This window comes from Chromobacterium sp. Beijing, assembly GCF_021496765.1.
Lineage (GTDB): Bacteria > Pseudomonadota > Gammaproteobacteria > Burkholderiales > Chromobacteriaceae > Chromobacterium.
The window spans coordinates 617,329-729,361 of record NZ_CP053750.1 but is presented as its reverse complement, the minus strand read 5'-3'; the positions used below and the strand labels follow the sequence as shown (position 1 = coordinate 729,361).

At 65.3% G+C, this 112,033-nt stretch carries 99 protein-coding genes, 1 tRNA gene and 1 riboswitch (2 of these 101 running past the window's edge); of the genes, 43 read left to right on the top strand and 57 right to left on the bottom strand.

Features of this window, described 5'->3' with window-relative positions; translation table 11 throughout:
• Positions 1-77: the 5' end (the start) of a glutathione S-transferase N-terminal domain-containing protein gene (locus HQN78_RS03525; RefSeq protein WP_235087946.1), read on the bottom strand. It extends 628 nt beyond the left edge of the window; only the first 77 of its 705 coding nucleotides appear in the window; its start codon is at positions 75-77; its stop codon lies beyond the left edge, outside the window.
• 273 nt (positions 78-350) lie between these two features.
• Here HQN78_RS03525 and HQN78_RS03520 point away from each other — a divergent pair, with 273 nt between their 5' ends.
• Both HQN78_RS03520 and HQN78_RS03515 read left to right on the top strand, forming a co-directional pair.
• A complete protein-coding gene (locus HQN78_RS03520; protein WP_227107807.1) occupies positions 351-1,679 on the top strand; it encodes a PAS domain-containing methyl-accepting chemotaxis protein in 1,329 nt (442 codons plus the stop codon).
• A 97-nt stretch (positions 1,680-1,776) separates the two neighbouring features.
• Positions 1,777-2,976 carry an NnrS family protein gene (locus tag HQN78_RS03515; RefSeq protein WP_235087943.1) on the top strand — a complete coding sequence of 400 codons (1,200 nt, stop codon included), beginning with the start codon at positions 1,777-1,779 and terminating at the stop codon, positions 2,974-2,976.
• Positions 2,977-3,017: 41 nt separating this feature from the next.
• Here HQN78_RS03515 and HQN78_RS03510 read toward each other — a convergent pair whose 3' ends face one another.
• Entirely contained in the window at positions 3,018-4,223 is a 1,206-nt protein-coding gene (locus HQN78_RS03510) for an EAL domain-containing protein (RefSeq protein WP_227107804.1), read from the bottom strand.
• A gap of 311 nt (positions 4,224-4,534) precedes the next feature.
• Here HQN78_RS03510 and HQN78_RS03505 point away from each other — a divergent pair, with 311 nt between their 5' ends.
• The 4 genes from HQN78_RS03505 (at position 4,535) to HQN78_RS03490 (ending at position 9,941) form a co-directional block, all read left to right on the top strand.
• Entirely contained in the window at positions 4,535-6,121 is a 1,587-nt protein-coding gene (locus HQN78_RS03505; protein ID WP_158274315.1) for a PAS domain-containing methyl-accepting chemotaxis protein, read from the top strand.
• A 551-nt stretch (positions 6,122-6,672) separates the two neighbouring features.
• A riboswitch (M-box (ykoK) riboswitch) is annotated at positions 6,673-6,846 on the top strand.
• Between the two features lie 82 nt (positions 6,847-6,928).
• The gene (locus HQN78_RS03500; protein ID WP_227107802.1) at positions 6,929-7,951 is read left to right on the top strand and encodes a magnesium transporter; all 1,023 of its coding nucleotides are present in this window, start codon (positions 6,929-6,931) and stop codon (positions 7,949-7,951) included.
• Positions 7,952-8,147: 196 nt separating this feature from the next.
• Complete coding sequence (locus tag HQN78_RS03495) at positions 8,148-8,735, top strand: hypothetical protein (protein WP_235087941.1); 588 nt, start codon at positions 8,148-8,150, stop codon at positions 8,733-8,735.
• A 345-nt stretch (positions 8,736-9,080) separates the two neighbouring features.
• Positions 9,081-9,941 carry a hypothetical protein gene (locus tag HQN78_RS03490; RefSeq protein WP_235087939.1) on the top strand — a complete coding sequence of 287 codons (861 nt, stop codon included), beginning with the start codon at positions 9,081-9,083 and terminating at the stop codon, positions 9,939-9,941.
• 69 nt (positions 9,942-10,010) lie between these two features.
• On the opposite strand, the gene HQN78_RS03485 is transcribed toward HQN78_RS03490, so the two are convergent.
• Together HQN78_RS03485 and HQN78_RS03480 are read right to left on the bottom strand one after the other, a co-directional pair.
• Positions 10,011-12,869, bottom strand: a complete 2,859-nt coding sequence (locus tag HQN78_RS03485) for an adenosylcobalamin-dependent ribonucleoside-diphosphate reductase (RefSeq protein WP_107800147.1) — start codon at positions 12,867-12,869, stop codon at positions 10,011-10,013.
• Positions 12,870-13,110: 241 nt separating this feature from the next.
• Positions 13,111-16,434: a DUF748 domain-containing protein gene (locus HQN78_RS03480; protein WP_235087936.1), complete on the bottom strand. Its 3,324-nt coding sequence runs from the start codon at positions 16,432-16,434 to the stop codon at positions 13,111-13,113.
• A 404-nt stretch (positions 16,435-16,838) separates the two neighbouring features.
• On the opposite strand from HQN78_RS03480, the gene HQN78_RS03475 reads away from it, so the two are divergent.
• Complete coding sequence (locus HQN78_RS03475) at positions 16,839-18,179, top strand: glutamine synthetase family protein (protein WP_107800145.1); 1,341 nt, start codon at positions 16,839-16,841, stop codon at positions 18,177-18,179.
• A gap of 287 nt (positions 18,180-18,466) precedes the next feature.
• Positions 18,467-19,198 (top strand): transglutaminase-like domain-containing protein, encoded by a 732-nt coding sequence (locus HQN78_RS03470; protein ID WP_107800144.1) that lies wholly within the window; start codon positions 18,467-18,469, stop codon positions 19,196-19,198.
• 21 nt (positions 19,199-19,219) lie between these two features.
• Here HQN78_RS03470 and HQN78_RS03465 read toward each other — a convergent pair whose 3' ends face one another.
• Complete coding sequence (locus tag HQN78_RS03465; protein WP_235087934.1) at positions 19,220-20,035, bottom strand: class I SAM-dependent methyltransferase; 816 nt, start codon at positions 20,033-20,035, stop codon at positions 19,220-19,222.
• 333 nt (positions 20,036-20,368) lie between these two features.
• Between HQN78_RS03465 and sph the strand changes: the two genes are divergently transcribed.
• Entirely contained in the window at positions 20,369-21,880 is a 1,512-nt protein-coding gene (gene sph / locus HQN78_RS03460) for a sphingomyelin phosphodiesterase (protein ID WP_235087931.1), read from the top strand.
• A 185-nt stretch (positions 21,881-22,065) separates the two neighbouring features.
• Here the strand turns inward: sph and HQN78_RS03455 are convergent, their stop codons facing one another.
• On the bottom strand, positions 22,066-22,470 hold the full coding sequence (locus HQN78_RS03455; protein ID WP_107800141.1) for a DUF3995 domain-containing protein: 405 nt from the start codon (positions 22,468-22,470) through the stop codon (positions 22,066-22,068).
• Between the two features lie 227 nt (positions 22,471-22,697).
• Between HQN78_RS03455 and HQN78_RS03450 the strand changes: the two genes are divergently transcribed.
• Entirely contained in the window at positions 22,698-23,327 is a 630-nt protein-coding gene (locus tag HQN78_RS03450) for a hypothetical protein (protein WP_235087929.1), read from the top strand.
• Entirely contained in the window at positions 23,306-23,818 is a 513-nt protein-coding gene (locus HQN78_RS03445; RefSeq protein ID WP_235087926.1) for a hypothetical protein, read from the top strand. The genes HQN78_RS03450 and HQN78_RS03445 overlap by 22 nt, the downstream gene beginning before the upstream one ends.
• Before the next feature lie 73 nt (positions 23,819-23,891).
• Here the strand turns inward: HQN78_RS03445 and pta are convergent, their stop codons facing one another.
• From pta to pflA, 3 genes are all read right to left on the bottom strand, one after another.
• Positions 23,892-25,976 carry a phosphate acetyltransferase gene (gene pta / locus HQN78_RS03440; RefSeq protein WP_107800140.1) on the bottom strand — a complete coding sequence of 695 codons (2,085 nt, stop codon included), beginning with the start codon at positions 25,974-25,976 and terminating at the stop codon, positions 23,892-23,894.
• Between the two features lie 115 nt (positions 25,977-26,091).
• Positions 26,092-27,285: an acetate/propionate family kinase gene (locus tag HQN78_RS03435; RefSeq protein WP_043594375.1), complete on the bottom strand. Its 1,194-nt coding sequence runs from the start codon at positions 27,283-27,285 to the stop codon at positions 26,092-26,094.
• A 92-nt stretch (positions 27,286-27,377) separates the two neighbouring features.
• On the bottom strand, positions 27,378-28,169 hold the full coding sequence (pflA, locus tag HQN78_RS03430) for a pyruvate formate-lyase-activating protein (protein WP_235087924.1): 792 nt from the start codon (positions 28,167-28,169) through the stop codon (positions 27,378-27,380).
• Between the two features lie 450 nt (positions 28,170-28,619).
• Here pflA and HQN78_RS03425 point away from each other — a divergent pair, with 450 nt between their 5' ends.
• Positions 28,620-29,753 (top strand): hypothetical protein, encoded by a 1,134-nt coding sequence (locus HQN78_RS03425; protein WP_235087922.1) that lies wholly within the window; start codon positions 28,620-28,622, stop codon positions 29,751-29,753.
• Between the two features lie 141 nt (positions 29,754-29,894).
• Here HQN78_RS03425 and HQN78_RS03420 read toward each other — a convergent pair whose 3' ends face one another.
• The gene (locus HQN78_RS03420; RefSeq protein ID WP_235087920.1) at positions 29,895-30,674 is read right to left on the bottom strand and encodes a FadR/GntR family transcriptional regulator; all 780 of its coding nucleotides are present in this window, start codon (positions 30,672-30,674) and stop codon (positions 29,895-29,897) included.
• Between the two features lie 176 nt (positions 30,675-30,850).
• Between HQN78_RS03420 and lhpI the strand changes: the two genes are divergently transcribed.
• The 3 genes from lhpI to HQN78_RS03405 all read left to right on the top strand — a co-directional run bounded on the left by lhpI (position 30,851) and on the right by HQN78_RS03405 (position 34,193).
• Entirely contained in the window at positions 30,851-31,762 is a 912-nt protein-coding gene (gene lhpI, locus HQN78_RS03415; RefSeq protein WP_235087917.1) for a bifunctional Delta(1)-pyrroline-2-carboxylate/Delta(1)-piperideine-2-carboxylate reductase, read from the top strand.
• A gap of 189 nt (positions 31,763-31,951) precedes the next feature.
• Positions 31,952-32,968, top strand: coding sequence for a proline racemase family protein (locus tag HQN78_RS03410; protein ID WP_235087914.1), 1,017 nt, complete (start codon positions 31,952-31,954; stop codon positions 32,966-32,968).
• 79 nt (positions 32,969-33,047) lie between these two features.
• On the top strand, positions 33,048-34,193 hold the full coding sequence (locus tag HQN78_RS03405) for a branched-chain amino acid ABC transporter substrate-binding protein (RefSeq protein WP_235087912.1): 1,146 nt from the start codon (positions 33,048-33,050) through the stop codon (positions 34,191-34,193).
• 154 nt (positions 34,194-34,347) lie between these two features.
• Here the strand turns inward: HQN78_RS03405 and HQN78_RS03400 are convergent, their stop codons facing one another.
• Complete coding sequence (locus HQN78_RS03400; protein WP_235087910.1) at positions 34,348-35,022, bottom strand: M24 family metallopeptidase; 675 nt, start codon at positions 35,020-35,022, stop codon at positions 34,348-34,350.
• A gap of 547 nt (positions 35,023-35,569) precedes the next feature.
• On the opposite strand from HQN78_RS03400, the gene HQN78_RS03395 reads away from it, so the two are divergent.
• Positions 35,570-36,010: a hypothetical protein gene (locus tag HQN78_RS03395; protein WP_107800132.1), complete on the top strand. Its 441-nt coding sequence runs from the start codon at positions 35,570-35,572 to the stop codon at positions 36,008-36,010.
• A gap of 290 nt (positions 36,011-36,300) precedes the next feature.
• Here HQN78_RS03395 and HQN78_RS03390 read toward each other — a convergent pair whose 3' ends face one another.
• From HQN78_RS03390 to HQN78_RS03380, 3 genes are all read right to left on the bottom strand, one after another.
• Entirely contained in the window at positions 36,301-36,645 is a 345-nt protein-coding gene (locus tag HQN78_RS03390; protein WP_235087908.1) for a hypothetical protein, read from the bottom strand.
• A gap of 195 nt (positions 36,646-36,840) precedes the next feature.
• The gene (locus HQN78_RS03385; protein ID WP_235087906.1) at positions 36,841-37,821 is read right to left on the bottom strand and encodes a PIN-like domain-containing protein; all 981 of its coding nucleotides are present in this window, start codon (positions 37,819-37,821) and stop codon (positions 36,841-36,843) included.
• Between the two features lie 281 nt (positions 37,822-38,102).
• Positions 38,103-38,507, bottom strand: coding sequence for a VOC family protein (locus HQN78_RS03380; protein WP_235087903.1), 405 nt, complete (start codon positions 38,505-38,507; stop codon positions 38,103-38,105).
• 9 nt (positions 38,508-38,516) lie between these two features.
• On the opposite strand from HQN78_RS03380, the gene HQN78_RS25420 reads away from it, so the two are divergent.
• Positions 38,517-38,645 (top strand): hypothetical protein, encoded by a 129-nt coding sequence (locus HQN78_RS25420; protein ID WP_255360666.1) that lies wholly within the window; start codon positions 38,517-38,519, stop codon positions 38,643-38,645.
• 176 nt (positions 38,646-38,821) lie between these two features.
• Here the strand turns inward: HQN78_RS25420 and HQN78_RS03375 are convergent, their stop codons facing one another.
• From HQN78_RS03375 to HQN78_RS03355, 5 genes are all read right to left on the bottom strand, one after another.
• A complete protein-coding gene (locus tag HQN78_RS03375; protein ID WP_235087901.1) occupies positions 38,822-39,475 on the bottom strand; it encodes a hypothetical protein in 654 nt (217 codons plus the stop codon).
• Between the two features lie 406 nt (positions 39,476-39,881).
• Complete coding sequence (locus HQN78_RS03370) at positions 39,882-40,358, bottom strand: VOC family protein (protein ID WP_235087899.1); 477 nt, start codon at positions 40,356-40,358, stop codon at positions 39,882-39,884.
• Positions 40,359-40,558: 200 nt separating this feature from the next.
• Complete coding sequence (gene pflB / locus HQN78_RS03365; protein WP_107800127.1) at positions 40,559-42,817, bottom strand: formate C-acetyltransferase; 2,259 nt, start codon at positions 42,815-42,817, stop codon at positions 40,559-40,561.
• A 227-nt stretch (positions 42,818-43,044) separates the two neighbouring features.
• Positions 43,045-43,872: a formate/nitrite transporter family protein gene (locus tag HQN78_RS03360; RefSeq protein WP_235087896.1), complete on the bottom strand. Its 828-nt coding sequence runs from the start codon at positions 43,870-43,872 to the stop codon at positions 43,045-43,047.
• Between the two features lie 5 nt (positions 43,873-43,877).
• Positions 43,878-44,090: a hypothetical protein gene (locus tag HQN78_RS03355; RefSeq protein ID WP_107800125.1), complete on the bottom strand. Its 213-nt coding sequence runs from the start codon at positions 44,088-44,090 to the stop codon at positions 43,878-43,880.
• Between the two features lie 821 nt (positions 44,091-44,911).
• Here HQN78_RS03355 and HQN78_RS03350 point away from each other — a divergent pair.
• The 3 genes from HQN78_RS03350 to HQN78_RS03340 all read left to right on the top strand — a co-directional run bounded on the left by HQN78_RS03350 (position 44,912) and on the right by HQN78_RS03340 (position 48,429).
• Positions 44,912-45,451, top strand: coding sequence for a hypothetical protein (locus HQN78_RS03350; RefSeq protein ID WP_235087894.1), 540 nt, complete (start codon positions 44,912-44,914; stop codon positions 45,449-45,451).
• A gap of 201 nt (positions 45,452-45,652) precedes the next feature.
• Entirely contained in the window at positions 45,653-46,942 is a 1,290-nt protein-coding gene (locus HQN78_RS03345; protein WP_107801908.1) for an HAAAP family serine/threonine permease, read from the top strand.
• An 86-nt stretch (positions 46,943-47,028) separates the two neighbouring features.
• Entirely contained in the window at positions 47,029-48,429 is a 1,401-nt protein-coding gene (locus HQN78_RS03340) for an L-serine ammonia-lyase (protein ID WP_107800124.1), read from the top strand.
• A gap of 67 nt (positions 48,430-48,496) precedes the next feature.
• Here the strand turns inward: HQN78_RS03340 and HQN78_RS03335 are convergent, their stop codons facing one another.
• The 9 genes from HQN78_RS03335 to HQN78_RS03300 all read right to left on the bottom strand — a co-directional run bounded on the left by HQN78_RS03335 (position 48,497) and on the right by HQN78_RS03300 (position 56,901).
• Positions 48,497-49,300, bottom strand: a complete 804-nt coding sequence (locus tag HQN78_RS03335) for an anti-sigma factor (protein WP_235087892.1) — start codon at positions 49,298-49,300, stop codon at positions 48,497-48,499.
• A complete protein-coding gene (locus HQN78_RS03330; RefSeq protein ID WP_107800122.1) occupies positions 49,297-49,815 on the bottom strand; it encodes an RNA polymerase sigma factor in 519 nt (172 codons plus the stop codon). The genes HQN78_RS03335 and HQN78_RS03330 overlap by 4 nt, the downstream gene beginning before the upstream one ends.
• Positions 49,812-50,798 (bottom strand): YncE family protein, encoded by a 987-nt coding sequence (locus HQN78_RS03325; RefSeq protein WP_235087890.1) that lies wholly within the window; start codon positions 50,796-50,798, stop codon positions 49,812-49,814. Before HQN78_RS03325 ends, HQN78_RS03330 begins: the two co-directional genes overlap by 4 nt.
• Entirely contained in the window at positions 50,785-51,144 is a 360-nt protein-coding gene (locus HQN78_RS03320; RefSeq protein ID WP_235087888.1) for a hypothetical protein, read from the bottom strand. Before HQN78_RS03320 ends, HQN78_RS03325 begins: the two co-directional genes overlap by 14 nt.
• Before the next feature lie 233 nt (positions 51,145-51,377).
• A complete protein-coding gene (locus tag HQN78_RS03315) occupies positions 51,378-53,078 on the bottom strand; it encodes an ABC transporter ATP-binding protein (protein WP_235087886.1) in 1,701 nt (566 codons plus the stop codon).
• A gap of 16 nt (positions 53,079-53,094) precedes the next feature.
• Positions 53,095-54,156 carry an ABC transporter permease gene (locus tag HQN78_RS03310; RefSeq protein WP_107799537.1) on the bottom strand — a complete coding sequence of 354 codons (1,062 nt, stop codon included), beginning with the start codon at positions 54,154-54,156 and terminating at the stop codon, positions 53,095-53,097.
• A 13-nt stretch (positions 54,157-54,169) separates the two neighbouring features.
• Positions 54,170-54,574 (bottom strand): ABC transporter permease, encoded by a 405-nt coding sequence (locus HQN78_RS25655; protein ID WP_304502835.1) that lies wholly within the window; start codon positions 54,572-54,574, stop codon positions 54,170-54,172.
• Positions 54,556-55,107: an ABC transporter permease gene (locus HQN78_RS25650; RefSeq protein ID WP_304502834.1), complete on the bottom strand. Its 552-nt coding sequence runs from the start codon at positions 55,105-55,107 to the stop codon at positions 54,556-54,558. Before HQN78_RS25650 ends, HQN78_RS25655 begins: the two co-directional genes overlap by 19 nt.
• A 21-nt stretch (positions 55,108-55,128) precedes the next feature.
• Positions 55,129-56,901 carry an ABC transporter substrate-binding protein gene (locus HQN78_RS03300; protein WP_227107755.1) on the bottom strand — a complete coding sequence of 591 codons (1,773 nt, stop codon included), beginning with the start codon at positions 56,899-56,901 and terminating at the stop codon, positions 55,129-55,131.
• A gap of 366 nt (positions 56,902-57,267) precedes the next feature.
• Between HQN78_RS03300 and HQN78_RS03295 the strand changes: the two genes are divergently transcribed.
• Positions 57,268-57,633 (top strand): hypothetical protein, encoded by a 366-nt coding sequence (locus HQN78_RS03295; protein WP_235087884.1) that lies wholly within the window; start codon positions 57,268-57,270, stop codon positions 57,631-57,633.
• A gap of 52 nt (positions 57,634-57,685) precedes the next feature.
• Here HQN78_RS03295 and HQN78_RS03290 read toward each other — a convergent pair whose 3' ends face one another.
• From HQN78_RS03290 to HQN78_RS03260, 7 genes are all read right to left on the bottom strand, one after another.
• Positions 57,686-60,799: an efflux RND transporter permease subunit gene (locus HQN78_RS03290; protein ID WP_107799541.1), complete on the bottom strand. Its 3,114-nt coding sequence runs from the start codon at positions 60,797-60,799 to the stop codon at positions 57,686-57,688.
• A 15-nt stretch (positions 60,800-60,814) separates the two neighbouring features.
• Positions 60,815-61,930 (bottom strand): efflux RND transporter periplasmic adaptor subunit, encoded by a 1,116-nt coding sequence (locus HQN78_RS03285; RefSeq protein ID WP_107799542.1) that lies wholly within the window; start codon positions 61,928-61,930, stop codon positions 60,815-60,817.
• A 309-nt stretch (positions 61,931-62,239) separates the two neighbouring features.
• Positions 62,240-62,659: a biopolymer transporter ExbD gene (locus tag HQN78_RS03280; RefSeq protein WP_235087881.1), complete on the bottom strand. Its 420-nt coding sequence runs from the start codon at positions 62,657-62,659 to the stop codon at positions 62,240-62,242.
• Between the two features lie 13 nt (positions 62,660-62,672).
• Positions 62,673-63,116: a biopolymer transporter ExbD gene (locus HQN78_RS03275; RefSeq protein WP_227103650.1), complete on the bottom strand. Its 444-nt coding sequence runs from the start codon at positions 63,114-63,116 to the stop codon at positions 62,673-62,675.
• A gap of 10 nt (positions 63,117-63,126) precedes the next feature.
• Positions 63,127-63,858, bottom strand: coding sequence for a MotA/TolQ/ExbB proton channel family protein (locus HQN78_RS03270; RefSeq protein WP_107799544.1), 732 nt, complete (start codon positions 63,856-63,858; stop codon positions 63,127-63,129).
• Positions 63,859-63,908: 50 nt separating this feature from the next.
• Positions 63,909-64,565 (bottom strand): energy transducer TonB, encoded by a 657-nt coding sequence (locus tag HQN78_RS03265; RefSeq protein ID WP_227103654.1) that lies wholly within the window; start codon positions 64,563-64,565, stop codon positions 63,909-63,911.
• 160 nt (positions 64,566-64,725) lie between these two features.
• Positions 64,726-66,936 carry a TonB-dependent receptor domain-containing protein gene (locus HQN78_RS03260; protein WP_235087878.1) on the bottom strand — a complete coding sequence of 737 codons (2,211 nt, stop codon included), beginning with the start codon at positions 66,934-66,936 and terminating at the stop codon, positions 64,726-64,728.
• A gap of 1,042 nt (positions 66,937-67,978) precedes the next feature.
• Between HQN78_RS03260 and HQN78_RS03255 the strand changes: the two genes are divergently transcribed.
• Positions 67,979-68,338, top strand: a complete 360-nt coding sequence (locus HQN78_RS03255) for a DUF2325 domain-containing protein (protein WP_235087876.1) — start codon at positions 67,979-67,981, stop codon at positions 68,336-68,338.
• 116 nt (positions 68,339-68,454) lie between these two features.
• Here HQN78_RS03255 and HQN78_RS03250 read toward each other — a convergent pair whose 3' ends face one another.
• The 8 genes from HQN78_RS03250 to hpnC all read right to left on the bottom strand — a co-directional run bounded on the left by HQN78_RS03250 (position 68,455) and on the right by hpnC (position 75,070).
• A complete protein-coding gene (locus HQN78_RS03250) occupies positions 68,455-68,634 on the bottom strand; it encodes a zf-HC2 domain-containing protein (protein WP_107798721.1) in 180 nt (59 codons plus the stop codon).
• The gene (locus HQN78_RS03245; protein ID WP_107798720.1) at positions 68,631-69,191 is read right to left on the bottom strand and encodes a sigma-70 family RNA polymerase sigma factor; all 561 of its coding nucleotides are present in this window, start codon (positions 69,189-69,191) and stop codon (positions 68,631-68,633) included. Before HQN78_RS03245 ends, HQN78_RS03250 begins: the two co-directional genes overlap by 4 nt.
• An 82-nt stretch (positions 69,192-69,273) precedes the next feature.
• Complete coding sequence (radA, locus tag HQN78_RS03240) at positions 69,274-70,635, bottom strand: DNA repair protein RadA (RefSeq protein ID WP_227107748.1); 1,362 nt, start codon at positions 70,633-70,635, stop codon at positions 69,274-69,276.
• Positions 70,636-70,662: 27 nt separating this feature from the next.
• Positions 70,663-71,226 (bottom strand): hypothetical protein, encoded by a 564-nt coding sequence (locus tag HQN78_RS03235; protein ID WP_107798718.1) that lies wholly within the window; start codon positions 71,224-71,226, stop codon positions 70,663-70,665.
• A gap of 15 nt (positions 71,227-71,241) precedes the next feature.
• Positions 71,242-71,997, bottom strand: coding sequence for an SDR family oxidoreductase (locus HQN78_RS03230; RefSeq protein ID WP_227107746.1), 756 nt, complete (start codon positions 71,995-71,997; stop codon positions 71,242-71,244).
• Between the two features lie 61 nt (positions 71,998-72,058).
• Positions 72,059-73,327: a hydroxysqualene dehydroxylase HpnE gene (hpnE, locus tag HQN78_RS03225; protein WP_235087874.1), complete on the bottom strand. Its 1,269-nt coding sequence runs from the start codon at positions 73,325-73,327 to the stop codon at positions 72,059-72,061.
• A 7-nt stretch (positions 73,328-73,334) separates the two neighbouring features.
• Complete coding sequence (hpnD, locus tag HQN78_RS03220) at positions 73,335-74,180, bottom strand: presqualene diphosphate synthase HpnD (protein WP_107801710.1); 846 nt, start codon at positions 74,178-74,180, stop codon at positions 73,335-73,337.
• A 77-nt stretch (positions 74,181-74,257) separates the two neighbouring features.
• On the bottom strand, positions 74,258-75,070 hold the full coding sequence (gene hpnC / locus HQN78_RS03215; protein WP_235087871.1) for a squalene synthase HpnC: 813 nt from the start codon (positions 75,068-75,070) through the stop codon (positions 74,258-74,260).
• Positions 75,071-75,246: 176 nt separating this feature from the next.
• Between hpnC and HQN78_RS03210 the strand changes: the two genes are divergently transcribed.
• The 5 genes from HQN78_RS03210 to HQN78_RS03190 all read left to right on the top strand — a co-directional run bounded on the left by HQN78_RS03210 (position 75,247) and on the right by HQN78_RS03190 (position 79,547).
• Positions 75,247-75,322 (top strand) — tRNA-Ala (locus HQN78_RS03210).
• A gap of 163 nt (positions 75,323-75,485) precedes the next feature.
• Positions 75,486-76,271, top strand: coding sequence for an ABC transporter substrate-binding protein (locus HQN78_RS03205; protein ID WP_235087868.1), 786 nt, complete (start codon positions 75,486-75,488; stop codon positions 76,269-76,271).
• Positions 76,272-76,389: 118 nt separating this feature from the next.
• Positions 76,390-77,556, top strand: a complete 1,167-nt coding sequence (locus HQN78_RS03200) for an MFS transporter (RefSeq protein ID WP_235087865.1) — start codon at positions 76,390-76,392, stop codon at positions 77,554-77,556.
• The gene (locus tag HQN78_RS03195) at positions 77,553-78,665 is read left to right on the top strand and encodes a class II histone deacetylase (protein WP_235087863.1); all 1,113 of its coding nucleotides are present in this window, start codon (positions 77,553-77,555) and stop codon (positions 78,663-78,665) included. Before HQN78_RS03200 ends, HQN78_RS03195 begins: the two co-directional genes overlap by 4 nt.
• Before the next feature lie 57 nt (positions 78,666-78,722).
• Positions 78,723-79,547, top strand: coding sequence for a MoaF C-terminal domain-containing protein (locus HQN78_RS03190; protein WP_235087861.1), 825 nt, complete (start codon positions 78,723-78,725; stop codon positions 79,545-79,547).
• A 15-nt stretch (positions 79,548-79,562) separates the two neighbouring features.
• Here the strand turns inward: HQN78_RS03190 and HQN78_RS03185 are convergent, their stop codons facing one another.
• On the bottom strand, positions 79,563-80,357 hold the full coding sequence (locus HQN78_RS03185; protein WP_107798710.1) for an SDR family NAD(P)-dependent oxidoreductase: 795 nt from the start codon (positions 80,355-80,357) through the stop codon (positions 79,563-79,565).
• Between the two features lie 115 nt (positions 80,358-80,472).
• On the opposite strand from HQN78_RS03185, the gene hpaR reads away from it, so the two are divergent.
• A complete protein-coding gene (gene hpaR / locus HQN78_RS03180) occupies positions 80,473-80,913 on the top strand; it encodes a homoprotocatechuate degradation operon regulator HpaR (protein ID WP_235087858.1) in 441 nt (146 codons plus the stop codon).
• 31 nt (positions 80,914-80,944) lie between these two features.
• Here hpaR and HQN78_RS03175 read toward each other — a convergent pair whose 3' ends face one another.
• From HQN78_RS03175 to HQN78_RS03160, 4 genes are all read right to left on the bottom strand, one after another.
• Complete coding sequence (locus tag HQN78_RS03175) at positions 80,945-81,532, bottom strand: DUF3156 family protein (RefSeq protein ID WP_235087856.1); 588 nt, start codon at positions 81,530-81,532, stop codon at positions 80,945-80,947.
• Complete coding sequence (locus tag HQN78_RS03170; protein WP_235087854.1) at positions 81,513-83,015, bottom strand: APC family permease; 1,503 nt, start codon at positions 83,013-83,015, stop codon at positions 81,513-81,515. The genes HQN78_RS03175 and HQN78_RS03170 overlap by 20 nt, the downstream gene beginning before the upstream one ends.
• Positions 83,016-83,117: 102 nt before the next feature.
• Complete coding sequence (locus HQN78_RS03165) at positions 83,118-84,449, bottom strand: aspartate aminotransferase family protein (protein ID WP_235087852.1); 1,332 nt, start codon at positions 84,447-84,449, stop codon at positions 83,118-83,120.
• A gap of 38 nt (positions 84,450-84,487) precedes the next feature.
• Complete coding sequence (locus HQN78_RS03160; RefSeq protein ID WP_107798705.1) at positions 84,488-85,987, bottom strand: aldehyde dehydrogenase family protein; 1,500 nt, start codon at positions 85,985-85,987, stop codon at positions 84,488-84,490.
• Positions 85,988-86,271: 284 nt separating this feature from the next.
• On the opposite strand from HQN78_RS03160, the gene HQN78_RS03155 reads away from it, so the two are divergent.
• Positions 86,272-87,279 carry a helix-turn-helix domain-containing protein gene (locus tag HQN78_RS03155; protein WP_235087849.1) on the top strand — a complete coding sequence of 336 codons (1,008 nt, stop codon included), beginning with the start codon at positions 86,272-86,274 and terminating at the stop codon, positions 87,277-87,279.
• Positions 87,280-87,287: 8 nt separating this feature from the next.
• On the opposite strand, the gene hpaA is transcribed toward HQN78_RS03155, so the two are convergent.
• Entirely contained in the window at positions 87,288-88,190 is a 903-nt protein-coding gene (hpaA, locus tag HQN78_RS03150; protein ID WP_235087847.1) for a 4-hydroxyphenylacetate catabolism regulatory protein HpaA, read from the bottom strand.
• Positions 88,191-88,444: 254 nt separating this feature from the next.
• Here hpaA and HQN78_RS03145 point away from each other — a divergent pair, with 254 nt between their 5' ends.
• The 11 genes from HQN78_RS03145 to HQN78_RS03095 all read left to right on the top strand — a co-directional run bounded on the left by HQN78_RS03145 (position 88,445) and on the right by HQN78_RS03095 (position 100,023).
• Positions 88,445-89,116, top strand: a complete 672-nt coding sequence (locus HQN78_RS03145) for a fumarylacetoacetate hydrolase family protein (RefSeq protein WP_235087844.1) — start codon at positions 88,445-88,447, stop codon at positions 89,114-89,116.
• Positions 89,113-89,895, top strand: a complete 783-nt coding sequence (locus HQN78_RS03140; protein ID WP_107798701.1) for a fumarylacetoacetate hydrolase family protein — start codon at positions 89,113-89,115, stop codon at positions 89,893-89,895. Before HQN78_RS03145 ends, HQN78_RS03140 begins: the two co-directional genes overlap by 4 nt.
• Positions 89,892-91,361 carry a 5-carboxymethyl-2-hydroxymuconate semialdehyde dehydrogenase gene (hpaE, locus tag HQN78_RS03135; protein WP_235087841.1) on the top strand — a complete coding sequence of 490 codons (1,470 nt, stop codon included), beginning with the start codon at positions 89,892-89,894 and terminating at the stop codon, positions 91,359-91,361. The genes HQN78_RS03140 and hpaE overlap by 4 nt, the downstream gene beginning before the upstream one ends.
• A gap of 107 nt (positions 91,362-91,468) precedes the next feature.
• Positions 91,469-92,353 (top strand): 3,4-dihydroxyphenylacetate 2,3-dioxygenase, encoded by an 885-nt coding sequence (gene hpaD / locus HQN78_RS03130; protein WP_107798699.1) that lies wholly within the window; start codon positions 91,469-91,471, stop codon positions 92,351-92,353.
• A complete protein-coding gene (locus HQN78_RS03125; protein ID WP_227107731.1) occupies positions 92,334-92,723 on the top strand; it encodes a 5-carboxymethyl-2-hydroxymuconate Delta-isomerase in 390 nt (129 codons plus the stop codon). The genes hpaD and HQN78_RS03125 overlap by 20 nt, the downstream gene beginning before the upstream one ends.
• Positions 92,724-92,771: 48 nt before the next feature.
• On the top strand, positions 92,772-93,575 hold the full coding sequence (hpaH, locus tag HQN78_RS03120) for a 2-oxo-hept-4-ene-1,7-dioate hydratase (RefSeq protein WP_107798697.1): 804 nt from the start codon (positions 92,772-92,774) through the stop codon (positions 93,573-93,575).
• Between the two features lie 19 nt (positions 93,576-93,594).
• The gene (gene hpaI, locus HQN78_RS03115; RefSeq protein ID WP_235087838.1) at positions 93,595-94,398 is read left to right on the top strand and encodes a 4-hydroxy-2-oxoheptanedioate aldolase; all 804 of its coding nucleotides are present in this window, start codon (positions 93,595-93,597) and stop codon (positions 94,396-94,398) included.
• Positions 94,399-94,474: 76 nt separating this feature from the next.
• Positions 94,475-95,860, top strand: a complete 1,386-nt coding sequence (locus HQN78_RS03110; RefSeq protein ID WP_107798695.1) for an MFS transporter — start codon at positions 94,475-94,477, stop codon at positions 95,858-95,860.
• 144 nt (positions 95,861-96,004) lie between these two features.
• Positions 96,005-97,174, top strand: coding sequence for a p-hydroxyphenylacetate 3-hydroxylase oxygenase component (locus HQN78_RS03105; protein WP_107798694.1), 1,170 nt, complete (start codon positions 96,005-96,007; stop codon positions 97,172-97,174).
• Between the two features lie 204 nt (positions 97,175-97,378).
• Positions 97,379-98,299: a p-hydroxyphenylacetate 3-hydroxylase reductase component gene (locus tag HQN78_RS03100; RefSeq protein ID WP_235087835.1), complete on the top strand. Its 921-nt coding sequence runs from the start codon at positions 97,379-97,381 to the stop codon at positions 98,297-98,299.
• A 140-nt stretch (positions 98,300-98,439) separates the two neighbouring features.
• Complete coding sequence (locus tag HQN78_RS03095; RefSeq protein WP_235087833.1) at positions 98,440-100,023, top strand: GMC family oxidoreductase; 1,584 nt, start codon at positions 98,440-98,442, stop codon at positions 100,021-100,023.
• A 169-nt stretch (positions 100,024-100,192) separates the two neighbouring features.
• Here HQN78_RS03095 and HQN78_RS03090 read toward each other — a convergent pair whose 3' ends face one another.
• The 7 genes from HQN78_RS03090 to HQN78_RS03065 form a co-directional block, all read right to left on the bottom strand.
• On the bottom strand, positions 100,193-101,314 hold the full coding sequence (locus HQN78_RS03090) for a DMT family transporter (RefSeq protein ID WP_235087830.1): 1,122 nt from the start codon (positions 101,312-101,314) through the stop codon (positions 100,193-100,195).
• 9 nt (positions 101,315-101,323) lie between these two features.
• Positions 101,324-102,217 carry a transporter gene (locus HQN78_RS03085; RefSeq protein WP_235087827.1) on the bottom strand — a complete coding sequence of 298 codons (894 nt, stop codon included), beginning with the start codon at positions 102,215-102,217 and terminating at the stop codon, positions 101,324-101,326.
• Positions 102,218-102,279: 62 nt separating this feature from the next.
• On the bottom strand, positions 102,280-102,405 hold the full coding sequence (locus tag HQN78_RS25415) for a hypothetical protein (RefSeq protein ID WP_255701211.1): 126 nt from the start codon (positions 102,403-102,405) through the stop codon (positions 102,280-102,282).
• On the bottom strand, positions 102,402-102,752 hold the full coding sequence (locus HQN78_RS03080; protein WP_235087825.1) for a hypothetical protein: 351 nt from the start codon (positions 102,750-102,752) through the stop codon (positions 102,402-102,404). The genes HQN78_RS25415 and HQN78_RS03080 overlap by 4 nt, the downstream gene beginning before the upstream one ends.
• On the bottom strand, positions 102,752-103,501 hold the full coding sequence (locus HQN78_RS03075; protein WP_235087823.1) for an MFS transporter: 750 nt from the start codon (positions 103,499-103,501) through the stop codon (positions 102,752-102,754). The genes HQN78_RS03080 and HQN78_RS03075 overlap by 1 nt, the downstream gene beginning before the upstream one ends.
• Before the next feature lie 163 nt (positions 103,502-103,664).
• Entirely contained in the window at positions 103,665-104,642 is a 978-nt protein-coding gene (locus HQN78_RS03070; RefSeq protein WP_235087820.1) for a helix-turn-helix domain-containing protein, read from the bottom strand.
• Positions 104,643-104,797: 155 nt separating this feature from the next.
• Entirely contained in the window at positions 104,798-105,784 is a 987-nt protein-coding gene (locus HQN78_RS03065) for a LacI family DNA-binding transcriptional regulator (RefSeq protein WP_235087818.1), read from the bottom strand.
• Positions 105,785-106,095: 311 nt separating this feature from the next.
• Here HQN78_RS03065 and ptsP point away from each other — a divergent pair, with 311 nt between their 5' ends.
• The 3 genes from ptsP to HQN78_RS03050 all read left to right on the top strand — a co-directional run bounded on the left by ptsP (position 106,096) and on the right by HQN78_RS03050 (position 111,309).
• The gene (gene ptsP / locus HQN78_RS03060) at positions 106,096-108,612 is read left to right on the top strand and encodes a phosphoenolpyruvate--protein phosphotransferase (protein ID WP_235087815.1); all 2,517 of its coding nucleotides are present in this window, start codon (positions 106,096-106,098) and stop codon (positions 108,610-108,612) included.
• Positions 108,609-109,556, top strand: a complete 948-nt coding sequence (gene pfkB, locus HQN78_RS03055; protein WP_235087813.1) for a 1-phosphofructokinase — start codon at positions 108,609-108,611, stop codon at positions 109,554-109,556. The genes ptsP and pfkB overlap by 4 nt, the downstream gene beginning before the upstream one ends.
• A gap of 73 nt (positions 109,557-109,629) precedes the next feature.
• Positions 109,630-111,309, top strand: coding sequence for a PTS fructose transporter subunit IIC (locus HQN78_RS03050; protein ID WP_235087810.1), 1,680 nt, complete (start codon positions 109,630-109,632; stop codon positions 111,307-111,309).
• A gap of 255 nt (positions 111,310-111,564) precedes the next feature.
• Here HQN78_RS03050 and HQN78_RS03045 read toward each other — a convergent pair whose 3' ends face one another.
• On the bottom strand, positions 111,565-112,033 hold the 3' portion of the coding sequence (locus HQN78_RS03045; RefSeq protein ID WP_107798684.1) for a hypothetical protein. 800 nt of this gene lie beyond the right edge of the window; only the last 469 of its 1,269 coding nucleotides appear in the window; the start codon falls outside the window, past its right edge; it ends in the stop codon at positions 111,565-111,567.

The window sequence follows — 112,033 nt, the reverse complement described above, 5'->3', positions numbered from 1 at the left end:
AGCGAATACAGCTGGATGCGTTCCGGATATTTCGCAGGCCATTTGCGGGTGATGGGAAAGGCGGATAAATCGCTCATACGCGCTCCATTGAGTTTGGACGGGTGGGTTGCGCGCCCATGATAAGCCCGGCTTTTGCATTTGTCTTAAATCAGCAGCTCGTCAATGGCGAGATGTTATTGACGCAATAGCTGGATACACTGTTAATCCGTGCCTATGGTCAACGCCGCCCACCAATAAGCAATTCATTCAAAAATAAATTTCCCTTCTAAATCATGTGGAATGTATTAGTTTGAAATGAGGTTGGCGTGCTCCAATGGCACTCCTGGATGGCAATTACAATGGAGGCAGCCATGCCCTTTTTTTCCGGAAAACTCAAGGAGCAGCTCAACGAGCTGACCGGCCAACTGGACGGCCTGCGCGGCATGCTGTCCGCCATCGACCGTTCCATGGCGATGATACAATTCACTCCCGACGGCATCGTCACCAACGTCAATGAAAACTTCCTGCGCACCATGGGCTACCGGCGCGAAGAAGTCATCGGCAAGCATCACCGCATCTTCTGCGATAAAAACCATGTTTCCAGCGCCGCCTACGCCGAGTTCTGGCAAAAGCTGAAACGCGGCGAGCCGGTCAACGGCCGCTTCAGCCGCTACGCCAAGAACGGCGAGGAAATCTGGCTGGAGGCCAGCTACACCCCGGTGCTGTCCAGCGACGGCCAGGTGTGCGGCGTGGTCAAAGTGGCGTCCGACATCTCCGACCAAGTGCATCAGGAACAGAACGACCAGGCCATCCGCCTGGCGATCAGCCGCTCCATGGCCCAGATCGAGTTTGATCTGGACGGCAATATCCAGGACGCCAACGAAAACTTCCTCAACACCTTCGGCTATACCTTGGCCGAAATCCGCGGCAAGCATCACCGCATGCTCTGCGACGCCGACTACGCCGCCAGCCCGGACTACGCGGAGTTCTGGCGCCAGCTGCGCCAGGGCAAGTTTTTCCAGGGCCAGTTCAAGCGCCTGAGCAAAAACGGGCAGATCATCTGGCTGGAAGCCACGTACAACCCGGTCTACGACCTCAACGGCAAGCCGGTGCGGGTGGTCAAATTCGCCCAGGACATCAGCCGCCGGGTGCAGCAATTGCAGGCCCAGGCGGAGAACGCCCAGTCCGCGGTGGAAGTCTCGGTCAATACCGAGCAACTGTCGGTCAAGGGCAGCGCGGTGCTGGAACAGGCCGCCAGCGAAATCACCAAGGTGGCGTCCAGCGTGGAAAGCTCCTCCATCATCATCACCAAGCTGGGCGACAGCTCCGGTCAGATCGGCACCATCATCAGCACCATCAGCGAGATTGCGGACCAGACCAATCTCCTGGCCTTGAACGCGGCGATCGAGGCGGCCCGCGCCGGCGAGATGGGCCGCGGCTTCGCCGTGGTGGCGGACGAGGTGCGCAAGCTGGCAGAGCGCACCAGCCAATCCACCGGCGAGATCTCCGGCATCGTGCGCAGCATCCAGGAAGACTCCAAGTCCGCCATCACCTCCATGCAACAGGTGCGCGGCCTGGCCGACACCAGCTTGCAGCTGTCCGAACAGGCGCGCGACTCCATCGCCGAGATCCGCGCCGGCGCCAAGGAGGTGGTGCAAGTGGTGCGCGACGTGTCGGAGCTGCTGCAGCAGCGCGCCTGAGCCTGGAAGTCAGGCTCGGAAAGCCTTGATCCAAATCATGTCCGCGTCCGCCAGGGCGCGGCGATACTGAGGCGCCCACACCTTTCCCGAGCCCGCGATGAAACACCCCCACCCCGCGGCGATGCTGGCCCAGGCGCCGCATCGCGCCGCCTTTCTGCCCGGCATGCTATTCGCCATCCTGCTGCTGGCCGCCTGGAGCGCCGAGTTGACCAGCCGCCTGCTCGGCGTCCACGCCGCGCTGGCGGTGCCCTCCTCGCTGGCCCACGGCTTCCTGATGTTGTTCGGCTTCTTCCCGCTGTTCATGACCGGCTTTCTGTTCACCGCCGGCCCGCGCTGGCTGGGCGTGGAGCCGCCCGGCCGTCTTATCTTCGTCGGCGTGCCGGCGCTGATGGTGGGCGGGCTGCTGCTGTGGCTGGCCGGGCTGTGGCTGGGCATCTCCTGGACGCTGATCGGCCACGCGCTGTACACGCTGGGCTTCAGCGGTCTCACGCTGACTTTCGCCTGCCTGCTGCTGGCCAGCCCTCAAGCGGACCGCCGCCACGCCTGCGCGGTGCTGGCCGCGCTGTTCTGCGGCGCGCTGGCGCTGCTGGCCGGCGCTTACTGGCTGATCTTCCAGGACGGCCAGGCCTGGCTGTGGATGCGCAATCTGGCCTTGTGGGGCTTTCTGCTGCCGGTGTTTCTGACCGTCTGCCATCGCATGCTGCCCTTCTTCTCCGCCAACGCGCTGCCGGAGTACCAGCCCTGGCGGCCGGGCTGGCTGCTGGCCGCGCTGCTGGCCGGCTCCTTGGGTCATGGCCTGCTGGACGGCTTCGGCCTGCCCGCTTGGCCGCTGGACGCGGCGATGGCCGCGCTGCTGGCTTACGTCAGCTGGCGCTGGCGGCTGGTCGCGGCGTTGCGGGTCCGGCTGCTGGGCATGCTGCACCTGGCTTTCGCCTGGCTGCCGGTCGGCTTCGGGCTATACGCGCTCAATGGCTGGCTGGCTTCGCCGCGCCTGGCGCTGGCGGCGCTGCACGCGGTCACCGTCGGCTTTTTCCTGACCATGATGATCGCCTTCGTGTCGCGGGTGACGCTGGGCCACTCCGGCCAGCCGCTGCAGGCCGGCCCCGGCTTGTGGCGGCTCTACCTGGCCGCGCACTGGCTGGCGCTGACCCGGGTAGCCACCGAAATGCTGCCCGGCGTCTGGTCCGGCTGGTTGTACGGCGCGGCGGCCCTGGGCTGGCTATTGACGCTGGCGGCCTGGGGCCGCGCCTTCATGCCCAGCTACTGGCGGCGGCGCGCAGACGGCAAGCCGGGCTGAGAACCTGTTCACGGTCCGCGGGCCGGCCTTGAGCCCTGCGCTCAAGCCTGCCCGCGCCGGCGCAGATAATCGGGCACTTCCTCGGCCGGCATCGGCCAGCCCAGCAGATAGCCTTGCACATAGTCCACGCCCAACCTCAGCATCAATTGCAAATCCGCCTCTTCGCCTATGCCTTCGGCCACCACCTGGATATTGCGGTCCTTGGCCAGCCGGATGGTGGATTCCAGAATCTCCCGCGCCACGCTGTCGTCAGCGGCCCCGGCCACCAGCGAACGGTCTATCTTGATCGCGCTCACCGGCAGTTCGCGCAGATACTCCAGGCCGCTGTAGCCGCAGCCCACATCGTCCAAGGACACGCGGAAACCGGCCATGCGCAGCCGTATCACGTTTTCCAGCGCCTGATAGATGTTTTTCAGCCGCTGGGTTTCGGTCAGCTCCAGCGTCAACAGGGCCGGCGCCATGCCCAGTTCCTCCGCCGCCTCGGCCAGGCTGGACGGCAAATCCGGGTTGCAGAACTGGCTGGCGGTGAGATTGATCGAGACCCTCAGGCCGGACAGCGCCACTTGTCCGCTCCAACGGCGATAGTCCTCCACCGCCGCGCGGAAAATGACGAAGAACAAGTCTTCGTCCAGGCCGTAGTGCTCCAGACCGGGCAAGAACGCCGAGGGCTCCAGCAACCCCCGCTCCGGATGACGCCATCGCGCCAGCGCCTCCACCCCCGCCACCCTCAGCCGGGCGGAATCGGCCTGCGGCTGATACCAGGGCAGGATTTCGCCGCACCGCAATGCCCGCTCCAGCTCCTGACGGTCGAAATCCGACGACGCCCCGTCCCATGCCGGCCGGCGCGCCACCGTTTCCCACAGCTTGCATAGCTGTTCCATGGACAAGGGCGTGTTCAGGCTGCCTATCACCGGCAGATTGTGAAACGCGGCCACGCGGTAAGCGCCCATCAGCATGTCCTTGGACAGCGAGCTGTTGAACACGATGGGCGGCACCGCCGGCAGGCCGGACAGATGCCGCAACAGCAGGATGCCGTCCATCCCCGGCATATTGAGGTCGCTGATCATCAAGTCGTAGCGATGTCGCTGCAAACGCTCGAGCGCGTCGGCGCCGTCGCGCGCCTCGTCGATGCGGTCGATGCCCACTTGGCGCAAAGCCTGGCTCAGCGCGCAACGCTGCAAATCGTGATCGTCCACGATCAAAACCCGCATCGGCGCCGGGCCGGGTTTGGCGGTTATCGGTTCCATGGCATGTTCTCTGTCCCTTTCAGAGCGCTATTTTCCTTAGCCGGCCCAAGTGTAAGGAATAGGAAGATGCTGAATTTGCCGGTGAATTTCCAGATATGGTTTTTTCCGCTCTTATCAAAATCGCATCAAACTTTGCCGCATGAGAGCGCGTTTTTGTTCTATATCACCATTGGAGACCACCAAGATGAAATCCCAGTCCAATCAAGCAAATAGCGCGAAAAACGACGGCCACAGCCCGGATTGACCCAAATTGAATGAGCGCGTCCGGCGCCCGCGTCGTATACCGGCAACGTCAAGCAGGAGGCCCGGCAATGAGAAGCAATCTTCCCGTGGATGGCACCGAGGTGTTTTTGCTGCCACACCGCCCCATCGTCACCAAGACCAACCTGAAAGGCCAGATCACTTACGCCAACCGCGCCTTCATCGATATCAGCGGTTTCAGCGAAGAAGAATTGATCGGGCAGCCGCACAATATCGTCCGCCATCCGGACATGCCTCAGGCCGCCTTCGACGACCTCTGGAGCACCATCAAGACCGGCCGCCCCTGGAAAGGCCTGGTTAAGAACCGCACCAAGCAAGGACATTTCTATTGGGTGGAGGCCTATGTCACGCCCATCTGCGAGGGCGGCCAGCCGGTGGGTTATATGTCGGTGCGCAGCGCCCCGTCCAAACAGCAGACCGCCGACGCCGAGCAGCTTTACGCCCGCGTCCGCGAACGGAGTCAGGCGTTTCCGGAAACCCGCCACGCCGCCCCGCCGACGACGGCCTCGCTGTTACTGTGCGCGCAATTGCCCGCCGCGGCGCTGATCCTGGCCGGCGCCGCCGCGGACGGCGCCTTGCGCCTGACGCTGCTGACGCTGGCGGCGGTCTGGGCCTTGGCGGCCTCCTATCTGGCCGGGCGTTGGCTGGCGCGGCCGATAGACGCGGCGCGGCGCGCGCTGATGCGGCTGGCCGAAGGCGATTTCAGCGCCCAGATTCCCCCCTCCGGCCCGCGCGAGCCGCGCGCGGTGCTGGAAGAGATGGAAACCCTGCGCATCCACCTGCGCGCCATCCTGGCCGACGTGGTCGCCGGCGCAGAGGACGTCAGCGAAGCCGCCACCGCCACCCACGCCGAAGCCGAATCGCTGAACGCCCGCGGCGAATCCACGCTGGAAGGCATCACCCGGGTGGCGGCCGCCTTGCAGCAGCTGTCGGTGTCGGTGAACGAGATTTCGCAATCCACCCGCACCGGGGCCGAGTTCGCCGACCAGGCCACCGAACTGGCCAGCCAGGGCGAGGCTCAGATGAGCGACACCCGCCAGGCGGCCCAGGCCGTGGTCAGCGAGGTGTCCTGCACCCGCGACATCATCATCAAGCTGGAGCAATCGGTGGAATCGATCAACACCGTCACCGGCGTGATCAAGGACATCGCCAACCAGACCAATCTATTGGCGCTGAACGCGGCGATAGAAGCCGCGCGCGCCGGCGAACAGGGCCGCGGCTTCGCCGTGGTGGCGGACGAAGTGCGCAAGCTGGCGGAACGCACCGCCGGCAATACGCTGGAGATAGAACAATCGGTGTCCTTCCTGCGCGAACGCTCGCAAGAGGCGCTGGAGGAAGTGAAGGCCGCGGTGAACAAGGTCCATACCGCCGAGGAAACCATACAAGCGGCGGCCGAGGGCCTGGAGGCGATCCGCAACGCCAACGAGAAAGTGGCGGAGTCCTCCTCCAGCGTGGCCAATATGCTGCAGCAGCAATCGTCCGCCTCCACCGAAGTGGCCCAGAGCATGGAAACCATGAGCACGCTGACCGAACAGAACAGCCACAGCATCGCCGCCACCCTGCAAGTGGCGCAGAAGCTGCACACCACCGCCAGCGATCTGCGCCGCCTGGTCAGCCAATTCGAAAAACATATGTGAACGGCATTCATCCTGCGGCCGTATGGCATGTTTGCGAAAAATATTCATGCAAACGAGTTTTATTACACAAACTGTGAAAAATTACGGAACTACTTGATAACCATTCTTTCATAACCGTTATTCGTCGCGGCTCTACTGCACTGCACCATGACACCGGTCGCGACGAAGACGGCGCAGGCAGGCGGCGCATGCCGCCCGCCCGCGCTCCCGAAACCCCAATCACAAGCCAAGCTTAAGGAGGTCGCCGTCCAATAACATCGCGCCCAACGCGACGCACCGCCGCTAGAGCGGCGTCGAGTCCGGCGCCGGAATCGCCCGGCCACGCGCCCGGCCTTCCATTCAGAGCCGTGAACATGATCTCGCCCAAGCCGCACGCGGCTCCCGGGCAAGGAATCAAACGGTTCTCAGAGTCCGTTCACAGTCCGTCGAGCAAAGCGAGACAAGGCGAGGATAGTTGAAGATGCGAATGCGCCTACGGCGCGCGGGCATTCTGAACACCCAGTCACCGCGTCCCGCCTTACAAACGCGGACAATTGAATAGGCTCTCAGATGCAGTGTCTCGTTCGGCGAGGCTCCTATGCAAACACAGGTCACTGATCTGACGACGTCGAGAGACGCCCAAGGTTAGGACAGGCTTTATCGGATTAAGGTATAGCCCAAAGTGACTTCCCGCATGCAGTCGGGATACGTTGCATAGTGCCAAAACTTAGACGCGGAGATAGCTTTTCTGCACTCTCTCTTCTGGTTTACGCCCCCATTGTGACAACTGTTTGTGGTTATAAAACAGCTAACGGGGAATACCTCAAAATGTCTTTTGCAAGCATCACCCTGCCTACCGCTCAGGCAAACGAAGTCAATCTGAAAGAAACCGTCGCCTCCTACATGAGCGACTCGCTGATCACCCTCAGCCGCGACATGAAAGTCAGCGAAGCGCGCGAGCACATGCTCAAACAGCTGCGCGACGAAGACATTCCCGCCCAGATTTTCGTCATCGACGGCAGCCGCTTCCTGCACGGTCAACTCTCGGTCAAGCGCCTGCTGACCGAAACCGACCTGACGCTGCCGGTTTCCGCATTGATGGGCCCCACCGCTTTTGTCGTCGAGCCTAACCAACAGCGCCGCGATATCGTGCCGGAGCTGATAGACAAGGGCGTGGACCTCGCGCCCGTGGTCAGCGGCGGCAAGCTGCTGGGCGCTCTGTACGAAAAGGAAATCGCCGCGCTGATCCGCGACGAAGGCACCGACGACGCGCAACGCCAGGGCGCCAGCCTGCCGCTGGAGACCTCCTACCTGGAAAGCTCCCCGTGGAGCTTGTGGAAAAAGCGCCTGCCCTGGCTGCTGCTGCTGTTCTTCGCGGAAGCCTACACCAGCACCATCCTGCAAGTGTTCGAAGAGCAGCTGGAAGCCGCCATCGCCTTGGCCTTCTTCATCCCGCTGCTGATCGGCACCGGCGGCAACAGCGGCACCCAGATCACCTCCACCCTGGTGCGCGCGATGGCGATGGGCGAAGTCAGCCTGCGCAATATCGGCACGGTGCTGCGCAAAGAGGTGACCACTTCCTTCATGATTGCGCTGGCCATCGGCGTGGTGGCCTGGATACGGGCCTGGATGCTGGGCGTGGGCGACGAAGTGGCCTTGGTGGTGTGTCTGACCCTGATCGCCATCACCATCTGGAGCGCCATCGTGTCCTCCATCATCCCGATGCTGCTAAAGAAAATGCGCATCGACCCGGCCGTGGTGTCGGCGCCTTTCATCGCCACCTTCATCGACGGCACCGGTCTGGTGATTTACTTCAATATCGCCATGCTGGTGATTTCCGACCTGGCCTAAAGCCCGCTCAAGGTCTCGCGGACCTCCGCGAGACCGAACAGCATCGCGCAAACGACTCAAATCCGGGGACAGCCTACGCCTGTCCCTGCCTCCGGCTTGATCGCAAAGCAGGGCGCGCCAAGCCCAATCAAAATCGAGCGGCCATGCCGGCGCCTGCCGGCGCGCCGCCACCGGCAATATTGCAAGGAGTTACCCGATGAAAAACCATACGGTAACGAATCATCAGGATGGCCTCAGCCCCGCCGCCGCTAGCTGCCACACGCTGCTTGGCAACTTGAGCAAGCAGACCGCGCCGAAGCTGAAATCGGACAAGGCGACCCGCCCGGCCGACGAGTGGCAATCCGCCAGCGTGCTTCTGGACCTCCCTCAAACCAATGCCGCCCTATTCCACACGCTGTTGATGGGCATGCTGGCGATGGATGACGCGCAGGCGCTGCAAATCGTGTATCCCTCCCTCAAATGCCTAGGGCCGCAGCCTTGCCCAAGCCCCGCAATGAGCTGTATCAGCCCCATCCAAACCGAACACCCCATGACAGCCGACAAAGACTACCCCTTGGGCTTTGCGGTGCGTGCCCATGACGGTCATGGAGCAGCCATCGCCTATGCCGCGCATGAAATGCGCGACATTCATGGGGGCATGCGCTTGAAATCGACTATCGCGCTGCCTGGAGCCCTTCCCTGTTCGCGGCTGCAAGGACACCTAGATCACTTTGCCGCTGAATTTGGCCATTGGCACGCGGCGGCGATGTCCGGCGGCAGCACCTGGGCGGGTTTGCTCTTATAAGCGCCGATTCACAACACAACCGACGCTGCCTTGCCCGACGCGCCGCGCCGCCTACGCTGGCGCGTCGGCGCGCCTGGCCTTGGGGCAGCCCTCGCCGCGCAAGCCAAAAGCGAAAGAGGCCATGCGCGCGCACGGCGATAAACACTCCGCTTCCCGCCCCATGTTTTCACGAAACGCAAGCACCTTTGAACAGGCGCTAAGGCCAGTCCTCCTCCCTTGGTTTTTATCACATCATCGCCACATTGTTTTTGCCCAGAAGTCATGCTAATGTCCTGATAAATTTAAATAATCAAGACATACGCCGGCACCTCATTTCATCGCAACGCCACTTAAACGGCCTCTTTCATGACCCATTCAAACCGTAAACGCTTCGCCGCCGCGCTGGCGCTGGCCGCGGCGCTGCCGCTGGCGGCCCACGCCGAAACCTTCGACCTGGGCGCCATTCTCAAGGACGGCATCAAGAAGGCGCTGCAAAAAGACCCCACCGCGGACGGCGCCGCCGCCCCGATGGCTCCCGGCGTCTACGACGGCTCCGACAAACAGTTCGAGCGCACGCTGACCATCCGTCCCAACGGCAAGTTCGAACTGGAAGTCATGCAAAAAGGCAAACCCGGCCAACTGCGCTCCGGCTCCGGCAGCGGACAGTTGCAGGCCAACGGCGGACAGTGGCGCTATAGCGAAGGCATCTGCACGATGAACGTCCTGCCCCAGACCTCCGCGGTGCAAGTACAGGTGGAGCGGTGCGCCAGCGCCTTCGGCGACGTGCCCTTCGACGGCGTTTATCGTCTGAGCAAAGCGGCCGGCGGCGCCCAGGCCGGCAGCGGCAAGAACAAGGCCTTGGCGGCGCAGCTGAGCTGCCACAATCTCAACCTCAGCGAAAACGGCGTCGCCAAACTGCTGGCCGCCGCCGCCGGCACCACGCCCAATCAGGTATGGGAACACGAGCTGGCCTTGCCGGGAGGTTATGACTACGGCGGCCTGCCTATCCGCTCCGTGCAGCTGTCCGAAGTGGACGGCGGTTTCCTGGCGCTGTTCGTGGACGGCGACGCCGCCGCCATCAAGAGCGCGATCAAGAAGGCCCAGCGCAAGAGCAGCAGCGCGGCGATGTTGAGCAAGGTGGGGGAAAGCTATCCCTTCGCGGGCAAACCCAACGGCCTGCCCTATGTGCAGTGCCGCAGCAAGGCGGTTCAAAACGGGCTGTATTGACGCTGGCCCCAAACGACAATGGCCCCGGCAAACGCCGGGGCCATTGCATTTAGTCGACCCGTTTAAAGCTCAACCGCAAGCGCCGACGTGGCCGCAGGCGGTGCAGAACTCGCAGCCGTCTTTCTTGATCAGCGCGTGGTTGCCGCATTCCGGGCAGGGTTTGCCCGGCACCTGTTTCAAGGCGGCGCTGGCTTCCGGGCTGAACAGATCGCTCTGCTCCGGCACCATCACCCCCATTTCCTCCAGCGGCACGCCTTCCTCGGTCAGCACGCCCAGCATCGCGTAGCGGTGGATGATCAGCTGCGCCAGATAGGCGACGGTGGACGGCCAGCTCTGCGATTTTTCCACGCCGGGGATGCGGGCGAAGAAATCGCCCTGCGGCTCGGCGTAGCTCAGCAGCTTACGCAGCTTGAGGCCGATCCAGGCCGGGTCTATCACCCGCATGTCCAGGCTCAGCATCTTGCACAGGCCGTCCAGCTCGCGCGGGTAGGCGCCGGCCAGCCACATCGAATACGGCCGGCGCTGGCCGTTGGGCAGCACCAGTTCCTTGATGAAGAGCACGAAGTCGTCGCCGGTTTGCGGGTTGCTGACGTCCACCGACCAGCTCATGGTGCCGTCGGTGCCCGATTTGGGCTCCTTGCGCGCAAACAGCGCGTCCATCACCGGCGTCGGCTCGTTCTGGTCCGCCGGCAGCGCGCCCAGTTGCTCGACGCGGTGGCGCACCACCTGGCCCAAGGCCGCCGAGGCCGAGGTGGCGTAGACGGTGCGCTCGCCCAGATCGAACACATAGCGCTTGTCGCCGTTGGTGTGCGACAGCGCGTCCAGCTTGGCCGCCAGCCAACCGTGATCGCGGCAGCGCATGTCCATGGACAGAGTCTTGGCCACCGCGCCCAGGCCGCGCTGTTCTTCCGTGGCGTTGACCCAGCATTCGAACGGCGACACCCGGCCGTTCTCCACATGGCCCACCACCACGGCGAAATCGCCGGCGTCGCCTTCCACCATGAAGGTCCACGACGGGTTGCCTTCCTTCAGCTTGGGCCGGTTCGGCCATTTCAGGCTGGACAGCGCCGGCGTCGGCGCGGTGTTGAGCACCACGCGGCGGTCCGGGTCGCCGTCGCCGCTGCCGGACAGGTCCTGCGGCGTGGCGGCGCTGGGCTTGGCCGGCTCCACCGACAGCACCGAACCCAGCACATTATTGGGCCGGTAGGTGGTGATGCCCTTCAGGCCGGCGCGCCAGGCTTCCAGGTAGAGGCTTTCGAAATCGTCGAAGGGGTAATCGCCGGGCACGTTCACCGTCTTGGAAATGGCGGTGTCGATATAGGGCGCCACCGCCGCCACCATGCGCATATGGTCCAGCGCGCTCATTTCCAGCGCGGAGACGAAGTAGTCCGGCAAGGCGTTGGTGTCGCCGCCCTGCATCCGGTAAACGCGGTAGGCGTGGTCTTCCACCAGGTATTCCTGCTGGCTGCCGTCGGCCATGCGCTTCTTGCGGGTGTAGAACCAGGAGAACGGCGGCTCGATGCCGTTGGAGGCGTTGTCGGCGAAGGCCAGCGAAATGGTGCCGGTGGGCGCGATGGACAACAGGTGCGAGTTGCGGATGCCGTGCTTGCGGATGCGCGCCTTGATCGCCTCCGGCAGCCGGCTGGCGCAATGCGGCGCGGCCAGGTAGGCGTCGGCGTCGAACAGCGGGAAGCCGCCCTTCTCGATGGCGAGATCCACCGAGGCGTCGTAGGCGGCGTCGCGCATCGCCTCGGAAATGCGGCTGGCGAAGCGGCGACCCTCCTCGCTGTCATAGCGTATTTTCAGCATGATCAGCGCGTCGCCCAGGCCGGTGAAGCCCAGACCGACGCGGCGCTTGGCCTGCGCCTCGCGCTGCTGCTCTTCCAGCGGCCACACCGTCAGGTCCAGCACATTGTCCAGCATGCGCACCGACATGCGCACCACTTTCTCGAAGCTCTTGAAGTCGAAGCTGGGCTTGTCGCCAAAGGGCTGACGCACGTGGCGGCACAGATTGATGGAGCCCAGATCGCAGCAGCCGTAATCCGGCAGCGGCTGCTCGCCGCAGGGGTTGGTGGACTCGATCACCTCGCAATAGGACAGATTGTTGTCCTGATTGATGCGGGTCATGAACAGCACGCCCGGCTCCGCATGGTCGTAGGTGGAGGCCATGATCTGCCGCCACAGCTCGCGCGCCGGCACCGCGCGGTAGACCCACAGGCCGTCCGCGCGCTGATAACTGTCGGGGAAAGCGTTGGACGACGGCTCCACCGCGTGGGTCAGCTCCCAGGCGGCGTCCGCCTCCACCGCGCGCATGAAGTCGTCGGAGACGCCCACCGAGATATTGAAATTGCGCAGATCGCCCTGGTCCTTGGCGTGGATGAAGTCCTCCACGTCCGGGTGGGAAATGTCCAGCACCCCCATCTGCGCACCGCGGCGCGCGCCGGCGGACTCCACCGTTTCGCAGCTGCGGTCGAACACCCGCATATAGGACACCGGGCCGGACGCGCGGCTATTGGTGCCCTTGACCCGCGCGCCCTTGGGACGGATGCGCGAGAAGTTGTAGCCGACGCCGCCGCCGCGGCGCATGGTTTCCGCCGCCTGCAGCAAGGCCTCGTAAATGCCCACCTTGCCGTTTTCGGTTTCGGACACCGAATCGCCCACCGGCTGCACAAAGCAATTGATCAAGGTGGCGCGCAGATCGGTGCCGGCGGCGGAATTGATGCGGCCGCCGGGAATAAAGCCGTTTTCCAGCGCCTGATAGAACAACGGCTCGAAACGAGCCGGCTCGCTTTCCAGCGCCGCCAGCGCCTTGGCCACGCGCAGGCGCACTTCGCTCACGCTGTGTTCGCCGTTCTTGGCGTATTTTTCCAACAGCACCTCGCGGGAGATGTCCTGCTCGGTCATGGCGGCGATGTTTTCCTGCTTCATGGTTCCCGGTTCCTCTTGAATTGCGGCCTGCGGCGGCCAGGGCGGCCCCCTTCCAGCATGCAATGGACCGTGTGGGCCGCAAAAGGTTTCAACACGTCCGATACGCAATATCTGGAAAAGAAAAACGGCGTATTACACTATATGTAGTTACGCCGTTCGTTGACACATATCAAGCGCTATTCCACGCCGCCACCGCTTTTCCCGCTTGTCATGGGTAAAAACACGACGCGCGGCCGCCGCCTCACGGCGTCTTCAGCTTCACCTCCAGCGGCACCCCGTCGCGGCCGGCGGAGACCTTGACCGGCTCGCCCAGCTGGATGCGCTCCTGCAAGGCCGGATCGGTCTTGAGCATGGCCGCGCGCGCGTTGGCGGCGCGTTGCTTGGCCAGTTGCTGCAGGCTGGCGTCGGTGATGCTCTGCGCGGCGATCAACTCGTCCCGCAGCAGCTTGCCCAGGGCCGCGCCGGACGGCCCGCCCGGCTTCAGCGTGTGGCCCAGCAGCTTGAAGCGGCCGATCTGCTTGCCGTACACCGATTTGACCGCGGACAGGATTTCCTCGTCCTGCATGTCCGGCAGCGGCAGCGGCTCGCCGGCGCCCAGCTGGTGGCCGGCGGCGGCGAAGATCGCCAGATCGGTTTGCGCGCGCGCCATTTCCTTGCGGTCCGCGTCGGCGTTGTAACCGCCGCTGATGGACAGCATCAGCTTGGGACGCTTGACCATCAGCCCGGCCACCTTGACCAGCTTCTCCCGCTCCGGCGGCGTCACATTGGCCTCGCCGGCCACGAAGCGGATATCGTCGAAGCCCTCGCCGCCCAGCAAGGCGCCCAGCGCGCGGAACGGCGCGGTCACCACCTTGGTCACCACGTTGACGATGGCTTTCCAGATGATCTTGCCATAGCTGAACTGCGGATCGTCCAGGCTGCCGGCCACCGGCAGGTCCAGATCGATGCGCTTGTCGCTGTCCTCCAGAATGGCCACCGCCAGCCGCAGCGGCAGCCGCGGGCCCTTGTATTCGCTGTCCGGCAGCTCGTCGCCCAGTTGCAGGGAATCGATCACCACCCGGTTCTCGCCCTTGAGCTGGCGCTGCTCCAGCAGATAGCGCAGGTCCACCGACAAGCGCCCGTCCTTGACCTGCCAGCCGGCGAAGTTCATCGAATACGGGTTCAAGGTGCCCATGGAGATATTGCGGAAGGCCAGGGTGATGTCGGTGTTGTCCGTGGGCGCCAGCGGCGACAGCGCGCCGCGCACCTTGACGTCGCCAAACTGGTCCACGTCGCCGTCCAGCGTGATGTTGCCGCGCTGCTTGGCGCGGGTGGACAGGTTCTGGATGGAGCCGCGCAGATTATGCATGTCGGACGCGAAGTCAGGCTTCATGCCGTGGTCGGCGAACTGCACCCGCCCGCCCTGCACATGGATGGACCGGACCTCCACCAAGGGCAGCGGCGCCGCCTTGGCCGCCGGCGCCGGCGTCGCCGGCTTGCCGCCCTGGCCGGCGAACAGCCGGGTCAAATTGAGTTCGCGCTTTTCGTCCAGCACCAGCCGCGCCGCCGGCCCTTGCAGCCGCACATCGTTGATCGTCGCTTTCAGCGGCATGCCCTGAGCGCTGAGGCCGCGCACTTGCAGATCGCGCCACCCCAGCAAGGGCAGCTTCTCGCCCGGCTCGTACACCGCCAGCCGCGCCACGCCGGCGGAGCCGCCGACGCGCCAGCCGCGCGCGCCGACATCCAGATTCAGATCCGCGGACAACGCGCCGCCGCCGAAACGCAGCGAGGTTCCGCTCAAGGCGTACGGCGCCAGCGGCGCCAGCTGCACCCCGTCGGCGCGCAGCCTGCCCTTGAGCGCGCCGGCCGCGGCGTCGATATCGGCTTTGACCGCCAGCTTGCCGCCGTTGAGCCCGCCGGCCAGATCCAGCGCCAATTGCCGGCCGTCGTCCACCTCCACCGTGCCGCCCAGGCCGGACAGCGTCATGCTGGCCGGCTTGGACAGGCTGCGGTCGGTCCAGCGCAGCTGGCTGTCCTGCAAAGCCATTTCCGGGTAATCGAACTTCCAGGCCGGCGCGGCCTCGCCTTGCGCGCGCGCCGGGGCGGCGGCCGGTTTGGAACCGCCGGCCGGCTCGAACAAGCGGGCCAGATTGATCTGGCCGGCGCGGTCGCGCTCCACCTGCGCATCCAGGCCGCTCAAGCTCAGCTTGCCCGGCTCGATGCGACGGCCTTTTTGCGACAGCTGGCTGGACGCCAGCTCGGCGCTGGCCAGGCTCAAGACCGGCGCCGCGCCCTGCGCGCCCAGCTTCAGCTCGTCCAGCCGCGCCAGCAGGCCTGTCAGCGCGAAGCCGTTGTCCGGCGACAAGGAAAAACGGCCGGACAGCAAAGGCAGCTTGGCCTCCAGCGCCAAGGGCTGGCGGAAACCCTGATCCGCGTAGCTCACGCGCCAATTGCGCAGCTTGATCGTCTCGATGTTCACCAGCCACGGCAGCGGCGCGGCCGCCGGCTGCGGCTTGGCGGCGACCGGCGCGGCCGGAATCGCCTTCTGCCAGTCCACCGTTCCGTCGCGGTCGCGCCCGGCCATCGCCAGACCCTGATCCAGCTCGATGGACTGCACTTTCAGCATTGAACGCGCCAGATCCAGCGCGCCGCCTTCGACGCGGACTTCCGGAATCGTCAGTTCGCTGCGGCCGCCCGGCGCCTTCAGCGCGAAGCGCAGCAGGCTGGCGCGGAACGGCGACACCGTCAGCTCCGGCGTCTTGCCGGACATTTCAAAATGGTAGCGCGCGGACACGGACAGCCGCCCTTCCGGCGCGGCGGTGTTGAAATGCGGCTGCACATAGGGCCAGACCGAGGCCAGCGGCAACTCCGCCATCTGCGCCTCGCCGTCCGACTTCAGCGGTTGCAGATTGATGCTGCCCTTCCAGTTGAAGCGGGTGCCGTCGGTCATGGCCGCCTGCATCGTATAACTGCCGTTTTCCGGCAGCGTGGACAGGTCTAGCAGCGACAGATTCAACGGCACCAGGGTGAAGCGCTCGTCGCCGCCCAGTTGATCGGACAACTGCGCCTGGCCCTTGCGGATGTTCAAGGCCTTGATCATCAGCCGCGGCAGCTTGTCCGAGCCCCCTTCGGGCTTGGCCGGGCCGGCGGCGTCGGCGACGAAGCTGGCCCAGTTCCACTGCCCGGCGCGGTTGCGCGCCAGGGCCAGCCGCGGCTCTTCCAGGGAAAACTCCTGCGCCTGCCAGCGGCCGATCAAGAGCATGGACGGATCCAGGTTCAGATACGCCCGCTTCACCGCGAACAGCGGCCGGCCGTCGCCCTCGCTCAGCTTGAGATCCCTGACCTCCAGCGACATGTCCCAAGGCGTGATCCTCACCTCGCCCATGCTCAGCGTGCGGCCTATGCTCTTTGCCCACTTGGCCGCGGCGTCGCTGATCATGCCCGGCGCCAGCCAGCCCAGGAAGCCCCACAGCAGGGCCAGCAAGACGATGGGAACCGCCAGCCAGCGCAGCCAACGACGGCGCGGTTTAGACGCTGGCGGCTTGGAATCTGAAGCGGGAGTGATCTGTTCGGTATCGTTTTCCATATCGTCTAATTCTAATACTCATAAAGAGGTCTTAACAGTCCCCTGGGCAGATTTCCCTGTTGCCGCAAACCAACAACTGACCGGCATCCAATCAATAATCATTGCGAATGTCCACGCGCCGGGACTAGCATGCATTCGTTCAAAATATTGAACATTTCGAACCAAAAACGATCAATGCCATTCAAAGCGGCATTGTGCCGTATTACCAAATCTGAGAGGAGCACCCGGATTGCCGATCCATCATTGGGCCCGATTCCAGCCCCGTCCCGCCTGCCCGCGCAGCCCCGGCTGCCGCACACTGGACCGTAGATTATTTTTAGTACAAGCGCAGCGGCCGCATACGCTGAGGCACGACGCCCGGCGCGACAGCAGCTCGGGCGCGCACACATGACAACAGAGGCTTTATGAATAACGCAGAACAAATCAACAAATGGTTGGACGACAATCGCATCACCGAAGTGGAATGCCTGATCCCGGACATGACCGGGCTCGCCCGCGGCAAGATCGTGCCGCGCCATAAATACAATCCGGCCGAAGGCCTGCGCCTGCCGGAAGCCGTGCTGTCCATGACCGTGACCGGGGACTACCCGGACCAGGACTTCACCTCCCTCGCCGATCCCGACATGCGGCTGATTCCCGACGCCAGCACCCTGCGTCCGGTGCCGTGGAACCTGGAGCCCACCGCCCAGATCATCCACGACTGCGCCTTTTTCGACGGCCGCCCGGTGGACCTGGCGCCGCGCAATGTGCTCAAGCGCATCCTCAAGCTGTACGAAGACGAAGGCCTCAAGGCCGTGGTGGCGCCGGAAATGGAGTTCTACCTGGTGGAAATCCAGCCGGACGAAGACATCCCGCTGCGCCCGCCGGTTGGCCGCACCAAACGCACCGAAGCCGGCATGCAGAGCTTCTCCATCGACGCCGTCAACGAATACGACGGCATCTTCGACGTGATGTACGACTGGTGCGAAGCCCAGGGCCTGGCGCTGGACACCCTGATCCACGAAATGGGCACCGCCCAGATGGAAATCAATCTGGACCACGGCGACCCGCTGGCGCTGGCGGACCAGGTCTTCCTGTTCAAACGCACCGTGCGCGAAGTGGCGATTCGCAACAATATGTACGCCACCTTCATGGCCAAGCCGATGCAGGGCCAGCCCGGCAGCGCCATGCACCTGCATCAGAGCGTGGTGGACAGGGAGAGCGGCAAGAACATCTTCAGCCTGAAGGACGGCCAGCCCTCGCAGAAATTCTTCCATTTCATCGGCGGCCTGCAAAACTATCTGCCGCCGGCGATGCCCTTTTTCGCGCCCTATGTGAACTCCTACCGCCGGCTGAGCCGCTACACCTCGGCGCCGATCAATCTGTCCTGGGGCTACGACAACCGCACCTGCGGCCTGCGCGTGCCGCACTCGGACCCGCAGGCGCGGCGAGTGGAAAACCGCCTGGCCGGCGTGGACGTCAACCCCTATCTGGCCATCGCCGCCAGCCTGGCCTGCGGTTATCTGGGCATGAAACAGGGCCTGATGCCGTCCGAACCGCTAAGCGGCAGCGCCTACGAGCAACCGCACCAGCTGCCCCGCCACCTGGACGACGCCATCGACATGCTGCTCAAGTGCGAACCGCTGACCAATCTCTTCGGCGAACACTTCATCCGCACCTATAGCGCGATCAAGGAAGCCGAGTACCGCGAATACTTCGACGTGATCAGCCCGTGGGAGCGGCGCTTCCTGCTGCTGCACGTTTGATCGGCGCTTAGAGCGTGTTCACCGTTTCGCAAGCCAGGCTGAAACAAGGCGAAAACCGCTGAGAAAGCGGAGCGCGCACACGGTAGATGCACGTTTCGAAGTGGTACTCGCCGTGCAACGCTTCACAATGCGCTGCGGACTTTGAACCGCTTCTTAAGGCGCGGACCGCTCGCCGCCGGCCCCTGTTCCGGACCGGCGGCTTTTCCGCCCACCGTCATCAAACTGTGCATTGACAATCCCCGGCTCAGAATATTCAATATGCTTAACACTTGCCGCCAGAGCATTCCATGCACCCAAGCCCCCAGCCCGACCCCGTCCGCCCAGCGCCCTGCGCCGGGCTGAGCCTGAGCCAAGTCCTGCGCCAGGTGCAAAGCGACGCCTCCCCGGACAACGACCGCGACTACTGCCGCGCGCTGCACGACTTCGTGCGCGACCGCGTGCGCTTCGGCTTCACCAGCCAGTTTGAAACCGTCACGCCGGAACGCACGCTGGCGCTGGGCCGCGGCCATTGCAACGCCCAGGGCGACCTGCTGCGCGCGCTGCTGACCACCGCCGGCATTCCGGCGCGGCTGCGCTTCGTGCGGCTGGACAAGCGCGTGCTGCGCCACGCGGTGCCGGCCCCGATCTACCTCTGCCTGCCGGAACACCTGTTCCACGGCCTGGTGCAAGCGCGGCTGGACGGCCGCTGGCTGCACTGCGACAGCTATCTGTTCGACCCCGACGGCTTCGAACGCCAATACGCGCGCCTGCTCGCCTCCGGCCTGCCCCGCGGCTACGGCCTGCGCCTGGGCGCGGACTGCCGCTGGAGCGCGGACGCCGACAGCTTCTGCCAAGCCGGCGCCGACGACCTCCACGACGAAGACCCGGTCTACGACAACCTGGCCATCGCCCTGCAGGAAAAAGCCGGCAACAACACCTTGCTGGGCCTGCACTTCAACCAATGGCTGAAACTGGCGCCGTCTCCGCTGCGCCGGCGCGGCGAACGCTATCTGAACAGCCGGCTGCATCCCGCCCGCTGACGCGGCCGGCCGGCGCGGCCGCTATGACGGCAAGCCGCCGGCCCACGGCTTGCACGCCCAGGTGGCGATGAAGGCCGGCAGGTAGCCGTCGATGACAAAGCGCGGCGTCGGCTGCATCTCCTCGTGAAACCCCGCCAGCAAGAAGCCGGCCTCCAGCTGGCCGCCTATCTGCTCCGCCAGGCTGTGGCCGAAGACCAGCGCCTCGCCGCCGGCCCGCTTGGCCGCCAAAGCCTCCGGTGCCAGATCCCGCAGATCGGAATACGGCGCCGGATAGCGCGGCCGGATCAGGCCCTGGCGCGCGTATTCCGGATCGCGGTCGCCGATGAAGGCCGCCGGATTGAAAAAACTGCTGAGCAGGCGGCCGCCCGGACGCAGCACCCTGAAGCACTCGCGCCACACCGGACGCACGTCCGGCACGTAAAGATTGGAAATCGGGTGGAATACGCAATCGAAGCTGGCGTCGGCGAAACGGGACAGCTCGCGCATATCGCCCAGCTCCGTCGCCAGGCTCAGCCCTTCGCGCCGCGCCACCAGGCGGTCGCGCTCCAACTGCTGCTCGGAGGCGTCCAATACCGTGACCTCGGCGCCGGCCGCCGCCAAGAGCGGACCCTGCTGGCCGCCGCCGCTGGCCAGACACAGAATGCGCCAGCCGGCCACCTGATCCAGCCAGCCGGCCGGCAACGGCCCCGGCGTCAGCCGCGCCCGGTGATCGCCCGCGCGCGCGGCGGCGACGGCGGCGGCGTCCACCGGTTGCGACCACGGGCCGGCCTGCTCGGCCTGGCGGTCCCAGGCGGCCTGATTATGCGAAAAAATATCGAGAGAAACGTGTTCCGACATGGGGAGTCCTATTCCATTGAGAAAATTGGGGACACCCAGCCAAAACCGCATCCATAGCGAAATGGACAGCCCCCGCGAAGGGGCAAAGACGAAGCGGAAGACCAAACGAAACGGCAATGCGGCAAACGGCCCTGGCTGGGCAAACGAGTGACGGGCATTACAGCTTCATTCCGGCGCGCTCCTATCGGGACAACACAGAAGAGATTCAAACCGCGCAAGCATGCGGCGCAAGCGCTCATTCTACACCAGATCAAATTTAAATGACATAGCAATTCCGTAAACCACGCCATTCAAGCTTTGCGCTCCCCCACCCCTCGGAGACATGATGAAAGCTTGCCTGGCACTGTGCGCCGCGCTGCTGGCCACCCCGCCCTCGCCGCCTATCCCGACGACCTCAGGCTGACCACCTGGAACGCGATGCTGCTGCCGCAGTCGCTCTATCCCAATTACGGCCAGGAGCAGCGCGCCCGGCTGATCGCCGCCGCCCCCATCCTGCAAAACCAGGACGTGGCGGTGTTTCAGGAACTGCAGGACAACAGCAGCTCCGAAGCGCTGCTGCAAGGCCTGAAAGCCCGCTTCCCGCACCAGACCCCGGTGATAGGCCGCAGCCAGAGCGGCTGGGACGGCACCGAAGGCTGGAACGGCGCCAAGCCGGAAGACGGCGGCGTCGCCATCGTCAGCCGCTGGCCGATTGTGGAAAAACGGCAATATCTGTTCCGCACCGCCGGCTGCAGCTGGGAACAATACGCGCTCAAGGGCTTCGCCTACGCCAAGCTGCAAGCGGGCGGCCGCTACTATCACGTGCTGGGCGCCCATCTGCAGTCGGAAGACAGCGGCTGCAAGGAGCACGCCGCGGTGCGCCAGGCCCAGCTGCGCGAAATCGCCGACTGGCTGCGCGCGCGGCAACTGCCCAAGGACGAAATGGTGCTGATTGCCGGCGACATGAACGTGGACCGCCGCAAGCCGGCGGAATACCGCGCGATGCTGGACATCCTGCAAGCCAGCGAGCCGCGCTACGCCGGCGTCGCCGACAGCTTCGACACCGCGCGCAACGGCCTGGCGCTGGAGCGCTACGGCGCGCGCGGCGGCGACGTCCCGGAATACCTGGACTACATCCTGACGCTGAAAGCCCACCGCCAGCCGTCCGCCTGGCACAATCTGGCGCTGGACGCGCCGTCCCCGCAGTGGACGGTGCAATCCGTCGGCAAGCACACCTACGCCTACACCGACTACAGCGACCACTACCCGGTGCAGGCCTTCGCCTGGGCCGACGCCGCCACGCCCACGCAATCCTATACCGATCAGGCCGGCAGCTACCGCCAGGTAAGCCTGCAAAACCTGGGCAACGGCCAATGGCTGCAAAGCGCCGCCGCCAACGACGGCTGGCTGAAGACCGGCCCCGGCAACGGCCCCGCCGCCCGCTTCAATCTGTCCAACAACTTCGCCATGCGCGACAACGGCTGCCTGCGCTCAGGCGACTATCTGCGGGTGGAGCGCGCCGACCGCCCCGGCTGGTTCTGGACCTGGTGGGGCGGCCTGGACGCCAATCAATACGCCTACTACACCAAGCAAGGCCCGCTCAACGCCTCCACGGAACTGCGGCTGCAGATTCAGGACCGGCCGGACGGCTGCCTGCGGGACGGCGACATCGTCAGTTTCAAGGATTGGGCGCGGCAGAGCGATTACTATCTGACCGCCTGGAACGGCGGCGCTCACGATGGCCAGCTCTATCTATGGCAGCCCGGCGTCGGCCCGCGCGAACGCTTCCGCGTCGGCATCGCGCGCCAGCCGCAGCGGCAGGATTGGAAAGCGCAATTGATTTACGCGCAGAACAAGAAGCGCTAAGAACGTGTTTACGATCTCGCGAGCTAAGGCGAGACAAGGCGAAAACGGGCGAAAAAGCGGAGTGCACACACGGTATATGAGCATTTCGAAGCGGCACTCGCCGTGCCACGTCTCACGACGCGCAGCAGATCGTAAACAGATTCCAACGAGAACAGCGGGCGGCTAGCCGCCCGCTTTCAGGAGCGTTACCAGGCGAGGATCAGCAACAAACTGCCCAGCAACAAACACAAGGGAGAATAGAAACGGGTGTCGTTGCGGGCGAAGCGGCTATCGCGCACGCTCTTGAACAAGCCGACGTAGCGGAATTCGCCGATGCCGCGCAGCAGCAACGCCGCCGCCAGCGCCAGCAAGCCCCAGCGCACGGTCTCCATTTGCCAGAAACGCGTCAGATGGCCATGCAGCGCAACCGCCAGTGCCGACAAGGCCAACACGCCGGCCACGGCGAACGTGCCGCCGCGGGTGGGCTGGAACAAGGGCTTGCCGTCCACCTCGGGCACGGCGGCGCCCATGCCCACGGTGCCGCCCAGCGCCCAATAGCAATGGACCAGACTGATAATCAGAAAAACAGTAATCAAAAACAGGCTCAGCATAAGCAGGTTCCCTTTCTAATTAAGTGTTTATCGGAAGTTCAACCTCGCCTTGATTATAACACAATCCCATCTGCATTGATTTTCGGCAAAAAAACGGCAACGCCGGGCAAACTCGCGCCCATCGCCGCGGATGGCGCGCTGAGTGAATTCTGCAAGCCGCCCTCCGGCTTTTTGACGACAGTAGCGGGGTCGAATCACTCCATGTCTTCCACTTGAAAGCCGACCCCATGCCAAACATCACCGCCCACAGCGCCACTCGCCCCCTCGCCGCTCCCGCGGCCTTGCCGACTGCCCGCGCCGCCGCCGCTCAGCCACAACTGGGCCTGGGCCGGCAGCTGGCCAGCGCCTCGAATCGCTGCGCCGCCGCGCCGGACCGCCCGCAAACCACGCAAGGACCCGTTCCGCAGCAAGCCCGTTTCCAGTCGCTGTTGTTCCGGGTGGCCAACGGCGAGGTCAACGCCTCCCCTGCGCGTCAGGACCAAGCGGTGGCGCTGTACGGCCTGAGTCACGCGCAAATGCAGCTGTCCCGTTTCGTGCGCGGCGAACTGGACATGCAAAACGTCGCCACCATCGCCAATTACAATAAGCAGCTGAACATCGTCCATTACAGCCGCGACGACGCCATGTATAGCATCTCGCCTCGCAAGCTGATCCAGGAATTCAGCCGCCACATCAGCGACGCCGCCGCCGGCAAGCTGGTCAAGCGCGCGCCGCAGCCGGCCGCCCCATCCTCCAGGCCTGGGCCGATTACCTGGGCGCCCATCACACGCGGCTGGACCCGTTTGTCCGGCTCAACGCGCTGCTGGCCGACGTGCCGCCGGCGGAGCGCTCCGCCGTGGCCACCCGCTTTGTGCTGAAGAACACCAGCGGCGGCTGCCGCACGGAAACCACGGTCAACACCTTGCTCTATCTGGTGCACGCCTGCGGCTGCAAAAACGCCGACGACGTCGCCGCCGCGCTCGGCAAGCGCACGCTGGAACAGCGCGACCTGCTGGACCTGTCCGAGCTGTTCATCAAGCACTTCTTCCGCAACTCCAGCAAACTGGGCCTGGAATTCTTCGCCCAGCAAGGCGCGGAAATCGCCTTTGCCTGGAACGACGCCGGCCGCGGCAAGATGGACCTTGAAGCGATACGGCAAAAACCCTGGCAAGAACAGCAGCGCCGCTTCCAGCACAGCTACGAGCCGATCACCTACTCCGAAGTCCGCTCCGTGCTGCGTCAGCCCGAGCTGTTCGACGGCAAAGTCTCCAAAGTGTATTTCGCCGACAACGGCGTGGAACTGGCCGGCTCTCCCGCCTCCGAACAATGGGTGGCGCTGACGCGCCCCATCGCCGCGCAGCGCCACTAAACAAGGCCGCATAAGACAACAGCCCCGGCGCTTTCGCACCGGGGGCTGTTTTCAGATCAAGCGCTCTCGCCGCTTACTGCGCGTCCGCCTGGATAGCGGTCAGGGCGATGGTGTAGACGATGTCGTCCACCAGCGCGCCGCGCGACAGATCGTTGACCGGCTTGCGCAGGCCTTGCAGCATCGGACCCACCGACACCACGCCGGCGGAGCGCTGCACCGCCTTGTAAGTGGTGTTGCCGGTGTTCAGGTCCGGGAACACGAAGACATTGGCGCGGCCGGCCACTTCGCTGTCCGGCGCCTTTTGGCGGCCTACGGATTCCACGCTGGCGGCGTCGTACTGCATCGGGCCGTCAATCATCAGATCCGGGCGCTTTTCTTTGGCGATGCGGGTGGCTTCGCGCACTTTCTCCACGTCCGAACCGCTGCCGGAAGTGCCGGTGGAGTAAGAGATCATCGCCACGCGCGGGCTCAGGCCGAAGGCGCTGGCGGAATCCGCGGACTGGATGGCGATGTCGGCCAGCTGCTCCGCGTTCGGGTCCGGGTTCACCGCGCAGTCGCCGTACACCAGCACCTGATCCGGCATCAGCATGAAGAAGATGCTGGACACGATGCTCGCGCCCGGCGCGGTCTTGATCAGCTGCAGCGCCGGACGGATGGTGTTGGCGGTGGTGTGCACCGCGCCGGACACCAGGCCGTCCACCTCGTTCAGGGCCAGCATCATGGTGCCGATCACCACGCTGTCCTCCAGCTGCTCCGCCGCCTGCGGCGCGGTCAGGCCCTTGCTCTTGCGCATTTCCATCATCGGCGCCACATAGCGGCCGGCGGCCTCTTTCGGGGCCAGGATTTCAATATCGGCCGGCAGGGTCACGCCCTGGGCTTCCGCCACTTGGCGGATGCGCTCCGGTTCGCCGATCAGCACGCAGCGGGCGATGCCCTTCTCGTGGCAGATGGCGGCGGCCTGGATGGTGCGCGGCTCGTCGCCTTCCGGCAGCACGATGCGCTTTTGCGAGCGGCGCGCGCTCTCGATCAGACGATGGCGGAAGGCCGGCGGCGGCAGGCGTACTTCGCGCGGCTCGCCTATCTTCTGCACCAGCACCGCGGTGTCGATGCGCTCGGCCACGAAGTCGATCATCGCCTGCATGCGCTCGGCGTCTTCCATCGCCACGTGACGGTCCAGATTGGCCAGCATGGTGCTGGTCTCATAGGTGTCGCGCTCGGTGGACAGAATGGTCAGGCCGGCTTGGCGCGCGGACTGGATCAGCGGCAGGATGCTGCCGGACACCGGTTCGCCGCAGGTCAGCAGCAGGCCGGCCAGCGGCACGCCGCGCAGCATGGCCAGCGAGGTGGCCAACACCACGTCGCTGCGGTCGCCCGGCGTCACCACCAGGGTGCCCGGCAGCAGGCGTTCGGCCATCTTCTCCACGGTGCGGGCCGCCACCACGGTTTCGCGCATGCGCGCTTGCTCGATCTGGCCGGCGTGTTCGATCTTCAAACCCAGCGCGCTGACCACGTCCAGCACGCGCGGCGCGTCCAGCTTGGCGTCGTAAGGCACGCAGCCCAGCAGCGGCGTGGCGCAGCCCTGCTCCGCCAGCTCCGCGCGCAGGCCGGCCAGATTGCCGCACTCCGCGCCGCGGTTCAGCAGCAGACCGGCCAGTTTGCCGTTGCCGTCGGCGCCGAACTGGCGCTGCACCAGCTGCACGCATTCGGCGATGTCGCGCGCGCCGCGGCCGGCGCCGGACAGCACCAGCAACAGTTCCGCGGACAGGCTGCCGGCCATTTCCGCATTTAGGCGGATGGCGGTTTGCGCGTCGCTGTCCGGCACCAGGCCTTCAACGATCAGCACGTCGTGATTGTCCCGCGCCTGTTCCGCCAGGCGCACCACATCTTCCATCAAGGTGGCCAGCTCGCCTTCGCGCAGCATGGCTTGAGCGCGGGCAAACGGGATGGACGCCGGCGCGTCGATATTGCACAGCTGACGGGCGAAGTGGCTGGACAGCTCTGCGCCCACGCTGGCGGGCTGCGCGATGGGCTTGACGAAGCCCACCTTGATGCCGTCGCGCTCCAGCGCGTGCACCAGGCCCAGGGTCATGGAGGTCAGCCCGGCGTCCGAACCATAGGAAGCCAGGAAAAACACTCGTTTCGGTTGTTGCGATGTCATGAGTTTTACTTTCGACGCGCGCGCCGCCGCAAAGCGGCCCGGCGTTCAGAATCAGGCGGCGGCCGACGGAGCGCCGGCCGCGCGATACGGACGCGGCTTGCGCCGCGAAGTCCTATCAGATACCGGCCAGGTCGGCGGTATCCTTGGCGATCATCCACTCTTCATTGGTGGCCATCACCAGCGCGGTGGTGCTGCCCGGCTGGCTGATCACGCCGGTGTTGCCGCGCACGGCGCGCTCGTTGGCGGCCGCGTCCACGGCGAAGCCCAGCACCTTCATGTGGTTCAGGGTCTTCTCGCGCAGCAGGCTGGAGTTCTCGCCGATGCCGCCGGTGAACACCAGCGCGTCGATGCGGTCCAGCGAGGTGGCCAGGCCGCCCAGCAGGCGGGCCAGACGGTGGGCGAACATGTCCAGCGCCAGTTGCGCGTCCACATTGCCTTCCGCCGCCGCTTCTTCCAGAGCGCGACAGTCGCTGGACACGCCGGAAATGCCCAGCAGGCCGCTCTGCTTGTTCAGCAGATTGTCAATGCCGTCCAGATCCAGGCCTTCCTTGCGGGCGATGAAGGTCACCGCGGCCGGGTCGATATCGCCGGAACGGGTACCCATGATCAGGCCTTCCAGCGGGGTCATGCCCATGGTGGTGTCCATGCACTTGCCGTTCTTCACTGCGGAAGCGGAAGCGCCGTTGCCCAGGTGGGCGATCAGGATGCCGTGATTAGCCGGGTCCAGCTTCAGCTCGGCCACGGTTTCGCCGGCGATGAAGCGGTGGCTGGTGCCGTGCATGCCGTAGCGGCGCACGCCGTATTCTTTGTAGAAGCGCTGCGGCACGGCGTACATATAGGCCGGCTTGGGCATGGTCTGATGGAAGGCGGTGTCGAACACCACCACCTGCGGCAGCTTGGGGAAGGCTTTCTGCGCGGCGCGGATGCCCACCAGGTGGCCCGGGTTGTGCAGCGGCGCCAGCGCGCAGCATTCTTCGATGCCGGCCAGCACTTCGTCGGTGATCAGCGCGGACGCCTGGAAGCGCTCGCCGCCGTGAACGATGCGGTGGCCGATGGCGACCACGCTGTCCAGCCACTCATGCTCGCCCATGAAACGGGTCAGCGCTTCCATCGCCTCGGCGTGGCTGCCGCCGTTCAGCGACTCCGTCTTCTTGCCTTCCGCGGTTTTGAAAATGATGCGCGAATCCGCCAGGCCCAGGCACTCGGCCAGACCGGACAGCAGCGGCTCGCTGGAGCCCTTGGGCAGCAGCGCGAATTTCAGCGAGGAACTGCCGCAGTTGATCACCAGAATTTCAGAAGATGTCGTCATAATATATCAGCGATTCATGATAGATAATTCGATAAACAAGCAGCGCCGCTCCGGGCGACGCTGCCAGCCAAAAACCACCGGCCGGAAGGCGTTCAAGTCACCTTCAAGCCTTTACAGGAAAACAACTCGCGGGCACGTTTGACTTGCTCCGGCGTGGGAATCGGCGTATCCGCCAACTGGTATTCCATGCCCAGCTTCTGCCACTTGTCCATGCCCAACTGATGGAAGGGCAACACCTCCACCCGCTCCACCACACTGCCCAGGCCGGCGACGAAATCCGCCAGCCTGCTGATGTCCTCGTCGCCGTCGGTCAAACCCGGCACCAGCACGTAACGCACCCACATCTTCTTGCCCAGGCGTTGCAGCCGGCGGGCAAAGTCCAGCGTCGGCTGCAAGGGCTGGCCGGTCAGCGCGTGATAGCGCTCCGGGTCCGAATGCTTGATGTCCAGCATCACCAGGTCCACCGCGTCGAACCACTCGTCGCTCACCCGCTCGTGCAAAAAGCCCTGGGTATCCAGCGCCGTGTGCAGGCCGAAGCGGCGCTTGGCCTCGCGGAACAGCGCGCCCACGAAAGCGTCCTGCATCAGCGGCTCGCCGCCGGACACCGTCACGCCGCCGGCGAACTTCAAAAAACGCGCGTACGGCTCCAACTCCGCCATCGCCTGCTCCACCGTGGCCTGGCGGCCGTTGTGCAGCTTCCAGGTATCCGGGTTATGGCAGTATAGGCAGCGGAACTGGCAGCCCGAGGTGAAGAAGACAAAGCGCATGCCAGGCCCATCCACCCCGGCCCCGCTCTCCGTGGAGTGCAGGTAACCCACCACGGATTCGGGAGACATGGCGTGTTCTTGCGGGACCGTGTCCACGGCGGTTTGGGTATCTGGCATGCGTTTGTGCTCCTATGGCCGACAGAGGCCGGCCCTTAACAGGCCGCCTTTTAAAGCATAGTGCGCGGTTCCGAACGGGGGCGAGCCCAAAACGCCAGAGCCGAACACAAATGTTATTTTACGAACACATTTTATATTCTAAAACGAAAATATGTGTTTGATACAGGTCAAAAGCGTACATTGTGATGTGCGCACGCCACATCCTCCCACACCCCCCACCCGGCAAACCCTTGATTTACGTGGAGTTCTAGTTAAAACAGTCGTTAGTTTTACCTTGCACTGCAATATTTCCGCTCGTTCACGAACATCGTCATAACACGCCGGGGGCATAAACCCGGCCTCGCAAGCGCCGGACCGCGGCTGAGCTGGATCAAGGCAAGCCCCGTTTTTGCAAACGTCATGACCGCCACCTATTATGCCAAAGGGATTCCACACCTTCGGTAAACCGCCATGAACGCACTGCGCCTCGCCCTCAAAAGCGTGATCGAATATCCGCTGCCCGCCTCCAGCCAAACCCATGAAGTGGCCGCCATCGGGGCGGACCTGCTGCTGATCTCCCAACAGCCGTCCGGCGCCCTGGTCAAAATGCGCGTGGACCCGCACAGCGGCCAGCCGCGCGCCGCCGTGTCCCACGTCATCGACAATCCGTTTTCCGGCCTGCACGGGCTGACCGTTTCCAAAACCCACCCCGGCTGCCTGTGGGTGACGCTGCAATTCCAGTCCGAGCTGCTGCTGATAGACCCGATAGCGTCTGACCTCACCACGCCGCCAAAAATCCTCAAGCGGGTGCCGCTGCCGCCCCCGGCGCGCGGCCCGCACGTGGTGGCGGAAGACGGCGACATCCTGTGGACCTCCTGCAAGGACAGCCATCACATCGTGCGCATCAACAGCCTCATGCCCGCGGACGCCACCCTCTATCCCTGCCCGCCGCGGCCCATCTTCGTCCAGCTCCATCCGGACAGCGGCGACGTGTACGCCACGCTGGACCAATCCAGCCAGCTCTACCGCATCCCGGCCAACGGCGACGCGCCGGCCGCCATTGCAATCCCCGCCGAACACGGCAACACCCCGGTGGGCATGGTGCCGGGACCGGACGGCAATCTGTGGTTCGCGCTGCTGGGCAACGCCTCCGGCGGCAACGGCGGTTTTGGCCGCGTGCTGGCCGGCGGCGAGATCGACTGGTTCCAGCTCACCACCGCCCCGGCCGCCGGCGCCGGCTTCATCCACCTGGGCTTTCCGCCCGCCGCCGGCCCGGAGCCGCGGCTGTATCTGCTGGCCTCGTCCATGGCCTGCGCCAACGCCCTCAACGGCGTGGTGCAAGTGAAGATGAGCGCGGACTACAGCCGCGTGGAAGCGCAACAAACCATCGCCTTCCCCTCGCAGCACAGCATGAGCCACCGCGTGCTCAGCACAGTGCACGGGCTCTACGCCACCGAACTGGGCGCCTGCTGCCTGGCGCATCTGCGCCCGGCGGAGAATCGTTACGGCGAAGGCGTCAATGAAATGGCCGACCCCTATTCGCTGTGGGGCTGCGGCATACCGGAGGGAGAAGTGCGTTATCCGGGAGCGCACCGGGAGGAATAGCGCCTGGCCATGCCCGGTCTGGCGAGGCCTTGACGGCAGGATACACATGAACGACTCCGGCCCCGCAAACAGCCCTGTCCAGTGACGGGCGCGCCTGCGGGGCCGGAGCCGTTCAGCCATGCGGATCCATGCGCTGGCGGCTTAGCCGGAGATATCCCGCCTTACCCGTCGCAAATGCTGCTCAACGTAAAAGGCCGCGGCATCCTCATCGCCGATGATGATGGATTCGTAAATCAGCTGATGTTCCGCAACGTACAAGCCAATACGCTCCTCGTCATAGATGCCATCATCGCGCAAGCGCTGCCAGAGAGGCTGCGCCATGGCTTTAGCCACCTCATCCGCGATGCGGACCATCAGCGCATCGCCGGTCATCACGGCAAGTTGCCGGTGGAACAAGCGGTCGCTTTCGCTCCAGAGCACTTGCTGCGCCGGAATGTCTATGTTTTTGACCCCCTTCATTTGCGCCAGGTAATACTCCGCCCTTTCATCGCGCTGCCCTTTTCTGGCCGCCATGCGGGCAATGGCCGGCTCTAGTATCAGCCTAACTTCCAGCGTCGATATCGGACTGTCGTCCGCCTGCCCGCGCTCGTTTGCGGGCACGGCTTGCCGCAGCCGTTGCAAGGCATCCTGGCAGACATAGGTGCCCGATCCGCGGCGCGTCATCACCAGTTGCTGATTCTGCAAAGCGCCAATGGCCTCCCGTACGGCAGGCCGGCTCACGCGGTAGCGGGCGGCGAGCTCTCTTTCCGAGGGCAGCCGCGATTCAGGAGGAAACTCCCCTCCAACAATGCCGTTGCGGATCTGTTCAGCAAGCTGCTCATAGATGGGAAGCGGCTGAAAGTGGCTCTGTTCCAGAGTACTGGCATCCATTCTGGTTACCCCAAAACCAATTTGTTGTGAATTGGTGACAATTACGACCATGCCCCCGCCGCCGCAGCAGAAGCCCTTGTGACGCCACCCCTAAATTGGTAACTTACAAAACAAGTTAACGATATAACAAGGTAATTTTAAGACCAATTTTATGGATTCCGGCAAAAACCCCAAGGGTAAACCGTGGATTTGGTCTGAATTTTGCCACTTATCGATGAGGGAGCACCATGTCCATCCCCGTACTGCCCGCCTCCGCAACCAAGAGCTTGTTGCCGATGGCCGATCTTTGTCAGGCCCTGTCCCTTGCCGCCGCCGAATACACGGCAGGGCGGATCGTCAGCCCGGAGCGGCAGGTGCTGCCCTTGCGGGGCGACGCCGTGCTGCTGTCCATGCCGGCCAGCGCCAGCGATATCGGCATTCACAAACTGGTCAACGTGTGCCCGGACAACCTCAAGCAGGGCCTCCCCACCATCCATGGCATCGTCAGCGTGTACGACGCCCTCACCGGCCAGCCGCTGCTGATTCTTGACGGTCCCACGGTGACCGCCCAGCGCACCGCCGCCATTTCCATGTTGGCGATCAACAGCCTGTACGCCGGCAGGCCGGCCGCCATCGCGCTGATTGGCGCCGGCAAGCAGGCCTCCGGCCATCTGGAAGCCATTGCCGCCCTGTTCCCGGACATCCGCGTGGATGTGCATGGCCGGGAAATGGCGGACAGCGCCGAATTCTGCCGCCGGCACGCCCCCCTTCCCTTAGCGCTACGACCATGCCGCGGCCGCGTAGCGGACGATGTCGGCGTGGTGATCACACTGACCACCAGCAAAGCGCCGATCTACCACGAGGACGCCCGCAGCAACCGGCTATTGGTGGGAGTGGGAGCGTTTCGTCCGGACATGGCCGAAATCGGGCCGGCCGCCATCGCCGGCAGCCAGCTGTTCTCTGACGACCCTGTCGGAGCACGGCATGAAGCCGGAGACCTGATCCAGGCGGGCGTGGACTGGAACGCCGTGCGGCCCTTGGCTGAGGCGATAGCAGGACGCTACGACGCCAAGCGCCCGCGCCTGTTCAAGAGCGTGGGCACCGCGGCCTGGGATTTGGCGGCGGCGCGCTGCGCGCTGGCGCATTGGAAGGCCGGTTAGCCGGGCGGCAACGTCCAGTTAGCCAAGAGCCGCTAACAAAACCGCGCAGCGTACCTGAGCCAAGGCGCGCCGACGCAGGCAGTACAAGCCGTACGACAAGGAGGCGCAACGCTGGATCAGGGGTTTTGTTAGCGGGTCTAAACGAACGGTGCGCCAACGCACCCGGTGATAAATAGGAGGAGTGAACACATGAATCCATTGCCTGCGGATTTTGTCATCGAGACCGTGGAAATGCACACCGGCGGCGAGCCGGTGCGCATCGTGCTCAACCTTGGCGACAGGATTCAAGGAGCGGACATCCTGGCCAAACGCCGTTTCATGAGCGAGCGCCTGGACCCCCTGCGCCGCCTGCTCATGCATGAACCACGCGGCCATTACGATATGTATGGCGCGGTGCTGGTGCAGCCCTCCATGCCAAACGCGGACCTCGCCGTGCTGTTCACCCACAACGAAGGCTATAGCACCATGTGCGGGCATGCCGTGATCGCCCTGGCCCGCTTTGCGGTGGATAGCGGCAAAGTGCCCGCCGTGGCGCCGCTGACGCGGGTGGGCATCGAATGCCCATGCGGCCTGGTGGAAGCCTTGGTGGAAATCCAGAACGGCAAGGCCGGCGCCGTGCAATTCGAGAGCGTGCCCGCCTTCGCCTTTGCCCTGGACCTGCCCGTCACCGTGCCGGGCATCGGCGAAGTGGTCGTGGATATCGGCTACGGCGGCGCCTTCTACGCGGTAGTGGCCGCCGAAAAACTGGGCGTGTCGCTGGATGGCCGCCTGCGCGAGCTGGTGGACGCCGCCTCCGCCCTCACCCAGGCGGTGCGCGACGCCATCGCGGTGCGCCACCCCATTGCCGACGACCTGAGCTTCTTGTACGGCAGCATCCTCACCGATGGCCGCGAGCGGGCCGCCGATGGCGGCAGCCGCAATGTCTGCGTCTTTGCCGACGCCGAAGTCGACCGCAGCCCCACCGGCTCCGGCGTCACCGCGCGCATGGCCATCCGACACGCCAAGGGGCTGGTCGCGCCTGGGGAAACCTGCGAATTCCAAAGCCTGACCGGAGCGCTGTTCAGCGGCACAGTGATCCGCCAAGCCCAGTTGCCGGGCCATGACGCGGTGACGGTACGCGTGGCCGGGCGCGCCCACTACAGCGGCAAAGCCAGTTGGTCATTGGAGCCTGACGACTTGATTGGCCGGGGCTTTCTACTGCATTGAACGCTTGCGTGGCGGCCCCCAGCCGTGAAAATGATGGCGCGGCCAGCCATCAAAACAGAGCAGCGCAAAGGAGACACGCATGAAACAGCAGCATCCTCGCAGCCTGATCGCCCTATTGGCTCTTGGCGGCACGATCACCCTCTTCGCCCTCAGCCCCGTCCATGCCGACACCGTGGTGAAAATAGGTTTCTCCTCACCTTTGTCCGGCCCGCAATCCCACTACGGCAAGGACAATGAGAACGGAGCCAAGCTGGCGATCAACGAGCTGAACGCCAAGCCCATCACCCTCGGCGGCCAAAAAGTGAAGTTCGAACTGCGGTCCGAAGACGACCAGGCGGACCCGCGAGCCGGCACGCAAGCCGCTCAACGCCTGATGGATGCCGGCGTCAAAGCGGTGATCGGCCACTTCAACTCCGGCGTCACCATTCCCGCCTCGCGCATCTACGCCAAGGCCGGCGTCCCGCAGCTGTCGGTCTCCACCAACCCCGCCTACACCGCCGCCGGCTACAAAACCGCCTTCCGTCTAGTGGGTAGCGACAGCCAGGTGGGCGGCGCGCTGGGACGCTATGCGGTACAGCAGCTCAAGGCGCAGCGCATCGCGGTCATCGACGATCGCACCGCTTACGGCCAGGGCATTGCCGACGAATTCATCCAATCCATCACCCGCCTGGGCAAGCCGCCGATCAAGCGTGAATACACCCATGACAAAGCCACCGATTTCAGCGCCATCCTGACCGCGCTGAAGGCGCAGAAACCGGACATCGTGTTCTACGGCGGCGCGGACGCCCAAGCCGCGCCGATGGCTCGCCAGATGAAGCGCCTGGGCATGAGCGCCACCTTGATGGGCGGCGACATGCTGAGCACCGAGACCTTTATCAAACTGGCCGGCGCCAATGCGCTTGGCCACATTTCCGCCGTACCCGGCGGGCCGCTGGAAGCGCGGCCGGCAGGCAAGGCATTTCAAACGCGCTACCAGGCCAGTTACCAACAAAACGTCGTCCTGTTCGCCCCGCACTTCTACGACGGGGTCATGATGGTGGCCGACGCCATGAAGCGCGCCAACTCGCCGGAACCGGCCAAATACCTGCCGCTGCTGGCCCAAACCCGCTACCCGGGCGTCAGCGCCGACTTCAGCTTCGACACCAAGGGCAATCTGAAGCAAGCGCCGGTGACGATCTCCGCGGTGGAAGGCAATGCCTGGAAGGTGCGGTCGGTGGTGCAGTAAGAACCGGTTTACGATCTGCTGCGCGTCGGCGATACCGCCTTGCCTCAGATTCTTTGCGCGGTTTTGTTAGCCGTTCTCAATTCGCCCGCGTCGCGGACGCAAACCCCGGCCAAGCGCCAAAGCTGGCGGGCGGCTCGCCGCCGCCCGTCCCGGATCAACCCTCGATCACCAGCAGGTCTTCATAGAAAGCGCCAAACTCGCCGGACGGATCGGCAATCTGGATTTCCAGAATCCACAAACCGGTGTCCGGACATTGGGCGAAATCGCCCAGGCTGCCGGCCTTGTAAATGGCGTGCGGAAAGTCCGATACCCGGTGGCCCTTGATGTCCAGGTTCAGCCGCCAGCCCATTGCCTCGGCGCGCTCCGCCGCGTACTGGTACAAGGCCGGGCCGGCCAGGCGCTCGCGCCGCCATTTGTCCGCCACCTCCTGCCACAGCTGGCGCGCCGCCTCGGCACAGGCCTGCTTGCGCGCGTTGTCGCCGACCACGAAGGTATCGCCGGCGTCGCCCTCGTGGCCGTCCCAGACGATGCCCAGATCAATGAAAAAGATGTCGTCGTCCAGCAGCACATTGTCCGGGTCGATCTGCTGCTTGAAGATCTTCAGCGTGCTGCGGCCAAAGCGGATGATGATGCCGTGCCAGATGCGGTCCATGCCCATGCTTTCCAGCTCAGCCTTGGCCAAATCCTTGGCCTGCTGTTCGGTCATGCCGGAGCGGATCTGCGCGGCGATGCGCCGCACCGCCGCCATGGTTTTGTCGCGGGCGACGATCATTTTGTCCAGGGAGAAAGCGCTGCCCACCGCTTCCGGAGGGAGAGAGACTGTGGTCATAAGAAATGCCCTGTCTTAAGAACCTGTTTGCGATCTGCTGCGCTGCATGAGAGGTGACATGGTGAGTACCGCTTTGGAATGCTCATATACCACGAGTACATTCTGCTTCCTCAGCCGGTTTCACCTGGTCTCGCTCTTGCTCGCGAGAACGTAAACAGGTTCAAAAAATAAAGTGATGAAATGGGCAGTGAAGTATACCGCAACGCAGCAGAATCATGACATTCAAATCACGGACAAATCCTCCTGCCAGCCCCTGCCCTCGCGCCCCCGCTGGCTTGACCCTGCCCGCCCACTCGGTAACAATCGCCGGGTGCTGTTATTCACGGCACCGGGATTGGCATCCCGCCCAGTAACCAACGGACATTGCGCTTACCGCGCATGCCCGTATTTCTCCATGGCTGCGCCAAAATCGGCAGGCTCGTGGTGGGGGAGCGCCCCGCGCTCGCCGGTTGGTTACTCCGGTTATGCCAATCCTGCCACGCGCCTGCCAACTCCCGTCTGAATACCTGGCAGGTGGTTTATCTTGTGTCAGCGCAGGAGAAACACCATGTCGAAAACCTTTCCCACTCGCCGCCGCTATCGCCAAGCCTCGCTGGAAGCGCGCGAAACCCTGCTCCCCTTCGTGTCCCGACGCCCAGGCCGGCCGCAAGCCGATTACTGGCAGATGCCGGCCGCCCACCCGGACTACGCCGCCGACTGCGCCTATGGCCGCGAATGCGGCGCTCACTTCGTCCAATGGCTGAAGGATAACCCCGGCTATTGCGGCCAAAGCCTGCTGGCGCGCATCACCCGCGACATCGACTTCCGCAAACCGGAGCAGCGCGGCTACCGAGTGGGCTTCTTCAACTATCTGGAAGCCATGCTGACGCTGGCCGCGCGCAAGGTGGACGTGTTCGAGCATGTTGACGAACTGCACCGCCAGCAACAGGCGCAGATCAAACGCAAGAATATGGAAAACCGCGCAGTGCGGAAGATAGAGAAGAAGTAAGGAAGAACGAACCCCGGCTTTGGCCGGGGTTTGGTTTGGGTTTGAAATTTGCTTGAGGTAGTAAATGATAAGCTTATCGCGGTTTACAGCCCATTACTGACATTCAACACCGAGCCCAATGCACAGCCGCTTGCAACTGATGGGCAGAAATTCTGCCTATAGACAAAAGCTCACAATGTCTTCTAGTGCGTCAAGAAACATGAAGCTGAGCACTGGACCGCAGTCATATCAGACTTCTGGCTACAGAAACCTCACACCCCCAAGAGTTGAACCAACCATACCAAAAATCATTAACTATACTTAACGCTCATGACCTCACCAAATTTATCCCCAGCGACCACCCCAAATATTATTGATCCTGCAGGGTACTTATCAAGCAATGTGCAGCTTCGCCTCAACACATCTTCACGCCACTCCAAATCATCAAAATATTCGGCATACTCCAATGGCAGCCCAATTAAAAGTGTAAAGTTTTGAAGACGACCCTCATTTACTTCGAGATAACCACGAAGCAAAGCACTCACTACTGATGGAGGAAAGGATCGGGCCGAAAAATTTGCTATGAATTTAAATTCATAGCCAAAGACATCTCCCTCATCGTCCACAATGAAATCAGGAAAGCTTTTTGTCTGCATTACAATGGCATAAGGATGTCTAGACTGAAGCCATCTTTCTGCAACATCCTCTGCAGAATAAGTCCCACTGAAACTCCCCCCCATTTTCCTTGCAAACGGCGCGAGCTACTTTTTCCCATTGGCGGGTCAACCGACACCCCAGAATCTCCTGACCATTGCACAAACCCAAAATCAGGACTTAAGGCATCCCCCCCGTCAAAGCAGCCCCCCCAAAAGAGTTTTTGGTTGAGATTCAAAAAGCGACGATTGCTCAGCAGGAGTTGAAAACTCCTTTACTTGCTCAACAGCCTCTGCTGTTACCTCCGTCGCTTCCAAATAGGTTTCTGCATATTTTAAAAACTGATCGGCGCTGTACATCCAGAATCTTTCCACACTAGATTTTAGGGTAATTTCCTGAACTAGCTCAGGCAATGGCCCTAACGTCCTGGACTCATCGAGCCACCACCAGTCTGGCTTCTTGTCTCCTGTAATGAAAATAACATTCTTGATTTTTTCTTCGTCTGCATGCGACATAAGCTGCTTCCAAACAATCAAATCGCCATACTTCCTAAAATAAGTAAGCCCCCTATCTCTAAAGACACTTTCGCTCTTATTTTTCACATCCGAAAAGCCTGGTGGAATTTGCTTATCAAATCGGTCTTGTCCATCGACCACAAGCGCATCAAGAGCGGCCTGATCAGCTGGCGGAGGACCAACACGACCATCAAGCAGTTTACATATTTCCACGCCGATAGGATCACTAAGACTAATTGGAGGCAGTTTGTTACATGCAAGCTGAACAGCCTCTGATAGTGCAGCATGTGCAGCTTGAACGGCAGTCAGACGATCCTGAATATCAGAAATTCCAATATTACGTTTCTCTAGCTCAATACTATTTACTTCAGAATTTATCTGACCACCGGTCTTATTGATTGTTTGAAGAAGCTGTTCAACCCTCTGGTTTGCCTGCTTTATTCTCGAAAAACGATTTCGATGAAACTCAAGCCCGACTTGATAAGGAATCCAAATTCTGTCACTGATTTTTGACAAAACGGAAAAGAAAACATTTCGAACATCCTCTGGGTAACTATATAAATTCAGCAAGACATTAGTATCAAAGATGAAGACCCCTTCACTCCACAGGGTGGAAAAATCATCTTCAGTCGGACTGTAGTAACCAGGAAAAACACTTCGCATCACACGTCCTTTAGACCCTAACAAAGTTGCGCAAGGGCTATGTATATACATAAACAACAATCATTACTTTGCGCAAAATACATAAAGCAGCAAGGCTATAGACATAACTATCAAGATCTATTTATTAGCGTTCTAAACTAGGAGGTGGGGGCTTTAGCCGTTGTGAAAGTGCGTAGCAACAGCAAGATAGACAGCGGCAAACAACCAGCAGACTCAACTCGCTCGCACACTACTGCCCGAAGCTGGCCGTCAACACCCCTCACACCTAAAGCACACACTTCTCACCCCCCCCTCCTCGCTACCTCAATCCCAGCAATATCAATCTTCACCCTCCCCATCATCGCGTCGAACACCCGCTTGGCGGCGGCGCGATCCGGATCGGCCAGCGCCTCGGTCAACGCGCGCGGGGTGATTTGCCAGCTCAGGCCCCATTGATCCTTGCACCAGCCGCAGGCGCTAGCCTGGCCACCGTTGCCGACGATGGCCTGCCATAGGCGGTCGGTTTCGGCCTGATCTTCGGCGGCCACCCGACCAGAAGTAATGACATATAAATTATAACACTTTATAGCACATGGGCATTTTTTTGCGGCATTGATCCAAAACAGCCGCGCATAAAAAACCTCCTCAGCCGCGACATCGACTTCCGCAAGCAGCAACGCAGCTACCAGGCGGGCTTCTTCAAGCATCTGGAAGCCATGCTCACGCAGACCGCGCGCAAGGTGGACGTGTTTGAGGACGTTGACGAACGGCATCGCCAGCAGCGGGCGCTGCTCAAACGCAAAACCCTGGAAAGCCGCGCGGCGCGGCGGATAGAGAAGAAGTAAGGAAGAACGAACCCCGGCTTTGGCCGGGGCTTGGTTTGGGACGTGACGCTTTCTGAAATAATAATTGCTTAGCTTGCGGCCTCTTACGCCCCCTAGCTGTCCCTGGTGGAGGGCCGCAAGCGGCCAGTCTGCCCATCAAATGGAACTGTCCCCAACCGTTCACTGGGAAGTTCGTTTCAGTGGTTCAGCTTGAACATATTGACGTGAACGCAGGAGGGGACGGCATAGTAGGTCATCAGGTGGTTCTCCAGTTCCGTCGCTGCCGTGGCGAGGTTCGTCAATGTGTGAACGCCAGAATTGGGATCGAAGAAATAGAGATCGCTACCGTCATAGGCAAGCGCCACAGAGTGGGGCGTAGTGCTTTGCATCGCGATCAGTGCCGCGCCGCGCCCGCTGCTCACCAACAGTTCGATGGTGTGCGTCAGCAACTGGACGAAGCCTCCCTCGAAGAAGGAAGACAAGGTTCCAATCGACTTGCAGCCCAGGGTCTGCGCCTCCTGTGAGTACAGGTTATGAAACGCCTGGATGGCCTTGCCCTGGTTGCGAATACCAGGAAGGTTGCCTCCTCTGGGGTCGCTGATCGGTTGGTCGTCAATGTCGGTTTCATAGGCGCCGGATGTCATGAGGCCATCACAGATCTGGTCCTGCAAAGCCATGATGCGCTCAACCTTCCGACTGATATTCCGCTGTTCCAACATGTCGGCAAGTCCCGGCACCGGACCCAAGTCAAGCGCGCGCATGCAGAAATAAAAGGAAATGCCTTCGCAGGAGCCACTATGCCGTGCGTTGAAGTCACTTTGTTTGCAAGCCAAAACGAGGGTGATAGCCACAACATGCTCCTTGCTTATTCTCGGTTTTCATAACCAGCTTCGACTGACCAAGCCGGATATTCGAAGTGAGTCCTGCTCGAAGAACGACCGGTGAAAAGCATGCAACTGCAATCTGGCCCCTTTAAATTTCCTGTAGCAGGCGCCTGACGCTTCTAAGAACCTGTTTACGATCTACTGCGCTGCGTGGAGCGTTACACGATGAGTACGCCTTCGAAATGCTCATGTACCACTTGTACATTCCGCTTTCTCAGCCGTTTTCGCCTTGTCTCGCTCTTGCTCGCAAGAGCGTAAACACGTTCTACGCAATTGAAACAAGAAAAGCATTGGGCTCAGGGGTGAGCCGATGGCGTGTTGCTGCCCGAAATCAGCCACTTTTAGCCGTCAACAGCCACCTGAAAAATAACAACTATCCCCTCCTCGCCTTCTCAATCCCGGCAATATCAATCTTCACCATCTCCATCATCGCGTCGAACACCCGCTTGGCGGCGGCCCGGTCTGGATCGGCCAGCGCCTCGGTCAACACGCGCGGGGTGATTTGCCAGCTTAGGCCCCATTTATCCTTGCACCAGCCGCAGGCGCTGGCCTGGCCGCCGTTGCCGACGATGGCCTGCCACAGGCGGTCGGTTTCGGCCTGGTCTTCGGTGGCCACCTGAAAGGAGAAGGCTTCGCTGTGTTTGAAAGCTGGGCCGCCGTTGATACCCAGACAGGGAATGCCCAGCACGGTGAATGCCACGGTGAGCACATCGCCCTCTTTGCCGGCCGGGTAGTCGCCGGGTGCGCGCAGCACCGCGCCGACGCGGCTGTCCGGGAAGGTGGCGGCGTAGAAGCGCGCGGCGTCTTCGGCGTCGCCGTCGTACCACAGGCAGATGGTGTTTTTGCCCATTCCCCTTCCCTTTGCTGGCTCATATCGCTCAAAGACAGGCCATTGCCATGTACAAGAACGAGCAATGGCCGCATGCCCGAAACATACATTTGTCATGGTAGACAATTTTGGCGATCTCGCCGCGCGCATAAAAAAAGCCTCCCCTAAGGGAGGCTTTGCGTTGTGCCGGCTGGCCGTCGCGGTGGCCAGCGGCCTTGCGCTTACATGCTGCCGTGGAAGGTGCGGTTGATCACGTCCAGCTGTTGCTCGCGCGTCAGCTTGACGAAGTTCACCGCATAGCCGGACACGCGGATGGTCAGTTGCGGGTACAGCTCCGGGTGTTCCATCGCGTCCATCAGGGTTTCGCGCTTGAACACGTTGACGTTGACGTGGAAACCGCCGGCGTCGGAGAAGCCGTCCAGGCAGTTGGCCAGGTTGGCAACGCGTTCTTCTTCGCTATGGCCCAATGCGTCCGGGGTGGCGGAGGCGGTCCAGCTGATGCCGTCCAGCGCGGCTTCATACGGCAGCTTGGCTACCGATGCGCCCGCGGCGACAAAGCCTTTCACGTCGCGGCCGTTCATCGGGTTGGCGCCCGGGGCGAACGGTTCGCCGGCGCGGCGGCCGCACGGGGTGTTGCCGGTTTTCTTGCCGTACACCACGTTGGAGGTGATGGTGAGCACGGACTGAGTCGGCATCGCGTTGCGGTAGAAGTGCGGCTGGGCCTTGATCTTGTCCATGAAGGTTTCGGTCAGCCATACCGCGATGCTGTCGGCGCGGTCGTCGTTGTTGCCGTAAGCCGGGTAGTCGCCTTCGATCTTGTAGTCCACCGCCAGGCCCGCTTCATTGCGGATGATGTGCACTTTGGCGTGCTTGATGGCGGACAGGGAGTCGGCGGCCACGGACAGGCCGGCGATGCCGCAAGCCATGGTGCGCAGGATGTCGCGGTCGTGCAGCGCCATTTCGATGCGTTCGTAGGCGTACTTGTCGTGCATGTAGTGGATGCAGTTCAGCGCCTTGACGTAAGTGGCGGCCAGCCAGTCCATCAGCAGGTCGAACTTGGGCATCAGTTCGTCGTAGGTCAGCACGTCGCTCTTGATCGGCTCAAAGCCCTTGGCCACTTGCACGCCGGACTTTTCATCCACGCCGCCGTTGATGGCGTAGAGCATGGCTTTGGCCAGGTTGGCGCGGGCGCCGAAGAACTGCATTTGCTTGCCGATGCGCATCGCGGACACGCAGCAGGCGATGCCGTAGTCGTCGCCCCAGTGCGGACGCATCAGGTCGTCGTTTTCGTACTGGATGGAGCTGGTGTCGATGGACACTTTGGCGCAGAAGTCTTTGAAGCCGCGCGGCAGCTGGGTGGACCACAACACGGTCAGGTTGGGTTCCGGCGCCGGGCCCAGGTTGTACAGGGTGTTGAGGAAGCGGAAGCTGCTCTTGCTCACCAGGGTGCGGCCGTCTTCGCCCATGCCGCCGATGGATTCGGTCACCCAGGTCGGGTCGCCGGAGAACAGTTGATCGTATTCCGGGGTGCGCAGGAAGCGCACGATGCGCAGCTTGATCACCAGGTCGTCGATCATTTCCTGGGCTTGTTCTTCAGTCAGCGCGCCGGAGGCCAGATCGCGCTCGATGTAGACGTCCAGGAAGGTGGCGACGCGGCCAAAGGACATGGCGGCGCCGTTTTGTTCTTTCACGGCGGCCAGGTAGGCGAAGTAGGTCCACTGCACCGCTTCGCGGGCGTTGACGGCCGGGCGGCTGATGTCGAAGCCGTATTTGGCGGCCATCTGCTTCAGTTCGTCCAGCGCGCGGAATTGTTCGGACAGTTCTTCGCGCAGGCGCAGCACGTCTTCGTTGAAAACGGCGTCGTCCAGCTCATGGAATACTTTTTGGCGTTCGGCCCGCAGGAAGTCGGTGCCGTACAGGGCCACGCGGCGGTAGTCGCCGATGATGCGGCCGCGGCCGTAGGCGTCCGGCAGGCCGGTGATCACGCCGGATTTGCGCGCGGCCATGATGTCCGGGGTGTAGGTGTCGAACACGCCCTGGTTGTGGCTCTTGCGGTAGTGGGTCCACACGTCCTTGATGACCGGGTCCAGCTTGAAGCCGAAGGCTTCCAGGCCGTTCTCAACCATGCGCAGGCCGCCGTTGGGCATGATGGCGCGCTTGAGCGGCGCATCGGTTTGCAGGCCGACGATGACTTCGCTGGCTTGGTCGATGTAGCCGGCGTCATGCGCGGTGATGGAGCTGCCGCGGTCCGCGGCTACGTCCAGCACGCCACGGGCGCGTTCTTCTTTCAGCAACTCGCTCAGGGTGTCCCACAGCTTTTGGGTGCGCGCGGTAGCGGGCGCCAGGAAGCTGGCGTCGCCTTCAAACGGCTTGTAGTTCAGCTGGATGAAGTTGCGGACATCCACCTTGCTTTGCCATTCACCGCCGGTGAAATCGCGCCAGGGGTTGGCTTGAGTCGCGTCACGATTCAGAGCATCCATGTGTGCCTCCTAGTAACTATCAGTAAATGTTGAGTACTGAACATATTGTACATTCGGTTTCGAAAAAAATCGTTTGATAAAGATCAACTGCCGCAGACTAAAACGCGCGTGCGGCCCCGCCCGAGGCGGCGGCAAAATCTCTTAAAAAACGCTTTATTTTCAATACCATGAAAAACCACATCAACACGCCGTCATTGTAGCCGGCGCATTACATTCGAAAACGAACATCAAACACTCGTCCCAAGCACCGCCGCGGCCGGTTTTGCGGCTTCGCGCCGCGCCGGCAGGGTGTGGCGCTCCAGCAGGTAAACCACCAGGCCCACGCCCAGCGCACCGCCGGCGATATTGCCCAGGGTGGCCGGAATCATATTGTGCAGGATGGCGGCGGCGTCCAGGCCTTGCATGCCGTGCAGCAGGGCCAGCGAGAAGAAGGCCATATTGGCGATGCTGTGCTCAAAGCCGGAGAAGAAGAACACGAAGACCAGCAGCAGGATCATCAGCATCTTGGCGGCGTCGCCGGCCATGCGCAGCGGCACCCATACCGCCAGACAGATCACCCAGTTGCACAGCGCGCCCTTCCAGAAGATTTCCCAGCCGCCGGCGTGCACTTTGTGCGCGGCCACATTGAACAGCAGGTGGTCGGCCGGCAGGCTGCCCATGCCGCCGGCGCCGGCGAACACGGCGGTAAACAGCAACACGCCCAGCAGATTGCCCAGGTAGACCAGGGCCCAGCTGCGCAACAGGTTGCAGACGCGGCAGTCGCCGCTGAGCACGCCCACGCTGAAGTACATCACATTGCTGGTGAACAGCTCCAGCTTGCAGACGATGATGCTGACCAGGGCCACGCCGAAGAAGCCGGCCACGGCGATGTAGTAGCCGGGGGAGCCGACGGCGAAGAAGACCTGGCCCAGCTTGAGGCTGACGCTGAGCACCACGGCGATCAGCGCGCCGGCCATGCCGGCGCTCAATAGATAGCGGCCGGGGTGCTGACGCAGCACGGTCTGTTTGGCAGCGGCTTCTGCCGCGACGTAGGCGAGTGTGGAGGCGTGATTCATGTTTTTCATTTCGCGAGCTTGGGCAACGCCGCCAGCCGCGGGTCCATCTTGATGCAATGCCTATCAACTGCTGATGCCGTTTTCAGGTTTTGCCGGATTTTGCCCGGCCCGGCCTGCTTCCGGCATTGGCTTGGTTGGCTGTCATCCTTGATTGGTTCCCGCGTCTGCGCTTGCCCTGATTGTTGATTCACGAAAATTTTATGTTCGTATTGCATCATTGTTGTTTGATAACTATCAAACGCAAGCCTTTCCTTGGCACGCTTTCGCTCAAGCCTTTCTTTTTACAACATGCCCGGCAATGGATTTGCCGTCTCCGCCGCGGCTCAGCCGCCGCCCACGGCCGCCGGCTCTCCTTAGATCCGGTTCAAAGCCTGCCGCGCTTTACAAGACGCGGCGCGGCGAGCGCCGCATTCGAAATGCGGACGCACCGCGCACGCATCCCGCTTTCTCAGCGATTTCCGCCCTGACTCGCTCCGGCTCGCGAGACGTTGACAGCCTATTGCGCAGCCATTGAAGAGCCGCCGCGCCAGACGGGACGCGGCACGGCAATCGCGGTTTCGAGGATGCGCATGCGTCCCTGGCGCATTCCGCCCTTGAGACCGCCACGCCTGGCCTTGCCCCTAATCGCGCGGTCTTGAACCGCTAGCGCGGCCAAGCAACCCCGATGCCGCGTGCGCCGACTTGAGCGATTCCCGTCGCGCCGGCGTTGGCGCGCCTTGCTTCAGCCGCATAACTTGAGCGTGTTTGCCGCTCCTAAGAGGCGATTCACCGCCTGCCGCGCGTCAGCGGGACGGTCCGAGCAAGGCCTTGAAACCGGCTTCAGAGCGCCCATGCGCCCCTTGCGTATTCCGCTTCTTCGGCGGCAAGGCCTTGCCTGGTGCTTGCTCGAGAGACTTTGAACAGGCGCTTAGGCGGATGGCAAGCGCGATAATAAACAAGCAAAAACACCATATAAATCATATAGATAATAGAAAAACGATCGTTTGAACGCTAGCGGCATGTTGGAAACCAATCAAATAATGTTCGTTTTGAAATATTTTTGTTCGTTTTCGAAAACGATTCAGCTGCTCAGATTTCATATCATGATACTCCACCGCCCGCTATCGGCTCTGCTGATATAGCAAATGTCTTGACGCAAGCGGCGGCGCCCAGCGCCTCTCCCCCATCCCCGCCCCCAGACGTCAAAACCGAATTAATTCATTTTATTCATCAAGTTATCCAGCAAAAACCGGATGGGCAAACCACTCGCCGCAGCCAAGCACCCGTGCCGTCGCGCCAGCGGCAACCATGCCATTGGCGTGTTCCTTCCCGCTACAACTGCCTCGAACTATTGCGCAAAGTCGATGCGCTTTTTCAAGCAAGCGCTCGATTTCACTCAGCAACAATCAGCAAAGCAACAAGAAAACAAAGCAATCCGAAAATTGGAAGATTCTCAAAAAATGCGATATTCCTAGCCATTTTTTCAATAAACATAGATATTCTGTGGTTTTTTAAACCAAAACAAAGCAATTGTCATGATATTGATAAGACATCTACAGCAAATAGCAATTGTTCGGATGTTCGTTTTGCTTCAAAATAAAGTTGATTAGAATCAACTGATGTTCTGAAAGGTGTAACCCTCGCAGTACAACTGCCTATACCATGCACATCAATGAAGCCGTGAATCACTAATCAGCGGTTCCAGCTACTGACCAAAAGTCTAGCAAGAGATGAAAACGGCGCGCCGCCGGGCGGCACGCCAGAACGATTACCCCATTTGTCTTTAATGAAGGCCAATATCATGTCTCAAGCCGTTTCCACCCCCCTGCCCAAATCAGGCGCTTCGTCCTCCTGGACCAAGCAAGATACCGTCTGGATGTTGGGTCTGTACGGCACCGCCATTGGCGCCGGCACCTTGTTCCTGCCCATCAACGCAGGCATTGGCGGTCTGTGGCCGCTGATCGTCATGGCGCTGCTGGCCCTGCCGCTGACTTTCTTCGCTCACCGCGGCCTCACCCGTTTCGTACTGTCCAGCTCCAAGCCGGGCGCCGACATCACCGAGGTGGTGGAAGAGCACTTTGGCGTGGGCGCGGGCAAGCTGATCACCCTGCTCTACTTCTTCGCCATCTACCCCATTCTGTTGGTGTATAGCGTGGCCATCACCAACACCGTGCAATCCTTCATGGTCAACCAGCTGGGCGTGTCCGCTCCGCCGCGCGCCATCCTGTCGCTGATCCTGATCCTGGGTCTGATGGCCATCGTGCGCCTGGGCGAGAAGATGATCGTCAAGGCCATGAGCGTGCTGGTTTACCCCTTTGTCGCCTGCCTGATGCTGCTGGCGCTGTACCTGGTTCCGGAATGGAACAGCTCGGCCATCCAGCAAGCCGGCAGCCTGGGCGACGCCCTGTCCCACGGCGCGTTCTACAAAACGCTGTGGCTGGCCATCCCGGTCATGGTGTTCTCCTTCAACCACTCGCCCATCATTTCGTCCTTCTCGGTTGACCAGCAGAAACTGCATGGCGACGCCGCTGAGCCGGCCGCCGGCCGCGTGCTGATCCGCGCTCACATCATGATGGTGCTGTCGGTGATGTTCTTCGTGTTCAGCTGCGTGTTCAGCCTGTCCCCGGCCGACCTGGCCGCCGCCAAGGCGCAGAACATTTCCATCCTGTCCTACCTCGCCAACCACTTCCGCAACCCGGTGATTGAATGGGTGGCTCCGCTGATCGCCATCGTCGCCATCAGCAAATCCTTCCTGGGTCACTACCTGGGCGCCAAAGAAGGCTTCAACGGCCTGATCATCAAGCAACTGCGCCAGAGCGGCAAATCCATCGAGACCGCCAAACTGGACCGCTTCACCGCCGTGTTCATGATCATCACCACCTGGGCCGTGGCCACCTTCAACCCCAGCATCCTGGGCATGATCGAAACCCTGGGCGGCCCGGTGATCGCGATGCTGCTGTTCCTGATGCCGATGTACGCCATCGCCAAAGTGCCGGCCATGAAGAAATACTCCGGCGCCGCCAGCAACATCTTCGTGGTTCTGATCGGCCTGATCGCCATCTCCGCCATCTTCTACGATCTGTTCGCCTGATCGCCCTTCTCTGACAGCCCGGCCGGTTACGGCCGGCCGGGCTCCTCAGCATCAAGCCAAAGTATCAAGCCAAGAGGTAAGCAATCATGTTCAGCATGACTGATATCTACAAAATCGGCGTCGGCCCCTCCAGTTCCCACACCGTCGGTCCGATGAAGGCCGGCCACCAGTTCCTGGGCTCGCTCAAGGAAACCGGCCGTTTCAACCAAGTCACCCATGTTCACGTCGACTGCTACGGCTCGCTGGCCCTGACCGGCAAGGGGCATTGCACCGACCACGCCATCATTCTGGGCCTGGCCGGCAATCTGCCGGACACCGTGGACCCGGAACAGACGCCGGCCCTGATCGCCGATGTGGAAAAAACCCGCCAGCTGACGCTGGGCCGCACGCATCAGCGCGTGGGCTTCGACATGGATTTCCACACCGCCAACCTGCCGATGCACGAAAACGGCATGCAGATCCACGCCTTTGTCGGCGACGAGTGCGTGCTGACCAAGACGTATTATTCGATCGGCGGCGGCTTCATCGTGGACGAGGAGCATTTCAATCAAAGCTCCTGCAGCGACACCCCGGTGCCTTACCACTTCCTCAGCGCGCAGCAGATGATGGATATGTGCGAGGAAACCGGCCTGTCCATTTCCGCGCTGGTGATGGAAAACGAAAAAGCCTTCCATGAGGTCAAGGACGTTCAGCAGCATTTCGCCAAAGTGTGGGATGTGATGAAGACCAGCATTGACCGCGGCATGCGCACCGAAGGCAATCTGCCCGGCCCGATGCGGATTCCGCGCCGCGCGCCGGCCCTGCACCGGATGCTGACCAGCTCCTTGCAAGTGGCCAAGGACCCGATGAGCGTGATGGATTGGGTCAATATGTACGCGATGGCGATGTCGGAAGAAAACGCGGCCGGCGGCCGCGTGGTCACCGCGCCCACCAACGGCGCCTGCGGCATCGTGCCGGCGGTGCTGGCCTACTACAACCACTTCATCCAGCCGCTGGACGAGGACAGCTGCCTGCGCTTCTTCCTGTCTTCCGGCGCCATCGGCTGCCTGTTCAAGCTGAACGCGTCGATCTCCGGCGCCGAGGTGGGCTGTCAGGGCGAGGTGGGCGTGGCTTGTTCCATGGCCGCGGCCGGCCTGACCGAGTTGATGGGCGGCAGCCCGTCCCAAGTGTGCATGGCGGCGGAAATCGCCATGGAGCACAACCTGGGCCTGACTTGCGACCCGGTGGGCGGCCAGGTGCAGATTCCCTGCATCGAGCGCAACGCCATCGCCGCGGTCAAGGCCATCAACGCCGCGCGCATGGCCATGCACCGCGTCAGCAGCCCCAAGGTGTCGCTGGACAAGGTGATCGCCGCCATGTACGAAACCGGCAAGGACATGGACGCCAAGTACCGTGAAACCTCCTGCGGCGGCCTGGCCCTGCAGATCGTGACCGAGAGCAAGGTGGCGCCGACTCAGGCCATCCGCTGGGTGAACGACGCGGCCTGAAACTGAGGCCAGCCGTCAAAAGACAACGCCGCCGGGGCCAACCGGCGGCGTTTTTTGTGCCCGCGGCTCAGGAGGTCCGCAACTGGCCGTGCGCCGCCTCCGCCAACCGCCCCAGCTCATCCCGCGACAGGCCGGCCGACAAGGCGTAGGCGAAGCGGCCGTCCCACCAATAAAACACGTTCACCGGCCCCTGGCTGGCGAAGCGGAAGCCGGCGTCCCGCCGAGGCGCGGCGGTGGTGGCCACGTACAAGGTCATGCGCTGACCGGCGGCGTTGTGGTACATGAACTGGGCCACCGGCCCTTGTTCGCCCGGCAACAGCCGGCCGCCGATCAACTCATAGCCTTGCGCGCTCAACAGCGGCGGCTTGACCCGGCTTTGCAGCCGTTTGGACAGCCAGGCCACCAACTGGTCCTGATGCTCGGCGTCGATTTCCACCGGCCGCTTCACGTCCGGGCTATACACCACATGCGCCATCGCCGCCAAGCGCGGCAAAGGCTCCTGGCCGTCCGCCGCCGCCGCCCACTGCGCAGCCGGCGCTTGCAGCTGACCGCGCAGCAACCAGCCGCCGCCGCCGCCCAGGGCCAACATCAGCACGGACGCGGCCGCGCCCTGCCACCACGGCGCCCGCCACCCTCGCCGCAACGGAGCCGGCGGCGGCAGCGCGGCGGCCAGCAGGCGCGGCGGGACGGGCTCTCGCAAGGCCGGCTCGAACAAGGCGCCGATATCGTCCTGCAAGCGACGGTAAGCCCGCAGCCGTTCCCGTGCCTCCGGGTGGTTGTCCAGATAGGCTTCCACCGCCGCGCGCCGCTCCAGCGGCAAGGCGTCGTCCAGATAAGCCTGCAATTCCTGTTCCGTGACCGTTTCCATCATACTCCTCCTCCGGCGGCCGGCGCGGCGCCCGCCTCCATCAAACCGCGCAAGCGTTCGCGCCCCCGGCTCAGCCGCGACATCACCGTGCCCAGCGGAATATCCAAGGTCGCCGCAATCTGCTGATAGCTCATGTCCTCCAGCGCCAGCAGCAGCAACACGGCGCGCTGCTCCTCCGGCAGCCGGGCCAGATTGGCCGCCAGTTCGCGCAGCGCCAGGCCGCGCTCCTGCGGCGCGTCCACCGTCAGCTCGGCCATATCCTCCGACAGCGGCTGCCGCCTGGCGCCGTAACGGCGAAAGTCGTCGATATGCTGCCGGTGCATGATGCCGAACAGCCAGGGGCGCAAGTCGCGGTCTTCCCGCCATTGCCGCCACTTGCGCCAGGCTTGCTCCAGCGTGTCCTGCACCAGATCGTCCGCCGCGCCCTGATCGAACACCAGGGCGCGGGCATAACGCCTCAGGCGCGGAATGCAATCCACCAGCAGACGGTGGAAGCGCTGTTGGGCCGCCTCGCTCATCCAGCGGCGGGGGCCAGCACCCGGACAATGGCCTTACGCGTCAAATCCACCTCCGCAATGCCCAGATCTTCGTTCAACACCCAGGCCTTGCCGCTGTCCCGGCTGAAGCTGATGGCCTGACGCGGCCCGCTGAAGCCGGTGATTTCCCCCACCGCTTCGAACGCCGGCAAGGACACCACGGTCAGCGAGTGGCTCTTGAGGTTGCCGGAATACAGGAAGCGCCCGTCCGGCCGCAAGGCCGCGCCGTAAGGTTCTTGCCCCACTTTCACCGTCTTGATCACGGTCCGGCTGGGCACATCCACCCAGGACAGCGTATCCGCGCCGCTATTGGCGGCGAACACGCTGCGGCCGTCGCCGCTGACGGAGATGGCGCGCAGCTTGTTGAAACCGCCCACCTCGGCGCGGGTCTCCAGCTTGGCCGCGTCCACCAGGGTGATCTTGTCGCCCAGGAAATTGGTGACGAACACGGTGCCGCCGTCCGGCGACACCTTGATGCCCTGGCGCGGCTGGGCGAAACCGGTCAGCACTTTTTCCACCTTCCATTGCGGCAGATTGACCACGGTCAGGCTGCCGGCGGCCTGATTATTGACGTAGAGCCGGCTGCCGTCCCGGTTCAGCGCGGTGCCGAAAGCCCCCGGCCCTATCGCCAGACTGGCTTCCCGCGTCCAGCTGCCCGCGTGCCAGCGCTCCACCACGCCCTTGCTGCTGTCGGAGACGTAGAAGCGCTCCCCGTCCGGGGAAAACACGATATTGCGCGGCGTGACGAAGCCCGGCAGTTCGCGCAGCAGCTTGCCGGCGCGCAGATCGTAGGCCAGCAGCGTGCCGCGGGAACTGTTGCCGGCCAGGGCCAGCGTTTCCGCCGGATTGACCGCCAGGGTGTTGTTGCGGATTTGCGGATCGAAAGCCGCCGGCTCCTGCGCCCAGGCCAAGGGCGTCGACAACGCCGCCAACAGCAGCGCCGCCCTCGCTTTAACGCGCCACATGCCATACCTCCTTGAAGCCGTCGCCGGTGCGCTCGCCCGACTTGCCGTCTTTGGCGAAACGGTACAAGGGCTTGCCTTGATACGCCCACTGCGTCTGGCCGTCGTCGCGGCGGATCCGGCTGAAACCCTCCGGCGCGCTGTCGTCCGCCGCCGCCAGCAAGGGCGGCCACAGCGCCGCGCAAGCCTGATTGCACGCGCTGCGGCCGCTGCCGGCCGCATCCTTGTCGAAGACGTACAGCGTCATGCCTTGCGCGTCCACCAGCGCGCCGTCGCGCCGCGACGCCGCCTCCCCGGCCAACGCGCCCATGCTCAGCGCCGTCAGCGCCACCGCCATCCATGCTTTCATCGCAGACTCCTCCCGTTGTAGAACACGCGGCCACTGCCGGCCCTCATCTCAAGGCCTGCGCGCCGCGGTGCTCCATCTTGACGAAACCGCCGACCATTCGGCGTTCAGTACGGGGTATACGGATGGACGGCGCGCTTTATTCCCGCCGCGACGCGTTTTTTTTCAGTTCCTGCCGCCAAAGCATGAAAAAACCGCCGGTTTCCCGGCGGTTTTGTGCGAATGGCCGTCAGCGCTTAGGCCGGCGCCATGCCCACCCAGCCCTGCGGAATGGACTCCAACAGCTTGCGGGTATAGCTCTGCCGCGGCTCGCGGTAAATCTGGTCCGCGTCCGCCTGCTCCACCACCTCGCCCTTGTTCATCACCATCACCTGGTCGGAGATATGCTTCACCACCGCCAGATCGTGCGAGATGAACAGATAGGACAGGCCGTATTCGTCCTGCAGGTCTTGCAGCAGGTTCAGCACTTGCGCCTGCACCGACACGTCCAGCGCCGACACCGATTCGTCGCAGATCAGCACTTCCGGCTTCAAGGTCAAGCAGCGCGCGATCGCGATGCGCTGACGCTGGCCGCCGGAGAATTCGTGCGGGTATTTCTGCAGCGCCCCGGCCGGCATCCCCACCTTGTCCAGCAGTTCCTGCGCCAGCTTGCGCCGTTCGCCGCCGTCGCGGCCAATGCCGTGCAGCTGCATCGGTTCGCTCAGGATCTGCTCCACGGTGAAGCGCGGGTTCAGCGAGGCGTAGGGGTTCTGGAAGATGATCTGGATACGCCGCTTGTAAGCGTGGAAGGCCTTGGCGTCCATGCCCAGCAGGTCCTGGCCGTGGAACAGCGCCTGCCCGCCGCTGGCCTGGTGCAGCCGCACCAGGGTCAGACCGACGGTGGTCTTGCCGGAGCCGGATTCGCCGACGATGCCCAGGGTTTTGCCCTTGGCCAGTTTGAAGGACACGTCCTTGACCGCGTGGAACTGGCGTTTGCCGAACAAGCCTTCGCGCACGTCGAAGGATTTGCTCAGCCCGCGCACGTCCAGGATGATTACGTCGTCGTCCCGGTAGCCGCGCTCGCGCTGCGGCGGCTCCACATAGCCGCCCGGCTGCAGGAAGTCGTCGATCACCGCCAGCCGTTGCGGCCGCCGGTCCAGGTGCGGGCGGCAGGCCAGCAGCGCCTTGGTGTAAGCGTCCTGCGGCGCGTCGAAGATTTGCTGCACGCTGCCCTGTTCGCGGATTTCGCCGTGACGCATGACGATGACTTCGTCGGCGAACTCGCCCACCACGCCCAGATCGTGGGTGATGAACAGCACCGCCATATCGTGTTTCTTCTGCAGGTCCGCGATCAGTTGCAGGATCTGCTTCTGGATGGTCACGTCCAGCGCGGTGGTGGGTTCGTCGGCAATCAGCAGCTTGGGTTCGCAGGCGATGGCCATCGCGATCATCACCCGCTGCTGCTGGCCGCCGGACAGCTGGTGCGGATAGCTGTCCACCTTGCTTTCCGGTTCCGGCAGGCCCACTTCGCGCAAGAGTTCGATCGCGCGCCGGCGCGCGGCGCGGCGGCCCAGCTTGGCGTGCAGCATCAAGGCTTCCATGATCTGCTCGCCCACGCTGAACACCGGGTTCAGCGAGCTCATCGGCTCCTGGAAGATCATCGCGATGTCTTTGCCGCGCAGCGCGCGCATCTCGGCGCCGCCGGCCTTGAGCAGATCCCGCCCTTGCAGCAGGATCTGGCTGTCCGGGTGGATGCTGGCGTGCTGCGGCGACAGCAGGCGCATGATGGCCATGGAGGTCACCGATTTGCCGGAGCCGGATTCGCCCACCAAGGCCACGGTGCGCTTGGCCGGGATGTCGAAGCTGACGCCCTTGAGCGCCTGGAATTCGCCGCCGTTCTCCTGACGGAACGCCACTTTGAGATTGCGCACCGACAGCAGGGTCTGGTTCTGAGTCATAGTCTGTTCTCCCCGCTCACTTCGCCGCCGCGCGCGGGTCCAGCGCGTCGCGCAGCGCGTCCACCAACAGGCTGAAGGCGGTGACCAGCAGCGACATGGACAAGGTAACCGCCAGCATTTGCCACCAATAGCCCTGGATCAGCTCGGTGGGCGCTTCCGCCAGCATCGATCCCAGGCTGACCTGGCGCACGCCGACGCCGAAGCCGAGGAAGGACAGGATGGCTTCGTATTTGATCAGCGCCACGGTGAGCAGGGAAAACTGCACCAGCAGCAGATGGGAGATATTGGGCAGGATGTGGACGAACATCTTGCGGGCGTTGCCGGCGCCGATGGCGTCCGCCGCCTGCACGTATTCGCGGCCCTTGAGCTTCAGGTATTCCGCGCGCACCAGGCGGAAAGTGCCGGTCCAGCTGGTCAGCGCCATCACCGCGACGATGGTGGTGATGCCGCGGCCGGAGACGGCGGCGAAGGACAGCAGCAACAGCATGTCCGGCACCGAGGTGAACACGCTGTAGAACCAGCCCAGCGCGTCGTCCACCCTGCCGCCGAAATAACCGGCCGCCGCGCCCAGCGCGCAGCCCACCAGCAAGGCCGACACCGCGCCGAACACGCCGACGAAGATGGAGGTGGAGGTGCCTTTCAGGGTTTTCTCTATCACGTCGCGGCCGCGCAGATCCGCGCCGAAGGGCAAGGCGGCGCGCTTGGCCGGCGCGGCCTGCGCGTATTCGCCCACATGCTGCCGCGCCTGTTGCAGCTCCTGGCCTATCGGGTCTTCCTCCGGCGTCATGGTGACGATGGGGGCGGACGCCTGGGCGGGCTTGGCCGGCTCCGGCGGCAACACGTCATCGGCGGAGGCCTGCACCCAGCTGGGCGGCGCGTAGGGCACGGCGATTTCGTCGGTCCAGCCGCCGCCCACCAGATTGAACCAGCCGCCGACGGCCAGCAGCAGGTAGACCGCCACGATCCACAGCGAAACAAAGCCCACTTTCTTGCGTTTCAGCCTTTGCCAGCCCAGCGCCCACAAACCGCGCGAGGGGGCGGCCGGCGCGGCGCCGGCGCCATTATGCAATGTCGTCATTTCCAGCCCTCTCTCACTTGAGCTGCACGCGCGGGTCGATCAGCTTGTAGACCAGATCGCCCAGCAGATTGAACACCATGGTGGCGATGGCGATATAGATGGTGATGGCCTTGATCACCGGGAAATCGCTCTTGTTCACCGCCATCACCACCTCGTTGCCCATGCCGGGAATGCCGAAGAAGCTTTCCAGCACCAGCGCGCCGATCAACATATAAGGCAGCGACATCATCACGCTGGTCACCACCGGGATCAGCGCGTTGCGCAGCACGTGCTTGAGCATCACCGCGCGTTCGGACAGGCCCTTGGCGCGCGCGGTGCGCACGTAGTCCTGGCCGATTTCCTCAACGAAGAAGCTGCGGTAGAAGCGGATGTCCGGCCCCAAGGACACCATCAGGCCCATCAGCAGCGGCAGCGGCACGTAGACGAAGAGATTGACCCAGAAGGCATCCCCCAGCCGCGCACCGGGAACCAGCCCATTTTGAAGGCCAGGAAATACTGGCCGGCGATGATGTAGACCAGCGCGCTGACCGACATGGCCACGGTGCAGGCGATGGTGACGATGTGGTCGGTCAGGCCGCCGCGGAAATAAGCGACCAGCGCCGCCAGCGGGATGGCGATCAGCAGGTCCACCACCAGCATGGCGCCGGTCAGCGTCAAGGACGGGCCGACGCGGCTGCCGATGATGTCGGCCACCGGCTGCTGGGTGGACCAGGAGGTGCCGAAGTCCAGCGTCAGCACCTGTTTGACGAAGATCCAGAACTGCTGCGGCAGGCTCTGATCCAGGCCCAGCTGGGCGCGGATATTGGCCAGCACGTCCGGCGTCAGGTGCTTGCCGGCCAGCACCAGCGACGGATCGCCGCCCACCAGGGTGAACAGGGTGAAAACCAGCAGCATGACGCCAAACAGGGTTGGGATCATCTGCAGGATGCGACGGATGATAAAAGCGGACATGATGTTCTCCTCGCCTGCCGCTTACTTCTGCACGTCCAGGAAACGCCAGATGTAGTTGTAGTTGGGATGCAGCTTGGCGCCGCGCACCCAGGGCTGGATCAGCGTGTTGCGGAAACGGGTGTCGCTGAAGGCCCAGGGCGTATCCGCCATCACGATCTTGTTCATCGCGTCGTACAGCCGGTTGCGTTCCGGGCCGTCTTCCAGATTGCGGGATTGCTCGTACAGCCGGTCGTAGCGCGCGGACTGGTAGCAGGCGTAGTTGACGCCGCCGGTATTGGGGCCGTACAGCAGCTGGACGAAGTTTTCGCCGTCCGGGAAGTCCGCGATCCAGGCCGCGCCGTTCATGCCGAACTTGCATTCGCGCTGCGCCTTGATCTGTTCGTTCCACTGCATCACGCGGAAGTCCACGCGCACCTTGATCAGATCGAAGGCTTTCTGCCAGTACTCGTTCCATTGCTTGTCGATGGCGGTGGGACCGGTCAGGAAGTCCACCACCATCGGCGCGCCGTTTGGCTGGCGGCGGTAGCCGTCCGCGCCCTTTTTGTAGCCGAAGCGGTCCAGCAAGGCGTTGGCCAGCGCCGGGTTGTAGGGGAAGGCGCCGCGGAAATCCGGGTTGTGGCCGGCCACATTGGGCGGCACCACGTACTGGACCTTGACCGCCTGGTTGCGGCGGATGTCGCGTATGGTTTCGTCGGTGTTGAAGGCCATGGTGATGGCGCGGCGCAGCGCGATCTTGTCCTTGCCGTAGCCGCCCACCACCGGGTCTTTCATGCCGAAGGCGTAGAAGGTGATTTCCTCGTCCAGGCTGCGCAGCAAGCGGACGCCCTGGCGCTGGAGATCCGGCTTCAGTTCCGCCCGCCACGGATTGCTCGGATCCATGCGCAGCAGCTGCCGGATCAAGGGCTGGGGAATGCCCACCAGGTCCAGCTCCGCGCTCTTGAACGCCAGCCAGGTGGGCTGTTCCTCCTGGATCACCGACACTTCGATGCGGCCGATCTGCGGGTAGCTTTTGCCGTTCATCTCGCGGGCGACGCGCTGGTCTTCCGGATTGTCGCCCGGCGGGTAGTTGAAAGTCTGCTTGCGGAAATGGGGGTTGGCCACCAGCGAGATATGGGTGCCCGGCTGCCATTTGGCCAGCATATAGGGGCCGGTGCCCACCGGGTGGGCGTTGGTGTTGCTGCCGTAAGCCTCCACCGCCTCGCGCGCCTGGCCTTGCACAAAGGGCGCGGCCAGGATGTATTTCAGCGCCGGGTACGGCTGGGTCAGCTTCAGTTGCAGGGTGTAGCGGTCCAGCGCGCGCACGCCGGCCACCGGCGCGTCGTAGTTGATCTTGCCGCCGGCGGGCTTGGCCCAGGCGTCCAGGCCGACGAATTTGCCGGCCACCAGATCGCTGATCGGCGAGGCGACCGCCGGATCGATCAGCCGCTTGAAGGCGTAGACGTAGTCTTCCGCCGTCAGCTCGCGCTTCTTGCCCTTGAAGGCCGGGTCCGGCGCGAAGTACACGCCTTTTTTCAGGGTGAAGGTGTAGGTTTTGGCGTCGGCGCTGACCGTGGGCATGGCGGTGGCGACATTGGGCACCACCTTGACCGGCCGCGCCAGGTAGTCGAAGGTCAGCAGCGGGTCGAAGATGTGTTCGATGATGGCGCCGGAATAAATGTCCGAGGTCTTGGACGGGTCGAAACCGGTCTCCGGCGCGTTGAAGGCCACATGCAGCACCTTGTTCATGTCGGCGGCCTGCGCCGACACGCCTCCCCACGCCATCAGCGCCAGCAGCGCGCATCGCTTCAGGCTCATGATTTTCTCCTTTGTTGTCGCTTCGGCCTGGCGTCTTGCGCCGGCCCGCTTATTATGTCGCCGCTCTAGCGGCTCTTAGAACGTGTTTACGATCTCGCGAGCGAAGGCGAGACAAGGCGAAAACGAGCGAAAAAGCGGAATGTACACGTGGTACATAAGCATTTTGAGCTCGGTTTCAACGCCCATTTCTATCCATCCCGCCGACGCGCGGCAGATCGTAAACAGGTTCTTAACACTCATGAACAAGGTGCGCCGGCGCTGCTTGTTGACAAGCGGCGGCGGCGACGCCATCGTAAAAGTATCCCTTCAAACCACCTCAGGCGGACGCCGTCTCCCCCCGCCTGACACATTGCTCAGGAGCGCCTCATGAAAACAACGCTAGCGCTGTCCCTGCTGGCCGCCAGCCTGCTGACCGGCTGCGCCACCCAGGCGGGTTACGCGCAAAAGGTCTACGGCTGGCACGGCCGCGACGTCAACGAGATGCTGGCGCAATGGGGCGCGCCCACCAGCCAGCTGACCATGCCCAACGGCAATCAGCTCTACACCTACCGCAGCGCCTACAGCCAGGAAATGCCCTATCAGGGCGGTTTCTACAACTACCCCTGGGGCTTCAGCGGCGGCGGCTCGGTGTATTACCGCTGCACCACCAACTTCGTCGCCGATCCCAAAACCCATACCATTCAGTCGGTGAGCTTTGAGGGCAACGACTGCGTGGCGCCCCCTAAAAATTAAACACCGTCCTCGCCAAAAGAAAGAGCCTGCGCAAACGCAGGCTCTTTTCGTTTCAATGTTCGGCCGCCGGCTGGTGCGCCGGCTTGCCGCCCAATAGGCGGCGCACCCGGCTGCGCAGGCCGTCCAGATAGGTGTAGACCACCGGCACCACGATCAGGGTCAGCACGGTGGAGGTCAGCAAGCCGCCGATGATGGCGTGCGCCATCGGCCGGTTGCTTTCCGAACCGTCGCCGGTGCCCAGCGCCAAGGGCAGCATGCCGAAGATCATCGCCAGGCTGGTCATCATGATGGGGCGCAGCCGAACCCGGCCGGCCTCGACGATGGCCTGGTTGCGCTCCATGCCTTCGCGCCGCGCCTGGTTGACGAAGTCCACCAGCAGGATGCCGTTCTTGGCGGCCAGGCCCATCAGCATGATGATGCCGATCACTGAGAACATATTCAGCGTGGAGCCGAACAGATACAGCGAACAAAACACGCCGACGAAGGCCAGCGGCAAGGCCATCATGATGGTCACCGGCAGCGTGAAGCTGCGGAACTGCGCGGCCAGGATCAGATAGATGAAGATCACCCCCAGCGCCAAGGCCTGCACCGCGTAGCCCAGCGATTCCTGCATGTCCTTTTGCTGGCCGCCCTGCACCAGCATCACGCCCGGCGGCAGCTTCAGGCCTTCCACCAATTGATGCACCTCGGCGGAGACGGTGCCGGCGTCGCGGCCTTCGATATTGGCCAGGATGGTGATCTCCCGCATCATGTTAACGCGCTTGATCTGACGCGGGCTGATGCCCTGCCGGGTCTCTATCAGCGAGGACAGCGGGATCATATTGGCCGCGCCGTGCGCATCCGGCCGCCCGGCCACGGTCAGCGCGTCCAGCAGCTCCTGACGGCGCTCGGACTTGGGCACCCGCAGCTTGACGTCGTAGTTTTCGCCGTCCGGCGCTTCCCAGGTGGTGACCGCGTTGCCGGCCAACAGGATGGACAGGGTCTTGCCCACGCGGGCCAGGTCCACGCCCAGGCTGGTGGCGGCGTCGCGCTTGAGCACCAGGTTCAAGGCCGGGTCGCCTTCGCTGAGGTTGGATTCGATGTCGCGCACGCCGTGGATCTTGCCCAGCCGGCGCATCAGGTCTTCGGACACCGCGCTCAGTTCGCGCAGATCGCTGCCGCGCAGGCCCACCTTGACCGGCTTGCCCTGCTGCTGCTCGTTGGCCACGGATTTGATGGTGACGCCGGCCACCGGCAGCACCCGCGCGCGCGCGTCGGCGATCACCTGCCCCAGGGTGCGCTGGCGGCTGTTCTTGTCGCCGATGTCCACCGTCACCGAGCCGTCGTTCTTGCCGGCGCCGAAATTGCCCTCGCCCACATTCATCGAGATCGACTTGATTTCGGGAATGCCCTTCACCGCCGCCGCCAGTTCATGGCCCTTGGTGGCGGTGTATTCCAGCGCCGATCCGGGCGCGGTCTGGTAGCTGATGGTGAATTTGCCGCTGTCGCGCTCCGGGATGAACTCGCCGCCGATGCCCGGCACCAGCGCGAAGCTGGCGACGGTCAGCAGCAAGGCCGTGCCCAGCACGGTCTTGCGGTGGGCCAGCGCCCAGCGGATCACGCCGACGTAACGCTCCGACAACCGGTCCAGCGAGCTTTCGAAGGCGTCCAGCATCCGCCCCAGCGGGCCGCGATGCTTGTCGCCGTGGTGGTGCGGATCATGCCAGATGGAGGACAGCATCGGGTCCAGCGTGAAACTGACCAGCATGGAGATCAGCACCGCCACCGCCACGGTCAGGCCGAACTGGTGGAAGAACTTGCCGATGATGCCGCCCATGAAGCCCACCGGCAGGAACACCGCCACCACGGTCAGCGTGGTGGCCAGCACCGCCAGGCCGATTTCGTTGGTGCCGTCCAGCGCGGCCTGATAATGGCTCTTGCCCAGGCCGGCGTGGCGCACGATGTTTTCGCGCACCACGATGGCGTCGTCGATCAAGAGGCCGATGGACAGCGACAGGGCCAGCAGGGTCAGCATGTTCAGGGTGAAGCCGAACATCTGGATGGCGAACAAGGTGCCGATCAGCGATACCGGCAGGGTCAGGCCGGTGATCACGGTGCTGCGCCAGCTGCCCAGGAACAGGAAGACGATCAGCACGGTCAGGCCGGCGCCTTCCAGCAGCGTGGATTCGACGTTGTTCAGCGACTTCTTCACATCCTCGGCGGTGTCGTAGGTGTAGCGCACCTGGACCCCGGCCGGCATCTGGTTCTTCAGCTCCGCCACCCTGGCCTTGACGCCCTCGGCCACTTCCACCACGTTGGCGCCGCGCGCGGCGCGCAAGTCCAGCGACACGCCGGGCCGGCCGTCTATCAGCGAGATGCTGGACTGCTCGGCCTCGGTGTCGGCCACGGTGGCGATGTCCTCAAGCCGGATGGGCGCGCCGTTGCGGTAACCCACCGCCAGTTGCGAAAAGTCGTCGGCGGATTTCAATTTGCCGGCGACGCGGATCGCCCACTCCTTGCTGACCGCCGACACCGAGCCGGCGGGGAAATCCTGGTTGGCGGCGCGCAGCGCGTCGGCCACGTCCTGCAGGGACAGGCCGGAGGCCTCCAGCCGCACCGGGTCCACGTCGACCCGGATCTCGCGGCGCACGCCGCCGATCAGCTTGACGTCGCCGACGCCGGCCACCATCTGCAGCCGCTTTTTCAGCACCTTGTCCACCCAGGTGGTCAGTTCGCGCGGCCGGGTCTGGTCCGAGGTCAGCACCAGGGTCAGCATGGGGTTGTCGTTGGGGTCCACCTGAGACACGGTGGGCGCGGAGATCTCGCGGCGGAACTGGCCCTGGATGGCGCCTATCTTGTCCCGCACGTTCTGCACCGCCGACACCGGATCCACCGACAGCTCGAACTCCACCACCACGGTGGAATTGCCTTCCATGGAATAGGAGCGGATTTCCTTGATGCCGTTGATGGTGTTGACCGCCTCTTCCACCGGCTTGGAGATTTCGCTTTCCACCACTTCCGGCGAGGCGCCCGGATAGTCGGTGGACACCAGGGCGATGGGGAAGCGGATGTCCGGCATTTCCTCCACCGCCAGCCGCTGCCAGGAAAACAAGCCCAGCACCACCAGCGTCATCATCAGCACGGCGGCGAAATAGGGATTGCGGACACTGATTCGGGTCAGCCACATGCTGCGCCCCTCCGCTTAGAGTTTGCTGCCCGGCAGGGAGACCGGATCGCCGGCCTTCACCCCCACCAGGTCCACGGCGATCACGTGCTCGCCCGGCTTGACCCCGGACACCGCCGCCAGCCGGTCCGCCTCGGAACGCAGCAACAGTTCCACCGGCCGCCGCTCTAGCCGGCCCTGGCGCGCCACCAGCACCCAGGGCTGGCCGTCCGGATCGTGAATGGCCGGCAGCGGCAGCACGATCTGGTCGTTGATCTGGCGCAGCACAATGCCGCCCTTGGCGAACTGCCCGGCCTTCAGCTTGTATTCCGGGTTCTTCACGCGGATGTACAGGGTGAAGCTGCGGGTGCCCGCCACCGCCACCGGATTGATGCGCACCACTTCGCCGCGCTGCGGCTCGGCCAGGCCGTCCACGCTGAAGCCGGCCTGCATGCCGGGCTGGATCTGCGAGATCAGCCGCGCCGGAACGGTGGCGGCGATTTCCAGCACCGACAGGTCGGCGATGGCGAACAGCACCGCGTTCTTGCCGGCCACTTCGCCCGGATTGATCTTGCGCTCGTAGACCACGCCGTCTATCGGCGCGCGGATCTGAGTGTCCGCCAGCAGCCGGCGCGCGCGCGCCAGCTGGGTGGCCTGGGCCTTGGCTTCGCCCTCCTTCACCCGGTAATCGCTGTCGAATTCGTCATAGGCGATCTGCGAGATGAAGCCCTTGTGCAGCAGCTCGCGCTGTTTTTCCAGTTTGACCTTGGCCAGGCGCAGCCGCGCCTCGGTGTTGGCCACCTGGGCGTTCTGTTCCGTCACCGATTGCGACAACACTTCGGCGTCCAGCACCGCCAGCACCTGACCGCGCTTGACCGCCTCGCCCTCGCGCACGCGCACTTCCTTGACCCGGGCCTCCACCTCGGCGGCCACGGTGCCGCTGGTCAGCGCGTTGAGCGATCCGGTGAAGGCGATCGTCGCCGCCAGCGCGCGCGGCTTGGCCGCCATCACATCCGCGGTGGACAGCGCCCGCGCCACCGGCGCGGAGGCCGCGGCCTTGCCGGCGGCGCCCTCCTTGGGCGGGTCGGACGGCTTGGCGCCGCAAGCCGCCAGCGTCAACGACAAGAGCGGGACTATGACAAATCGTGTGTTCATCTGTTTTGTTCTTTTCTATGGTTGAGCCGCCTGCGACGCGGGGCTCGGACACGCGCTATCGGCCGCCGCGTCAGGCTCGGCGGCCGCGCATCCAGGACGATGAAACGACGCAAGATTCCCCCTTGCGCCGGCGCGGCCGGACCAGGGCCGCTCGGCATCATCCCACAGGCTTCGCCGCGGGATATGCCATTGTGTGGTCGTATTGTCTTGTTGTTGTGAAACGTGGGCGAACAAGCCTCAGCCAAGCATTTGGGCGGCCTGACTGCGGCCGCCCGTTATCATGCCACAACACTATCCATTAAACATATGTCATTGCACAAACTGCTCGGAGCCCACAATGCCCAATTTAGTCACACCCAAACGCTGAGATTCCGCCAGCACCATCGCCACCGGCTCATACCCCGCGTCCTTGTTCGGCTTGATGTGGAACTCCGGCTGCGGCGCCCGCGCCGCCGCTTCCGTCAGCTTCTTCTCCAAAGCCTCCCGGTTCACCAAACGCTCCCCGTTCCACAAGATCCCGTTGTCCGCCGCAATGTCGATCTGCACCACCACCGGCTTCTCCATCGGCTTCGCCGGACTGCTCACCGGCATGTCCAGCTTCACCGCGTGCGTCTGGATCGGAATCGTGATGATCAACATGATCAGCAGCACCAGCATCACGTCGATCAAGGGCGTGGTGTTCATCTCCACCATCAGCTCGTCGTCGGACGAGCCTACGTTCATTCCCATCTTGCTCTCCCTTCTAGTTGCGCGGCGGCGGTTCGGTAATAAAGGCGATCTTCACGATGCCCGCCTGCTGCACCGCCAGCACGATCCGGCCGATCGGGCTGTACTTCGCCGCCAGATCCCCACGGATGTGCACTTCCGGCTGCGGCTCCTTCTTCGCCTCCTTCACCAGCCGCGCCAGCAGTTCTTCCTGCGTCTTCACCGGCGTGGTGTTCCAGTAAATGGTGTTGCCGGTGTCCACCCCCAGCACGATGTTCTCCGGCTTGGTCTGCGTCGGGATATTGCTTTCCTTCGGCAAGGCCATCTTCACCGTCTGCGTCACCACCGGCACCGTGATCAGGAAGATGATCAGCAGCACCAGCATCACGTCCACCAGCGGCGTGGTGTTGATCGCGGACATCACCGCGTCTTCGTCGCCCTTGCCGTGGCCTTGGCCGAATCTTGCGTTGCGCCCCTTCATCGCCGTCGCCTCAGCGCGCGTTCAGCAGGCTGGCGTGCAGGCGGCCGGCCACCACGCGCACCATGTCCAGCACCAGCTTGTTGCGACGCACCAGCCAGTTGTATCCCAGCACCGCCGGCACCGCCACGCCCAGACCGATCGCGGTCATGATCAGCGCCTCGCCCACCGGGCCCGCCACTTTGTCGATGGACGCCTGGCCGGACATGCCGATCGCGGTCAGCGCGTGGTAAATGCCCCATACCGTGCCGAACAGGCCGACGAACGGAGCGGTGGAACCCACGGTGGCCACCACCGACAGGCCGTTTTGCATATGGTGGCTGGCGGAGTCCACCGCGTCGGAGATGGCCATCGACACCCAGGTGTTGAGGTCCACGCGGCCGGCCAGTTCGCCCTTGTGTTCGGCCGCCGCGTCAATGCCGGCCGCCGCCACCGCGCTGAACATGCCTTCGTCGGCCAGTTCGCTCGCGCGTTTTTGCAGTTCCGCGCCGTGAGACGCCAGCAGTTCGCGGCCTTGCTTCAGCAGGCGGCGCTGTTCCAGCAGTTTGACGATGCCCACGTACCAGGTGGCCGCGGACATGATCAGCAGAATGATCAGGGTGCCGCGCGCGACGATGTCGCCTTGCGCCCACAGGGCGTCGATGCCGTACGGGTTGCTGGTCACGTGCGCGGTTTCGGCGGCCAGGACAGGCAGGCTGGCCAGCAGGGCCAGGGCGGCGAAGGCGGTGCGAGTGGTCTTGGTCATGCTTTGGTTCTCCTAAGAGTTGCTGTGCTCCGGTCGAGGCGCGCTCGCGCTCATTCGCCGGAGTCGAGTTTGAAGCCGAATTCCTGGCTCAACAGGCTGTTGGGTTTGCAGCTATAGCCTTGCAGCGCGGCGCTGATCGCCGACTGGAAGCCGCTGCGGTAACGCGGCGGGATGCCGCCGTCGAACGAGATGTTGGCGATGTGGCTGAAGCGGCCGTTGTCGCCCACCTGGAAGGCCACGCGCACCACGCCCTGGATCTCGTCCTGCTGCGCCTTGCTCGGGTATTCCGGGGCTTGCAGCTGGGTGCAGTTGGCCTTGGCCGACACCGGGCCCTTGGGCGCCTCCACCGCCGGGGCGGGGGTGGGCGCCGGCTGCGGCGCCGGGTCCGAGGTGGTGGACTGGATCGCGTTGGCCGTGGAGGTGACCGGCGGCGGATTGACCACCGGCGGCACATAGGCCTGCGGCTTGGGCGCAGCGGTGGGCTGCACCACTTTTTCTATCTTGGGGGGCGGAGGGGGCGGAGGCGGCGGCGGTTCGCTGATGACCGCCACTTCCACTTTTTGCTGGATCACTTTGACCACGCCCTGGGCCAGGCCCGACACCAGCGCGTAGATCAACAGTGCATGGAAGACGATCACGCCGACCAAGCCCGCGATGCGGCGCTTGGGCGGGGGACCGCCGATTCCTCTGGCTGTGATGCTCGTCATGTTTATACCCACAATTGCGGCGACTAGACCGGCCCTCCCCGCCTTGTGAGCGGGCGGAGCCGGCGCGGCCGCCATTTGCCACTCCGGCCTTCGCGCGAAAGCCGGTTCCTGCGTCCTCCCTCCAGCCGGGGCGGCGCAAGGCCGTCCCGGCATGGCGGAGTTACATCTTGTAGCTGGCCTTCACGAAGTAGGCTCGGCCCACCGCGTCGGTGAAGCGCGGGTCATAGCCCTGGGGCGTGGTTTCGCCCTGATTGCTCCACGGCGGCAGTTGGTCGAACAGGTTCTTGATGCCGGCGGTCACGGTCAGTTGCTTGTTCCAGGCGTAGGATCCGGACAGGTTCCAGGTGGAGTAAGGCTTGACCATGTGGCTGGGGTCGGAATCGGTGTAACCGGACTTGTAAGCCTGGGCCAAGATGCCGCTCCACGAGCCGCGCATCCAGTTCAGCGCCAGATTGTGCTGCCAGCGGAAGGTGGGGCTGCCGTTGACATAGGCGCCCAGATCGCTGTGGTAGTCTCCGCCCTTCTCGTACTGGAAGCTGTGCTTACTGATGTAAGTGCCGTCCAGATTCACCGTGAAATCGCCAACCGAGGTGCGCGGCAGACGGTAGGAGAAACCCAGGTCGACGCCGGCGGCGCTGGTGTTGCCCAGGTTGTCGGTGAGGTCGGTCACGTACAGCAGATTGTTCTTCGAATCCCGGACGAACAAATTGGCGTATTTGCCCGGGTTGGCGAAGATGGTCTGCTCGTTCAGCGAACCGATGGAGTTCTGGATATTGGTCCACCAGAAGTCCACGCTGGTGGTCAGGTCCTTGACCGGCTCCAGCACCATGCCGAAGGAGATGGACGAGGATTTTTCCGGCTGCAGGCTCTTGTTGCCGCCGGTCAGCAGATTTTGCTGCGTCTTGACGCAAGAGGACGAACCGGCGCCCGGCTGCGCCACGCCGCCCGGGCACAATACCGGGTCGGTGTAGTTCTTGGCGGTCAGCTGCTGCTGGGCGGGTTGATTGATGTCGTACAGCGACGGCGCGCGGAAGCCGGTGCTGGCCGAGCTGCGCAGCAGCAGTTGCGGCACCGGCTGGTACTTCAGCGACACCTTGGGATTCACCGAGCTGCCGGAATCGCTGTAGTGGTCGTAACGCACCGCCAGGTTGGCGTCCAGATGCTTGATCACCGGGATGTCCAGCTCGCCGTACAAGGCCTGGGCGCTGCGCTGGCCGCTGCCGTCGTTGGTTTTGGTCAGGCCGGTGCTCAGCGTGTCGGTGGACAGCGCATGGTTGTAGGTATGCTCGATGGTTTCGCGGCGCGCCTCGGCGCCGATGGCCACCGCCAGCATGCCGGCCGGCAGTTGCAGCACTTCCTTGCTGACCTTGAAATCCGCCAGATCGAGTTTGGACTTGGCCTGCTCGATGCGGCCGCTGGACGAGAACGGTTTCCAGGCGGCCGGATCGGAAGTCCCTGGATCGAAGCCGCTGTTCAACGCGTTCTGCAGCTTGCTCTGGCTCAGGTAGCCGCCGTCCAGATCGTGGGTGACCTTGCTTTCCGAGTGGCCGAGGCCGGCGCGGTAGTCCCAACCGGCGATCAAGCCCTCCAGATTCATCTGCAAACGCTGGGTGGTGGCGGTGGTGCTGTCCACGCGCGCGCCGGCCGGCACCGAGCGGCCATACACCGGGAACGGACCGTCCGCCGGGTTCTGACCCGGCGCGGTCGGCGAAGTCACGTCGCCGGAGAACGGCGTCGGCGCCACCCAGGTGGTGTTCTTGGTTTCGGTCACCAGATATTGCAAGGACAGCTCGTGGTCGCCGATGCGGGTGGTGCCCTTGAGCACGCCGGTCTGCTGCTCGACCTCGGGCTGGATGGACGGATACAGCGAATACAGCTGCGAACAGGCGCCGCTGCCGTCCGGCGTCGAATACGGCGGCGCGCAATTGGGCGAGCCGGTAATCAGGTCGCCGCTGGGCAACAGGTAGTTGGGGGGAAAGCTGTTGACGCTGCGCTTGGTGCTGCTGGTGATCTGAGACGCGAAATCACGCTGGGTGGCCATGATCTTGTTGGTCTTGTGATACTCGTAAGCGCCGTAGATATTGAAGCCGTCCTTGCCCAGATCGCCGTAGCCGTAGGACAGGTTGACGCTGCGCTCCTGGCCGCCGGAACGCTGCGGGGACAGAAACTCGCCGCCGATGGACAGGCCCTGCATGGTTTTCTTGGTGATGAAGTTGATCACGCCGCCGATGGCGTCGGTGCCGTAGATGGCGGAAGCGCCGTCGCGCACCACTTCGATGCGGTCTATCACCGTCAGCGGAATGGCGTTGAGGTCGACCGAGGTGCCGTCCATTGGCTGGTTCACGATGCGGCGGCCGTCCAGCAGGATCAAGGTGTACTGGTGACCCAGGCCTCGCAGGCTGGCGTAGGAAGCCCCCCGGTGGAAGCGCCCACCGCGGCGTTGGCCCCTGGGAGGACTGGTTGGCGGCTAGGCTGTTGACCACTTGCTCAACCGACGTCATGCCCTGTTTGATCAGGTCGTCGGTCTTGATGATGGTCATCGGGATCGCCTGCTCCTGCTTGATGGAGCGCTTGATGTTGGAGCCGGTGATCTCCACTCGGTCCAGGGTGCCGCTTGCGTCGTCCGCATGGGCCAGAGGCATGGCTCCGGCGCCGAGCATGGCGAGCGCCAGCGCGATTCTCTTCTTGCGATAGTTCATGATTCTCCAATCCCTTGTAAGTTCATCCGGCCACTGACCTCGTCGGGTTTATGGCTCTATTCAGAGCATCGTTGTGCTCATTTTTTGATCTGAACCGAAGGCGATCCGAGTGTGCGAATTAATCATGATCAGCGTCAATAAACTTTTCCGCGGCGGCCCCCCGCCATCTTCAGAGCGAGCAGGCACTATGTTTTAAGCAATGATTCTTAAGGGCTCAAAACCTTTATTAAACAAGCGTCTAACCGGTATTAGAAATCCAATATACAAAAACCCTCATCGCATACTTAGAGCAGAAACCACAAAAAAAAGGCATGCATCTATCCCGTAAGCATGTTGCTTTTTTGCAATTGCGTTAAAAACAGCGCAGCGTAAATACTTCTTATTCTGTGTTTTTAATACTTGTTACATGTAAAAAGCTGGTGGCTGCCATGCATTATTCAGATACCGCTTTCTAAATCTCCTCCGGCAGGCGGCGCGGCCGCGGATTACGCCACGCCGGCCAGCCGGCCGCCCTCGCCCCGCGCGCCGGCCCGGCATGAAGCGCGCTCATGCAAGACCCGCCGCCGGCGCCGCTCTCTCGGGTAAACGGCCCACGCGGCGCGACCGATCCGCCACAGTTCACCCCTGTCCTGATTGCCATTTTCAAAGTTTGTGATTGACCGGCTAAATGATAACGATTATCATTTCTAAAAATTCACCCAGGAGGGATGTCCAATGAATGCCATGCTTGTGGGAGCCGATACCCTCGGCAATATTCCGGATGTGCTGCGCGATTTCGGCATCAACATCCATCGTCACGTCAGCGGCCGCAACAGCTCGCACCAGCGCAAGGTGGACCGCCTGCCGGCCGGCACCGACCTCTTGATTCTGTTCACCGATTTTCTGGGCCACAACGTGATGCGCCATTTCCGCGAACTGGCCTCGGAAAACCAGATCCGCTTCATCGCCTGCCGCCGCTCGGTCTGTGCGCTCAAGCAATCGCTCAACGGAGCCGGCCTCAACGACAGCCAATGCGCCGCCTGCCCGCACCAGTGCGCGGCGGCCAAGAGCGGCGGCGGCAAGCGCAAGCGCTGATTTTTTCTTACCACCCTTGAAGTTAAAAGCCGGCTTGCGCCGGCTTCTTTTTATCCCGCGCCGCGGGCAAGAAAAAACCGGCCAGAAGGCCGGTTTCCCCTTGCGCTTTCAAGTGGCTACTCCCCGCGCCCCGCCTTGCGCGCGGCCTCCCCCAACTGCTTCAGCTGTTGCGAGAAATTGCGGCAATTGCCGCACATGAACAGGTGCACGCGCAGACGCACGTGTTCCCACTGGCTCAAGGGACGATCCTGCGAGGCCGAGATCAAACGGCTGGCCTGACGACAACTCAACTTCATACGCTAGCCTCCCGGCTCCAGCGAATCGAAAAACATTCCCGCAAGCTCATGCGGGCGCGATACAGCAATACGGAACAGTTGGTCGCGCTGATCTCCAGATTCTTACAGATCTCCGCGATCTCCATGCCCATCACCTCGCGCATCACGAACACCATCGCGGTGCGGCGCGGCATCACTTCCGAACACTGCTCGAACACCTCCCAGAACTGGCGCGAGATCAAGGACTGCTCCGGCCCGCTCCAGGCCTTGACCGGCTCGCGCCAGTGGCCGTCCCGGCTGAACAGACCGTCGAAATCGCCGTCGTCGGCCTCATTCTCCAGCGATTCGAACAGCTTCTCCTTGCCCTTGCGGCGCAAAGCGTCGATCAGCTTGAAGCGCAGGATGGAGGTCAGCCAGGTGCGCAGCGTGGATTTGCCGCTAAAGGAGGCGCGGGACTCCAGCGCCGCCAGCAGCGTTTCCTGCACCGCCTCGTCGGCGGCGTCCTTCTCGCGCAATTGCGCCAGCGCGTAGCGGAACAGATAAGGGCGTTCCGCTTCTATGTCTCGGTCTTCTATCATTCGCTATCCGCTTTCTTAGAGTCTGTTTACGATCTCGCGAGCTAAAGCGAGACGCAGCAGATCGTAAACAGGCTCTTGCCGCTCACTCGCGGCAGAATTCCACCGCCTGATCCAGGCGCTCCACCGCGATCACCCGCAGCCCTTCTATCGGCTGGCGCGGGCTGTTGGCCTGCGGCACGATGGCGCGGGTGAAGCCCAGCTTGGCCGCTTCCTTCAAGCGCTCCTGGCCGCGCGCCACCGGGCGCACCTCGCCGGCCAGGCCCACTTCGCCGAACACCACCAGCTTTTCCGGCAAGGGCTTGTTGCGCAAGGAGGACACCATGGCCAGGATGATGGCCAAATCGGCCGCCGGTTCGTTGATCTTGACCCCGCCCACCGCGTTGAGGAACACGTCCTGATCGAAGCAGGCGACGCCGCCGTGGCGGTGCAGCACCGCCAGCAACATGGCCAGGCGGTTCTGCTCCAGGCCCACGGTCAGGCGCTTGGGCTGGAAGCCGTGGCAGTCGTCCACCAAGGCCTGGATTTCCACCAGCAAGGGCCGGCTGCCCTCCTGGGTGACCAGCACGCAGGAGCCGGACACATCGTCGCGGTAAGAGGACAGGAAGATGGCCGAGGGATTGGACACGCCCTTGAGGCCGCGGTCCGTCATCACGAACACGCCCAGCTCGTTGACCGCGCCGAAACGGTTCTTGATCGCGCGTATCATCCGGTAATTGGAGTGGGAATCGCCCTCGAAATACAGCACGGTGTCCACCATGTGCTCCAGCACGCGCGGGCCGGCCAGCGAGCCCTCCTTGGTGACGTGTCCCACCAGCAGGATGGTGATGCCGGTCTGCTTGGCCATGCGCGTCAGCTGCGCCGCGCATTCTCGCACCTGGGACACCGAGCCGGGCGCCGAGGTCACTTGGTCGGTGTACAGGGTCTGGATGGAGTCGATCACCGCCACTTCCGGCTGCTCGCGCTTCAGCGTTTCCAGGATGGCTTCCAGCCGGATTTCCGCCAGCAGGTTGACGCGCTCGGTGGCCACCGCCAAACGGGTGGCGCGCAGCGCGATCTGCTGCGGCGATTCCTCGCCGGACACATAGAGCACTTTGCGGCGCGCGCCAATTTCGGACAGCGCTTGCAGCAATAGCGTGGATTTGCCGATGCCCGGATCGCCGCCGATCAGGATCACCGCGCCGCGCACCACGCCGCCGCCCAGCACCCGGTCCAGCTCGTCGATGCCGGACGGGTCGCGCGGCACTTCCTCGGTTTGCACATCGGACAGCTTTTGCACCTGGGTGGCGCTGTCGCTCCAGGACTGGAAACGGGCGTTGGCCGCCGGCGCGGCCTGCACCGCCTCGGTCAGCGTGTTCCAGGCGTTGCAATGCGGGCATTGGCCCTGCCATTTGGGCGTTTGACCGCCGCACTCGGCGCAACTGAATACGGTTTTGATTTTTGCCATCAGGACAACGGAAAGAAGTGGGCGGGCTCAGCCGTGCGAACCAGGCGCAGGGCTGTTCTTATTGAGTTCATTGATGATGTTGAGCAGGCGTTTCTGCTCCGGCTCCGCGCCGGAGGCCGCCTTGGATTTTTCCCCGCCTTCGCCGGCGGGCTTGTTGCGGATGGCCGCCAGCACCGCCTCCACTTGAGGATCGGTGCGCGCGGCGCGTTCGGCTTCTTCGTTGCTCAGCGGCCTGGGGCCGGAGGGAGAGGTGTTGGCGCTGGATTTTTCCGCCGGCGCGGACGCGGCGCCGTGGCCGCTGGCGGTGGGCGCCGGCATGCCGGCGGAGGCGGACGCTTCCCGGGGCGGCTCCATGGTGTCCAGCTTGTTCTTGGCCATGTACTCGTTCATCTCGCGCCAGCCGGCGTAAATCGCCGCCTTGTCGGCTTCGGGATTGCGCAGATAGCACTCTTCCAGCGAACGGCCGGTCTGACGGCAGGCCGCGCCTATCGCCTTATTGGCGTCCTTGGTCAAGCCGGTGACGTTGCCCACCCAGTTGCAGCCGGTCAACGCCAGCAACAGCGGCAACCATAGCCATCGCCCTATGCTCATGCCTCCCCCTTCCCCTCAAGCGCGCCGGGCGCGCAAATCCAGTTCCACGATCTCGCCGCTGCGGCCCTGGCTGGCGGGCCCCAGCCAGTACAGCAAATGCGGCATCAGTTCGGACAGATTGCCGCGTTCGGACTTGTCCTCGCCCGGGTGGGTGCGGTTGCGCTGCGGCGAATTCACCGGCCCCGGGATCAGCTGGTTGACGCGCAACTGCGGGTAAACGTCCCATTCATTGGCAGCCACCTGGGTCAGGTAGTTGAGGCCGGCCTTGGATGCGCCGAAACCGCCCCAGTACGGCGCCGGATGCAAGCCGTGGGTTTCGCCGACGAACAGCACCGCCGCGTCCGGCGAATCCTTCAACAGCGGCAGACAGGCCCGGGTCAGCGCGAACGGCGCCACGGTATTGATCCGGTACTGGTCCATCCACTCTTCCACCGTCTGATTGGACAGCGGCGACAGCGCGTAAAAATGCGAGGCGCAGTGCAGAATGCCGTCCAGGCGGCCCAGCTCGCGCTTGATCATCATCGCCAGATTGTTGAAATCGCCCTCCGCCGCCTTCAGCAGGTCCAGCGGCACTGCCGCCGGCTCCGGCCCTCCGGCGGCCGCTATTTCATCGTAGACCTTCTCCAGGCCTTTGACGCTGCGCGCCAGCAACACCACGGTGGCGCCGTGACGCGCCAACGTCAGCGCGGCCTCGCGGCCTATGCCCTGGGAGGCGCCGGTAATCAGCACCACGCGGTCCTTGAATGCGTTAGAGGCGATATCTGTCGTCATTTTTTTTCGCTATCTTGTAATCAGGGCCATCGGCGGCGCGCCCCTGCGGCCGCCGGATGGCTCACAGTCTTCCAATCACCGCGCGGGCGGCTGCGACGCCGCTTCGGACGGCCCCCTCCAAAGTGGCAGGATAATCAGCATGCGTCCAATCTCCCGCCAAATAAAGCGATTGTACCGGGCTTGGCTGCGCCGGTCGCCTCATATCGACCAAACTGGCAAAAGTGGCCCGCCGCTCCGCCAGCACCCGGAAATCAAGCCGCCGGCCGGCGCGCGGATCAAGCCGGCGCACGTCGGCCTCCACCAAAGCAGCCAGTTCCTCTTGCGCAAGCGCGTCCAGATGCTGCGGCGCGCTCATCACCGCGGCCACCCAGCCGGTCTCGCCCATCAGCGCGCCGCGGTCGAACAGCCAGTCGCCGACGCCGCCGCTGCAGGCGCACATCGGCGCCGGCAAACGAACCGCGCCTTCAAACTGCAGGTAGACGGTGTAGATGGGCCAATAACGATAAGCATCGGTCAGCTGGCGCAGCGCTGGATCCGCCGTCAGTTCCGCCGCGTGATACGGCGCCACCGCCAGCACGGCGGCGTCGAAGCGCTCGCCGTCCACGCTCACCCCCGTTGAATCCGCCGCCATGCCGCGCACGCGCCGGCCGGCGCGCAGATCCGCGCCGCGCGCCGCCAGCCAGCGCCAGGCCGGCTCCGGGAACAGGGCGGACAAGTCCACTTTGGGCAGCAAGAGATCGCTGGCGGCGCGCTCCGCGCCCAGGCTGTCGCGCAGCACCGCGGCCAGCACCCGCATCGACGCCTGCTCCAGCGGCGTGTTGAGGCCGGACAACACCAGCGGCCGCCAGAATTCGCGGATCAGCGTTTCGGACTGACCTTGCTCCAGCAGCCATTGCGTCACCGCGCAATCCGGCTCCACCCGCCAGCCCTGTCCTTTCAAACGCTGCAAGGCCAGCGCCAGCCGCACCTTGTCGCGCCAGCTTATGCCGCGCGCCGTCAGCAGGCCGGCCGCCAGATGCAAGGGCGCCGGCAGCCGCGGACAGCTCAGGCTGATGCCTCCCTGGCGCCGCCAGTTCATCGGCAGGCGCAGCAAGGCCCGGCTCTCGTCCACGCCCACCGCGGCCATCAGCCGCAGGCATTCGCGATACGCGCCGATCAGGATGTGCTGGCCGTTGTCCAGCCGGCTGCCGGGCACGCCGATGCGGCGCGCGCGGCCGCCCGGCTCGCGGCCGGCCTCGAACACGGTCAGCTCCGCCCGCCCGGCCAGCTCCACCGCGGCGGCGAGGCCGGCCCAGCCGGCGCCGATCACGGCGACGCGCGGCCTGCTCATGCGCGGCTCACGGCCGGTAGCCGAAAGTCCAGGTTTTCCATGCCAGCCACAACTTGCGGATGGGCGTCAGCGACAGCCGCTGATTGAGCACCTTGGCCGGGCCGTCCAGCTTGATCTCCTCCAGCGTGGCGCGGTAGATCGCGGCCATCAGCAGGCCGGGGCGCTGAGACTTGCGGTCCGCCGCCGGCAGCATTTCCCAGGCCTGACGGTAGTATTGCTGCGCGCGCTCGATCTGGAATTCCATCAAGTCCTTGAAGGCCGGGCTTTCCTCGTAGTGCAGGATGTCCATCGCCGGGCAATTGAAGCGCTGCAACTCCTCCATCGGCAGATAAATGCGGTCGCGGCGCGCATCCTCGCCCACGTCCCGGATGATGTTGGTCAGCTGGAAGGCGATGCCCAACTCGTGCGCGTACTCCAGCGTCTTCTCGTCGCCGTAGCCGAAGATGCGCGCCGCCAGTTGCCCCACCACGCCGGCCACGCGGTGGCAGTACAGCAGCAGGTCCTGGAAACGCTGGTAGCGCACCATGCTCAGGTCCATGGCCATGCCGTCTATGATTTCTTCCAGCTCGCTCTGCGGCAGGCCGAAAGCCCGCGCATGCGGCTGCAGCGCCTGCATCACCGGGTGTTCCGGCGCGCCCTGGTAGAGCTTGGCGATTTCGCCGCGCCACCAGGCCAGCTTGGCGCTGGCCACGCCGGGGTCGTGGCATTCGTCCACCACATCGTCCACCTCGCGGCAGAAGGCGTACAGCGCGGTAATCGCGCGGCGGCGCGACTCCGGCAAGAAGCGGAAGCTGTAATAGAAGCTGGAGCCGCTGGCGGCGGCCTTGTCTTCGCAATACTGATCAGGCGTCACGCGCCACTCCTGTCCAAGCGGCGGCCGCGGCGGGCCGCCGTCCTTCAATCATATTCATCGTCGTCGCGCCGCGGCGCTCACTTGGCGCGCGCCGCGCGCCACAGCATGTAAATCCAGTCGCGCCATCCCAGCACCGGACGGCGGCGGAACACGTCGCCGCCGGAGTCGTGCAGCTTTTTCAGTATCCGTTCGCCGCCCAGGATGATCAGCCTCAGTTCCAGCCCCATCCGGCCCTTCAACACTTTGCCCAGCGGCGCGCCGGCCTGCAACATCTTGCGCGCGCGCTCGATCTGGGCGCGCATCATAGGCTGCCACAGGCCGCCGGCGTCGCGCGCGGCGATCTGCGCCTCGCTCACCCGGAAACGCTGCAAATCCTCCTGCGGCAAGTAGACCCGGCCCTTGCGCCAGTCCAGCTCGACATCCTGCAGGAAATTGATCAGCTGCAAGGCGGTGCAGATGCCGTCCGACATCGCCAGCGAGCGCCTATCGTTCTCGCCGTACAGCGCCAGCATCAGCCGGCCCACCGGATTGGCGGAACGGCGGCAGTAATCCGCCAGTTCCGCGTAATCGCGGTAGCGGGTTTTCCCCACGTCCTGGCGGAAGGCCGCCAGCAGATCGTGAAACGGCTGCAAGTCCAGGCCGTGCTCGGCGATCGCCGCCGCCAGATTGCGCATCATGGCCGTGTCCGGCGTCTGGCCGGCGCCGATGCGCTCCAGCTCCGCGCCCAGGCGGTCCAGTTCGGCCAGCCTCAGCTCGGGGGTGTCGTCGCCCTCGTCCGCCACGTCGTCGGCGTAACGCGCGAAATGGTAGATGGCGTGCACGGCGCGGCGCATCCTGCGCGGCAGCAGGATGGAGCCCACCGGGAAATTCTCGTAATGCCCAACCGACATCGGCTTGCTTCCTGTTGTATGGCTGGCGAATGGGCGATTATAACCGAGCGCTCCGGACCCTCCTATGCCGGCGGCCGCGCCGCCGCCGGAAAATTATCCAAAAAAAGTGGCGGAGGCTATTTACACGCTCCTGCCGCTGCCATATACTGCGCAGCACTGTGAAACGCAGCCGGTGCGGGGGTATAGCTCAGTTGGGAGAGCGCTTGCATGGCATGCAAGAGGTCAGCGGTTCGATCCCGCTTACCTCCACCAAAAACTGCTTCACAGCGAGACGCCGCCCAGCGCGGCGCGCAGCAAAAGCCGATTCCGAGGAATCGGCTTTTTGCATTGTCCCCGCCCTTTTCCCGCTTGCCTTTTTTTGTTGCGGCGCAAATAACTAAAGCAAGTCCATCCCCTCCCGTCGCGGAGCTTCCGTATGCCGCGTGCCCACCTGATCTTCCTGCTGCTGTCCCTGTGCGCCTTGGGCGCCGCGGCCGAGCCGCGCCCGGCCAGCCTGCGGCTGTGCACCGAAGACATGGACTCGCCGCCGTGGCGCAGCCAGAACGGCCCCAGCCTGAGCTTGCAGATGCTGAAGTCCGCCGCCCAAAGAAGCAATATCAAGCTGGAAATCCGGGAGATGGCCTGGGTGCGCTGCCTGAACGAGGTGCAGAACAATCAGTTGGACGGCGTCTTCGAGATCAGCTTCAAGCCGGAGCGGCTGCGCATCGGCGTCTATCCGATGAAAGGCGACGCCGCCGACCCGGCGATGCGCATGCATCTGGACAGCTACAGCCTGTACCGGCTGAAAGGCTCGCCACTGGAATGGGACGGGCAAAGCCTCAGCCACCTGGAAGGCGCCGTCGGCGCGCAGACCGGCTTCTCCGTCATCGCCCAGCTTCAGGCGCTGGGCGCGCAGGTGGACGACAGTTCGCGCAATCCGGAGCAGAACCTGAACAAGCTCTTGGCCCGCCGCATCGGCGCCCTGGCCTTGCCCACGCTGACCGGCGACAGCCTGCTGGCGGGCAATCCGGCCTATCGGGACAGGATAGAAAAAGTGGGGCCGGACCTGGTCGCCAAGCCTTACTACCTGATTTTTTCCCACCGCTTCGCGGACGGCCACCCCAAGCTGACCCGCCAATTCTGGGAAGCCATCGCCCAGACGCGGGACACCCCCGAGTACCGCAAGGCCCTGCAAGACGCGCTGCGCCAGCTCAACCGCTGACGCCGCCGTGTTGCGCCCCCGCTATCCCAAATCGGCAAAACGCCGTCCGTCCGCTTGCCCCCAAACGCGAATCTTGCGAGCGTAAGCTCTGGTTCACCACTCGCCCGCCGGGGGAAACATGAGCGTTCGTCTGCCCGCCCACACCGTCGCGCCCGTCCGCGGCGGCGCCTTGATCGCCCTGATCGCCTTCGCCGCCGTCGCGCCGCTGGTGCTGATGACCGCGCCGGCGCTGGCCGGCCAATTGGCCAGCCAGTTCGGCCTGGGGCCGGAACGCATCGGCCGCCTGTTCGCGGTGGAGCTGGGCGCGATGAGCCTGGCGACGCTGCCGGCCTATTTCTGGCTGCCGCGCGTGGACTGGCGGCGCGCCGCCGCCTGCGCCGCCTGGCTGTTCATCGCCGCCAATCTCGCCTCCTGTTTCGCCGCCACTTACGCCGAGCTGCTGCCGCTGCGGCTGCTCAGCGCGCTGGCCGGCGGCTCGCTGATGATTTTATGCCTGTCCACCGCCGCGGCCAGCGCCAATCCCGAACGCGCCTACGGCCTGTGGGTGTGCGGCCAGCTGGCGCTGGGCGCCCTGGGCCTGCTGCTGTTTCCGGCCTGGTTCGCCCGTCACGGCGTCGCCGCCTGTTATCTGAGCCTGGCGGCGCTGATGGCCCTCTGCCTGCCGCTGGCCCGCTGTTTTCCGTCCGCGGCGGCCCGGCCCGCCGCGCCGTCCGGCGCGGGAGCGACGCCCTGGCGCCCGGCGCTGATCGGGGCGGCCGCCACCTTGTGCTTCTACGTCAGCCTGAGCGGCACCTGGACTTTCATCGGCAGCATCGCCACCCAGGCGGGGCTGAGCCCGGAGCAAAGCGGAGACTGGCTGGCCCTCGCCACGCTGATGGGCATCGCCGGTTCGGTCTGCGCCGCGGCAATCGGCGGTCGCGGCGCGCGCCGCCGTCTGCTGATCGCCGGCTACGGGCTGATGCTGCTGGCGCTGGCCCTGCTGCTGGGCGCGCCGCGCGCCGGCCGCTTCGCCGCGGCGGCGCTCGTCTTTAAATACGCGTGGACCTTCATCCTGCCCTTCATTCTGGCCACGCTGGCCGCGCTGGATCACAGCGGACGGCTGATGAACACCGTCAATCTGGCGATAGGCGGCGGCCTGGCGCTGGGACCGGCGCTGGCCGGCGAATTGATGGCCGCCCGCGGCCAAAACCCTCAAACCCTGCTGCTCGTCGCCATGGGACTCGCCGCCTTGTCGCTGGCCCTGTTGCTGACGCTGCGGCCCGCAAGCGTCAGGAGTCCGCAATGACCGCCCGCACCGCGTTTTTCTTCGACGAACTCTGCCTGTGGCACAGCGCCGGCCCCCACGCTCAGATCCTGCCGGTGGGCGGCTGGGTGCAACCGCCTTCCGGCGGCGGCCACGCCGAATCCCCGGACAGCAAGCGCAGGCTGAAAAGCCTGATGGACGTGTCCGGCCTCGGCGCCCGGCTGCAAACGCGCGGCGCGCCGCCCCTGGACGAGGACGCGCTGCTGCGCGTGCACACGCCCGCCTATCTGCAGCGCTTCAAGGCGCTCAGCGACGCCGGCGGCGGCGAGCTGGGACCGCAGGCGCCGATAGGCCCCGGCAGCTATGAAATCGCCAAACTGTCCGCCGGCCTGGCCTGGGCCGCGGTGAACGCCGTGCTCGCCGGCGAGGCGGACAAGGCCTACGCGCTGTCGCGCCCGCCCGGCCATCATTGCTCGGCGGACGGCGCGATGGGCTTCTGTTTTCTGGCCAACGCCGCCCTCGCCGCGGAGCTGGCCATCGCCCGCCACGGCCTGAGCCGCGTCGCCATCGTCGATTGGGACGTGCACCACGGCAACGGCACCCAGTCCATTTTTTACCGGCGCGGCGATGTGCTGACCCTCTCCCTGCATCAGGACGGCTGTTATCCGCCCGGCTACGGCGGGGCCGAGGACCGCGGCGAGGGCGAGGGCCTGGACGCCAATCTGAACATCCCCTTGCTGCCCGGCGGCGGCCACCAGGCCTATCTGGACGCGATGCGGCTGCTGGTGCTGCCGGCGCTGCGGCGTTTCCGGCCCGAGTTGATCATCGTCGCCTGCGGCTACGACGCCAACGCCGTCGATCCCCTGGCCAGAATGCAGGCGCACAGCGACACCTTCCGCGAGATGACGCGGCAGCTGGCCGACTACGCCGACGCCGAGGCGGGCGGGCGGCTGGTCCTGCTGCACGAGGGCGGCTATTCCGAGGCCTACGTGCCCTTTTGCGGCCTGGCCGCGCTGGAGGCGCTGTCCGGCGTCCGCACCGAGGTGCGGGACCCGCTGCTGGAACTGATCATCGCGCAGCAGCCCGGCGCGCCGCTGCGCGAGCTGCAAACACGCCTGCTGGAAGCGCAGGCCGAGCGGCTCGGGTTTTGAGCGCCCGCCCCAAAACGAGCCGAGTCCGCCATTTAGCCATCGATAAGGAGCCGCACCATGTCCAATCCCACTCCCAAATTCATCCAGGTCGGCGCGCTGGCCGACGGCTTCGCGCCCGACAGCCTGACCCTGCCCCGCTGCGCCGAGCTGGACGGCCGCAGCCTGCGGCTGTGCTTCGACGACGACAGCGCCGCGGACTGCCGGCTGGAGTCCGGCGGCGACGCCCGCGTCGTCCTTGAGCGTCCGGGGCGAGCCTCGGCGCTGGCGGAGATAGACGGCTTCCACGCCAGCTCCTTGCGCGCCGGCGTCTATTTCATCGATTTCCGTCACCAGGGCCCGGCCGCGCAGTCCCTCAGCCTGATCCTGGACCTGGCGCAGCGCCGCTTCACCCTGGTTCTGGGCCGGCTGCCCGACGCCGACGCCGCGCGGATCTGCGCCTTCGACCGGGTGGAACGCCAGATGGAGCTGACCGGCGTGGAAGTCGAATTCCTCCACGGCGCCGTCAACCAGCCCGCCGCCGCGGTCCCGCGGCACCCGCCCAGCCGCGAACTGATCGGCATGCGCAACCGCTACCGCTACAGCCCCACCGAGTGCTACGAGCACATTTACCTGAACGACGGCCTCTACGCCTGGCATTGTCTGGAAGGCGTGGAGCGCGGCCTGGCCGACGTCGACCGCTGCCACTACTACCAAGTGGCGGAGCGGCTGTATTTATTCGTCTGGCGCGAAAAAATCATCCCCACCCTGGGCGTGATCTTGATCGACCTGGAGCAAATGCGCACCGACGGCAAGATCTTCGGCTATCAGGACGAGGATTTCGGCGCCACCCGCAACTTCCGGGTGGGCGCGCAGGCCAGCGTCGTCAACCACACTCGCGGTTAAAGGTCCGCGCCGGCCTCATTCCCTTTCCAGCCGCGCGTAAGCCAGCGTCGGCACATCCACCGCCGTCGCGCCGCCGTCGGCCGTCAGGCAAGCGCCGCTGACCATCGCGGCCTCGTCGGACAATAGAAAGCGGCAGATCGCGGCAATCTCCTCCGGCGTAGCCGGCCGCCGCAAAGGCACGTCGGCGGTCACCCGCCGGTAGGCGGCCTCCAGATCTTCGCCATGGGCCGCCATCAGCGGCCGCATCTCCTCGTCCGCCATCGGCGTGCGCACCCAGCCCGGACACAGGGCGTTGACCCGCACCGCTGGCCCGTAGTCGCGCGCCAGCGACCGGGCCAGGCCCAGCAAGGCGTGCTTGGCCGTCACATAGCCGCAGGCCGCAGGCCCGGCCGCCAGACCGGCGATGGAGGCCAGCAACACCATGCTGCCGCCCTGCCGGATCAGGTCCGGCAGGCAGGCGCGGGCGCTGACGAAGGCGGTGTCCAGATTGGCGCGCATCGCGGCGCGCCAGGCCGCGTCATCGGTGTCCAGCGCCGCGCCCATGCCCAGGCCGCCGGCGCAGGCGGCCAAGCCGTCCACCCTGCCCCAGCGCGCGCGGATGCGCGCCAGGAAATCCTCCCAGGCCGCGGCGTCGGCGGCGTCGCCGGCCAAGGCCAGACCGCCGGTTTCCTCCGCCAGCGCCAACAAGGGGCCGGCCCGCCGTCCCACCAGGGCCAACCGCGCGCCTTCGGCGGCGAAGCGCCGCGCGCAAGCCGCGCCGATGCCGGAGCCCGCGCCGGTGATCACTATGGTTTTATCGCGCAAAGACATCTCAGCCTCCTTGTCGTTCGCCGTCTAAACCCGACGGCATTATGTTAATATATTCATTTAAAGTAAACAGGCCGCCCCCCCTTACCCTCCCGCGACTTTAAACCAAGGAGCCGCCATGGACCCTACGCAGCGTCCCTACCAATACCAACTGCCGCAACGCCTGCTGCGCGCGCGCGAAGCGGTGATGTCCTACTTCCGTCCGGTGCTGAGCCGTCACGGCCTGTCGGAACAGCAATGGCGCGTCCTGCGCCTGCTGGCGGAACGCGGAAACATGGAAGCCGGCGAGATCGCCCTGCGCGCCGGCATCCACCCGCCCAGCCTCAGCGGCATCCTGGCGCGCATGGAAAGGGACGATCTGGTTTACCGCCACCGCGCCCAAGCCGACAACCGTCGCTTGATCGTCACGCCGACGCAGCGCGCCAAGACGCTGACCCAGCGCATCATCCCGCTGTCCAACGACTGTTACCGCCAGATCGAAGCCCATTTTTCCCAGGCCAAGCTGCAAGCCTTGCTCGCCTTGCTGGATGAGTTGGAAAGCCTGCCCGCGCCGTCTTAGAACCTGTTCAAGAGCGGACCGCCCGCCAGACCTAGCCCCGCCCCGCCTCCGCCGCCAGCAAGACGCGGCGGCAGGCGGCCAGGCTGGCCAGCACCGCCAGGCCCTGCACGCCGCGCAGGCCGATGTAGCGCCGCAAGGGCGGCAGCCGGCACGCCACCTCGCTGGCGCCGTAAGGCTCCAGACACAGCAACCAGCCGTCCTGGCCGCCGTGCAGCTCGCAACGCTTGAAGTCCAGCGGCGACAGCGCGGCGCGCACATCCGCGTCGGCGCGCAAGCGCTCCAGCAGCGGCGCCAGCGCCGCCGCGTCGCCGTCCAGCAAATCGACGACGATGCCGCGGCGACGCCAGAAGCCGCCGTGACGCAGGCGGATGCGCGCGCGGCCCGGCGCGCCCGGCACCGTCAGCCGGAACTCGCAAGCCACCATATAGGCCAGCCAGCCCGCCTCCACCCGCTCCCGCGCCGAAAAGCTCCACTCCCCGTGCGGAAAGCGAAAACGCCGCTCCGCCTCCTCCCCGGCCTGGCAATCCAGCTCCGGCCAGTCCAGGCTCAGCCGCGTCAGCATCGCGCCCGGACGATAGCCGCCCGGCCTGCGCCAGGCCTCAACCAGCCGCGGCCACACGTTCCAGCTCCCGCCGCAAGGCCTCGTCCTCGCCCTGGCACTGCGTGTCCAGAATCCGCTCCAGCGGCACCGGCCGGAACGGGTTGACCTTCTGCACCAGCAAGGTCCACAGCAGCGCGTACACCAGGGTCAGGCCCAGCATCCAGCCAAAGGGCAGGTAGATGTCGCGCGCCTGCATGCCGGGCGGGGTGATGAAACAGATCGCCAGCACGATGCCCAGCGCGGAGCCGATCTGCGGCAGCGGAAACCACGGCGAGCGGTAGGCGCGCGGGAAATCCGGCCGCGTCAGCCTCAGCCGCACCACGGACAGCGTCACCAGCAGATAGGCCACGCCCCAGGAACAGACCGCCGCCAACACCAGGGGCATGATGCGGTCCAGATCGCCCTGGATCAACCAGGCGTGGACACAGGGGATGAGCACCGCCGCCGCGATGCCGCACCACGGCGTGTTGAAACGCGGATGCAGATAGGCGAAGCAGCGCGGCAAGGCGCCGTCCTGGGCCATGCCGTACAGGATGCGCGGCAGCGCCGCCATCAGGGTGTTGATCGTCGCCGCGCCGGCCAGCAGCAGGCCGACGCCCAGCCAGATCTTGCCGAAGGGCCCCATCACCCGCTCGGCGAAGGCCGGCAGCGCCATCGGCGTGTCCAGCAGCCGCGGGCCGTCCGCATGGGCCGGGTCCAGCGGCGTATTGGCCACCTGCCGCACCATGGCCGCGCCGTACAGCAGCATGGTGACGGCCACGCCGCTGAGCCCCATCTTCAAAGCCCGCGGAATGGCGCGGCCGGAGTCGCGCAGCTCCGGCGCCAGCGGCGTCACCAGCTCCGCGCCGACGAACATGAACATCGCCATGCCCACCAGGCTGAGCAGCAGGCCCGGATCGTCCAGACGCAGCGGCGCGCCGAACCAGCCGCCCAGATCCACCGCCGGCGCGCGCAGCAGGCCGGCCACGCCGAAGACGGTCAGCGTCGCCCACATGCCGAAGGTCAGCGCCACCTCGGCCTTGCCGAACAGGGTCACGCCCAGCGCGTTGAGCGCGCCGAAAACGATGACCAGGCCCACGCCCACCATCCAGGCGCTGCCGCTCTTTTCCAGCATGGTGTTGAGATGGTCGAAATTCACCAGCGCCATGATGCCGGACAGTATGGTCTCGGCGGTGCCGGCGAACACATGCACCAATAGATAGGCCGACAAGGTGCCGGCGATGGCCAGGCCGCGGCCCAGGCCGGCGCTGATGTAGTCGTACACCGCGCCGGAAGTCGGCAGCATCGCCGCCGCTTCGGCGAAAGTGGTGGCCTGCGCCTGCATCATCAGATAGGCGATCAGCATCGCCAGCGCGAAAGTGCCGCCGGCCATGCCGAAGCCGCTGGTGGCGGTCAGTATCACCGGGCTGGCCATCACTACGCCCACCGAACTGGCCAACGCCACCGGAAAGCCCACCACGCCGCGGCTCAGGCTGCGGCTCAAACGTTCGCTAACAGACATGGTTCTCCTCCCTCTTCCATCCGCCGCCGCGCCGGCCGCCGCTCTCTGTCTTCCTGGCGGCGTGCCGGCGCGGCCGGCTGCTCCCCGTTCGGGCCGGGCCGTTCAGGCCTCGGCCAGCCCGGCTTCCAAGGCCGACGCGATCACATCGGCGTGCTCGCGCTGCAACACCAGCGGCGGCGACAGAATGATCTTGCTGCCCACCGGCCGCACCAGCGCGCCGGCCCGGCGCGCGATCTCCGCCACCTTGTCGGCGTAGCCGCTTTGCGGGTCTATCGGCTCCCGGCTGGCCTTGTCCTTGACCAGGTCCAGGGCCAGCATCAGGCCCTTGCCGCGCACCTCGCCCACCGCCGGATAACGCTCGGCCAGCGGCAGCAGCCGCCGCAGCAGGTAATCGCCCGTTTCCGCCGCGCGGGCCGGCAGGTCTTCCTCCTGCACGATGCGCAGATTGGCGAGGGCGGCGGCGCAGGCCACCGGGTGGCCGGCGTAGGTGTAGCCATGCATGATGACGCCGCCGAAATCGCCGTTGGCGGCGAAGGCGTCCGCCACGCGCTGATTGACCACGGTGGCGCCCAGCGGCAGATAGCCGGAGGAGATGCCCTTGGCCAGGCACATCATGTCCGGCTTCACCCCCCACAGCCGGCTGCCGAACATGGCGCCGGAGCGGCCGAAGCCGGTGACCACCTCGTCGGCGATCAGCAGCACGCCGTGGCGGTCGCACACCTCGCGTACCCGCGGCCAATAACTGGCCGGCGGCACGATGACGCCGCCGGCGCCCTGTATCGGCTCGGCGATGAAGGCCGCCACCGTGTCCGGGCTCTGGAACAGGATCTCGCGCTCCAGTATCCGCGCGCAGATTTCGGCCAGCTCCTCAGGGTCGTCGGTAAAGGGGTTGCGGTAGGGCCACGGGGTCTCCACATGGAAGCAGCCGGGCAGCAGCGGTTCGTAATTACGGCGGAACACCGTGTTGCCGTTGACCGAGCCGCCGCCGAAGTGGGTGCCGTGATAGCCCTGCTTCAAGGAGATGAACTTGACCCGGTCCGGCTGGCCCTTGAGCCGCCAGTATTGGCGCGCCAGCTTGAGCGCGGTTTCCACCGCGTCCGAGCCGCCGGAGCTGAACACCACCCGCGCCATGTCTTCCGGCCGCAGCATGTCGATCAGCAGCGCGGACAACTCCTCCGCCCGCGGATGGGAGATGCCGTCGAAAAGCTGGAAATACTCCAGTTCGTCCAGCTGCCGGGCGATGGCCTGCTTGATTTCGGCGCGGTTGTGGCCGACGTTGACGTTCCACAGCCCGGCCACGCCGTCCACCAGCTTGACGCCCTGGTCGTCGAACACATGGCAGCCGTCGCCGCGCACGATGCGGATGGGCGGCCGCTCTTTCATTGCGTTGGGATGCAGCATGGGGTGCCAGAAACGGGCCTTGTCGTAGGACATGTCTTTCTCCTGAATCTAAAGTGGAAGCGCGTCCGCGCTCAATGGGCGATGCAGACCGACTTGATCTCGGTGAAGCTCTCCACCGCGCCCTTGCCGAACTCGCGGCCGAGGCCGGATTCCTTGTAGCCGCCGAAGGGCATGCCCGGGTCCAGCGGTATATGGCTGTTGACCCAGACCGTGCCGGCCTGCAAGCGCGGCACGATGTCCAGCGCCGCCGACAAATCATTGGTCCACACGCTGGCGGCCAGGCCGTAGCGCGTGTCGTTGGCCAGCGCCACCGCCTCGTCCACCTCGTCGAAGGGCATCAGCGCCAGCACCGGGCCGAAGACTTCCTCGCGCGCCACCGGATTGTCCGGCGCCAGATCCGCCATCACCGTGGGCTGCACGAAATAGCCGGGCAAGTCGGCGGCGCCGCCGCCCGTCAGCACGCGGGCGCCGGCGGCGCGGCCGCGCTCGATCAGCCGGCACACCGCCTGCTGACGCCGCTGCGACACCAGCGGGTTGACCTGGGCGTCCAGATCCATGCCCGGCCCCAGCCGCATGCCGGCCACGGCGGCGGACAGCGCCTCGGCGAACAGATTGAACTTGCTGCGGTGCACGTACAGCCGCGAGGCGGCAGCGCAGACCTGGCCCTGATTGAGAAAGCCGCCCAGCAAAGCGCCCCGCACCGCCTGGTCGATGTCGGCGTCGCCCAGCACCAGCATCGGGTTCTTGCCGCCCAGCTCCAGCGCCAGCCGGGTCATATTGTCCAGCGCGGCGTGGCCGACGGCCTTGCCCACCTCGGTGGAGCCGGTGAAGCTGACCTTGCCGATCAGCGGATGCCCGGCCAGCGCGCGGCCCGCCGCCTCGCCGCGCCCGGTCACCACATTGAACACGCCCGGCGGCACCCCGGCCTCCAGCGCCAGCTCCGCCAGGCGCAAGGCGCTCAGCGGCGTCTCGCTGGCCGGCTTCAACACCGCCGTGCAGCCGGCCGCCAGGGCCGGCACCGTTTTCCACAAGGCGATCATCAAAGGAAAGTTCCACGGCGCGATGCCGGCGGCCACGCCCACCGGCTCGCGCCGGGTGAAGGCGGTGAAACGCGCGCCCGGCGGCGCCGGAATCGACACGTCCAGGGTTTCGCCGGTGATCTTGGTGGCCCAGCCCGCCATATAGCGCACGTATTCGATGGAGCCGCCCACTTCGATGGCCCGCGCCAGATGGATGGACTTGCCCTGGTTCAGCGTTTCCAGCTGCGCCAGCTCCTCGGCGTGCGCTTCCAGCACATCCGCCAGCCTCAGCAACACGCGTTCGCGCTCGGCCGGCCGCAGGCCGGACCAGACGCCGGATTCGAAAGCCCGCCGCGCGCTGCCCACCGCCGCGTCCACATCGGCGGCCTCGCCGTCCGCCACGCTGGCGATCACCGCGCCGCTGGCCGGATTGCGCACGTCCTTGCGCCGGCCGGACAAAGCCGCCCGCGGTTTGCCGTCTATCCACAGCCCGTGCTCCCGTTCCAGAAAGGCCCGCACTGAATCCAGCACCGGCACCAGGTTTTGATCCATCCTCGTCTCCTTTTCGATCAAGCTTGCCGCCGCCTAGGCGCGGCCGGCGATGGCCCAATATACCCAGCGCCGCCGCCGCGGCTGATCCCAAATCGGCAAAGCGCGACCCGGCCCTTCTCGTTGCGGCGCAGCATGTCGCCAGATGGAAACATTCAGTAAAAACAATGCTTAAGCGACGCAAAGAGCGCTGGACATTTCGATTTAAATAACATATTAATCATTTTGAGATCCAGAGAATGGACCGAGAACAGGCGGACTCCATCCCCACCCACCGGAGAAAGCAGATGATTGCCGCAGCCCGTTGCTTTGACGACGCCCACCTGCACGCCGAGGCCCTGCCCGGCTGGGAGCAGCTGTACAGCCAGATCAGCGGCGGCCGCTTCCGCAGCACCTTGAGCCGGGTGCGCACCGCGCGCCTGGATATTTTCCGCGAAAGCTTCAATCAGCGCGTGGTGCAGCAAGGCCGCGCGCCCGGCGGCATGATCCATTTCGCGCTGCCCATCCGCGCGCCGTCGCCGCTGAGCCTGCAGGGCGTCGCCGTGCCCGACGACGCCCTGATGGCGCTGCGCGGCGGCGAGGACTTCGTCCTCCACCTGCCGCCGGGCTCGGACTCCGTCCAGGTGTCGGTGCCTTACGAGGATCTGGCCGAACTGACGCCCGCGCTGTGCCGCCCGCTGCGCGAGGCCCGCGGCAAAACGCCGGTGTTTCCGGTCCGGCCGGCCGCGCTGGCGGCGCTGCGCGCGCTGCTGAACGGCGTGTTCGAACAGGCTTTATTGGACCCGGCGCTGCTGTCCTACGCCGGCAACCAGAAAGTGATCCAGCACCAGTTGCTCAGCCTGCTGCAAGACGCCTTGGCGGACAGCGCGCTGGGCGAGCGCCGCGGCAACCTGACCTTCGCCACCCATTGCGACATCGTCAGGCGCAGCCAGGCGCTGGCGCTGGCCAAGCCGGACGAGCCGGTGACGGTGCTGGAGCTGTGCAGCCGGCTGCGCGTCAGCCGCCGCACGCTGCAAAACAGCTTTCAACTGGTGGCGGACACCACGCCGGTCGATTATCTGCGCTCCATCCGTCTGAACGCGGTGCGCCGGATGCTGCTGAACCCGGCGCGGCCCGGCCACGGCGTGCGCGACGCCGCCGGCGCCTGGGGCTTTTACCACCTGGGCCATTTCGCCGCCGATTACCGCAAGCTGTTCGGCGAGGCCCCGTCACACACCCGCGGCCGGGCTCTGGCCCATCTGGGCGCGCCTCCCGGCGCGCGCGGACTGGAGCCGGTCAACGATCCAGCCAACTAGACGCGGGCTCAGGCCTGACGGCGCGCGCGGTAGTCGCTGGGCGAGCGCCCGGCCATGCGCTGGAAGAAACGGGAAAAATAGGCCGGGTCCTTGAAGCCCAAATCGTAGGCGATGGCGTGCACCGAGGCGGCGGAGTAGATCAGCAGGCGCTTGGCCTCCTGCAACAGCCTATCGTGCGCCAGCCGCTTGGACGGCAGGTCCGCCAGCCGGCGGCACACATCGTTGAGCCGCGCCTCGCTGACCCCCAGCTCGGCCGCGTAGCGGTCCAGGCTCCAGTGTTCGCGGTAATGCGCTTCTATCAAGCCGTTGAAGCGATGGTAGAGCCGCCACTCGTCGCGCCGCGGCCCGCGGCGCGGTCCCGGCAGGCCGGACAGCCGCAGCACGTCCACCAGCACCAGCTGGGCCAGGGCTTGCCGCGCCAGCTCCGCGCCCGGCGCCGGCGCCTCGCTCTCCCGCTGCAACTGCGCCAGCCGCTCGGGCAGGCGCCGCGCCATATCGGCCCATTCCGCCGGCACCTCGGCCAGCTCCACGCAGAATGGCGCGCTCAGCGCGTCCGGCCCCGCCTCCGCCAGCCAGCCGCGCGCCAGCTCCTGGCGCAAGGTCAGCACATGGCCGTCGGCCTCCGGCCCGGTGATGAAGGCGTGCGGCACCGTCGGCGGGGTCAGGAACAAGAGCGGGGCGCGCGCCTGGTAATGGTCTTCCTCCAGTTGCAGACGGATGTCGCCGCTGGCGAGATAGTGCAATTGCAAAAAGCGGTCGTGCCTATGCACCGGCATATTGCGGCCGAAGAAGGCCGCCAGCCGGCCAAAGGATTCGCAATGGATGTCGACGGACTCGTAGGGGCTGTCGTAAGCCTTGCCGATGTCGATATTGGGTATGCGCGCGCCCAGACCGCGCGGGATTCTGCTCATCGCCGCCCCTCCCTTGTGACATTTTCGCCATAGTCGGCCGCCCTCGCCCTCCGCTCTCGCCAAAAAGCCGCCGCTCAGGCTTTCGCGCCGGATCGGCGGCCCGGGCCGCCGCCGCGCAAACACGGCTTTTGACGATATTACCCGCAACGCAGCATGGATAAACATTGACAGCGGGCCGCCGTCATCGTTATAAACTTTAACATGTTAATGAATATTTGAACAACGGCGATTCATTCAATAACAAGGAGTTAAGCATGAGTCTGGTCCTAGACGCCGCGACGGAGCGGCCGGCGGCCATCTACGGCGCGGCGCTCAACCACCGTCGTTTGCAGACGGCGCTGGCGGCGGAGTTCGAACAAGCGCCCTATCAGCGCCCGCCGCAAGCGCCGGTCTTGTTCGTCAAACCGCGCAACACCGTCAGCGTCGCCGGCGCGCCCATCCCCTTTCCCGCCGACGCGGACGCCGTCTACGCCGGCGGCGCGCTGGGCGTGCGCATCGGCCGCGACGCCTGCCGCGTCAGCGCGGCCGACGCGCTGTCCCATGTCGGCGGCTACGCGGTGGTCAACGAGGTCAGCCTGGCGGAAACCAGCTTCTACCGCCCGGCGATCCAGGCCAAATGCCGCGACGGCTTCTGCCCCGTCGGCCCGGAAGCCGGCCCCGACGCGATCGACCCGCAACGGGTGCAGGTGCGCACCTATGTCAACGGCGCGCTGGCCGAAACCAACGACAGCGCCGACTGGCTGCGCGGCGTCGCCCAGTTGATCGCCGACGTCAGCCAGTTCCTCACCCTCTACGCCGGCGACCTGCTGATCGTGGCCACGCCGCCGCGCGGCGCGCGGCTGCGGCCGGGCGACGCCGTGGCGGTGGAGATAGACGGCATCGGCCGCCTGGAAAACATCGTCGCGGCCGAGGAGGACATGCAATGAGACACGCCCGCATCCGTTATCAGGGCCGAACCTGGCGCGCGCAGGCCGACGCCGACGGCGCGCTCTTGCTGCCGGACGGCCGCCGGCTGGACGAAACCGAGGCGGAATGGCTGCCGCCCTGCCAGGGCACCCTGTTCGCGCTGGGCCTCAACTACGCCGACCACGCCGCCGAGCTGGATTTCAAGCCGCCCAGCGAACCGCTGGTGTTCCTGAAGACGGCCGCCGCGCTGACCGGCCATCGCCGGCAATCGATGCGGCCGGACAATGTTGAATATATGCATTACGAGTGCGAACTGGTGGCGGTGATCGGCAAGACCGCGCGCAAGGTGAAGCGCGCCCAGGCGATGGACTACGTCGCCGGCTACACCGTGTGCAACGACTACGCGGTGCGCGACTACCTGGAAAACTACTACCGGCCCAATCTGCGGGTGAAAAACCGCGACGGCCTGACCCCGATAGGCCCGTGGCTGGTGGACCGCGACGAGGTGGCGGACCCGCACAGCCTGGAGCTGGCCACCTATGTCAACGGCCGCCGCGTCCAAAGCGGCAATACCCGCGACATGGTGTTCGACATCCCCCATCTGATCGAATACCTGTCCGCCTTCATGACGCTGCAAGCGGGCGACATGATCGCCACCGGCACCCCGCAAGGCCTGTCCGACGTGCGCCCCGGCGACGAAGTCGTCGTAGAGGTCGAGGGCGTCGGACGGCTGCTCAACCAGATCATCAGCGAAGCGGACTGGCTCGCGCGCCGGAACGCGGAAAAGGAAACCCCATGATCAAACACTGGATAGACGGCCGCGAAGTGGCCAGCCAAGACAGCTTCGTCAACTACAACCCGGCCACCGGCGAAGCGCTGGGCGAAGTGGCGGCCGGCGGCGCCGAGGAAATCAATCTGGCGGTGGCCGCCGCCAAGGCGGCTTTTCCCAAGTGGGCGGCCACCCCTGCCAAGGAGCGCGCGCGGCTGATGCGCCGGCTGGGCGAATTGATCCAGCGCGATGTGCCGCGGCTGGCGGAACTGGAAACGCTGGACACCGGCCTGCCCATCCACCAGACCCGCAATGTGCTGATCCCGCGCGCCTCGCACAACTTCGACTTTTTCGCCGAAGTCTGCACCCGGATGAACGGCCACAGCTACCCGGTGGACGAGCAGATGCTCAACTACACGCTGTACCAGCCGGTGGGCGTGTGCGCGCTGGTGTCGCCGTGGAACGTGCCCTTCATGACCGCCACCTGGAAGACCGCGCCCTGCCTGGCGCTGGGCAATACCGCGGTGCTGAAGATGTCCGAGCTGTCGCCGCTGACCGCCAACGAACTGGGCCGGCTGGCGCTGGAGGCCGGCATTCCGCCTGGCGTGTTCAACGTGGTGCAGGGCTACGGCGCCAGCGCCGGCGAAGCCCTGGTCAGCCATCCGGACGTGCGCGCGGTGTCCTTCACCGGCGGCACCGCCACCGGACGGCGCATCATGCAGAACGCCGGGCTGAAGAAGTACTCGATGGAGCTGGGCGGCAAATCGCCGGTGCTGGTGTTCGACGACGCCGACTTCGATCGCGCGCTGGACGCCGCGCTGTTCACCATTTTCTCCCTCAACGGCGAACGCTGCACCGCCGGCAGCCGCATCTTCGTGCAGAACGGCATCTACGACCGCTTCGTCGCGGAATTCGCCGCCCGCGCTCAGCGCTTGATCGTCGGCGACCCGCAGGACCCCAACACCCAGGTGGGTTCGATGATCACCCGCCAGCATTACGACAAGGTCACCGGCTATATCCGCATCGGTCTGGAAGAAGGCGCGCGGCTGGTGGCCGGCGGCCTGGAACGTCCGGCCGGCCTGCCCGAATCGCTGGCCTCCGGCCACTTCATCCGCCCCACCGTCTTCGCCGACGTCGACAACCGCATGCGCATCGCCCAGGAGGAAATCTTCGGCCCGGTGGCCTGCCTGCTGCGCTTCAGCGACGAGGCCGACGCGCTGCGCCTGGCCAACGACGTCGATTACGGCCTGGCCTCCTACATCTGGACCCAGGACATCGGCAAGGCCCACCGGCTGGCGCGCGGCATCGAGGCCGGCATGGTCTTCGTCAACAGCCAGAACGTCCGCGATCTGCGCCAGCCCTTCGGCGGCGTCAAGGCCTCCGGCGTTGGCCGCGAGGGCGGCGAATACAGCTTTGAAGCCTTTGCCGAGGTGAAAAACGTCTGCGTCTCCATGGGCGGCCATTTCATTCCGCGCTGGGGCGTGGAACAAGCCTGAGGCGCCGCCGGGGCCCAGGCCGCGCAGACGGCCGGCCCCGGCGCGACACCGATCCAAGCAGCAAGACTGCGCCGGCCCCACGGCCCAGTCGCACCGAGGAGAACGCAATGGGAACCCTAGCCCTGGCGGCCAAGATCACGCACGTGCCGTCCATGTATCTGTCGGAACTGCCCGGCCCGCATCAAGGCTGCCGCCAGGCCGCCATAGACGGCCACAAGGAAATCAGCCGCCGCTGCCGCGAACTGGACGTGGACACCATCGTGGTGTTCGACACCCACTGGCTGGTCAATTCCGGCTACCACGTCAACTGCGCGCCGGCTTTCGAAGGCGTGTACACCAGCAACGAGCTGCCGCACTTCATCAAGAACATGCCCTACGCCTATCCGGGCAACCCCGCGCTGGGCAAGCTGCTGGCCGAGGCGGCCACCGCCGCCGGCGTGCATACCCGCGCCCACGACGCCACCACGCTGCCGCTGGAGTACGGCACCCTGGTGCCGATGCGCTATATGAACGCCGACCGGCGTTTCAAAGTGGTGTCGGTGGCCGCGCTGTGCACGGTGCACGATCTGGCCGACAGCGCGCGGCTGGGCGCGGCGATGCGCGAGGCGGTGGAGCGCGATTACGACGGCCGCGTCGCCTTCTTCGCCAGCGGCTCGCTGTCCCACCGTTTCGCCCAGAACGGCACCGCGGATCAATTCCTGCACAAGGCCTGGAGCCCCTTCCTGGAAAGCATGGACCAGGAGGTCATCGCCATGTGGCTGGACGGCGATTGGAAAACCTTCTGCGACATGCTGCCGGAGTACGCCGAGAAGTGTCACGGCGAAGGCTTCATGCACGACACCGCCATGCTGCTGGGCGCGCTGGGCTGGGGCGATTACCGCGGCCGCGCGGAAATCATCACCCCCTATTTCGGCAGTTCCGGCACCGGCCAGATCAACGCGGTGCTGCCGGTGGAACCGCTGGGAGAGCGCCATGCCGCACTTCATCGCTGAATGCACCGACAATCTGCGCGCGCAGGCCGATCTGCCGGAGCTGTTCCGCCAGGTGCACGACTGTCTGGCCGCCAGCGGCCTGTTTCCGCTGGCCGGCATCCGCAGCCGCGCCCACTGGCTGGACACCTGGCGCATGGCGGACGGCGAGGCCGACTACGCCTTCGTCCACTGCACCTTGCAGATCGGCAGCGGCCGCAGCGAGGCCGATCGCCGCGCCACCGCCGAACAGCTGTTCGCGCTGATCCAGCGCCACTTCGAACCGCTGCTCGCCCAACGCTATCTGGCGCTCAGCTTCGAACTGACCGAACTGTCCGCCACCCTCAACTTCAAGCGCAACAACGTGCATCAACGCTTCAGCCCGCCGGGCTGAAACGGCCGAAACCGATCACGAAGCTCAGCGACCACCATGAAAGACTCCATGCTCAGCCCCGACCTGATTCGCGGCGCCGCGCGCCGCCTGCACGACGCCGAGCGCGAACGCCGGCAGATCCGCCAGCTCTCGCTGGACCATCCCGAGATCACCATAGAGGACGCCTACGCCATCCAGCGCTGCTGGGTGGAGATGAAGCTGGCGGAGGGACGCCGCCTCAAGGGCCACAAGATAGGCCTGACCTCGCGCGCGATGCAGATGTCCTCGCAGATCAACGAGCCGGACTACGGCGCGCTGCTGGACGATATGTTCTTCAACGACGGCGCCGACATCCCGGTGTCGCGCTTCATCGTGCCGCGGGTGGAAGTGGAGCTGGCCTTCGTGCTGGGCCGCCCGCTGTCCGGCCCCGGCGCCACCTTGTTCGACGTCTACGACGCCGCCGATTACGTGATCCCGGCGCTGGAAATCATCGACGCGCGCAGTCAGTCCATAGACCCGGACAGCCAGCGTCCGCGCAAGGTGTTCGACACCATAGCGGACAACGCCGCCAACGCCGGCGTGGTGCTGGGCGGCCGGCCGGTGCGCCCGCGCGAGCTGGACCTGCGCTGGGTGGCCGCGCTGATGTACCGCAACGGCGTGATCGAGGAATCCGGCGTCGCCGCCGCCGTGCTCAACCACCCGGCCAACGGCGTGGCCTGGCTGGCCAACAAGCTCTCGCCTTTCGACGTGGAGCTCAAGGCCGGCCAGGTGATTCTGGCCGGTTCCTTCACCCGGCCGGTGCCGGCGCGCGCCGGCGACACCTTCCACGTCGACTACGGCCCGCTGGGCGCGATCAGCTGCCGCTTCGTCTGAACCCGCTCGAGGAACCTCCATGCAACTTCCCGCCAACCCCTTCAAGGCCGCGCTGCGCGACGGCCGCCGCCAGATCGGCCTGTGGCTGGGCCTGGCCAGCCCCTACAGCGCCGAACTGCTGGCCGGCGCCGGCTTCGACTGGCTGCTGATAGACGGCGAACACGCGCCCAACGAGCTCAGGGACGTGCTGCTGCAACTGCAGGCCGTCGCGCCCTATCCCTGCCACCCGGTGGTGCGCGCCGCCAGCAACGACCCGGTGCGCATCAAGCAGTTGCTGGACATCGGCGCGCAAACGCTGATGCTGCCCATGGTGCAGAACGCCGACGAGGCGGCGCGGGCGGTGGCCGCCACCCGCTATCCGCCGCGCGGCGTCCGCGGCGTGGGCAGCGCGCTGGCGCGCGCCTCGCGCTGGAACCGCGTGCCGGATTACCTGACGCGGGCCGACGATGAAATCTGCGTGCTGGCCCAGGTGGAAACCCGCCAGGCCCTGGCCGCGCTGGAAGGCATCGCCGCCACCGACGGCGTGGACGGCGTCTTCATCGGCCCGGCCGACCTGGCTGCCGACATGGGCCATCCGGGCCGGCCCGACCACCCTGAAGTGCGCGCGGCGATGGACGACGCCATCCGCCGCATCCGCGCCCAGGGTAAGGCCGCCGGCATCCTGATGGCCGACGAGGCCGAAGCGCGCCGGCTGTTGGCGCTGGGCGCGGGCTTCGTCGCCGTCGGCGTCGACACCACCTTGCTGGCGCGCCGCGCCGAAGCGCTGGCGGCGGCCTTTCGCGACGAAGCGCCCGGCCGGCCGCCGACGTCATCCGCCTACTGACTGACCCGCGGCGACCACACAAGAACAAGGCGCCGCCCGGAGCCGATCCCGGCCCCACCCCCGAGGAGAACGCAAGATGAGCCACACCCCCGCCGCCGCAAGCGCCCACGCGCGCAAAGTCGCCTACGCCACCGTGATCGGCACCGCCATCGAATGGTACGACTTCTTCATCTACGCCAGCGCCGCCGGCCTGGTGTTCAACAAACTGTTCTTCGCTCCGGCCGGCGACCGCTTCGCCACCCTGATCGCCTTCGCCTCGGTCGGCGTCAGCTTTCTGTTTCGGCCGCTGGGCGCCTTTCTCGCCGGCCACTACGGCGACCGCCTGGGCCGGCGCGCGATGCTGGTGCTGACCCTGGTGCTGATGGGCGCCTCCACCGCGCTGATCGGCCTGTTGCCCACTTATGAATCCGCCGGCCTGCTGGCGCCGCTGGCCCTGATCCTGCTGCGCGTGCTGCAAGGCATTTCCGCCGGCGGCGAATGGGGCGGCGCGGTGCTGATGGCGGTGGAGCACGCGCCGCGCGGCCAGCGCGGCCGCTACGGCGCCTTCCCGCAGATAGGCGTGCCGCTGGGCCTGCTGCTGGCCTCCGGCGTGTTCGCGCTGATGAGCGGCGTGGTCTCCCCCGGCGACGCCTTCCTGGAATGGGGCTGGCGCGTGCCCTTCCTGCTCAGCGTCGTGCTGCTGTTCATCGGCCAATGGGTGCGCCGCTCGGTGGAGGAAAGCCCGGTCTTCGAGGAGATCAAGGCGCGCAAGGCCGGATCGCGCACCCCGGTGCTGGACCTGTTCCGCCGCCACGCGCCGCTGGTGCTGCTGGCCGCGCTGCTCTTCGCCGGCAACAGCGCCGTCGGTTACATGACCACCGGCGGCTTCATCCAGAACTACACCACCGACCCCGCCGGCGCGCTGCGCATGGAGCGCACCCCGGTGCTGCTCGCCGTCGCCTTCGCCTCCGCCTGCTGGATGGCCTTCACCTGGCTGGCCGGCGTCTGGTCGGACCATATCGGCCGCCGCCGCGTCTACCTGATCGGCTTCGGCGTGCAGCTGGCCGGCGTGCTGACGCTGTTCCCGCTGATCAATAGCGCCAGCCTGCCGGCGGTGCTGCTGGCGCTGTGCCTGCTGTCGGTGGGCACCGGTCTGACGTACGGCGCGCAATCGGCCTTCTACGCCGAGCTCTTCCCCGCCTCGGTGCGCTTCTCCGGCGTCTCCATTTCCTACGCGCTGGGCGCCATCCTCGGCGGCGCCTTCGCGCCGATGATCGCCAAGGCCTTGATCGCCCAGACCGGCTCCACCGCCGCGGTGACCGCCTATCTGAGCGGCATGACGCTGATCGGCCTCGCCTCCGCGCTCTTGCTGCGCGACCGCCGCGACATCCCGCTGGGGCCGGAGCACGAGGCCGAGCAAGCCGCGTCGCCGATACGCTGGCGCCGGCCCGTCGTCGCCGCCGTTCATGCTGAAGCGCCATGAAAAGTACCTAAGACAGCTTGGAAGATGCATTCCAGTGCGTGGTGTCGCTATCCATAATGCAAATTCGCTGAATGTATTCATTATTGAAACGCCCGCCGCCAAAGGCGGGCCGCTTCAGCGCCATCAAGCACAAAGGAGACCACCATGCGCCACCCCAACCCCTTGCTGGAAACCCTGCTTCCCATCCTGCCCGCCATCGCCGCCAACGCGGAGCGGGCGGAACGCGAACGCACCGTGCCGGCGGAAAACATCGCCCTCTTGAAAAGCGTGGGCTTTCATCGCGCCTTTCAGCCCAGGCCCTACGGCGGCCTGGAAATCAGCCTGCCCGAATTCGCCGATTGCGTGGCGGCGCTGGCCGGCGCCTGCGCCAGCACCGCCTGGGCCGCCAGCCTGCTGGCCACCCACAGCCATCAGATCGCGCTGTTCTCCGCCCGGCTGCAAGAGGAAGTCTGGGGCGGCGCGCCGGACGCCACCGCCAGCAGCAGCATCGCGCCGCTGGGCCGGGCCGAGGCCGCGGACGGCGGCGTGCTGCTCAGCGGAGAAATGGGCTGGAGCAGCGGCTGCGACCACGCCGAATGGGCGATCCTGGGCTTCCGCCGCCCCGGCCCGGACGGCGAGCCGCAATACTGCTTCGGCGTGGTGCCACGCGCCGATTACCAAATCCGCGACGACTGGCGCGCCGCCGGCATGCAGGGCAGCGGCACCAAGACCCTGCTGGTGGACAAGGTCTTCGTGCCGGAACACCGGATCGAAGCGGCCAAGGACATGATGGAAGGCCGCTCCGCCGGCTTCGGCCTGTACCCGGACAGCAAGATCTTCTACGCGCCCTACCGGCCCTACTTCGCCAGCGGCTTCGCCGCCATCAGCCTGGGCGTGGCCGAGCGCATGCTGCAAGTGTTCAAGGAGCGCAGCCGCAACCGCATCCGCGCCTATACCGGCGCCCAGGTGGGCGCGGCGCTGCCCGCCTATATGCGGCTGGCCGAATCCACCCACCAAGTGCTGGCCGCGCGCGCCTTGCTGGAAGCCAGCTGGCGCGAGCACGCCGAGCACGGCGCGGCCAAACGCTATCCCACGGCGGAAACGCTGGCTTTCTGGCGCACCAATCAGGCTTACGCGGTGAAAATGTGCATCCAGGCGGTGGACCGCTTGTTCGAATCCATGGGCGGCAATTGCTGGCGGCTGGAAAACGAGGCGCAGCGGCTGTTCCGCGACTCGCACATGACCGGCGCCCACGCCTACACCGACTACGACGTCTGCGCCCAGATCCTGGGCCGTTCGCTGCTGGGGCTGGAGCCGGACCCCGCCATGGTCTAGACGAGCCGTTTACGATCTTCGCTGAGGCCCGACAGGGTGAACGCCGCTTCGAAACGTTCATGCGCCGTATGAGCAAAGCCGCTGTCCCAGTGGTTTTCGCCCTGCCCCGTTCCAGCCCGCGAAATCGCGAACAGGCTCTACCGACATTAGCCCCTCCCACCCGCGCCGCGCCGGCCCCGCGCCGGACGGCCCCGAGGACACGCCATGAACGCACCCGCCCCTGCCCATGACGCGCGCGCGCTGCGCCGCGCGCTCGGCAACTTCGCCACCGGCGTCACCGTCGTCACCGCGACCGCGCCGGACGGCGAACGCGCCGGCGTCACCGCCAACAGCTTCAACTCCGTCTCGCTGGACCCGCCGCTGGTGCTGTGGAGCCTGGACAAGCGCTCCGCCAGCAACGCGGTGTTCGAACAGGCCGGCCACTTCATCGTCCATGTGCTGGCCGCCGACCAGATCGAGCTGTCCAACCGCTTCGCCCGCCCCGGCGCCGACAAATTCGCCGGCCTGACGCCGGAAACCGGCCTTGGCGGCGCGCCCTTGCTGGACGGCTGCGCCGCCCGCTTCCATTGCCGCCTGCATCAAAAGCTGGACGGCGGCGACCACTGGATTCTGCTCGGCCTGGTCGAAACCTTCGACGACTGCGGCGCCGCGCCGCTGCTCTACCACCAGGGCGTGTACGCCGCCGCGCTGCCGCGCGCCCGCCCGGCCGCCGCCGCGGAACCGCTGCCCGGCTGGCTGGGCGACAATCTGCTCTATCTGCTGACCCAGGCGCTGCAGGCCTACCAGGCCAGCTACCGGCCGCGCCAGCTCGCCACCGGGCTGAGCGGCGGCGAAGCGCGGCTGCTGCTGGTGCTGGAACAGCAAGCGGAACAGGATGCCTGCGCGCTGCAACGCGAGACGGCGATGCCGCCGGAGGCGATAGAACTGGCCGAGGCCGAGCTGCGCCGCAAGGGGCTGCTGACCCGCGACGCCGCCGGCTGCCGCCTCAGCGAGGCCGGCCGCGAGCAGGCCGCCACGCTGTGGCGCATCGCCGGCCAGCAGCAGCGGGAGATTCAGTCCGGCCTGGACGAACAGGATCTGGCCGCCTGCAAGCGCGTGCTGCGTGCGCTGATCCGCCAGGGCTGAGCCCGCCTCCCGTCGCCGCGTCCGCGGCGGTCAAGGTCCGGGGCGCGCCGGGTCAAGGCCGCCGCGCGCGGCCGCCCTATGCTGGAGCGACCGCCCATCCTCAAACAGTCCAAGGGCGGCGCGACCACAAGGGAGACGCCATGCGCGACTACGACTACATCCTGATCGGAGCCGGCTCCGCCGGCTGCGTGCTGACCCACAGGCTGATCCAGGCCGGCAAGCGCGTGCTGCTGCTGGAAGACGGCCCGCCGGACGACAACCCCTACATCCGCATGCCGGCCGCCTTCATCAAGGTGCTGGGCAGCGAACGCACCGTCACCTACCGCAGCGAACCGCAGCCGGAAGCCGCCGGCAGACGCATCTTCGTCCCGCAGGGCCGCACCCTGGGCGGCGGCAGCTCGGTCAACGCCATGGTCTATATCCGCGGCCAGGCCGCCGACTACGACGACTGGGCCGCCCTGGGCTGCGCGGGCTGGGAATGGTCGCAAGTGCTGCCCGCCTTCAAGAAGGCGGAAAGCCATATGCGCTTGTCCGAGCCCTACCACGGCGTGGACGGGCCGCTGAAAGTCAGCGACGCCCGCTACCGCCATCCGCTGAGCCTGGCCTTCGTCCAGGGCGCGCAGGAAGCCGGCCTGACCTACAACGACGACTTCAACGGCCGCGAACAGGCCGGCGTCGGCTTCTACCACACCACCACCTTCGACGGACAGCGCGGCAGCACCGCCGCCACCTATCTGGCCGCGGTCCGCCAAGACCCCAAGCTGGACCTGCGCACCGGCTGCTATGTGCAAAAAATCGGGTTCGACGGCGGCCGCGCCTGTCAGGTGGAATGGCGCGACGCCGGCGGCGTCCAGCGCGCGCGCGCCGCGGCGGAAATCGTGCTCTGCGCCGGCGCGCTGTCCAGCCCCAAGCTGCTGATGCTGTCCGGCATCGGCCCGGCGGCGCAGCTGCGCGAACACGGCGTCGCCGTGCTGCGCGACGCGCCGCAAGTGGGCGCCAACTACCAGGACCATCTGGAAGTGTCGGTCTACGGCCGCGCCCGCGCGCCCATCAGCCTGCTGGGCCAGGACCGCGGCCTGGCCGCGCTGCGCCACGGCCTGCAATGGCAGCTGTTCCGCACCGGCTTGCTGAGCTCCAACGTGGTGGAGTCCGGCGCTTTCGTCGACACCGCCGGCGGCGGCCGGCCGGACATCCAGTTCCACGTGCTGCCCACCCTGGTGGGCGACGTCGATCGCGAACCCTTGCCCGGCCACGGCATTTCCATCAATCCCTGCCTGCTGCGCCCCAAGTCGCGCGGCAGCGTCGCGCTGGCCTCCGCCGACCCGGCCGCGCCGCTGCGCTTCGACAGCGGCGCCCTGCGCGAGGCCGAGGACCTCGCCGGCCTGCTCCGCGGCGTCAAGCTGGCGCGCCGCGTCCTGCGGGCGCCGTCCATGCGCCGGCTGATCGCCGAAGAACTGCTGCCCTCGCCGGCCGAAGACGCCGACGACGCGCTGCTGGAACAACATATCCGCCAGTTCGCCAAGACCGTCTACCACCCGGCCGGCACCTGCCGCATGGGCGCCGACGCCGACGCGGTGGTGGACCCGAGGCTGCGCGTCAAGGGCGTGGCCGGCCTGCGCGTCTGCGACGCCTCGGTAATGCCCGCCATTGTCTCCGGCAACACCAACGCGCCGGTGGTGATGATCGCCGAACGTTGCGCAGAATTCATGCTCAGCGGCCAGTAAGCGCCGCCCCCTGCGTTTCAATATCCTGCGACGGCGGGGATGGAAACATCCAAGCCGCGCAAGATGCGGCCCGCCATGGCCGCGGCGTCAAGACCCGCGGCGAAGGGTTAATCCGCTCCGGCGCGGCTTGCCTTCAAATGAAATTCCGTGATCAGCATGCCCAGAATAATCAGCCCGGCCCCAGTAAATTCAAAGGCGACAAGCGGTCGCCGGCCAGGAAATAAGCAAAAACACCGCCAAACAGCGGTTCCAGCACAATGATCAATGCGATTCGATTGGGCGAAGAGGCCACTTGGGCCCGGGTCTGCACATAAAAACCGACTGCCGTTCCCAATAGGGCGATGATAAGAATCGCCGTCATCGTCTCGCTTCGAAAGGGAAGCGAGAACTCATTCAAAGCCAATGACTGCAGCAAGGACAAGCCCCCCACGACCGCGACCTGGACAAAGGCGATGTTCAATACCCGCGCTGTCTTGCTGACCTTGGACAAAACAACAATGTGCAAAGCGAAGGAAGCCGCACAGAGCACAACCAGCATATCTCCCCAATGAATGGCCAGATTTTTCAAGGTCAGCAAAGCAAGCCCAATCGTCGCCGTGGCTGCGCCGAATAGCTGACGTTTTTCCGGGCGCACCTTTAACAGCCAATAAGCAAACAGCGGAGTAAAGACAACGGCCAAGCCCGTAATGAAACTGGCATTGGAAGCGGTGGTGTAAGCCAAGCCCTTGGTTTGAAAAAAGAAGGCCAGATATAGCGCGACGCCAGCGGCGACGCCTCCGAAAACATCCTGCCGCGAGAATCGACTCCCTTTGACCCGCACCAAGATCCACATCGCCAGCGCGGCGATGAGAAACCGGTAGGCGTTAAACGCCGAGTCGCTTAGATCATTCAGCGCATCGTGAATAGCGACAAAGGACCACCCCCATAAGGCGGTGACTAAAATCAGCACGATTTCCCATCCCTGTCTGTGATGGCGTGGCTCAAGCTTACTCATGGATTTTCTTTCCAACTCAGCGACAAGCTGCGGGGAGATGCGCAATAAGCGATCAACTTGCCCGCCATGACGAATTTGGGACCGCCAGGCCTGCGGCGGGCAGCGGTCATCCGGACTGCGTCGCGGAATGGGAAGCGCACTGGATTGCACAAGAATTCCAATCATGCGGTATCTCGATGACGGCGCGGTGAAGAAAGAAGAAGCAAGAGAAGAAAATGAAGACGAGCGCGCGCGGGAGCGCGACTCCGCCAAGAAAAAAGCCGGACGCAAGCGCCCGGCCGTGTTTGCAAGCCCCATGTCCGCCCGCTACAGCGGCAGCACCAGCTTGGCCCAGACTGCGCTGCCCTCGGGCCGGTTGCGCACATCGAACTCCTTCAACCACCTCAATTCCAGACCGGCCTTGTCGAACTGGTAGCGCAGCGCCGGACCGATGGCGAAAGCCTGCCCGCGAAAACCGTTGCCCGCCACCGCCCGGCCGTACTGGACATCGTCCGTGGTCTGCTTGATGAAGTAGCCGTTCAAGCCCAGCCTCCAGGCCGGGCTGACCGCGTAGCTCAGCGAGTAATCGAAGTGGAACAGCTGGCCGGACTGGTAATCGGTATCGCGGTTCTTGCCGTTGAAGGTGTAGCTGATCTTGGACGACAGCTCCCAGCCGGACGCAGGCAGATAGGAAAAGGCGAATACCGGACGCAGCGAATAATGATGGGCCCCCAGGTTCAACATCCGATTGCGGTCGTAGTCGCCGGTGGGCAGCACGATGTCGGCCGCCAGCGCCGTGTGCAGCGGCCCGGCGTCGCCCCAGGCCAGCACCGGCCCCAGCACCGCGTCGCCCAGACCGCTGCGGCTCTCATGCGCGCCGCCGGCGTCCAGGCTCAGTCTGGGCAGCGGCGCCAGCGCGAAGCCGCCCAAGCGCCCGCCCCACAGCGTCCGGTCCGACATATACAGCAGCCGCGGCACCAGCACGTCGGCGCTCAGCTTGAAGCCCGGCGCAGCGGAACGGCCGGCGTCGTCGTTGAAGCGGTCCGCCTGGTAATGGGTGTAATAGAACACGCCGTACCAGCCGGCCGGCGGCAGCGCGCCGGCGAGAAAACCCTCGGCGCCGGCGCCTATGGTGTCCGCGCCGGACTGGGTGGCCTGAGCCGTCGCGCAGGCCAGCGCCGCCGACAGCCCGGCCAGCGCCTTGATCAAGGTCTTGTGCATGATGATCTCCGTCAGGGAGTGCGGCGTCCCGGCGCAGCGGGACGCGCAATGAGAATGGCGGCTCAGGTCGGCGCCCGGTCGGCTTCCAGCGCGGCCCCGCCCGGCTTCAGCCGCAGCGGCGCGGTTTCGCGCAGGCCCAAGGACAGCAAGGCCGGCAGCAGCGCGCCGGCCATGGCGATCCACATCACGATGGACAGGCCGTAGCGGTCCGCGGCGAAGCCGGCCACCGTGGGCGCGACAAAACCGCCCGCCAGCTCGCCCACCCCATGATCATGCCCAGCGCGGTGGCGATGCGCCGCGGCGACACCGTCTCCGCCGGAATCGTGGCCATGAACAGGGTGAAGCAACCCAGGCCGGTGTAAGTGAGGAAGACCAGCGGCAACAGCCAGACCATGCGGTCCACGTTCAGCAACACCAGCGGGCAGCAAGCGGCGATCAAGGAAAACGCCACCATGGCCGGCTTGCGGCCGATGCGGTCCGAAATCGCCGGCACCAGCCCGCCCCACGCCACCCAGGCGAAGCCCAGGCTGCTCATCACCGCCCCATCGCCTGCGGGCTCATGCCCTTGACCTGGATCAGAAAGGTGGGCGTGAAGGAAATCAGGATGATGAACCAGGTGATGTAGCTGCAGGCGATCAACACGCACAGCAGGATGTTGCGCTCGGCCAGCAACGAAGCGAAACCGCCGCCGCGACCGGCCGGCGCCGGCGCGGGCGCCGGCTCGCGCACATGCCGCCACACCAGCCAGGCGATCAGCAGGCCGGGCAGGCAGGACAGATAGAAGGCCGCGCGCCAGCCGTAGGCCTCGGCCAGCGCCACCAGCAGCGGCGGCCCCAGCACCGCGCCCAGCAAGCCCGGCGCGGAGCCGTTGACGATGCCCATATTGAAGCCGCGCCGCGCCGGCGTGGACCCCGCCGCCAGCAGGGATTGGGAAATGGGCAGCACCGGTCCTTCCGCCACGCCCATCAGCGCGCGGAACAGCAGCAAGGACAGAAAGCCGGCTACCAGGCCGGAAGCGGCGGAAAACAGCGAAAACGCCAGCACCGCCGCCACCAGCATCGGCTTCTTCGCGCCGCGCCGGTCCGACCATGCGCCCAGGCCCAGGCCGGACAGCGACCAGGTCAGCGCCAGCGCCGACGCCAGCATGCCCAGATGCGCGGGGCTCAAACGCAGTTCCGCCGCCATGAAGGGAAACAGGAAGGACAGCGCCAGCCGATCGAAAAACACGAAACCGAAGCTCAGCGCCAGGATGGCCAACAATTTGTTTTCATAGGAGAGGCGCATGGCGGGCCTCTCTTTCGCCAGCGGCGCGCGCGCGGCCGCCCGGCGGCGAACCGCCCATTCGTGTGTGCATGATGGTGTCTCCTCTTTATTAGTTGGGCGTCCGCCGCGCCAGAAAGCGCAGCGGACCCATCCACTCTAACGATGGGGAGAACGCGAAATTTGCCTAATGAGGACAGTCTTGTTGTCTGGGAAGGACGCGCGCGGCCAGGGCCTCGGCTCGGGTATGACTCGGCGTTTCGCCGTAACGGCGTTTATAGCTGCGACAGAAATGGGCGATATGGTTGAAGCCCCAGCGGAAAGCCAGCTCGCTCACCGATAAATGGCGCAAGGCCGGATCGGCCAGGTCCACGCGGCAGCGTTCCAGCCGGCGGCCCCACAGGTGGCGCGTCACCGACTCGCCCTCCTGCTCGAAGATGCGGGCCAGCTGACGCGCGGACACGCCCACCGCGCGGCTGATGCGCTCGCAATCCAGATCGTCCTCGGCCAGATGCCGCTCGATATAAGCCTTGGCCCGCCACAGGCTGCACAAGGTGGAACGGGAGGCCGGCAGGCCCAGGCGCGCGCACCACAAGGAATGCAGCCATTCCAGCAACTGGCTGGCCAGATGCCGCCGCGCGGCCTCCCCGCCGCTGAGCAGGCGATGGGCGGCCAAGGCGTCCATGCCGGCGGCGCGCTCGATGCGCACCAGGCCGCGCTCGTTCCACACCCCCACCTGCTCCTGGAACAAGGACCGCGGAATGTCCAGCACCGCCATCGCCATATCGGCCGGAAAGCCGTGGCCGTAAGGGCGGGCGGTATCGTACAGCACCACATCGCCCGGGCCGTGGCGGGCGCACTCCACGCCCTGATGGCTGAAGCCCTGCCCCTGCAGCATCAAACAGGCGAAGATGGAGTCCCGGCCGTCCCGGCTCAGGCTATGTCCGCTGCGCGTCACCGCGTGCTGGTTGGCCCGTATCGTGGCCATGCGCAGCAGGCCGAAATCCTGCCAGTCCAGCGAAGCCTCCAGCCGCTCTTCCGGACGGCGGTCGCACTCCACCCGGACCAAGAGGCGGTCCACCTCGCTCAGCCAGAAATCCAGCTTGTCGCCGTCCGCCGCCTGGCGTGTGGAAAGATGAATGTCCCCGGCGTAACGCGTGTCCATGGCGGGCCTCCTCCTGACGGCCGCCCGGCTGGGCGGCGATGGCTGAAACGGCATCGGCAAATCATGGCACAATATTTAATACATTAAAAATCAAACCCGCGGCCGCCTTCCGCGCCGGACCAGGGGCTGTCTCGCCGCCGCCACAAGCGCGGCGGCTAGCCCTCGGCCAGGCTGGAGCCCCGCACCACCAAACGGCCGGTCAGCACCACCTTGCGCGTGGGCCGCAGCGGCTGTTCCAGCCGTTCCAGCAGCATCGCCATCGCCGCGCGGCCGATCTCGTCCACCGGCTGCTCGATCACCGTCAGTCCCGGACCGGCCAGCTCGGTCCAGCTGTCGTTGTCGAAACCGGCCAGCGCCAGCTGGCGCGGCAAGGCCAGGCCCAGCGCGCGCACCGCGCGCATCGCCCCCAGCAGCAGCAGGCCGTTGCTGATCACCAGCGCCCGCGGCGCCTCCGCCTCCGTCAGCCAGGCGGACACCGCCTGCTGCGCCGCCTCGGCCGTGGGCGCGACGAAGCGCGCCGGCGCGGCCAGCCCGGCCGCCGCCAGCGCCGCGGCGAAGCCGGCGTGCCGCTCCGCGCCGGTGCTGCTGGTATTGCCGAACAGCCCGCCGATGCGGTCATGGCCCTGCTCACGCAGATGGCCGACCAACAGGCCGGCGGCGGCGGCGTTGTCCAAGACCACCGCGTCGGCCGCGCCGCCGGGCGCGGCCCGGTCGATCAAGACCACCGGAAACCCCAGCGCCTCCGCGTCCAGCGTCTCCGCCGTGGCGCGGGTGGCGGCGAAGATCACTCCGGTGACGCGCTCCTCCTGCATCAGCCTGAGGTACATCGCCTCCTTGTCCGGGTTCTCGTCGGTATTGCACAGAATCACCCGCATGCCGGCTTGGTAGGCCACATCCTCCACCGCGCGGCTGACCGCGGTGAAGAAGGGGTTGCGGATGTCGGACACGATCAGGCCTATGGTGTCGCTGTGCCGCGAGCGCAAGCGCCGCGCGGACAAATTGGGCCGATAACCGGTGGCGGCGATGGCCGCCTCCACCTTGGCCTTCAGCGCCGCGCTCACCGGGCCCTTGGCCAGGGCCCGCGATACGGTGGCCACCGACACGCCGGCCGCCAGCGCCACATCCTTGATGCTGACCGTCATATGAAATCGTTTTCTCTTACCAAGATGGAAACTGGGTTTACGCAAGCATACTCTTAAAGCGTAATTTTACAACACTGCCGCTTGAGACGGCGCAAAGATGTAGCGGTGAAACTACGACTGTATTGACAGAAAAAATGTAATCGTTTTCAATCCACTCAGCGCGTGAACGGCGCCGCCCCTCCGCAATGACAGCTGGCGGGCGCGGGCCGATCCGCTATACCGAGCCTGTCCCAAGCCGCGCCGCTTGCGCGTCGGGCCGTGAACGGGTTCCCGGAACCGCGCAGCCAATTGAACCGACAGAAGAGACCGCCATGCACGACACCGGATCGCCCTCCTCCCTGATCCAGCCCGAACTGATCCGGCTGGGCTGTCAGCCCGCCGACAAAGAGGCGGCCATCCGCCTGGCCGGACAATTGCTGGCCGACGCCGGCTGCATAGACCCGGCCTACATCGACAGCCTGCTGCGGCGCGAAGCGGTGGCCAACACCTTCCTGGGCAACGGCCTGGCCATTCCGCACGGCATGGTGGAAGACCGTCAGCTGATCCGCCGCACCGGCATCGCCATCGTGCAGATCCCGGACGGCCTGGAATGGAACCCCGGCCAGCGCACCCGGCTGCTGTTCGCCATCGCCGCCCAATCCGACGAACACATCACCCTGCTGCGCCGGCTGACCCGGCTGCTGCAGGACGAGGCCAGGCTCGAGCAATTGTTCACCGCCGCAGAACCGGCCCGGGTGCTGGCCCTGCTGGAAGAAGACGCGCCGCCCGCCGCCGTCGACGCCGCGGCCGATCTGGCCGAGCGCGCGCAATGGATAGTCGACTACCCCAACGGCCTGCACGCGCGCCCGGCCGCGCAATGGGTGGAAGCCGCGCGCCGCCACGCCGCCCAGCTGCAAGTGCGCCACGGCCAGGACGCCGCCGACGCCAAGAACCTGATCAGCCTGCTGCAACTGGGCCTGCGCCACGGCGACACCGTCACCGTGTCCGCCCAGGGGCCGGACGCCGCCGCCGCTTTGTCCGGCCTGCTGGCCGCGATGCGCGACGCCTCGGCCCAGGAACAGACCGACGCCGCGCTCGCCGCGCAAAAAGCGCAGCTGCTGGCCGCGCAACAGGGCTGGACCCCGCCCGGCCACCCGCTGTCCATCGCCGGCATCGCCGCCAGCCCCGGCCTCGCCATCGGCGTGGTGCGCGTGCTGCACGCCGGCCAGCTCAAAGTGCCGGACCGCCCGGTGGCGCTGGGCGAAGGCGGCGACCGCCTGCACGCGGCGCTGAGCGCCACCCGCGCCGAACTGAACGAACTGGCCGCGGCCACCGCCAGCCGGCTGGGCAAGGCCGAGGCCGGCATTTTCCACGCCCAGGCGGAACTGCTGTCCGACACCGATCTGATCACCCTGGCCTGCCAGCTGATGGTGGGCGGCCACGGCGTGGAATGGGCCTGGCACCAGGCGGTGGAGCGCATGGCGGAACGGCTGGCCGCGCTGGGCAACCCGCTGCTGGCGGCGCGCGCCGCCGACCTGCGCGACGTGGGCCGCCGCGTGCTGCGCCAGCTGGACCCGGCGCTGAACAGCGCCACGCTGGCCGACATCGACGGCGACGACTGCATCCTGCTAGCCGCCGACCTCACCCCGTCCGACACCGCCACCCTGGACACCGGCCGCATCCGCGCGCTGGCCACCGCCCAGGGCGGCCCCACCTCGCACACCGCCATCCTGGCGCGCACCCTGGGCCTGCCGGCGCTGGTGGCCGGCGGCCCTGCGCTGCTGGACATCGCCGACGGCACCCCGGCCATTCTGGACGGCCTGGGCGGCCGGCTCTATCTGAACCCCGGCGAGCAAGACCTGGCCTCCGCCCGCGACTGGGTGCAGGCCCAGCAGCGCACCCAGCAGCAGCAGGCGGAACAGCGGCAGCGCCCGGCGGTGACGCCGGACGGCCACCGCGTGGAAATCGCCGCCAACATCAACCGTCCGGACCAGGTAGCCGCCGCGCTGGACGCCGGCGCCGAGGGCGTGGGCCTGATGCGCACCGAATTCCTGTTCCTGGAACGCGAGCAGGCGCCGAGCGAGGACGAACAGTTCCACACCTACAGCGCCATGCTGGACGCGCTGGACGGCCGGCCGCTGATCGTGCGCGCGCTGGACATAGGCGGCGACAAACAGGTGGATTACCTGAAGCTGCCGGCCGAAGAAAACCCCTTCCTCGGCATGCGCGGCTCGCGTCTGTTGCTGCGCCGCCGCGATCTGCTGGAGCCCCAGCTGCGCGCGCTCTACCGCGCCGCCCGCGGCGGCCAGCCGCTGTCCATCATGTTCCCGATGATCACCTCGCTGAAGGAAATCACCCGGCTCAAGGGATGGTGCGAAGGCATACGCCGCGAGCTGGACGCCCCGGCGGTGCCGCTGGGCATCATGGTGGAAGTGCCGGCCGCGGCCATGCTGGCCGATCAACTGGCCGAATACGTGGACTTCTTCTCCATCGGCACCAACGACCTCACCCAATACACGCTGGCGATGGACCGGCAGCACCCGGAACTGGCGGCCGAAGCCGACAGCCTGCACCCCGCGGTGCTGCGGCTGATCCAGCACACCGTGGCCGGCGCCTCCCGCCATCAGCGCTGGGTGGGCGTGTGCGGCGGCATCGCCGGCGATCCCTTCGGCGCCGCGCTGCTGACCGGCCTGGGCGTGGCCGAGCTGTCGATGAGCCCGCGCGACGTGGCCGCGGTCAAGGCCAAGCTGTGCGCCAACGGCCACGACCGGCTGCGCGAGCTGGCGCAGCAAGCGCTGGCCTGCGACAGCGCCGACGAAGTGCGCATGCTGGCACGGGAGCTGACATGAGCACGCGCGTCCACACCCTCACCCTCAATCCGGCGCTGGACCAGACCATCGCCCTGGCCCGGCTGACGCCCGGCGCGGTCAACCTGGCGCAAAGCGCCAGCAGCAACGCCGGCGGCAAGGGCGTCAACGTGGCCAGCTGCCTGGCGGACTGGGGCGCGCCGGTAAGCGTCTGCGGCCTGCTGGGCCGCAACAACAGCGAAGCCTTCGAACAGTTGTTCCTGGACAAGCGCATCGCCGACCACATGCTGCGCCTGCCCGGCGACACCCGGGTCAACATCAAGCTGGCCGACCTCTCCAGCGGCGACACCACCGACATCAATCTGCCCGGCATCGCCGCCGGCGAAGCGCAGCTGGAACAAGTGGGCGCCGAACTGGCCGCCCGGCTGCGCCCCGGCGACATCGTGGCCTTGTGCGGCAGCCTGCCGCCCGGCCTGCCCGCCAACAGCTATCTGCGGCTGTGCCGGCTGCTGCGGCCGCTGGGCGCGCGGCTGTTGCTGGACAGCAGCGGCGAGGCGCTGAGCCAGGCGCTGGACGGCGACGCGCCGCCGCATTGCGTCAAGCCCAACCGCCACGAACTGGAGCACTGGGCCGGCCGCGCCCTGCCCGACACCGCCGCGGTGCTGGAAGGCGCGCGCGGGCTGCTGCAACGCGGCGTGGAACAAGTGGTGGTGTCGCTGGGCGCGGACGGCGCGCTGTTCGCCGGCCGCGACCACGCGCTGCTGGCCGCCTTGCCCGCGCAACAACCGCTCAGCACCGTGGGCGCCGGCGACGCGCTGGTGGCCGGCCTCGCCGCCGCGCGGCTGGACGGACTGGACCGCGAGGCCGAAGCCCGGCTGGCGGTGGCCTTCGCCGCCGCCAAGCTGGCGCGCGTCGGCCCGCACCTGCCGCCGCCGGAACAAGTGCGCGCGCTGGCGGCGCAAGTCCGGCTGCGAAACCTGGGCTAAGCGCCCGTTAGCGACGCGGCATCAGGGGGCTTCGCCTGCGGCTCCAAACTAAAAACACAAGGGAAACAACGCCATGAACCTACTTGCCATCATCGCCTCCGGCGAACGCAGCACCCAGGGCCGGCTGGCCGCGGAAGCGCTGCGCCAGGCCGCCCAAGGGCTCGGGCATTCTCTCAGCCTGGAACTGGACGGCGCGCCGCCGCTGGACGCGGCCGAAATCGCCGCCGCCCAGGCCGCGCTCCTGATCGGCCCCGCCGCCGATCCGCGCCTGGACGGCCTGCCCTCGCTCCGCCTGAGCCTGGACCAGGCCCTGGCCGATCCGGCCGACGCCGTCCGCCGGGCCGCGGCCCTGAGCGCCCCGCAAACCGAAGCGCTGCGCATCGTCGCCGTCACCTCCTGCCCCACCGGCATCGCCCACACCTTCATGGCGGCGGAAGGCCTGAGCCAGGCCGCCCAGGCGCTGGGCCACGCCATCCGCGTGGAAACCCAGGGCTCGGTGGGCGCGCAGAGCGCGCTCAGCGCCGGCGAGATCGCCGAGGCCGATCTGGTGCTGATCGCCGCCGACACCCAGGTGGAGCTGAGCCGCTTCCACGGCAAGCGCCTGTTCCAGAGCGGCACCAAGGCCGCCATCAACGACGGCCGGGCGCTGCTGCGCCGCGCCATCGCCGAGGCCGCGCCCCACCGGCCGGACGCCGCCGGCGCCGCGCCGGAAAAACCGGCCAGCGAGCGCAGCGGCCCGTACAAGCACCTGATGACCGGCGTTTCCTTCATGCTGCCCTTCGTCACCGCCGGCGGCATCATGATCGCGCTGGCTTTCGCGCTGGGCGGCATCTACGCCTTCGACGACGCCAACAAGGGCACCCTGGCCTGGGCGCTGTTCCAGATCGGCGCCAAATCCGCCTTCGCGCTGATGGTGCCCATCCTCGCCGGCTATATCGCCTACTCCATCGCCAACCGTCCCGGCATCGCGCCCGGCATGGTGGGCGGCATGCTGGCCGCCAGCCTGGGCTCCGGCTTTCTCGGCGGCATCATCGCCGGCTTCATCGCCGGCTACGGCACCGACTGGCTGAACCGCAAGATCCAGCTGGGCCGCAATCTGGACGGTCTCAAGCCCGTGCTCATCCTGCCGGTGCTGGGCTCGCTGCTGGTGGGCCTCTTGATGATCTACGTGATCGGCGGCCCGGTGGCCGCCCTGCTGGGCATGCTGACCGAGGCGCTGAAGAGCTTGCAAGGCAGCAGCGCGCTGGTCCTGGGCGCCATCATCGGCGCGATGATGGCCTTCGACATGGGCGGCCCGGTCAACAAGGCCGCCTACGCCTTCTCCACCGGCCTGATCGCCAGCCAGGTCTATACGCCGATGGCCGCGGCCATGGCCGCCGGCATGACGCCGCCGCTGGGCATCGCGCTGGCCACCAAGCTGTTCGCCGACCGCTTCAGCGCCGACGAGCGCGAGGCCGGCAAGGCCGCCGGCGTGTTGGGCCTGGCCTTCATCAGCGAAGGCGCCATCCCCTTCGCCGCGCGCGATCCGCTGCGGGTGATCCCCGCGCTGATGCTGGGTTCCGCCGTGGCCGGCGCCATCTCCATGCTGGCCGGCGTGGAGCTGAAAGTGCCGCACGGCGGCGTCTTCGTGCTGCCCATCCCCAACGCCGTCAGCCATCTGGGCCTCTATCTGCTGGCCTTGCTGGCCGGCACCGCCGTCACCGCGGTCGCGCTGCGCGCGCTGAAAAAGCCCGCCCAGCCCGCCGCGGTCTGAGCCCGCCTGCGCCCAAGCAAGCGAAAGCCCCTCCCGGCCATGGCCGGAAGGGGCTTTTCCACGCGGGTTTCAGCGCCGTGGCGCCGACGCGCGGCGAACCGTGAAAATCCTCAGCGCCTGCTCCACGTCTCGCGAGCAAGCGCGAGACAAGGCCTTGCGACTGAAGAAGCGGCATGGCCATACGGCACATGAGCATTCTGAAGTCGTACTCGCCGGGCGACTTTTCACGAAGCGCAGCAGAATTTGAACAGGTTCTCAGAGGCGCAAACCCACCCCCAACTGCGGACGCGCCAGCCCGGCCAAGACCATCTGCACCGAGGCCGAGGCGCGCTCAAACGCCTGATCGATGCGCCGCTCGTCCTCCGGCCCCGCCATCTGCAAATCCGCCTTCAACATCTTGCCGATGCCGGACAAGGTCTCCGTCACCTCCGCGCCGCGGGCGTTGAAACGCTCCAGCAGCTTGTGCAAGGGGTAATGTTTCTTGGCCACCGCCGAATCCTTGCCGGCCAGATAGTTGCGGCCCACCGTCTCCGCCAGCGAGCAGCCTTCGCGGTTGAACAGGTAATCGATGTCGTTGAAGCGCTCCGCCTCGAACGACTCGCCGAACTTGGCGCGGCCAAAGTCGATCGCCTTCAGGAACACCGCGCCGTCCTCCTTGCGTTCGTGCACCAGCAGGTTCTGCATGTGCAGATCGCGGTGGGACAGCTGATGGCAGTAGAAGGTC

What these genes read in the sequence shown, in the direction of transcription:
- HQN78_RS03520 (WP_227107807.1), top strand. Translation starts at nt 351, where the DNA reads ATGCCCTTTTTTTCCGGAAAACTCAAGGAGCAGCTCAACGAGCTGACC.
- HQN78_RS03515 (WP_235087943.1), top strand. Translation starts at nt 1,777, where the DNA reads ATGAAACACCCCCACCCCGCGGCGATGCTGGCCCAGGCGCCGCATCGC.
- HQN78_RS03510 (WP_227107804.1), bottom strand. Translation starts at nt 4,223, where the DNA reads ATGGAACCGATAACCGCCAAACCCGGCCCGGCGCCGATGCGGGTTTTG.
- HQN78_RS03505 (WP_158274315.1), top strand. Translation starts at nt 4,535, where the DNA reads ATGAGAAGCAATCTTCCCGTGGATGGCACCGAGGTGTTTTTGCTGCCA.
- HQN78_RS03500 (WP_227107802.1), top strand. Translation starts at nt 6,929, where the DNA reads ATGTCTTTTGCAAGCATCACCCTGCCTACCGCTCAGGCAAACGAAGTC.
- HQN78_RS03495 (WP_235087941.1), top strand. Translation starts at nt 8,148, where the DNA reads ATGAAAAACCATACGGTAACGAATCATCAGGATGGCCTCAGCCCCGCC.
- HQN78_RS03490 (WP_235087939.1), top strand. Translation starts at nt 9,081, where the DNA reads ATGACCCATTCAAACCGTAAACGCTTCGCCGCCGCGCTGGCGCTGGCC.
- HQN78_RS03485 (WP_107800147.1), bottom strand. Translation starts at nt 12,869, where the DNA reads ATGAAGCAGGAAAACATCGCCGCCATGACCGAGCAGGACATCTCCCGC.
- HQN78_RS03480 (WP_235087936.1), bottom strand. Translation starts at nt 16,434, where the DNA reads ATGGAAAACGATACCGAACAGATCACTCCCGCTTCAGATTCCAAGCCG.
- HQN78_RS03475 (WP_107800145.1), top strand. Translation starts at nt 16,839, where the DNA reads ATGAATAACGCAGAACAAATCAACAAATGGTTGGACGACAATCGCATC.
- HQN78_RS03470 (WP_107800144.1), top strand. Translation starts at nt 18,467, where the DNA reads ATGCACCCAAGCCCCCAGCCCGACCCCGTCCGCCCAGCGCCCTGCGCC.
- HQN78_RS03465 (WP_235087934.1), bottom strand. Translation starts at nt 20,035, where the DNA reads ATGTCGGAACACGTTTCTCTCGATATTTTTTCGCATAATCAGGCCGCC.
- HQN78_RS03455 (WP_107800141.1), bottom strand. Translation starts at nt 22,470, where the DNA reads ATGCTGAGCCTGTTTTTGATTACTGTTTTTCTGATTATCAGTCTGGTC.
- HQN78_RS03450 (WP_235087929.1), top strand. Translation starts at nt 22,698, where the DNA reads ATGCCAAACATCACCGCCCACAGCGCCACTCGCCCCCTCGCCGCTCCC.
- pta (WP_107800140.1), bottom strand. Translation starts at nt 25,976, where the DNA reads ATGACATCGCAACAACCGAAACGAGTGTTTTTCCTGGCTTCCTATGGT.
- HQN78_RS03435 (WP_043594375.1), bottom strand. Translation starts at nt 27,285, where the DNA reads ATGACGACATCTTCTGAAATTCTGGTGATCAACTGCGGCAGTTCCTCG.
- pflA (WP_235087924.1), bottom strand. Translation starts at nt 28,169, where the DNA reads ATGCCAGATACCCAAACCGCCGTGGACACGGTCCCGCAAGAACACGCC.
- HQN78_RS03425 (WP_235087922.1), top strand. Translation starts at nt 28,620, where the DNA reads ATGAACGCACTGCGCCTCGCCCTCAAAAGCGTGATCGAATATCCGCTG.
- HQN78_RS03420 (WP_235087920.1), bottom strand. Translation starts at nt 30,674, where the DNA reads ATGGTCGTAATTGTCACCAATTCACAACAAATTGGTTTTGGGGTAACC.
- lhpI (WP_235087917.1), top strand. Translation starts at nt 30,851, where the DNA reads ATGTCCATCCCCGTACTGCCCGCCTCCGCAACCAAGAGCTTGTTGCCG.
- HQN78_RS03410 (WP_235087914.1), top strand. Translation starts at nt 31,952, where the DNA reads ATGAATCCATTGCCTGCGGATTTTGTCATCGAGACCGTGGAAATGCAC.
- HQN78_RS03405 (WP_235087912.1), top strand. Translation starts at nt 33,048, where the DNA reads ATGAAACAGCAGCATCCTCGCAGCCTGATCGCCCTATTGGCTCTTGGC.
- HQN78_RS03400 (WP_235087910.1), bottom strand. Translation starts at nt 35,022, where the DNA reads ATGACCACAGTCTCTCTCCCTCCGGAAGCGGTGGGCAGCGCTTTCTCC.
- HQN78_RS03395 (WP_107800132.1), top strand. Translation starts at nt 35,570, where the DNA reads ATGTCGAAAACCTTTCCCACTCGCCGCCGCTATCGCCAAGCCTCGCTG.
- HQN78_RS03390 (WP_235087908.1), bottom strand. Translation starts at nt 36,645, where the DNA reads ATGCAGACAAAAAGCTTTCCTGATTTCATTGTGGACGATGAGGGAGAT.
- HQN78_RS03385 (WP_235087906.1), bottom strand. Translation starts at nt 37,821, where the DNA reads ATGCGAAGTGTTTTTCCTGGTTACTACAGTCCGACTGAAGATGATTTT.
- HQN78_RS03380 (WP_235087903.1), bottom strand. Translation starts at nt 38,507, where the DNA reads ATGCTTGAAGAAGCCCGCCTGGTAGCTGCGTTGCTGCTTGCGGAAGTC.
- HQN78_RS25420 (WP_255360666.1), top strand. Translation starts at nt 38,517, where the DNA reads ATGCTCACGCAGACCGCGCGCAAGGTGGACGTGTTTGAGGACGTTGAC.
- HQN78_RS03370 (WP_235087899.1), bottom strand. Translation starts at nt 40,358, where the DNA reads ATGGGCAAAAACACCATCTGCCTGTGGTACGACGGCGACGCCGAAGAC.
- pflB (WP_107800127.1), bottom strand. Translation starts at nt 42,817, where the DNA reads ATGGATGCTCTGAATCGTGACGCGACTCAAGCCAACCCCTGGCGCGAT.
- HQN78_RS03360 (WP_235087896.1), bottom strand. Translation starts at nt 43,872, where the DNA reads ATGAATCACGCCTCCACACTCGCCTACGTCGCGGCAGAAGCCGCTGCC.
- HQN78_RS03355 (WP_107800125.1), bottom strand. Translation starts at nt 44,090, where the DNA reads ATGATGCAATACGAACATAAAATTTTCGTGAATCAACAATCAGGGCAA.
- HQN78_RS03345 (WP_107801908.1), top strand. Translation starts at nt 45,653, where the DNA reads ATGTCTCAAGCCGTTTCCACCCCCCTGCCCAAATCAGGCGCTTCGTCC.
- HQN78_RS03340 (WP_107800124.1), top strand. Translation starts at nt 47,029, where the DNA reads ATGTTCAGCATGACTGATATCTACAAAATCGGCGTCGGCCCCTCCAGT.
- HQN78_RS03335 (WP_235087892.1), bottom strand. Translation starts at nt 49,300, where the DNA reads ATGATGGAAACGGTCACGGAACAGGAATTGCAGGCTTATCTGGACGAC.
- HQN78_RS03330 (WP_107800122.1), bottom strand. Translation starts at nt 49,815, where the DNA reads ATGAGCGAGGCGGCCCAACAGCGCTTCCACCGTCTGCTGGTGGATTGC.
- HQN78_RS03325 (WP_235087890.1), bottom strand. Translation starts at nt 50,798, where the DNA reads ATGTGGCGCGTTAAAGCGAGGGCGGCGCTGCTGTTGGCGGCGTTGTCG.
- HQN78_RS03320 (WP_235087888.1), bottom strand. Translation starts at nt 51,144, where the DNA reads ATGAAAGCATGGATGGCGGTGGCGCTGACGGCGCTGAGCATGGGCGCG.
- HQN78_RS03315 (WP_235087886.1), bottom strand. Translation starts at nt 53,078, where the DNA reads ATGACTCAGAACCAGACCCTGCTGTCGGTGCGCAATCTCAAAGTGGCG.
- HQN78_RS03310 (WP_107799537.1), bottom strand. Translation starts at nt 54,156, where the DNA reads ATGACGACATTGCATAATGGCGCCGGCGCCGCGCCGGCCGCCCCCTCG.
- HQN78_RS25650 (WP_304502834.1), bottom strand. Translation starts at nt 55,107, where the DNA reads ATGTCCGCTTTTATCATCCGTCGCATCCTGCAGATGATCCCAACCCTG.
- HQN78_RS03300 (WP_227107755.1), bottom strand. Translation starts at nt 56,901, where the DNA reads ATGAGCCTGAAGCGATGCGCGCTGCTGGCGCTGATGGCGTGGGGAGGC.
- HQN78_RS03295 (WP_235087884.1), top strand. Translation starts at nt 57,268, where the DNA reads ATGAAAACAACGCTAGCGCTGTCCCTGCTGGCCGCCAGCCTGCTGACC.
- HQN78_RS03290 (WP_107799541.1), bottom strand. Translation starts at nt 60,799, where the DNA reads ATGTGGCTGACCCGAATCAGTGTCCGCAATCCCTATTTCGCCGCCGTG.
- HQN78_RS03285 (WP_107799542.1), bottom strand. Translation starts at nt 61,930, where the DNA reads ATGAACACACGATTTGTCATAGTCCCGCTCTTGTCGTTGACGCTGGCG.
- HQN78_RS03280 (WP_235087881.1), bottom strand. Translation starts at nt 62,659, where the DNA reads ATGGGAATGAACGTAGGCTCGTCCGACGACGAGCTGATGGTGGAGATG.
- HQN78_RS03275 (WP_227103650.1), bottom strand. Translation starts at nt 63,116, where the DNA reads ATGAAGGGGCGCAACGCAAGATTCGGCCAAGGCCACGGCAAGGGCGAC.
- HQN78_RS03270 (WP_107799544.1), bottom strand. Translation starts at nt 63,858, where the DNA reads ATGACCAAGACCACTCGCACCGCCTTCGCCGCCCTGGCCCTGCTGGCC.
- HQN78_RS03265 (WP_227103654.1), bottom strand. Translation starts at nt 64,565, where the DNA reads ATGACGAGCATCACAGCCAGAGGAATCGGCGGTCCCCCGCCCAAGCGC.
- HQN78_RS03255 (WP_235087876.1), top strand. Translation starts at nt 67,979, where the DNA reads ATGAATGCCATGCTTGTGGGAGCCGATACCCTCGGCAATATTCCGGAT.
- HQN78_RS03250 (WP_107798721.1), bottom strand. Translation starts at nt 68,634, where the DNA reads ATGAAGTTGAGTTGTCGTCAGGCCAGCCGTTTGATCTCGGCCTCGCAG.
- HQN78_RS03245 (WP_107798720.1), bottom strand. Translation starts at nt 69,191, where the DNA reads ATGATAGAAGACCGAGACATAGAAGCGGAACGCCCTTATCTGTTCCGC.
- radA (WP_227107748.1), bottom strand. Translation starts at nt 70,635, where the DNA reads ATGGCAAAAATCAAAACCGTATTCAGTTGCGCCGAGTGCGGCGGTCAA.
- HQN78_RS03235 (WP_107798718.1), bottom strand. Translation starts at nt 71,226, where the DNA reads ATGAGCATAGGGCGATGGCTATGGTTGCCGCTGTTGCTGGCGTTGACC.
- HQN78_RS03230 (WP_227107746.1), bottom strand. Translation starts at nt 71,997, where the DNA reads ATGACGACAGATATCGCCTCTAACGCATTCAAGGACCGCGTGGTGCTG.
- hpnE (WP_235087874.1), bottom strand. Translation starts at nt 73,327, where the DNA reads ATGAGCAGGCCGCGCGTCGCCGTGATCGGCGCCGGCTGGGCCGGCCTC.
- hpnC (WP_235087871.1), bottom strand. Translation starts at nt 75,070, where the DNA reads ATGTCGGTTGGGCATTACGAGAATTTCCCGGTGGGCTCCATCCTGCTG.
- HQN78_RS03205 (WP_235087868.1), top strand. Translation starts at nt 75,486, where the DNA reads ATGCCGCGTGCCCACCTGATCTTCCTGCTGCTGTCCCTGTGCGCCTTG.
- HQN78_RS03200 (WP_235087865.1), top strand. Translation starts at nt 76,390, where the DNA reads ATGAGCGTTCGTCTGCCCGCCCACACCGTCGCGCCCGTCCGCGGCGGC.
- HQN78_RS03195 (WP_235087863.1), top strand. Translation starts at nt 77,553, where the DNA reads ATGACCGCCCGCACCGCGTTTTTCTTCGACGAACTCTGCCTGTGGCAC.
- HQN78_RS03190 (WP_235087861.1), top strand. Translation starts at nt 78,723, where the DNA reads ATGTCCAATCCCACTCCCAAATTCATCCAGGTCGGCGCGCTGGCCGAC.
- HQN78_RS03185 (WP_107798710.1), bottom strand. Translation starts at nt 80,357, where the DNA reads ATGTCTTTGCGCGATAAAACCATAGTGATCACCGGCGCGGGCTCCGGC.
- hpaR (WP_235087858.1), top strand. Translation starts at nt 80,473, where the DNA reads ATGGACCCTACGCAGCGTCCCTACCAATACCAACTGCCGCAACGCCTG.
- HQN78_RS03170 (WP_235087854.1), bottom strand. Translation starts at nt 83,015, where the DNA reads ATGTCTGTTAGCGAACGTTTGAGCCGCAGCCTGAGCCGCGGCGTGGTG.
- HQN78_RS03165 (WP_235087852.1), bottom strand. Translation starts at nt 84,449, where the DNA reads ATGTCCTACGACAAGGCCCGTTTCTGGCACCCCATGCTGCATCCCAAC.
- HQN78_RS03160 (WP_107798705.1), bottom strand. Translation starts at nt 85,987, where the DNA reads ATGGATCAAAACCTGGTGCCGGTGCTGGATTCAGTGCGGGCCTTTCTG.
- HQN78_RS03155 (WP_235087849.1), top strand. Translation starts at nt 86,272, where the DNA reads ATGATTGCCGCAGCCCGTTGCTTTGACGACGCCCACCTGCACGCCGAG.
- hpaA (WP_235087847.1), bottom strand. Translation starts at nt 88,190, where the DNA reads ATGAGCAGAATCCCGCGCGGTCTGGGCGCGCGCATACCCAATATCGAC.
- HQN78_RS03145 (WP_235087844.1), top strand. Translation starts at nt 88,445, where the DNA reads ATGAGTCTGGTCCTAGACGCCGCGACGGAGCGGCCGGCGGCCATCTAC.
- HQN78_RS03140 (WP_107798701.1), top strand. Translation starts at nt 89,113, where the DNA reads ATGAGACACGCCCGCATCCGTTATCAGGGCCGAACCTGGCGCGCGCAG.
- hpaE (WP_235087841.1), top strand. Translation starts at nt 89,892, where the DNA reads ATGATCAAACACTGGATAGACGGCCGCGAAGTGGCCAGCCAAGACAGC.
- hpaD (WP_107798699.1), top strand. Translation starts at nt 91,469, where the DNA reads ATGGGAACCCTAGCCCTGGCGGCCAAGATCACGCACGTGCCGTCCATG.
- HQN78_RS03125 (WP_227107731.1), top strand. Translation starts at nt 92,334, where the DNA reads ATGCCGCACTTCATCGCTGAATGCACCGACAATCTGCGCGCGCAGGCC.
- hpaH (WP_107798697.1), top strand. Translation starts at nt 92,772, where the DNA reads ATGCTCAGCCCCGACCTGATTCGCGGCGCCGCGCGCCGCCTGCACGAC.
- hpaI (WP_235087838.1), top strand. Translation starts at nt 93,595, where the DNA reads ATGCAACTTCCCGCCAACCCCTTCAAGGCCGCGCTGCGCGACGGCCGC.
- HQN78_RS03110 (WP_107798695.1), top strand. Translation starts at nt 94,475, where the DNA reads ATGAGCCACACCCCCGCCGCCGCAAGCGCCCACGCGCGCAAAGTCGCC.
- HQN78_RS03105 (WP_107798694.1), top strand. Translation starts at nt 96,005, where the DNA reads ATGCGCCACCCCAACCCCTTGCTGGAAACCCTGCTTCCCATCCTGCCC.
- HQN78_RS03100 (WP_235087835.1), top strand. Translation starts at nt 97,379, where the DNA reads ATGAACGCACCCGCCCCTGCCCATGACGCGCGCGCGCTGCGCCGCGCG.
- HQN78_RS03095 (WP_235087833.1), top strand. Translation starts at nt 98,440, where the DNA reads ATGCGCGACTACGACTACATCCTGATCGGAGCCGGCTCCGCCGGCTGC.
- HQN78_RS03090 (WP_235087830.1), bottom strand. Translation starts at nt 101,314, where the DNA reads ATGGGGCTTGCAAACACGGCCGGGCGCTTGCGTCCGGCTTTTTTCTTG.
- HQN78_RS03085 (WP_235087827.1), bottom strand. Translation starts at nt 102,217, where the DNA reads ATGCACAAGACCTTGATCAAGGCGCTGGCCGGGCTGTCGGCGGCGCTG.
- HQN78_RS03080 (WP_235087825.1), bottom strand. Translation starts at nt 102,752, where the DNA reads ATGAGCAGCCTGGGCTTCGCCTGGGTGGCGTGGGGCGGGCTGGTGCCG.
- HQN78_RS03075 (WP_235087823.1), bottom strand. Translation starts at nt 103,501, where the DNA reads ATGCGCCTCTCCTATGAAAACAAATTGTTGGCCATCCTGGCGCTGAGC.
- HQN78_RS03070 (WP_235087820.1), bottom strand. Translation starts at nt 104,642, where the DNA reads ATGGACACGCGTTACGCCGGGGACATTCATCTTTCCACACGCCAGGCG.
- HQN78_RS03065 (WP_235087818.1), bottom strand. Translation starts at nt 105,784, where the DNA reads ATGACGGTCAGCATCAAGGATGTGGCGCTGGCGGCCGGCGTGTCGGTG.
- ptsP (WP_235087815.1), top strand. Translation starts at nt 106,096, where the DNA reads ATGCACGACACCGGATCGCCCTCCTCCCTGATCCAGCCCGAACTGATC.
- pfkB (WP_235087813.1), top strand. Translation starts at nt 108,609, where the DNA reads ATGAGCACGCGCGTCCACACCCTCACCCTCAATCCGGCGCTGGACCAG.
- HQN78_RS03050 (WP_235087810.1), top strand. Translation starts at nt 109,630, where the DNA reads ATGAACCTACTTGCCATCATCGCCTCCGGCGAACGCAGCACCCAGGGC.